At 46.9% G+C, this 95,750-nt stretch carries 85 protein-coding genes and 1 other RNA gene; 39 read left to right on the forward strand and 47 right to left on the reverse strand.

Features of this window, described 5'->3' with window-relative positions:
• Positions 1–624: 624 nt before the first annotated feature.
• The 8 genes from rnc to rpmF all read right to left on the reverse strand — a co-directional run bounded on the left by rnc (position 625) and on the right by rpmF (position 7,056).
• The gene (gene rnc / locus PHF32_00915; protein ID MDD4559292.1) at positions 625–1,404 is read right to left on the reverse strand and encodes a ribonuclease III; all 780 of its coding nucleotides are present in this window, start codon (positions 1,402–1,404) and stop codon (positions 625–627) included.
• A gap of 61 nt (positions 1,405–1,465) precedes the next feature.
• Complete coding sequence (gene fabF, locus PHF32_00920) at positions 1,466–2,710, reverse strand: beta-ketoacyl-ACP synthase II (GenBank protein MDD4559293.1); 1,245 nt, start codon at positions 2,708–2,710, stop codon at positions 1,466–1,468.
• A gap of 164 nt (positions 2,711–2,874) precedes the next feature.
• Complete coding sequence (locus PHF32_00925; GenBank protein ID MDD4559294.1) at positions 2,875–3,108, reverse strand: acyl carrier protein; 234 nt, start codon at positions 3,106–3,108, stop codon at positions 2,875–2,877.
• Positions 3,109–3,156: 48 nt separating this feature from the next.
• Complete coding sequence (gene fabG / locus PHF32_00930; protein MDD4559295.1) at positions 3,157–3,903, reverse strand: 3-oxoacyl-[acyl-carrier-protein] reductase; 747 nt, start codon at positions 3,901–3,903, stop codon at positions 3,157–3,159.
• Positions 3,904–3,945: 42 nt separating this feature from the next.
• Entirely contained in the window at positions 3,946–4,878 is a 933-nt protein-coding gene (fabD, locus tag PHF32_00935; protein MDD4559296.1) for an ACP S-malonyltransferase, read from the reverse strand.
• Between the two features lie 8 nt (positions 4,879–4,886).
• Positions 4,887–5,879: a ketoacyl-ACP synthase III gene (locus PHF32_00940; protein ID MDD4559297.1), complete on the reverse strand. Its 993-nt coding sequence runs from the start codon at positions 5,877–5,879 to the stop codon at positions 4,887–4,889.
• Positions 5,879–6,874: a phosphate acyltransferase PlsX gene (gene plsX / locus PHF32_00945; GenBank protein ID MDD4559298.1), complete on the reverse strand. Its 996-nt coding sequence runs from the start codon at positions 6,872–6,874 to the stop codon at positions 5,879–5,881. The genes PHF32_00940 and plsX overlap by 1 nt, the downstream gene beginning before the upstream one ends.
• Positions 6,875–6,876: 2 nt before the next feature.
• The gene (gene rpmF, locus PHF32_00950; GenBank protein MDD4559299.1) at positions 6,877–7,056 is read right to left on the reverse strand and encodes a 50S ribosomal protein L32; all 180 of its coding nucleotides are present in this window, start codon (positions 7,054–7,056) and stop codon (positions 6,877–6,879) included.
• 701 nt (positions 7,057–7,757) lie between these two features.
• On the opposite strand from rpmF, the gene PHF32_00955 reads away from it, so the two are divergent.
• From PHF32_00955 to PHF32_00985, 7 genes are all read left to right on the forward strand, one after another.
• Positions 7,758–8,843: a hypothetical protein gene (locus PHF32_00955; GenBank protein ID MDD4559300.1), complete on the forward strand. Its 1,086-nt coding sequence runs from the start codon at positions 7,758–7,760 to the stop codon at positions 8,841–8,843.
• The gene (locus PHF32_00960; GenBank protein ID MDD4559301.1) at positions 8,836–9,702 is read left to right on the forward strand and encodes a hypothetical protein; all 867 of its coding nucleotides are present in this window, start codon (positions 8,836–8,838) and stop codon (positions 9,700–9,702) included. Before PHF32_00955 ends, PHF32_00960 begins: the two co-directional genes overlap by 8 nt.
• A 2-nt stretch (positions 9,703–9,704) precedes the next feature.
• Entirely contained in the window at positions 9,705–10,469 is a 765-nt protein-coding gene (locus PHF32_00965; GenBank protein ID MDD4559302.1) for an enoyl-ACP reductase, read from the forward strand.
• Position 10,470: 1 nt separating this feature from the next.
• Complete coding sequence (locus tag PHF32_00970; GenBank protein ID MDD4559303.1) at positions 10,471–11,730, forward strand: amidohydrolase family protein; 1,260 nt, start codon at positions 10,471–10,473, stop codon at positions 11,728–11,730.
• Positions 11,731–11,750: 20 nt separating this feature from the next.
• Positions 11,751–13,079 (forward strand): metallopeptidase TldD-related protein, encoded by a 1,329-nt coding sequence (locus PHF32_00975; protein MDD4559304.1) that lies wholly within the window; start codon positions 11,751–11,753, stop codon positions 13,077–13,079.
• A gap of 11 nt (positions 13,080–13,090) precedes the next feature.
• Complete coding sequence (locus tag PHF32_00980; protein MDD4559305.1) at positions 13,091–14,530, forward strand: TldD/PmbA family protein; 1,440 nt, start codon at positions 13,091–13,093, stop codon at positions 14,528–14,530.
• A 188-nt stretch (positions 14,531–14,718) separates the two neighbouring features.
• Complete coding sequence (locus tag PHF32_00985; GenBank protein MDD4559306.1) at positions 14,719–15,660, forward strand: SPFH/Band 7/PHB domain protein; 942 nt, start codon at positions 14,719–14,721, stop codon at positions 15,658–15,660.
• Positions 15,661–15,737: 77 nt separating this feature from the next.
• Here PHF32_00985 and PHF32_00990 read toward each other — a convergent pair whose 3' ends face one another.
• The 7 genes from PHF32_00990 to PHF32_01020 all read right to left on the reverse strand — a co-directional run bounded on the left by PHF32_00990 (position 15,738) and on the right by PHF32_01020 (position 24,514).
• Complete coding sequence (locus PHF32_00990; GenBank protein ID MDD4559307.1) at positions 15,738–16,577, reverse strand: hypothetical protein; 840 nt, start codon at positions 16,575–16,577, stop codon at positions 15,738–15,740.
• Positions 16,578–16,587: 10 nt separating this feature from the next.
• Complete coding sequence (locus PHF32_00995; GenBank protein ID MDD4559308.1) at positions 16,588–17,934, reverse strand: SH3 domain-containing protein; 1,347 nt, start codon at positions 17,932–17,934, stop codon at positions 16,588–16,590.
• Between the two features lie 10 nt (positions 17,935–17,944).
• The gene (gene tgt / locus PHF32_01000; GenBank protein MDD4559309.1) at positions 17,945–19,060 is read right to left on the reverse strand and encodes a tRNA guanosine(34) transglycosylase Tgt; all 1,116 of its coding nucleotides are present in this window, start codon (positions 19,058–19,060) and stop codon (positions 17,945–17,947) included.
• A 1-nt stretch (position 19,061) separates the two neighbouring features.
• The gene (gene rseP, locus PHF32_01005) at positions 19,062–20,369 is read right to left on the reverse strand and encodes an RIP metalloprotease RseP (GenBank protein MDD4559310.1); all 1,308 of its coding nucleotides are present in this window, start codon (positions 20,367–20,369) and stop codon (positions 19,062–19,064) included.
• Positions 20,369–21,103, reverse strand: a complete 735-nt coding sequence (locus tag PHF32_01010; protein MDD4559311.1) for an OAM dimerization domain-containing protein — start codon at positions 21,101–21,103, stop codon at positions 20,369–20,371. The genes rseP and PHF32_01010 overlap by 1 nt, the downstream gene beginning before the upstream one ends.
• Positions 21,100–22,656 carry a lysine 5,6-aminomutase subunit alpha gene (locus PHF32_01015; GenBank protein ID MDD4559312.1) on the reverse strand — a complete coding sequence of 519 codons (1,557 nt, stop codon included), beginning with the start codon at positions 22,654–22,656 and terminating at the stop codon, positions 21,100–21,102. The genes PHF32_01010 and PHF32_01015 overlap by 4 nt, the downstream gene beginning before the upstream one ends.
• A gap of 187 nt (positions 22,657–22,843) precedes the next feature.
• On the reverse strand, positions 22,844–24,514 hold the full coding sequence (locus PHF32_01020) for a formate--tetrahydrofolate ligase (protein MDD4559313.1): 1,671 nt from the start codon (positions 24,512–24,514) through the stop codon (positions 22,844–22,846).
• Positions 24,515–24,973: 459 nt separating this feature from the next.
• Here PHF32_01020 and PHF32_01025 point away from each other — a divergent pair, with 459 nt between their 5' ends.
• From PHF32_01025 to PHF32_01040, 4 genes are all read left to right on the forward strand, one after another.
• Entirely contained in the window at positions 24,974–26,221 is a 1,248-nt protein-coding gene (locus PHF32_01025) for an ABC transporter permease (protein MDD4559314.1), read from the forward strand.
• 17 nt (positions 26,222–26,238) lie between these two features.
• The gene (locus tag PHF32_01030; GenBank protein MDD4559315.1) at positions 26,239–26,706 is read left to right on the forward strand and encodes a ferritin family protein; all 468 of its coding nucleotides are present in this window, start codon (positions 26,239–26,241) and stop codon (positions 26,704–26,706) included.
• Between the two features lie 3 nt (positions 26,707–26,709).
• The gene (locus PHF32_01035) at positions 26,710–28,017 is read left to right on the forward strand and encodes a replication-associated recombination protein A (protein MDD4559316.1); all 1,308 of its coding nucleotides are present in this window, start codon (positions 26,710–26,712) and stop codon (positions 28,015–28,017) included.
• Positions 28,018–28,104: 87 nt separating this feature from the next.
• The gene (locus tag PHF32_01040) at positions 28,105–28,428 is read left to right on the forward strand and encodes a heavy metal-binding domain-containing protein (protein MDD4559317.1); all 324 of its coding nucleotides are present in this window, start codon (positions 28,105–28,107) and stop codon (positions 28,426–28,428) included.
• Between the two features lie 25 nt (positions 28,429–28,453).
• On the opposite strand, the gene rnpB is transcribed toward PHF32_01040, so the two are convergent.
• The 5 genes from rnpB to PHF32_01065 form a co-directional block, all read right to left on the reverse strand.
• Positions 28,454–28,812: RNase P RNA component class A (gene rnpB / locus PHF32_01045), an RNA gene on the reverse strand.
• A gap of 35 nt (positions 28,813–28,847) precedes the next feature.
• Complete coding sequence (locus tag PHF32_01050; protein ID MDD4559318.1) at positions 28,848–29,654, reverse strand: phosphohydrolase; 807 nt, start codon at positions 29,652–29,654, stop codon at positions 28,848–28,850.
• Positions 29,655–29,671: 17 nt separating this feature from the next.
• On the reverse strand, positions 29,672–30,124 hold the full coding sequence (locus PHF32_01055; protein ID MDD4559319.1) for a threonine/serine exporter family protein: 453 nt from the start codon (positions 30,122–30,124) through the stop codon (positions 29,672–29,674).
• A 1-nt stretch (position 30,125) separates the two neighbouring features.
• Entirely contained in the window at positions 30,126–30,917 is a 792-nt protein-coding gene (locus PHF32_01060; protein ID MDD4559320.1) for a threonine/serine exporter family protein, read from the reverse strand.
• Positions 30,917–32,476 (reverse strand): AAA family ATPase, encoded by a 1,560-nt coding sequence (locus tag PHF32_01065; GenBank protein ID MDD4559321.1) that lies wholly within the window; start codon positions 32,474–32,476, stop codon positions 30,917–30,919. The genes PHF32_01060 and PHF32_01065 overlap by 1 nt, the downstream gene beginning before the upstream one ends.
• A 476-nt stretch (positions 32,477–32,952) precedes the next feature.
• Between PHF32_01065 and PHF32_01070 the strand changes: the two genes are divergently transcribed.
• From PHF32_01070 to PHF32_01080, 3 genes are read left to right on the forward strand one after another with little or no spacing between them, the layout of a single operon-like run.
• A complete protein-coding gene (locus tag PHF32_01070) occupies positions 32,953–33,597 on the forward strand; it encodes a DUF47 family protein (protein MDD4559322.1) in 645 nt (214 codons plus the stop codon).
• A 6-nt stretch (positions 33,598–33,603) separates the two neighbouring features.
• Complete coding sequence (locus PHF32_01075) at positions 33,604–35,100, forward strand: inorganic phosphate transporter (protein MDD4559323.1); 1,497 nt, start codon at positions 33,604–33,606, stop codon at positions 35,098–35,100.
• Complete coding sequence (locus PHF32_01080; protein ID MDD4559324.1) at positions 35,097–35,999, forward strand: AEC family transporter; 903 nt, start codon at positions 35,097–35,099, stop codon at positions 35,997–35,999. The genes PHF32_01075 and PHF32_01080 overlap by 4 nt, the downstream gene beginning before the upstream one ends.
• 12 nt (positions 36,000–36,011) lie before the next feature.
• Here the strand turns inward: PHF32_01080 and tsaB are convergent, their stop codons facing one another.
• From tsaB to recJ, 12 genes are all read right to left on the reverse strand, one after another.
• On the reverse strand, positions 36,012–36,689 hold the full coding sequence (gene tsaB / locus PHF32_01085) for a tRNA (adenosine(37)-N6)-threonylcarbamoyltransferase complex dimerization subunit type 1 TsaB (GenBank protein ID MDD4559325.1): 678 nt from the start codon (positions 36,687–36,689) through the stop codon (positions 36,012–36,014).
• Positions 36,686–37,138, reverse strand: coding sequence for a ferritin family protein (locus PHF32_01090; GenBank protein ID MDD4559326.1), 453 nt, complete (start codon positions 37,136–37,138; stop codon positions 36,686–36,688). Before PHF32_01090 ends, tsaB begins: the two co-directional genes overlap by 4 nt.
• 79 nt (positions 37,139–37,217) lie before the next feature.
• The gene (locus tag PHF32_01095; protein ID MDD4559327.1) at positions 37,218–37,358 is read right to left on the reverse strand and encodes a rubredoxin; all 141 of its coding nucleotides are present in this window, start codon (positions 37,356–37,358) and stop codon (positions 37,218–37,220) included.
• Between the two features lie 16 nt (positions 37,359–37,374).
• Complete coding sequence (locus tag PHF32_01100) at positions 37,375–37,971, reverse strand: rubrerythrin family protein (GenBank protein MDD4559328.1); 597 nt, start codon at positions 37,969–37,971, stop codon at positions 37,375–37,377.
• A gap of 24 nt (positions 37,972–37,995) precedes the next feature.
• The gene (locus tag PHF32_01105) at positions 37,996–38,373 is read right to left on the reverse strand and encodes a desulfoferrodoxin (protein ID MDD4559329.1); all 378 of its coding nucleotides are present in this window, start codon (positions 38,371–38,373) and stop codon (positions 37,996–37,998) included.
• Positions 38,374–38,537: 164 nt separating this feature from the next.
• Complete coding sequence (locus PHF32_01110) at positions 38,538–39,323, reverse strand: N-formylglutamate amidohydrolase (GenBank protein ID MDD4559330.1); 786 nt, start codon at positions 39,321–39,323, stop codon at positions 38,538–38,540.
• A complete protein-coding gene (locus PHF32_01115; GenBank protein MDD4559331.1) occupies positions 39,320–39,991 on the reverse strand; it encodes a hypothetical protein in 672 nt (223 codons plus the stop codon). Before PHF32_01115 ends, PHF32_01110 begins: the two co-directional genes overlap by 4 nt.
• On the reverse strand, positions 39,988–40,842 hold the full coding sequence (locus PHF32_01120) for a glycine--tRNA ligase subunit alpha (GenBank protein MDD4559332.1): 855 nt from the start codon (positions 40,840–40,842) through the stop codon (positions 39,988–39,990). Before PHF32_01120 ends, PHF32_01115 begins: the two co-directional genes overlap by 4 nt.
• Positions 40,843–40,845: 3 nt before the next feature.
• Positions 40,846–41,223: a MerR family transcriptional regulator gene (locus PHF32_01125; GenBank protein MDD4559333.1), complete on the reverse strand. Its 378-nt coding sequence runs from the start codon at positions 41,221–41,223 to the stop codon at positions 40,846–40,848.
• Positions 41,220–42,713 carry an apolipoprotein N-acyltransferase gene (gene lnt / locus PHF32_01130; GenBank protein ID MDD4559334.1) on the reverse strand — a complete coding sequence of 498 codons (1,494 nt, stop codon included), beginning with the start codon at positions 42,711–42,713 and terminating at the stop codon, positions 41,220–41,222. The genes PHF32_01125 and lnt overlap by 4 nt, the downstream gene beginning before the upstream one ends.
• Positions 42,697–43,509 carry a hypothetical protein gene (locus PHF32_01135; GenBank protein MDD4559335.1) on the reverse strand — a complete coding sequence of 271 codons (813 nt, stop codon included), beginning with the start codon at positions 43,507–43,509 and terminating at the stop codon, positions 42,697–42,699. The genes lnt and PHF32_01135 overlap by 17 nt, the downstream gene beginning before the upstream one ends.
• Before the next feature lie 3 nt (positions 43,510–43,512).
• Positions 43,513–45,234 (reverse strand): single-stranded-DNA-specific exonuclease RecJ, encoded by a 1,722-nt coding sequence (gene recJ / locus PHF32_01140; GenBank protein MDD4559336.1) that lies wholly within the window; start codon positions 45,232–45,234, stop codon positions 43,513–43,515.
• Between the two features lie 416 nt (positions 45,235–45,650).
• On the opposite strand from recJ, the gene PHF32_01145 reads away from it, so the two are divergent.
• Positions 45,651–46,001 (forward strand): DUF5658 family protein, encoded by a 351-nt coding sequence (locus PHF32_01145; GenBank protein MDD4559337.1) that lies wholly within the window; start codon positions 45,651–45,653, stop codon positions 45,999–46,001.
• Positions 45,998–46,867, forward strand: a complete 870-nt coding sequence (locus tag PHF32_01150; protein MDD4559338.1) for a patatin-like phospholipase family protein — start codon at positions 45,998–46,000, stop codon at positions 46,865–46,867. The genes PHF32_01145 and PHF32_01150 overlap by 4 nt, the downstream gene beginning before the upstream one ends.
• Before the next feature lie 16 nt (positions 46,868–46,883).
• Here PHF32_01150 and PHF32_01155 read toward each other — a convergent pair whose 3' ends face one another.
• The 12 genes from PHF32_01155 to PHF32_01210 all read right to left on the reverse strand — a co-directional run bounded on the left by PHF32_01155 (position 46,884) and on the right by PHF32_01210 (position 60,063).
• Positions 46,884–47,975: a peptidylprolyl isomerase gene (locus tag PHF32_01155; GenBank protein ID MDD4559339.1), complete on the reverse strand. Its 1,092-nt coding sequence runs from the start codon at positions 47,973–47,975 to the stop codon at positions 46,884–46,886.
• Between the two features lie 375 nt (positions 47,976–48,350).
• Entirely contained in the window at positions 48,351–49,673 is a 1,323-nt protein-coding gene (trmFO, locus tag PHF32_01160; protein ID MDD4559340.1) for a methylenetetrahydrofolate--tRNA-(uracil(54)-C(5))-methyltransferase (FADH(2)-oxidizing) TrmFO, read from the reverse strand.
• Positions 49,670–50,089 (reverse strand): GNAT family N-acetyltransferase, encoded by a 420-nt coding sequence (locus PHF32_01165; GenBank protein ID MDD4559341.1) that lies wholly within the window; start codon positions 50,087–50,089, stop codon positions 49,670–49,672. The genes trmFO and PHF32_01165 overlap by 4 nt, the downstream gene beginning before the upstream one ends.
• Positions 50,090–50,094: 5 nt before the next feature.
• A complete protein-coding gene (locus PHF32_01170) occupies positions 50,095–51,009 on the reverse strand; it encodes a DUF4340 domain-containing protein (GenBank protein ID MDD4559342.1) in 915 nt (304 codons plus the stop codon).
• Positions 50,996–52,564, reverse strand: coding sequence for a GldG family protein (locus PHF32_01175; protein MDD4559343.1), 1,569 nt, complete (start codon positions 52,562–52,564; stop codon positions 50,996–50,998). The genes PHF32_01170 and PHF32_01175 overlap by 14 nt, the downstream gene beginning before the upstream one ends.
• Positions 52,565–53,287, reverse strand: coding sequence for an ABC transporter permease subunit (locus PHF32_01180; GenBank protein ID MDD4559344.1), 723 nt, complete (start codon positions 53,285–53,287; stop codon positions 52,565–52,567).
• Positions 53,284–54,300 carry an ATP-binding cassette domain-containing protein gene (locus PHF32_01185; GenBank protein ID MDD4559345.1) on the reverse strand — a complete coding sequence of 339 codons (1,017 nt, stop codon included), beginning with the start codon at positions 54,298–54,300 and terminating at the stop codon, positions 53,284–53,286. The genes PHF32_01180 and PHF32_01185 overlap by 4 nt, the downstream gene beginning before the upstream one ends.
• A gap of 21 nt (positions 54,301–54,321) precedes the next feature.
• The gene (locus tag PHF32_01190; GenBank protein MDD4559346.1) at positions 54,322–55,470 is read right to left on the reverse strand and encodes an efflux RND transporter periplasmic adaptor subunit; all 1,149 of its coding nucleotides are present in this window, start codon (positions 55,468–55,470) and stop codon (positions 54,322–54,324) included.
• A gap of 126 nt (positions 55,471–55,596) precedes the next feature.
• The gene (locus PHF32_01195) at positions 55,597–56,022 is read right to left on the reverse strand and encodes a hypothetical protein (protein MDD4559347.1); all 426 of its coding nucleotides are present in this window, start codon (positions 56,020–56,022) and stop codon (positions 55,597–55,599) included.
• Positions 56,019–57,341, reverse strand: coding sequence for a 23S rRNA (uracil(1939)-C(5))-methyltransferase RlmD (gene rlmD / locus PHF32_01200; protein MDD4559348.1), 1,323 nt, complete (start codon positions 57,339–57,341; stop codon positions 56,019–56,021). Before rlmD ends, PHF32_01195 begins: the two co-directional genes overlap by 4 nt.
• Positions 57,338–58,210 (reverse strand): protease HtpX, encoded by an 873-nt coding sequence (htpX, locus tag PHF32_01205; protein MDD4559349.1) that lies wholly within the window; start codon positions 58,208–58,210, stop codon positions 57,338–57,340. Before htpX ends, rlmD begins: the two co-directional genes overlap by 4 nt.
• A gap of 179 nt (positions 58,211–58,389) precedes the next feature.
• The gene (locus PHF32_01210) at positions 58,390–60,063 is read right to left on the reverse strand and encodes a hypothetical protein (GenBank protein ID MDD4559350.1); all 1,674 of its coding nucleotides are present in this window, start codon (positions 60,061–60,063) and stop codon (positions 58,390–58,392) included.
• A gap of 914 nt (positions 60,064–60,977) precedes the next feature.
• Here PHF32_01210 and PHF32_01215 point away from each other — a divergent pair.
• Positions 60,978–64,148, forward strand: coding sequence for a DEAD/DEAH box helicase (locus PHF32_01215; GenBank protein MDD4559351.1), 3,171 nt, complete (start codon positions 60,978–60,980; stop codon positions 64,146–64,148).
• Between the two features lie 3 nt (positions 64,149–64,151).
• On the opposite strand, the gene PHF32_01220 is transcribed toward PHF32_01215, so the two are convergent.
• Positions 64,152–64,661 carry a hypothetical protein gene (locus PHF32_01220; GenBank protein ID MDD4559352.1) on the reverse strand — a complete coding sequence of 170 codons (510 nt, stop codon included), beginning with the start codon at positions 64,659–64,661 and terminating at the stop codon, positions 64,152–64,154.
• Between the two features lie 307 nt (positions 64,662–64,968).
• Between PHF32_01220 and PHF32_01225 the strand changes: the two genes are divergently transcribed.
• Genes PHF32_01225 through PHF32_01245 form a run of 5 tightly spaced genes read left to right on the forward strand, consistent with a single transcriptional unit; the run spans position 64,969 to position 70,445 of the window.
• Positions 64,969–66,027 (forward strand): L-erythro-3,5-diaminohexanoate dehydrogenase, encoded by a 1,059-nt coding sequence (locus PHF32_01225; GenBank protein MDD4559353.1) that lies wholly within the window; start codon positions 64,969–64,971, stop codon positions 66,025–66,027.
• 14 nt (positions 66,028–66,041) lie between these two features.
• Positions 66,042–67,286 (forward strand): lysine 2,3-aminomutase, encoded by a 1,245-nt coding sequence (gene ablA, locus PHF32_01230; GenBank protein ID MDD4559354.1) that lies wholly within the window; start codon positions 66,042–66,044, stop codon positions 67,284–67,286.
• Between the two features lie 13 nt (positions 67,287–67,299).
• A complete protein-coding gene (locus PHF32_01235; protein MDD4559355.1) occupies positions 67,300–68,295 on the forward strand; it encodes a GTPase domain-containing protein in 996 nt (331 codons plus the stop codon).
• On the forward strand, positions 68,296–69,219 hold the full coding sequence (locus tag PHF32_01240) for a cation diffusion facilitator family transporter (GenBank protein MDD4559356.1): 924 nt from the start codon (positions 68,296–68,298) through the stop codon (positions 69,217–69,219).
• Entirely contained in the window at positions 69,216–70,445 is a 1,230-nt protein-coding gene (locus PHF32_01245) for a M23 family metallopeptidase (protein ID MDD4559357.1), read from the forward strand. The genes PHF32_01240 and PHF32_01245 overlap by 4 nt, the downstream gene beginning before the upstream one ends.
• A gap of 75 nt (positions 70,446–70,520) precedes the next feature.
• Here the strand turns inward: PHF32_01245 and PHF32_01250 are convergent, their stop codons facing one another.
• Together PHF32_01250 and PHF32_01255 are read right to left on the reverse strand one after the other, a co-directional pair.
• Entirely contained in the window at positions 70,521–71,054 is a 534-nt protein-coding gene (locus tag PHF32_01250) for a hypothetical protein (GenBank protein ID MDD4559358.1), read from the reverse strand.
• Positions 71,055–71,161: 107 nt separating this feature from the next.
• Complete coding sequence (locus PHF32_01255) at positions 71,162–74,017, reverse strand: M1 family aminopeptidase (protein ID MDD4559359.1); 2,856 nt, start codon at positions 74,015–74,017, stop codon at positions 71,162–71,164.
• Positions 74,018–74,635: 618 nt separating this feature from the next.
• Between PHF32_01255 and PHF32_01260 the strand changes: the two genes are divergently transcribed.
• The 17 genes from PHF32_01260 (at position 74,636) to PHF32_01340 (ending at position 95,638) form a co-directional block, all read left to right on the forward strand.
• Positions 74,636–75,790 carry a PAS domain-containing sensor histidine kinase gene (locus PHF32_01260; protein ID MDD4559360.1) on the forward strand — a complete coding sequence of 385 codons (1,155 nt, stop codon included), beginning with the start codon at positions 74,636–74,638 and terminating at the stop codon, positions 75,788–75,790.
• A gap of 57 nt (positions 75,791–75,847) precedes the next feature.
• A complete protein-coding gene (locus tag PHF32_01265; GenBank protein MDD4559361.1) occupies positions 75,848–76,321 on the forward strand; it encodes a PTS sugar transporter subunit IIA in 474 nt (157 codons plus the stop codon).
• Positions 76,275–77,234 (forward strand): PorV/PorQ family protein, encoded by a 960-nt coding sequence (locus tag PHF32_01270; protein ID MDD4559362.1) that lies wholly within the window; start codon positions 76,275–76,277, stop codon positions 77,232–77,234. The genes PHF32_01265 and PHF32_01270 overlap by 47 nt, the downstream gene beginning before the upstream one ends.
• A gap of 14 nt (positions 77,235–77,248) precedes the next feature.
• Positions 77,249–79,351 carry a glycine--tRNA ligase subunit beta gene (glyS, locus tag PHF32_01275; protein MDD4559363.1) on the forward strand — a complete coding sequence of 701 codons (2,103 nt, stop codon included), beginning with the start codon at positions 77,249–77,251 and terminating at the stop codon, positions 79,349–79,351.
• Positions 79,352–80,344 carry a phosphate acetyltransferase gene (gene pta, locus PHF32_01280; GenBank protein ID MDD4559364.1) on the forward strand — a complete coding sequence of 331 codons (993 nt, stop codon included), beginning with the start codon at positions 79,352–79,354 and terminating at the stop codon, positions 80,342–80,344.
• A gap of 15 nt (positions 80,345–80,359) precedes the next feature.
• Complete coding sequence (locus tag PHF32_01285; protein MDD4559365.1) at positions 80,360–81,562, forward strand: pyridoxal phosphate-dependent aminotransferase; 1,203 nt, start codon at positions 80,360–80,362, stop codon at positions 81,560–81,562.
• A complete protein-coding gene (locus tag PHF32_01290; GenBank protein MDD4559366.1) occupies positions 81,559–81,789 on the forward strand; it encodes a hypothetical protein in 231 nt (76 codons plus the stop codon). Before PHF32_01285 ends, PHF32_01290 begins: the two co-directional genes overlap by 4 nt.
• The gene (locus tag PHF32_01295; GenBank protein ID MDD4559367.1) at positions 81,786–82,679 is read left to right on the forward strand and encodes a PfkB family carbohydrate kinase; all 894 of its coding nucleotides are present in this window, start codon (positions 81,786–81,788) and stop codon (positions 82,677–82,679) included. The genes PHF32_01290 and PHF32_01295 overlap by 4 nt, the downstream gene beginning before the upstream one ends.
• A complete protein-coding gene (gene purM / locus PHF32_01300; protein MDD4559368.1) occupies positions 82,661–83,704 on the forward strand; it encodes a phosphoribosylformylglycinamidine cyclo-ligase in 1,044 nt (347 codons plus the stop codon). The genes PHF32_01295 and purM overlap by 19 nt, the downstream gene beginning before the upstream one ends.
• Positions 83,705–83,895: 191 nt before the next feature.
• The gene (locus tag PHF32_01305; protein ID MDD4559369.1) at positions 83,896–86,937 is read left to right on the forward strand and encodes a carboxypeptidase regulatory-like domain-containing protein; all 3,042 of its coding nucleotides are present in this window, start codon (positions 83,896–83,898) and stop codon (positions 86,935–86,937) included.
• A gap of 23 nt (positions 86,938–86,960) precedes the next feature.
• Complete coding sequence (locus tag PHF32_01310) at positions 86,961–87,710, forward strand: MotA/TolQ/ExbB proton channel family protein (protein MDD4559370.1); 750 nt, start codon at positions 86,961–86,963, stop codon at positions 87,708–87,710.
• Between the two features lie 20 nt (positions 87,711–87,730).
• Positions 87,731–88,156: a biopolymer transporter ExbD gene (locus PHF32_01315; GenBank protein ID MDD4559371.1), complete on the forward strand. Its 426-nt coding sequence runs from the start codon at positions 87,731–87,733 to the stop codon at positions 88,154–88,156.
• 9 nt (positions 88,157–88,165) lie between these two features.
• On the forward strand, positions 88,166–88,600 hold the full coding sequence (locus PHF32_01320) for a biopolymer transporter ExbD (GenBank protein MDD4559372.1): 435 nt from the start codon (positions 88,166–88,168) through the stop codon (positions 88,598–88,600).
• Between the two features lie 9 nt (positions 88,601–88,609).
• On the forward strand, positions 88,610–89,242 hold the full coding sequence (locus PHF32_01325; GenBank protein ID MDD4559373.1) for an energy transducer TonB: 633 nt from the start codon (positions 88,610–88,612) through the stop codon (positions 89,240–89,242).
• Between the two features lie 14 nt (positions 89,243–89,256).
• Positions 89,257–92,397: a hypothetical protein gene (locus PHF32_01330; GenBank protein MDD4559374.1), complete on the forward strand. Its 3,141-nt coding sequence runs from the start codon at positions 89,257–89,259 to the stop codon at positions 92,395–92,397.
• A gap of 9 nt (positions 92,398–92,406) precedes the next feature.
• Positions 92,407–93,438 carry a PorV/PorQ family protein gene (locus PHF32_01335; GenBank protein MDD4559375.1) on the forward strand — a complete coding sequence of 344 codons (1,032 nt, stop codon included), beginning with the start codon at positions 92,407–92,409 and terminating at the stop codon, positions 93,436–93,438.
• A gap of 28 nt (positions 93,439–93,466) precedes the next feature.
• Positions 93,467–95,638: a T9SS type A sorting domain-containing protein gene (locus tag PHF32_01340; protein ID MDD4559376.1), complete on the forward strand. Its 2,172-nt coding sequence runs from the start codon at positions 93,467–93,469 to the stop codon at positions 95,636–95,638.
• The last annotated feature ends 112 nt before the right edge of the window (positions 95,639–95,750 follow it).

A 95,750-nucleotide genomic window follows, 5' to 3' on the forward strand; every position in this document is an offset into this window, starting at 1 on the left:
GCCTAATATGGCAGGACCCAAAACTATACCCACCAGAAGTTCTGCAGTCACACTGGATTGCTTCAGTTTCTCGAAGAGGTAGCCTGCGATCTTGCAGAGCCCCAAAAGCAATGCAAACTGGATGAGGAACAGCATCAAATGGTGTTCTGTAATAGGTCCCATCAATTCTCCTATTAGGATACACTAGTCAAGCATTGGCGGTCATTTGACCTTTTACATCTATACATAACCTATATGTTATTAAGGTCAAATGGACTTCAAAGTATGTTCTAATTATGCATTTCCTGAAGTCCAAGCCCCCTTTTAAACTCATTCTTCTATAGATAGATATCCAGGGTGACTTGAACTCCAGAAACTATTATGCCTGAACTATATATTACAGAATAGAGCAAAAGAGGCTTGCGGTCAAGATTTTTCTTGAAATTTGGCGTAAAATAGATTTACAAAGCTGCCTTCATGCCGTGAAATTACTGTGGTGCCGAAGCAGATATTGTCCCGTTATGCCCGTGTGGTCACTCGATGATAATGGCTTAATAACTGCTTCAGATCTAGTTCATCTCAAGGGGAACAAAAGGGATAATGCCAGCAGGAGCATTTTCCAGTGTTGGGCAGGGTAAATGTGCGTTAAATGCCTAATTTCTGACAGGCGATTCTGGCGGCTTCCTGATGGGCGGCTTTCTTGGTGTTGCCTTTACCGATGCAACTCAGTTTGTTTCCGATGCGCACTTCGATGGTAAAGACCTTTTGGTGTTCGGGGCCGTCTTCGCAGATGGTGACGTATTTTGGCGGATCCTGATTGTGTCCTTGCAGATACTCCTGCAAAATCGACTTGTAGTTTACCAGTTCGTCGCGGGTAACAGTCTCTTCATAGTTTATCAGAAGGTGACTTTTGATGAAGCGCGATGCTGCCGCAATACCGCTATCCAGATAGATCGCACAGATCAGAGCCTCCACGCTGTCGGAGAGGATGGATGGCTTTTCAGCTCCCCCCGAGGCTGCTTCTTCCGGGCTTAAAAGCAGATATTTGCCCAGTTCCAGGCTGTTTGCTTTCAAGGTTAGATAGGTCTCGGATACTATCTTGGATTTAAGTTTGGAGAGCTTGCCTTCCTGCTCGTTAGGATGGCGGCTGAAGAGTTCTTTGGACACTACAAAGCCCAGAATGCTATCACCCAAAAACTCCATGCGTTCGAATGGAGATGGCATCTTGTGGTCGTTGAAATGCCTCCGCAGGTAAGATTTGTGGGTGAGAGCAGCCTTGAGCAGTGTCATATCGTTGAAATTGTAGTCCATACGCTTTTGCAGAGATTGCAAGCTTTTTTCCCACTTGGGATAGCTTTCCGGCATATGTTTGCCGTTGAAGTATTCAAGGATTTGCGAGACAATATTCTTCAAGTTTTTACTCATCTTTCCAAAATGAAATGGTCCCGCCGATGGCAATGCCAGCGGGGGACCACAAATGATTCATTTAGCCTTTGTAGCGAGTGATTACCACTGAGCTGTTGTGCCCGCCAAAACCGAGGGAATTTGATAAAGCGGCATTTACCTCTTGTTTTGCTGCGCAAGCTACAGTGTAGTCCAGATCGCAATCGGGATCGGGATTTAACAAGTTCATGGTGGGGTGAATGATGCCGGTTTCGATGCTTTTCACGCATACGATGGCTTCGATGCCTGCAGCAGCACCCAGCATGTGTCCGACCATGGATTTGGTGGAGTTTATCTTCAGCTTGTAAGCCTTGGCTCCAAACACTGTTTTAATGGATTGAGTTTCACCTTTGTCGTTCAAAGGTGTAGATGTGCCGTGGGCGTTGATGTAGTCAATATCATCGATGCATAATCCAGCATCTTTGATCGCCATAATAATAGCTCGCGCACTACCCTCGCCGTCTTCGGAAGGAGCAGTAATGTGGTAAGCATCGGCAGAGGCTCCGTAACCTGCAAGCTCTGCGTAAATCTTCGCTCCACGGGCTTTGGCATGCTCAAGCTCTTCCAATACCAGCATAGCCGCACCTTCGCTCATTACAAAGCCATCGCGTTCTTTATCAAACGGTCTGGAGGCAGTTTGAGGATCGTCGTTACGGGTGGAAAGAGCGCGCATAGACGAAAATCCACCTACTGCAAGGGGGGTTACCGCAGCTTCAGTACCTCCGGAAATCACGATGTCGGCATCGCCATATTGGATGGAGCGCAACGCTGTTCCCAATGCATGATTGGCACTGCTGCAAGCGCTCATAACATTGAAGTTTATCCCCTTAAAATTGTGTTCGATACTGATATGGGCAGCTGCGATATTGCCGATCATCTTGGGGATAAAGAATGGACTAATCCTGCGGGGGCCTGCAGTGTAACATTTGATGCATTCTTCTTCAAAAGTAAGGATGCCTCCGATCCCCGCTCCAGTAATCACTCCGGTGCGATCAGGATCGAAATTGCCCGGTTCCAAACCGGCGTCTATGACCGCTTCCCGAGCGGCAATCATAGCAAACTGAGTATATAAATCCAGTTTCTTTACTTCTTTATGTTCAAAATGGTCTTCGGGATTGTAGTTCTTTACCTCTGCGGCGATTTTAACAGGGAGATTTTCGGTATCAAAACGAGAGATCAAACCAACTCCAACTACTCCGCCCACAAGGCTGTGCCAAGTTTGGACAACATTGTGGCCAACCGGAGTAATAGCACCGATACCGGTTATCACGACTCTTCTTCTTTGCATATATACCTCTTATCTGGTCTTCTTGCAGCCGGTATACCGACTTTGAAAGCAGGGCATTTGCCTAAATCCACATGGCTGTGATGATGCAGACAAAAGCGCTTGAATAAAACGGAACCAATCCTGATATCAATGCTATCAGGATTGATTCCAGGCGTTTGGTACGATTATCCCAATTTTTCCTTCAGATAATCGATGGCTTGGCCAACGGTACGAAGTTTATCCTGATCTTCATCAGGAATAGTAAGACCAAATTCATCTTCGAAAGCCATGACCAATTCCACTGTATCCAGGGAGTCGGCACGCAAATCTTCGATGAAGTTTGCTGCAGGAACGATCTGAGCTTCTTCTACGCCCAGTTTGTCCATTACGATCTGTTTTACTTTTGCTTCAATATCCATTGTTCCTCCTATGTAATTGAAGAGAGATTTCTCTATGTAGGTAATTATTTAGTGCATGGTAAGGCCGCCGTCAACCGCGATGGTTTGCCCTGTGATGTAGCTGCTGTCTTCGGAAGCAAGAAACATACATATCTTGGCGATATCATCCGGCGACCCCATCCTTCCCAAGGGAATTGCGGTGGCATAGCTGGCACGTATCTCATCGCTGAGGCTTGCGGTCATTTCTGTCTCGATAAAGCCCGGTGCTACGGCATTCACTCTAATGTTGCGCCTGGCGAATTCCTTGGCGCAGCTTTTGGTAAAGGCAATCAAACCACCTTTGGATGCTGCGTAGTTTGCCTGTCCGCTATTACCCATCAAACCGATCACGCTGGCCATATTGATGATGCTGCCTTGACGGGCTTTCATCATGTGTTTAAATACTTTCTGAGTGCAGATGAAGCTTCCTTTCAGGTTGATGTCCATCACCAACTGCCATTCTTCTTCCGTCATGCGGATCATCAGGTTGTCTCTGGTTACTCCGGCGTTGTTTATCAGAACGTCGATCTTGCCGTGTTCTTGAACGATTTGCGCAAAGAGCTCTTCTATGCCAGCGGAGTCTGTAACGTTGCCCGTGTAACCGAAGGCCTTTCCGCCTATGGTATTGAGGTCGTCTACCGCCTTCTGTACGGCATCATTATTGATATCCAACACTATCACTGTGGCATTTGCTTTGGCGAAGTGTCTGGCAAGGGTAAATCCTATGCCTCTAGCACTTCCGGTAATGAGTATCACTGTATTGGTAAAATCGTACATTGTATTTCCTTATATATATTGTAGGGATTTCATGAGCGGCGTTCAGGCTAATAGTCGCTCTAACTCAGCAAAATCCACTTTTCGATCAACTGAATACACAGCCACTTCTTTGTCAATGTTCTTTATCATTCCGCTCAGGACTTTCTGTGGGCCAAATTCTATAAAGCGCTCTACGCCATGATCTATCATATAGCGCACGCTATCTACCCAACGAACGGCTGAGATGATCTGTTTACCCAGTTTCTCACGTTCGATATCGCCATCAGCGGATGGCAGAGCGTCGTAATTTGATATTACGGGAATCTTTCCCGTGGAAAATGTGATTTGCGCCATTTCGGTTATCAGCCAATCGGCTGCTTTGGCGATCAGAGGAGTGTGAAAAGGACCACCGACAACCAGAGGCAATACTCTTTTGGCTCCCTTTGCCTTCGCTAGTTCTCCTGCTTTAGCCACTCCGGTATCGGTTCCGGAAATCACGGTTTGGATGGGAGTATTGAAGTTCACAGCCTGTACCAATCCCGCTGCAGAGGCTTCTACGCAGATCTCACTGACAGTCTGGGAATCCAGTCCGATCACTGCAGCCATAGCAAAGGGGATGTCGCCCACGGCTTTCATCATAAACTCTCCCCGCTTATTAACCAGATGCATGGCGTCTTCAAGGCTCAGAATTCCTGATGCTACCAATGCCGTGAATTCGCCGAGGGAGTGACCGGCCACAAAGTCCGGTTTCAGATCAAATCTCTTCCGGAATTCAGTTAAGGCGCACACGCTGTGGAAGAGGATTGCGGGCTGAGTAATCTGGGTTTGCTTGAGCAAATCTTCGGGGCCTTCGCGCATGGCTTTCAATAGCTCGCTATGGTGCTTGGCATCAAACACTTGCAAGAGCGATATCAGGGCAGGGTCTTCAGCCAGATAATCCGCAGCCATGCCTACATACTGTGCTCCCTGTCCGGGAAATACAAAAGCTGTCTTCATCTTCACCTCTAATATCTTGCCAGTATGCTACCCCAGGTGAGACCTGCTCCAAAAGAAGTGAGCAGCAGGATTTCTCCCCGGCGGATCTTTTTGGTGCGGATAGCTTCGTCGATCGCCAAGGGAATTGTGGCAGAGGAAGTATTGCCATATTTTTGAATGTTGACTATTACCTTGCTCATCGGAATCTTCATTTTGTCTGCCAAAGCTTCGATAATGCGCAGGTTTGCTTGATGCGGGATCACCCAGTCGATATCGGAGGGGCCAATGTGATTGCGGCGTAATAGCTCATCAGAAGACGCAAACATGGATTTTATGGCATTCTTGAATATCCGATTACCTTCCATATGTACCGTGTGTTGATTGGCGTCCACGGTTTCATGGCTGGCAGGCAGGCGTGAACCTCCGGCTACTTGAATCAGGAATTCTCCCTGGGAACCGTCGGCATCTATTTTGCTATCGATAATGCGGGAGATATCCGTGGCTTCTGCTTTGGAAATGACCGCAGCGCCGGAGGCGTCTCCAAAGAGAACGCAGGTATTACGATCGTTCCAGTTAGTTATTTTGGTAAGGATTTCCACACCCACCACTAGAATGTGTGAAGCAGCGCCATTTTCCACATATTGGCGGGCAATATCGCAGGCATAGATAAATCCTGTACAACCTGCCGATACGTCGAAAGCTGGTATCCCCTTTAATCCGAGGCGTTTCTGCAAGATACAGGCTGTCGAGGGGAAGGGGTGGTCTCCAGAGATAGTTGCCACGATGATGGCATCTATCTCCTTGTATTTCACTTTTGAAGCTTCGATGGCATTCACTGCCGCCTGATAGGCAAGATCACTGGCAGCTTCTTCCGCACTGGCGATATGACGTTCCACCATACCAGTTCTGGTGCGGATCCATTCGTCTGAAGTATCCACCATTTTTTCCAGATCCTGGTTTGTAAGAATCTTGGCCGGGGCGTAACTCCCGAAGGCTGAGAACTTTGCATGATAGTTTCCCATTACAACCTCTCAAAATAGTTTTTTGTGTGCTCCACAAATCCGGATTCGGCTATGTGTGCGGCAAAACGGATCGCGTTCTTCATCGCTTTTGCATTGCTGCGTCCATGCGATACCACGGGAATTCCGTTCAGTCCCACCAGCAAAGCACCCCCATACTCGGTGTGGTCCAGTTTCTTTTTGATATAGCTATAAACAGGATAGGAGAGCATCGCCCCCAATTTGGCAACCCAATCCTTGTTAATCTGTTCTTTGAGGATCTGGAAGATGGAAAATCCCACACCCTCAACGGTCTTGAGCATTACATTACCCACAAAGCCATCACAGACAATCACATCCGTAACTCCGGAGATTACGTCTTTGCCCTCTATATTGCCCACGAAATTGATGTCTTTGCTTTCCGCCATCAGCTTGTGAGCTTCCTTGGACATCAAGTTTCCTTTTGCGCTTTCTTCGCCTATGTTCAGTAGGCTTACCCGGGGTCTTTTTTCCTTGAAGAAATACTCATAGTATTTCGACCCCATGATGGCAAACTGCATCAGGTGTTCAGCGTCGCAATCTACATTGGCGCCAACGTCCAGGATGATCTCATGACTGTCCTGAGTTGGGAATACAACGGCTATTGCTGGACGCAATACGTTTTTCATCCTTCCCAAAGTAATCAGGGAAGCGCTCATCATGGCTCCGGTGTTTCCTGCGGATACTGCCACATCTGCCATACCGGCTTTGTGGATGGCAATGGTGCGAACCATGGAAGAATCTCGTTTGTTTCGCACAGATGCAGCGGCGCTATCTCCCATCTCGATCCGCTGGGCAGCATGCTCAATACGGATGCGAGCCGGGTCATAATAGTATTTGCTTAATTCAGTGCTCAGTATCTGCTCGTCTCCAACCAGAATTACCTGAGAGCAAAGATCCTCTTTTATGGCAAGAACGGCACCCTCGATCTCGGGATGAGGTGCCGCATCACTGCCAAAGGCATCCAGCGCTACGCGCAAATTTATCCCTTGTCTTCTAAAATCTGCTTGCGGTTATAAGTTCCGCAATTATCACAAATATGGTGTGAGCGAGTGGCTTCACCACATTTCTGGCAGGTGCTGAAACTCGGTGCAATTAGAGCATCGTGAGTTCTGCGCTTGTCTCTGCGGATCTTCGATGTTTTTCTTTTTGGTACTGCCATTATAAACTCCTTTGGCTACAAAAAAATGAATCAGATTCAAGATTCATGCGTAAGTGTACAAAAGACAAATCCGGACATTATGTTCATCCTAATACTTACGTCAATCAGAGCATGAACTTGTAAGCCCTGGTTTTTGTCAATCAAAATAGTTGTTTGAGAGGACTAAATATCTGGTTTGCACACAGATCGGCGGAATACAAATCCGTATTGTAGCATTCCGCTGCTACTCTTTGTATCTCGTGTATCTAAAACCTCAAAACATATCTGCAGCAATAATTGGAGGCTAGGCTCAGGTGTCGCCCACAAGGGGCTCAATACGTGTTGTTGCGTTCTATGCGAGAGGCTCCGCTTCGCAGCGCACCCTCGCTATGAACTGTTCCGCCCTCCGGGCTTTACCGGCAATCTACTCAAGATAGAAGTCGACATACTACAGATCAATCTACGTATATCAGTTCGATCTGTATTATCTGCGTGCTACTAAAGCAGTGTCGAAGCAGATATAAAGCCGTTATAAAGCAGTGCCCACCCGATGATAACCCGATGATATCTGCTTCATTTGTGGATGTAGCACTGGGGAGGGAGAATCACTCGTTATTTATCTTGTGCGATGAACAGTCTCATAGCCAAATTTGGAGACGGGGCAAAGTCTTCCTTGACAAAATTGAGGCCGTATAAAAGACTATACTCATCTGGAAAAAACTATGAATTATAAGTTGAAACACACCCATCAGATAGTCCTTGCCTTCATCATCATCCCAGTGATGGTGCTGATCCTTACTATTGTATCCATCGCAATAAGGCAGAATTTATTTGAAAAGCGCTTTCATTTCATCACCGACTTGGAAAATGCCATCGGAATCTCGGCTCAGACTCCCGTTTTATACAAAGGTTTCGAGATCGGCAGGATCGATGAATTCTCTCTCAGTGAGGATGGCAGTATCTCGGTGGATTTCTATGTGCTGAAGCGCTATCGCCACCTGATGGTGGAATCCAGTGTGATATATCGTACCACCATTCCCATCACAAACAAGACCACTCTGGAATACGTGAGAGCTCCCGGGGCTCAAGAATTACTGGAGGAAAACAGCCGCATTCCTTCTACGGATTTTCCCGAAGGCAGAGCCCTGCTGAAGATTTACTCGCCCAAAAGTAGTGATCCCATCGCCATGATCGTGGAAAACATCGGCTTGCTCACCAGTGAGATAAACAAAGATGACAATGCGGATAAAGGCGCTTTGATGCGGATCCTGGTGCATGCCGCCAATGTCTCGGAAAAAGCCGAGGAAACCTTGGATTTGCTAAATATCAATCTACAAGAGATGAGCACGCTAACGGCGAATCTGAACCGGGATAACAACGCCGATTCGGGAGTAGTGTTACGCATTGTGAATAATGTAGCAGACATCAGTGAAAGCCTATCCGGACAGACGGATGAACTGGAGACCTTGATTGCGAGCGTGAACCTGGCGGCGGCAAACTATGCTAATCCGGACAGTCTGGCCATAAAAATGTTGGATCCCACGGGGGAAGTGTTAATAGCTCCCCTAAGTGCCTCACTGCAGGCCCTCAGTGGTACTCTGCAGGAGACCGAAAAGATAATGGGCAGCCTGTCGCGCTCTAATCCTGAGCTGCTATTGATGATAAACAACCTGAATCAGACGCTGGACAGAGCCAATAAAACTCTTGAGGCTTTGAACAACAATCCTCTCCTGCGCAAAGGTATAAGTCCATCGGTAATAAGAGATTATGCTCCACAAGGACGCATCGGCGAGGTGCCCGGTGAATAAAGCAATTCTGGGCGGTGTATGTGCTCTTTTATTGCTCTTTGGTGCGTGTTCGCGTCCGGTAAAGGTGAAGGAAGCTCCAGCCAAAGCCAGTGCGGACGCCACTCTGAAACTGGCACAAAACCTGGAACAAAAACAGCGCAATACAGACAGCGTTGCCACTTACGCTTCCGCCTTGCGTCAATACCGTAGTATTGGGGATTTGCGCGGCGAAGAATTTGCCTTGGCGGGTTTGGCCAGATTAGCATATTTGGCCGGTGATGAGGAGTCTTTTACCTCCTATCGCCAGGATTTAGTGAATTTGGTGGCAGATGCAGATCCGGAGGGGGCATTTGTGCCTCTGCTGTTGGATATCCACTTATTGTTGGACGCTGGGGATTATGCCCGCATCAAGGAGCTTGCGGTGGATTCCTACGATTATCCCATCAGTGTGCGGGTGCAAGTGCTTACGCAAGCTTTACAGGCGGATTCCTGGTTGAAACCGGGTTTTTCCAGCGTTGCTTTCAGTGACCTGGAACGGCTCTCAAAGCGTTATCGACGCAGTATGAAAAAGGATTTCTCTGCAGATTCCTCGGTCTTGTCTGCAGCCTTGTATGCGATGTCCTACCACAGTTTTCTTCTAAAAGACTACGGAGCGGCACAAAAGTACGTGGCAGAAGCGGAAATCCTGGATTATCGCAGTGAAAACTTCCCCGCTCTGGCCTATGATCTATGGTTGAAGGCCAAGATTCTGGAAGCAGACGGCAGTAAAGCTCTGGCCCTCAGCGAGTACACCAGAGCCCTGCATATCTTCTCTCAATATGCCAATAATGAGATGCAAAGCAAGACGGAAGCTGCCATACAGCGCTTGAAAGGAGAATAACGATGGATTTGAAAGGTAAAAAAGCCCTCATCCTGGGCATCGCCAATAAACACAGCATCGCATATGGCATCGCCAAATCTTTGGAAGAACAGGGAGTGGAGCTGGCGATCAGTTATGCCGGACCAGCTCTGGCAAAAAGAGTGTTACCCATCGCGGAAGAGCTAGGTATAGACATGGTGTATGAGTGTGATCTTAGTAAAGACAACGACATCAAGAACATGATCAGTCTCATTGCCGAAGCATGGGAGCACGTGGATTACATAGTCCACAGTGTGGCTTTTGCCCCGTCCAGCGATCTTAACATCCCCTTCCATCATACCAGCCGGCATGGTTTTTTAACTGCGATGGATATCTCTGTGTATTCACTACTGGCAGTAGCTCGTGAAGCGGAGATGCTGTTACATTCAGGATCATCCATTATCACCCTTACATATTACGGCGCTCAAAAAGTGGTTCCAAATTATGGCGTGATGGGCATCGCCAAAGCTGCCTTGGAAGCCACTGTGCGCTATCTTGCCTATAGTCTGGGAGAAAAAGGCATCCGCGTGAATGCCATTTCGGCAGGACCGATCAGAACCCTTTCTTCGTCTGCCATCGGCGGCATAGCGCAAATGCAACGGCGCATCGAGAAATCTGCTCCCCTCTCCCGCAATATCGAACAGGAGGATGTTGCCAAAACCGCCCTGTATCTGCTGTCAGATCTGGCTTCGGGAGTTACCGGGGACATCATCTACGTGGATTCAGGAATATCGATTATGGCATATTAACATGAAACTATTTATCAATGCCTCCCTTCCCACCAGCTCAAGCGCCTTAAAAAAGGTGAACGTTCTGTTCCAGGACAAAATACTGAAGATTTCCGCGGATGAAATCGCTTGCGAAGAAGATCACGAGATTATCGATCTCAAGGGCAAAGTGCTGCTGCCCGGTGCCATCGAAGCCCACAGCCATCTGGTGACTGGCAAAAAGACGTTGAAGAAAGATCTTTTAAAAGCAGGTCAATCCGCTATTAAAGGCGGTTGGACCACTCTGGCGGAGATGAGCTACCACAGTAAAGACCCTATCTTTGAAAGCTATGATCTGAAGGTCATGATAAAGGGAATTGAAGGGATTGCGCATCCGGACATGGCTTTTTGGGCTCACGTGGATGTGGACGACTACCCCTATTACGCGGAATCTGCACAAGAACTGTGGAACAAAGGCGTGGTGGGCATCCTGCTGATGAATCCCTCGCCCAATGCCGCCGTAACATCGATGAACTTCACAGAGATCATGGATATGTTTATGGACATCTACGAAAGCGATACGGAATTTGCGTTTCAGGGCTATGATGTGGATAGCCACGATGACTACAGCTTTACTGCTCAGATGGATGGCATCAAGAAGATCCTGCGCAGGATGCAGGAGAATCCCATCCACATTCCCAGAGTAAGTTCTTACCTTACTATAGAGTTCATCAATACCATCTCCAAACGAAGCGACATCTCATTTGGCATGAATATTATGGATCTAATGAATCTCTTGGAACCGGAAGCTTTCCCCGTTCCCTGGGCTACGGATTTTGCTGATTATTATGCCGAGTTGTATGAACTACTAAAGACTAACAAGATATATCTACTCTCAAACAGTTGTAGCGAGGTAGAGGCCGACAATGAACTATTTAACGGCAATCCTCCGCACTTGATGGAATACAGCTATCTTTGGGTGCTTTCCGAACTGTGGAAGAAGCGCAAGATACCTCTTGCGACTTGTCTGAAGATGCTAAGTGAAAACCCTGCCAAACGCCTGGGCATATATCCAAAAAAAGGATGCCTGGATGCAGGATCAGATGCTGATTTTGTGATCTACGATCCGGGGCAGACTACCAAGCTGAAGAGCCCCAACGGAACTAATATTGAACTCAACGGAGCGATCGAACAAGTATGGCTGCGAGGCAAATTGCAAGAACCAGACGGCAAGCCCGAAGGTGAGTTTGTCCCTCGGGTTCAAAGCCCCAAACGCCGCCATAACAAACGAAGCTGGATATAAACAACAAAGGACATAAGTATATGCACAAAAACTTGCTTTATCTGAAAGCAGAACTGGACAAGCATCCGGAATTGAAGTACGAAATTGTCCAAAACAACTGGCAAACAGACTTCCTGCGATTTTATCAGAGCCAAACCAATTACAACATTAGTAAAGACAATTGCAGCCTATCCTGCGAATTGTACAAGGGCCAAAAAATCTACAAATTCGAGCTGGACTCCCCTGATCCGGACAAAATCGACACTGCCTTGGGCGATGCAATGTCAATCATCGATTCTCTGCCTGAAGATCCCGATTTCCATGATCTGGAAACCGACCTCAGTCTGGCTCCACCACGAAATGTAACAAACAACATCGAAGCGATAGACTTGGGGCGCAAGACCGATATCCTCAGTTCCATTGCCCCAAAAGCCGCTGAACACGATTTTGAACTGTATGGTACCTTCATCTGCAACTACAGTCAATACCGCATCATCAATAGTAATGGCCTGGACAAACGCAGCCTTAACTCTCCCATTTACCTGGAAGTAAAGGCGGTTCACAATAAAAATCAGGTTACGGTATTGGAGACTTTTGGAGGCGAGGACTTTGCCTATTTCGATCAGGATGCCTTCAGCGCACGTTTACTGTCCAAGATTATTCATGCCAAGAATCCGGTGGTGGATGTGGAACCAGGCGAGTATGAAGTGATTTTGGCACCGCGGTGTTTGGCGGAGTTTTGCCAATACCTCAGTTTCGGCATGAGCGCATGGGCGCTGGACCAGCATAGCAGCTACTTCGACAATAAAGTGGATCAGAAAGTATTCCCAGAAAGAATCACTATTACAGACGATCCTGGGGATCCTGAGATGATTGGCGTAGATTACGGCTCTTCGGGGTATATCTATAGAAAGCTGGATCTGATCGATAAAGGGGTATTCAAAGCCTTTTTGTGCGATAACTACTTTCACCATAAACTGGGCTTGCCCAAAAACGGTAATACAGGCAGTTGTTTAAAGATTATCCCGGGAGAACACAGCCTGGAAGAAATGATCTCATCTGTGAAAAAGGGTTTGTACATCTCCAGCTTGCACTACATGAACTTCATCAATCCTCGCGTAACATCCCTTACAGGACTCACCCGGGACGGCACATTTCTGATCGTGGATGGGAAGATAAATGCTGTGGTGAACAACCTGCGTTTCACAGAGCGTATTACCCGCATCATTGAGAATGTGGTCGCTTTGGAAAGCAAAGCTTACACCATTCCTTTCTCCGAAAACTACGCCAGTTTCTCCGTCAGCACAGTCAAGGCTCCCCATGCCAAAGTAATGGGATTCAATATTACATCATCCACCAAGACTATTTAGGATATCAAGAAATGGAAAACAAGATAAAAAGTATCGTAGCCAAACTGCAGAGTTCGGATGTCGCCTTTGCCGATGTCCGTATCACTTTCACAGACTTCGAAAGCATCGCATTTGCTAATGGGAACCTGCGTAATTATAACATTTCCAAAGACTCCCCCGCCTTGGGCATAAGAGTGCTGATGAATGGATGCTATGGCTTTGCTGGCTCCAATGATCTCAGTGATGCTTCGATTGATCGCCTGATCACCCGCGCCAAAGGTAACGCTGTTCAAGGCGCAAAGTTCCAGAAAGAGAAAGTGTCCTTCCCCGCTTTGAAACCAAGCGTTGCCGAATATTTCCATCATCCGGAGATCAATCCCTTTGAGATGCCGAAGGAAGAAAAGCTGGAATACCTGCAGAACCTGGCTCTGGCCATCAAACCACAAGCCAAGATAGTGCATTCCAACGTAATGGCAGAATTCGAACATCAGGAGAAGTATTATGCAAATACTGAAGGCAGCTATAGCCATACATCAGTGTACAATACACTACCCACGATGAGCGTAATAGCCGCCGATGCCGGGCAGATGCAATCCCGTACTTGGCCGGGACACATGAGCGCCGGCAGAGCAGGATTTGAGCTCTTCCACAAGCAGAAATTCGAGGAAAACACCGAACGCATCATGAAGGAAGCCCAAGACCTGCTTACTGCTCCTGTGATCACGGAAGAAAGAGCTGATATTGTTATCGGAGGTGGTCACCTGGCATTACAATTACACGAATCCGTAGGGCATGCCACCGAAGCTGATCGCATCTTTGGTCAGGAGATATCGTATGCCGGGAAAACCTTTGTGAAACCCAATATGCTGGGTATTTTCAAGTATGGCTCGGATATCTTGAATATCTACAGCGACAGTACCGATCCTCGCGGTCTGGGTTACCATCCCATCGATGATGAGGGTGTCCCCGGCAGAAGAGTGGACATCATCAAAAAAGGTATCCTGCTTGATCAGCAAACCTCACGCCATATAGCCTACAAGCTGGGTTTGGAACCATCCTCAAATATGAAGGCCGCTTTTGCAGACGATTTTCCGCTGGTGCGCATGACAAACTTCTGCATTGTTCCCGGGAAAGGCAGTTTGGCAGATCTGATCAAAAGCACAGAACATGGATATTATCTGGATTTCACCAAAACCTGGAGCATAGACGACAATCGCAACAACTTCCAATTTACCACCGAAATCGGTTACAAGATACAGGATGGCGAGATCAAAGGAATAGTGAAAGAACCTACTTATTTCGGCATTACTCCCCAGTTTTGGAACGCCTGTGATGCCATCTGCGGTGAAGAAGAATGGGCATACCACTCCACTTTCCATTGTGGGAAAGGAGAGCCTGGACAGATTATGCGCTTGTCCCACGGAGTAGCTCCGGCTAGGTTCAAGAATATAAATGTAAGTGTAAAAATGTAGATTACCCATAGTCACTATTCTACTTAAACCTACATAAACAATATACTTGGGCAGCGCTTGGCAGATTCCTGGCGTTGCCTTTGTCTATTTTTGGAAACAACTAATGCGATCGCTGAACATTATTTCCCTTGCCAGATAATCCATCTTGCTCATATTGGTAGAAAATAAAACAAAGGTGGGAGGTGGAAATGTTTTCGCTTTATCTCGTATTGGCATTTGCTCTGTTAGTTGTCGTCTTTATTGCCCGGGGCATCATCGTGGTGCGCCAGGCCGAAGTGGTCATCATTGAACGTCTGGGTAAATACTATCGCACTCTACCAAGCGGTTTGCACATTGTAATACCGATCTTCGACAAAATGAGGTCAATTCATTGGCGCTACAACAAAACTGACTACCGGGGGAATGTCTATGTGGCTCAAAGAATAGAGAATCGAATCGACCTTCGCGAGACAGTGTATGACTTCCCGCGCCAAAATGTGATTACAGCCGACAACGTGTCCATAAGCATCAATGCTCTGCTCTATTTCCAGATCACGGATCCCTACAAAGCAGTGTATGAGATCGGCAACTTGCCCGAAGCGATCGAAAAGCTGACTCAGACCTCTCTGCGTAATGTAATTGGCGAATTGAGCCTGGATCTTACCTTTACCTCCAGGGATTCGATTAACCACAAACTGCGCATCATCTTGGACGAAGCAACCGATAAATGGGGCGTGAAAGTGAACCGCGTGGAACTGCAAGAGATACAACCACCCGAAGAAATCCGTAATGCCATGGAGAAACAGATGCGTGCAGAACGTGATAAGCGCGCTAAAATCCTTACTGCAGATGGAGAAAAAGAGTATCAGATCAGAGTGGCGGAAGGTGAACGGCAAGCCAAGATCGCTCGCGCAGATGGTGAAGCTCAATCCAAACTTCTGGTAGCAGATGCCGAGCGCAAATCCATCCTCTTGGTGGCGGAAGCTCTGAAAGAATCCGGAGCCGATCCCGCCCAATATCAGATCGCTCTTAAATACATTGAAGCATTTCAGAAGATGGTCCAGCAAGGAGACAAAACAGTGGTCTTGCCTTACGAATCCTCAGCTTTGCTGGGTTCGGTGAAGACCATGGAAAAGCTGTTCAATAAATAAACTAAACAAATCACTTATGGGCGGTTTGCAGACCGCCCTTTCGATTATATCCCTGCATCTTTCATATCCGCGCGGTATTACTTGTAATAGTAGAGAAGCTGGGGCTTGTCTTCCAAGGCTTCACTGAGAGTGTAATAGCCCTTTCCTCGTGCATCAAAACATATCGCTTCTCCTTGAGCTTCCAGTTGATAGGGCATGTCCTTACCCCTTTTGCCCAGTGCTTTCACGAGGTTGTTGCCGCGTCTGAACCGGCGGATGCTACCGTAGTTTTTCACCAGGATGTACTTACCGTTTGGGGAGATGTCGGCAGCGGTCACCCAATTCATCTGCATTTGTCCCAGCTTTTTCGCCATCAGGATCGATCCGCTGTTTTGCGGGTAGGGCAGATGGTAGATTCCCACTTGTTCTTCGCGTTTGGAGATTATGTAGATGTCTCCGCTTTTGGGATCCACAAAGAAGGCTTCGGCATCGCGGGGACCGTCTTCATACTGAAAATCAATTTGTTCATAATCATCGATCAGGATCAGGCTGTCTTGGATCTCCGGCTCGGGAAAGCGATAGAAGCTCAAGTGTTTGTAACGGGCGTTGTTATCCCCGATTTCACCTACATATATGTAGGCTTTCTTTGAGATCGGATCTATGGCGGTGGCGATCTCTTCCCAATCTCTGTTGTGAGCCCCTTCCAAGCGTAATTCGGCCCGCAATCTGCCCCTTGTATCCAGAGCAAATACTGAGGCTTTACCACCGGAATCGTTGTGGCAAAAGATCAGCTCTTTATTCAAGAGTGAGCGGGCAATACCGGATGCTTCAGGCACACTTCCGGTACCCAGCGTATGGCTTTGGGGGCTTTTGGCAAATAGCAGTGCGAAATACAGCACAGAAGCCATCAGCACGAAGATAATAATGCGTTTTAACATGGTGTGTCCTTTATTTCCCATCTTTAATGGCTCCGAAACCGCTAAGGCGGAGCAGAAGTGATTTGCGCTTACTGCCTTCTCCCAAAGACAGATCGCTTACTACTGTTTTGGCAGTCGTGATTATTTCGTCCTCTTCATTTGTGCCCGGTCTTCTGATGCCCCACAGTGAGTGTAGTGCATAGTTGCGGCCATCAAACGAACCCAGATAGAGCATGATATGTCCCTGCATGCGCAGTAGTGTCTGCGCCGGCAAAGCCAGTTCCGCAATGATCTCTTCTCTCTCGGCGCTGGATTCACCGTTGGAGAATTGATGCAGATTGTGGCAGGCGTTGTATTGTGCCGTACCATTGCGCGGCAGGTATATTCCGAAGCACAGGAATAGCTGTTTGATGAATCCGGAACAGTCATATTCTGCATTCAGATCTCCCCAGCCATAAGGGGCATTCAGAGTGGAAAAGGCAAATTCATACACATTTCGGGCAGTGAAATCTGCAAAACCGCGATGAACAGCGGACTTGGCGATGTATGCGCTTCTGGAATCCGGTAGTTTCACTTCGAATACTGCATCTTTCTCAGCAATAACTGGCAGTCTGCTCCCCATTCGGATGAGTCCGAAATACTTGGTTCTGGCTTCATCCAGATAGAGGTCACTCTTGTCCTGGATGTTTACCACGAAGTCCCTGGCTTGTTGATATGCCAGCCATTCATTGCGCTCCACAAACGCGAGATCGGCTTTCAAAAACCACCCGGAAGTGGCTCTGCTGGCGCCAAATACCCAGTTCCCATCTGCTGATTCATGATAGATCACCAGTGGCTCTGCGATGTCGAAACCGCTGTTTTGCAGATAGTCAAATTCCAGATCCAGGGCTTCTTCGGTCAGAATATCCGCAAAGGGCAGCAAACGCTGATTTGTGTAGCGCATAGGGAAGGCAAAGCGGCAGTTATTTACATTCCTGATCGCTTTTAAATTGGTGGCTTCCCGCATTGTCTGCCAGAATTGTGTGTCGGTAGCGCTGCCATCCTGCCGGAAATTACCGTGTCCTTTGGCCATGTTGTAGCAATCGTTGATATGGCGTTTCAAAAGCGATCCACCGATGATAGCAGAGCTTTGAGTGATCTGCCCCACATCGCCCTTTCGCAGTATACGACGGTTGAAAGCGGCGATCATATCTGGATTCATCAATAGACTATCCGGTGCCGGATGACGGGAAATCCAGAAACCCGGACGGCGCAGATCGGGAGATACCAAGGGGGGATTTTCTGATAGTGCCAGATATCGCGGAGCTTCCACTGCAGAAAGAATAGAGCTCCAAATAATCAAACAAATAAAGCTCGCATACAGCCCAAAACTGCGCATAAATGCTCCTTTAATCCACGATATTGTCCAAAACCGGCAGCATCGCATCCAGAAACTCCTGAAAGCGATTTTCCAGGATTGCTCCGCGCGCCATATTCATCAGTTCCTGATAGAAATGCAAGCTGTGTATTGTAGCCAGCCGCATACCCAGGATCTCGTTCATGGAGATCAGATGGCGGATGTAAGCTCGACTGAAGTGTGTGCAGGCATAGCAGGTGCACTGTGGATCGATGGGACCAAAATCCTCTTTATAACGCGCCGCCTTGATGATCATCTTGCCATATCTGGTGAAAATCGATCCCTTGCGGGCATTGCGAGTGGGCATCACACAATCGAACATATCTACTCCGCGGGCTATGTTGTTCAGCAAGTCGCTGGGAGTTCCCACTCCCATCAGATAGCGGGGTTTATTTTGGGGAAGGATGTCGTTTAAAAACTCGGTGATTCTGAACATATCCAGCTTTTTCTCGCCTACGGCTAGACCTCCGATGGAATATCCGGGAAAGTCCATTTCCATCAGGGTACGAGCGGATTTCTCCCTCAAGTCTTCGTAGATGCCTCCTTGCACTATGCCGAAGAGAGCCTGGTTCTTCTGGTTTGTGAATGCTTTCAGTCCGCGTTCTGCCCAGTGTAGGGTAGTTTTCAGAGATTTCTCCACATACTCCCGGGTGGCGGGATAAGGCGGGCATTCGTCAAAACTCATAATGATGTCAGCACCCAGTGCTTCCTGAATCTCCATCACATATTCCGGTGTAAAGTAATGCAGCGAACCATCGATGTGCGAGCGGAACTTCACTCCGTCTTTGGTGATCTTGCGCAGTGCAGCCAGACTCATCACCTGGAAGCCGCCGCTATCGGTCAGCATAGGGAGGGGCCAATTGATGAATTTATGCAGACCGCCTGCTTTGCGGATGAGTTCGTGACCGGGGCGCATATACAGGTGATAGGTATTGCCCAATATTATCTGTGCATCCGCATCCATCAGCTCTTTGGGACTCATGGCCTTCACTGTGCCCAAAGTGCCGACGGGCATAAAAACGGGAGTGAGTATCTCACCATGATTGGTGTTTATCTTTCCGGCGCGGGCTTTACCGCTGGTGGCTTGTAATTTAAAGCTGAACGGCATTCTACCTCGTGTATATGAAGCGCAGGAAGAGCTTCGAAATATCGGAGTAGAACGCATAGATCATCAGAGTGATCAGGATGGCAAAACCGATGCGTTGCAGAAAGGATTGTACTTTTAAAGGCAGAGGCTTGCCCACTATGCCCTCTATAAAGGCAAAAAGGATGTGTCCGCCATCCAGAATGGGGATGGGCAACAGGTTCATCACCATCAGGATTAAACTGATGGAACCAAAGAAAAGGATCAGGCTGCCTGCGCCGCGTCTGCCCATCTCCGAGCTCATCGATGCCATCATCACAGGACCGCCCACACTGGATTTCAATTGCGAGGGTTGTTTTACCAGATTGAATAGTGCCTGATAATTCATCAATACGAAATTCACGCTGGATGCAGCACCCAGCCTGATGGCTTCCACCGGGTTGTGACGCAGACTTTCGCTGATGGGCATGTATTGGCTGATGCCGATCATCCGTTCTTGACCCACTGCGACGTTTTCTTCCGGTTTGATTCTGCGCTCAAACTCCTCTTCTCCTCTGGCAATCCGCAAGATCACCTCGTTATTGGGGGAGTTCACAATCAGCTTTCGCATTTCATACCAATCTGTTACGGCTACGCTATCCACCATCAGGATCTTGTCCATAGGTTTCAGCCCGGCGCGCCAGGCGGGAAGCCCGGAAAATACCTCGCCGACTACCGTAGTTACCCTGGGGATCAAGCTGCGCATCAGAGAATCCTTATCGGCGTTGGCTACAGTTAGTTGCAGTTCCTTATTATCTCTGTGATAGGTGATGGTGGGCTTTTCGGCAGAGGCAAATTCCAGCAGGAAGCGGTTGAATCCCCCCACCGGCTTGTCGTTCACAGCCACTAGTGAATCGCCGGGAACAAAATGCTGTGCCCACACTCCATCTGCAGAAGAAATCACTGGAGAAAGGTCTTCCAGCTTTTGGGGAAAGCTGAATGCCAGCATAAAGAGTAACATACCCAATATCAGATTGGCAAAGGGACCGGCAAATACTATCAATGCCCGCTGCCACCATATCTTACCGTCAAAGCGTTCATGCTCGGGCACGTTTGCGTCAGTTTCTTCCTCCTGATCGCTGCTGTCGCCTCTCATCTTCACATAGCCCCCCAGAGGAATCCAGCCAATGCGGTAATCGGTGCCGTTCCTCCGGAACTGCGTGATGGGTGCTCCAAAACCTATGGAGAACTTCTCAATGCCCACTCCGAATGCCCTGGCCACCAAAAAGTGTCCCATTTCGTGAATGGTGATCATCAGTCCCAGGGCGACCAGCATCAACAAGAGCGACAGCATCAGGCCTGCTTATTACTGAGTGTGATGGCGATGTAGGAAGCGACGTCCGTGGCATAGCTCCCAGTGCCAAAACCGGCATCATAGCCCAGTTCAATTGCCAATTCGTGAGATATCCGCGGACCTCCGCAAATGAAAAGAATCTTGTCGCGCAGCCCTTCAGCTTCCGCCAATTCGATCAGGCGGGTCAGGTTTTTGATGTGGATGTTTTTCTGAGTAACGACCTGTGAAACCAGGATGGCATCCGCATTTAGCTCACGTGCTTTTGCCAGGAGCAATTCTGATGGTACCTGAGCGCCCATATTTACAGCGTTGAAGCACTGATAACGCTCCAAACCGAAGCGATGGTTGTAGCCCTTCATGTTCATTATTGCGTCGATGCCCACGGTATGGGCGTCGCTTTCGATGCATGCTCCTACCACGGTGATGGTTCTGCCCAGATGCTCTGCCACGTATTGATCGGTGGCATCCATATCCATCACAGGAGTTTCCACCACTTTCACTTTGATCTTGGATGTGTCCACTCCCACGGATGTTGCGGCATAGGCGATGAAATGAGTAAAACCTTCACCGAGATCCCGCATACTGGTTATTTCAGCTTCATCAAAGCCCATGGATAAGATCAATATACGTGCTGCTTCCTTGCCGCTTACGTCGTTTTTCACCGGCAAGGCAAAGGATAGCTGGATCTTGCCGTCGTTAAGTGTGTCGCCATAGGGTTTCACGATGTGTGTCATAGTCCCAGCTCCTTCTTCATTTTGTCCATAAAGGGATTATAGTATTCCTCGTGGCGTTCAAACACTCCATCCAGGCCTTTACCGCCGTTTTCGGGGCGTTTGATTTCGGCAAAATCTCCTGCTGCCATGGCATTGAAGAGGCCTTCATCCGCCACTTTTTCCAGGAATTCCGTTGCCTGTCTTAGTACCAGATTGGCACGCTCTATTATAAAACTATCCGGACTCAATTGGATGTGTTGCCCCAAGTCTTTTACTGCTTTAAAGAGATATTGAGCGTTTTCGATGGCCAGAGAGCGATCCACCAGATGGGGAGTGTGGATGGCTTCGGTCATCATGCCCAAAAGCTGCACGCCCTGACCCGTAAGCTGTCCAATGAAATTGAACATGGCATCCATCAGATGGGTCTTGAAGATGTTGCCGCTGGCAAACTTTGTGGGCGGCATATATTTCACAGGAGCTTTGGGGAATAGTTCGCGAGTTAGCATGGCATGCGCGAGCTCGTAGCTAAAGCTGTTCTCAAATTCCGGATCGATTTCGTGGGCATGGCCCAAACCCATCTTTTCCGGCTTAACTCCGCTTAGCAAGGCAAAGCTTTCATTCAAAAGCTGAGAGGCAGTAACGGTATAGGCTTTCTCCACAGCGTCGGAAGTAGTGAGATAGTTGTCTTCTCCAGTTTGAATCTCGATGCCGGCAAAAGCATTGATCATGCGGGCAAAATACTGATCCAGCAAAGTGCGTTTGGGATTGATATCACGGAAGAGGATGCCGTACATGGCGTCGTTCAGCATTAGATCCAGCCTTTCGATGGCGCCCATGGCAGCAATTTCCGGCATACACAATCCGGAAGCGTAGTTGGTCAAGCTTATATAGCGCCCCAGTTCTTCAGATACTTCATCCAAGGCCTTACGCATGATGCGGAAGTTCTCCTGAGTGGCATAAGTACCGCCGAAACCAACTGTAGTGGCGCCATAAGGCACATAGTCCAGGAGCGACTGCGCAGTCGAGCGGATCACGGCGATGATGTCCGCACCTTCACGAGCAGCGGCTTTGGCTTGAGTTACATCCTCGTAGATATTACCGGTGGCCACGATCACGTAGATGGCAGGAACGCGGCGGGGGCCATATTTGGCAAAGAAGCCTTCTCTGGCTTGCCTTTGCGAAGCGATATGATGCAGCATCTTTGAGGATAGATCCTCCAAAATGGGATACAAGTCTTTCGCTGGAGCCATGGGCAATCCGACAAGGTCGAGCTCCCCGGATGCCACGAATTCTGCTGCCCGCTGAGCGCTGATTGCTTTATGATGCATGGCATTGGCTATCCAAATGGCCGCCCCCTTATTTAACGCTCCGGCGTTTTGTAAGGCGTCCACTACCACATTGGGCAGAGGCTTGTCGTCTTCAGTAGCGCCGTCAATACCCAAAAGACGCAGCACTGTGCGCTCTATGGTTACAGAGCTATGAGTGTCAAAGAGTCGGCTGAAGCTTCCCGTTATCCTTGCCGCAGCAGTGCGGGCACGGGAAACCAAACCGGAATCTAACTTGAGTTCTAGCATTTACACTCCAAATAGTGATATTTTCCTGTTTACGAGCTTTTTAAGACCCTGTTTTTGGTCAAGAAAAAAGCAAATCGGGATTTGTGCTTTCAATATCTATATAGTGGACAACACTGGGACATTTTTTGTAGTACACAAAAAGGCGGGATCCCGAAAATCCCGCCTCAACAAAGTATGTTGATGGTATCTAAAACAAACCGATGATATTGCCGTCGTGTTCTACGTTGATGGTGTTTGCGCTGGGATCTTTGGGCAGTCCCGGCATGCGCATGATCTCACCGGTGATGGGTATCAAGAATCCTGCTCCGCTTGCCACTATGATCTCGCGCACAGTAACCAGAAAGTCTTTGGGACGTCCGATCAGATCAGGATTGTCCGACAAGGATTTCTGGGTCTTGGCGATGCAGATGGGCAATTTATCAAAACCGTGTTTATTTATCCTTTTCAGGTCATTCTTTGCTTCAGTGCTATAATCAACTTTTTCGGCTCCGTAGATCTCTTTGGCGATTGTGAAGATTTTATCCTCCACAGGGCTGTCCCATTCGTATAGGCCATGATACTTGCACACGTCTTTATCTACAATATCCACAACCTTTTCCGCCAGTTCGATGCCGCCTTCGCTGCCTTTGGTAAAATAGTCTACCACGCTGGCATCAGAACCCGATTTTAGCACAAAATCCTTAACGATCTGCAATTCTTCATCGGTGTCGGTGGAGAAACGGTTGATGGCGACAATCGACTTCATACCGAATTTGGTGATGTTTTCCATATGTTTCGCCAAGTTTACCAACCCATCCGAGACCGCCTTGGGATTGGGTTCATTCAGCTCTTTTACTTTCATTCCGCCATGTATCTTCAACGCACGCACGGTGGCAACCAATACCACTGCGTTTGTGCAGAATCCACCGTACTTGCACACCAGGTCAAAGAACTTTTCCGCACCCAGATCAAATCCAAAACCGGCTTCAGTTACCACATAATCGCTCAAGCGCATGGCTGTCTTGGTGGCCAGAATACTGTTTGCGCCCTGAGCTATATTGGCAAAAGGACCGCCATGCACAAAGGCGGGAGTGTTTTCCGTGGTTTGCACCAGATTTGGCTTCAAAGCATCTTTCAAAAGCGCGGCTATCGCACCCTCAAAGCCCAATTGATGCACCTTTACCGGTTCTCCGGAGAATGAATATCCCACGGTGATATTGCCGATGCGTTCCCTTAACTCATCCAGGTTGTTCGATAGGCACAGTATCGCCATGATCTCGCTGGCAGGAGTGATGTCAAAACCATCCTCCCGCGGAAAACCTTGTTTGCTGCCACCCAAACCGATTACTATTTTACGCAGCATGCGGTCATTCACGTCCACTACACGCTTCCAGGTGATGCGACGCGGATCCAGTTGCAATTCGTTTTTGAAGTAGATGTGGTTGTCCACCAAAGCTGCCAGAGTGTTGTTTGCGGCAGTGATGGCATGAAAATCACCGGTAAAATGAAGGTTGATGTCCTCCATCGGCAACACCTGAGACCATCCTCCACCCGCTGCACCGCCCTTCATGCCGAATACTGGACCCAGGGAAGGTTCGCGAATAGCTACAATTGATTTTTTCCCGATGCGATTGAGAGCTTGCGAAAGACCTATGGAAACTGTGGTTTTCCCCTCTCCGGCAGGTGTGGGAGTGATGGCGGAAACCAGTATGAGTTTTCCCATGGGATTGTTCTCGGCTGCAAATAAGGCGGAATAGCGTAGCTTTGCTTTATAATCACCATAGTGATCGAGATCTTGGGGGCTGAGCCCAATTTTGGCCGCAATCTCGTCGATGGGCTTCAGTTTGGTAAGGTGTCCTATTTCTAGATCAGATAACATGGGAGCCTCCCAGTGGATTATTTATTACTATATACAATCTAAGTGCTTCAGTAGATAATGCAAACTACAGGGACTGCCTGTTGCTGAAGCCGTGTCGAAGCAAATATCAAGCTGTTATCAAGCAGTGGTCACTCGATGATAACCCGATGATATCTGCTTCAATACAGCTTAATGTATGGAGGATGAATAGCCCCGCAAGAGGCGGTACTAGTGTGGAAACGGCATCTTGCCATTTTGTTTCCCCCCTGTAGTGTGGAAACGGCATCCTGGCGTTTAATGACACCACAGGATGGCCTGTTCACCAGGATGGCAGCTTAGCTTGCGATAATTGAGCTTGGCAGGGATGCTCGCACTACAGATGGGCAAAAATCTGTCGAGGACGATGCGCCTGAGATATATCCAGACGAGCCATACAAAAAGTATCTTGACGGTTTATCCAGTCTATAAAAATCTGCAGATATGAAGAAACCTATTCGTAATGCCAGCATCACCTTTTTAGCACGCAAATATCTGGGTGGAAGAAGCCGCCTGGGTGTGAGTCGCAGCCACATTCTTACTTTATGTGGTATCGCTCTGGGAGTGATGGCGCTGATAACCGTGAGTTCGGTGATGAATGGTTTTCGAGCAGACATTCGGGAGCGCATCATCGGCACCCTATCCGAAATGCGGCTTTCGGCACCTGATGGGAAGTCGATTGCGGGATATGAGCAACTTGAAGAACGCATTTCTGTAGCAGGTTATCATGCTGCGGGCGTGGTTCGCTGCGAATTGCTATTGAAGAACGGAGATCAGATGGCTCCGGCCCTGGTTTTTGGTATCGACGCTCAGAAGCAGCGGAAACTTAGCCCGGTTCTTCAGCATCAGGCATCCGGAACTGCGTTACACGGTATTGTGGCAGGAAGTCTTGATTCAGCGGAATTCATGGAGCGGGGAATAGCCATCGGTTCTGGATTGGCAGGTGAATTGGGCCTATATCTGGGTGATGAACTACAGATTATCTCTCCCATCTTCAATATCCCTACTCCCTTTGGACTATTGCCGAAGGTAGAAGTGGTGGAGGTGATGGCTATCTTCAGCGCTGGAATGCCGGAATATGATCAGAGCTATTGTTTTGTCCCACGGGCGATTGCGCAAGGATTTAATGCTTATGCAGACGAAGTGGATTACATAGAAATCCGCAGCGATGATCCCACCCGCAGCCGTATGCATCTGAAGAAGTTGCAGCCGCTGTTTCCGGATTATAAGCTTGAGGATTGGAGCAGTTTTGACGCTTCTTTATATGGTGCTATCCGCTTTGAGAAGTATCTGATGTTTATCATCTTACTTTTTATGTTTATTATAGCCAGTTTCAACTTAACCGGTTCTCTGCTGAAGACAATCAGTTTCAAAAAGAGCGAGCTGGGTCTGCTGAAAGCTTTGGGTTACAAGGACAAAGAACTAAGGCAGCTCTTTTTGCGGCAGGCGTTTATGCTCTGCACACTTGGCATTATTATCGGGCTGATCCTCAGCAGCGTGCTCTTGATCATCCAGGATCGGACTGCTCTGGTGAAATTGGATCAAGCGATTGTTTTGCCTGTCCAAATCCAGATAAGCGATTATCTTTTGGTGATAGCGGTGTCTTATCTGCTTACCTGGTTAAGTATCTTGCTGCCTTTATCCCGCTTAAGTAAAATCAACGCGGTGGAACTAATCCGTCGCAACGCATAAAACTGAATGAGGTTATAATGCACAGAAAAGAAGCTTATCGCATTGCTGTGGAAGCGGAAATCCGCTCTCAAAACTTGTATAAGGCTTTGGCAAAGAGTTTCAAGCACAAAGAAACTAAGGATTTCTTTGCGCAATTACTTTTGTATGAAGAGATTCATGAACAAAAGGTTCGGGAGCTGTACGCCAGAGAATATCCTGGAAAACCTCTGCAACTGATGCAAGACCTGAACATGGAACTTCAGGGTGTGAAGCTGGAAGATCCTAAGCAGGTGCTGGAGTTTGCAATGTCACGCGAAGAACTGGCGCAAAACATCTATTTGAAACTGGCCGAACAAAGTGAGGACGAGAGTACCAAAGCGCTGCTGAAGCAGTTTGCTGCCGAAGAATTGCACCACAAAGAACTGCTATTTGCCGAATTGGAAAAGCTGCATGGCATCCTGCAATGGTTCGATCCGTCTGAATTGAACGGTTTGATGGAATACTAGGATTTGAGCAAAGACCAATTTGACTTTCTGGATGAAGGAGAAAAGAAGGATCGCAAGGTCCCTTTGGCAGAGAAGCTGAGACCACGAAGTCTGGACGCTCTGCGGGGTCAGGAAAAGCTGGTAAGCGGGGATTCTCTCTTGTCCAGGATGATCTCTGGCAATGAGTACTCGAGCTTCATCATGTGGGGGCCACCGGGTAGCGGAAAGACCACCATAGCTAGGATCATCGAGCTGTCTGCACCACATCGCTTTATCCATTTCAGCGCAGTGCTTTCAGGGATCAATGACGTGAAACAAGTGATGCGCGATGCGGATTATGCCCATCGCAGCCGCGGAGAGCAAAGCATCCTTTTTATAGATGAAATCCATCGCTTCAACAAATCTCAACAGGATGCATTTCTGCCTTTTGTGGAAAGCGGATCGGTGATTCTGATCGGGGCTACTACGGAAAATCCATCTTTTGAGGTGATACCCGCCCTGCTTTCGCGTTGCCATGTTTTTGTTCTGGAAGCGCTGGGGGAAGATGACATCAAAGAGATCTTGCGCAAGGGCTTTCAGGAATTGAAGTTGGAGGAGGACGATAATGTGCTAGGCTGGATGGCGGGCAATAGCGGGGGAGATGCGCGCCGGGCTCTGAATGACCTGGAGTTGATCCAGAATTGGTTAAGAGAGAATCCGCATCCCCAGATCAAAGTTCTAGCCAAAACTTTGGCAAAAAAGACCATGTTTTACGACAAAAATCGTGAGGAACACTACAACCTGATCTCCGCTTTGCACAAATCCATGCGGGGTAGTGATCCACAGGCCGCATTGTATTGGCTGGCACGAATGTTGGAAGCCGGAGAAGATCCCCGCTACATAGTACGCCGCATAATCCGTTTTGCCAGCGAGGATGTAGGCTTGGCCGATCCTCAGGCTTTGGCTCAAGCTTTAGCAGCAAAAGACGCCCTGCTCTTTATCGGAATGCCTGAGGCAAGTGTAGCGCTATCTCAGGCAGTAGTATATCTGGCGACCGCACCCAAGAGTAATGCCCTGGATGTAGCCTATCAAAAAGCAGCAACGGATGCGCGCAAGACCAGTCACTATGGGGTGCCATTACATATTCGTAACGCTCCCACCAAGCTGATGAAGGAACTTGATTACGGCAAAGACTACCAGTATGATCACGATTTTGAGAACAAGTACAGCTATCAGAAGTACTTCCCGGACAAGATGGATGAAGAACTGTATTATGAACCGGGGGAATTTGGCTTTGAGCGCGAGATTGCCAAGCGTATCGCCTGGTGGAAGAAACTGAGAGATGAAAGTTAAGTTCTTTACCCATAGTGCTATGTTCAAGAAAACTGAAGCAATGGAAGGACATAGATTTCCCGTAGACTATATGCAAAGGAGCTAGTAATGATAGTAAGCACAACACCTAGTTTGGAAGGATTCAGGATTATCCGTTATCATGATGTAGTAACCGGAGAGACCATCATGGGAGCGAATATTGTTCGAGATCTGATGGCATCCATTACGGATATCATCGGCGGACGTAGCGGGGCCTACGAAAGTAAGCTGCGTGAAGGCAGAAATGCGGCCTTGGGGGAGATGAAGCACTTGGCGTCTCAAATGGGCGCCAACGCTGTAGTGGGAGTCGATATAGATTATGAGGTAGTGGGACAGAGTATGCTAATGGTATCTGCATCCGGAACTGCCGTAACGATTGAGGCGATCCAATAAGGCCTTCTGTAAAGTAAGTGATAACAAGCGCGGGAGCTCAATAAGCCGGATTCTGTAATCCCCGGGGGGACCGATGTCTATCCCTCTGGGCCAAAACTCTCGCTTTGGCTCTAGCTGCCTACCCGGAAGCGGTGTGGGCACACCATAGCTTCCCTATTTGGCATTGCACCGGATAAGGCATTCCTGGCTGCCACTGTCACCAATGGCACCGGTGGTCTCTTACACCACCATTTCACCCTTACACAGCGCCAAATTGGCACTGTGCGGTTTGTTTCTGTGGAGCTGCTCTGCATTGCTGCAGCTTCCCGTTAGGAAGTATCCTGCCCATGGTGTCCGGACTTTCCTCTGTGCTTTTGGGGCACAGCAGACATCTTTCACTCCCGCGGCTATAATATCACAATATGTAAATGCTTTATAGTTCATAGATAGCGTAGCTTTTCCCGGTCGGTAACACCGGCAAACAGCTCTATATATGGTTTTATCGGGCTGATGTTGATCTTTGGGAAAAATACCTCTTCCACTTGGAAGAAGCCTACCGACGCAGACATCTCCACCTCGATCCGGATCGGTTTTTCCTCTCCTTTGTGTATCTTCACTTTTTGGATGGCAGAGGCGGAAGTGCGATGAATATCACCGGGGCGCGCTTTTTGAGAGAGCATAGCGGGGATTCGGGCGCGACCCTTCTCCATGTCGCTGCCGTCACCGATCAGCACCAATCCGGCTTCCAAAGAGTGTATTTTATGTGTGGCCATGTGTCCGAAGATTCCTTCAATGGTGATCGAGCGTATGGCCGCCTTTATATTGTACTCATCAGCGTTGTGAATACTGCTGAGAACCCTATCGATGAATGGGGTTGCGATCTGGATGCTGAGGAATTCATGGCTGTCCCGGGCTATGCTCATGCCAAGGTCGTGTAATAAAGATGCCAGGATCACTCCTACCAATGAATCATCAGCCGTTCCTACATGTTCTTTTTCCAGATTCATTTGAATGCCGGCGTCATTGAGCAACTGAAACATCCTGATGGCATTCAGAGTGGCTTTACGCATATGAACCGGGCCATGATCGTTGTAACCCAGTCGCTTAATCGATACTATGTTGGCATATTCTTGCAGAGCTTGGATCTCGTGATCTTCAAAGATTATCTCGGCAACCTTCAAGGCTTTACCGGAGAGTAATCCCAAGATGCGTTTCTCAAGTTGCTGCTGTTTAACAGATTTATTCATTGTTTACATTCTCCATGTTATTTACGCTGTATCTTCTTGATCCAGAGCTGGGTAGCAGACGCAACTATCGCAATGGCGATCGCAATGGTTCCGGAGATCATCAGGGTGTCAAAGATCAAACCTGAGGCTTGGGCAGATTTCCCGCTTATGTAGGCACTCATCGCATAATAAAGGCTGCGCCCTGGAACTAGGGGGATGATTACGCAGATAACGAACACCGAGACGGGAGTATTCAACAATCTGGCTACCACTTCCGAATAGATACATACTAAGATAATTGCCAGAAACACAGAAAGCAACATCGACTTTGAGTAGTAGTGTATAATCAAATAGCTTGCCCAGCAGACAGCACCCCCCAGAGCAGTAAAGAAAACCCGCATTCCACGCAGGTTGCTACGTAGGGAAAAGCCCAATATTGCCAGAAATGCCCAGCAGAACTGCATCAAAGTAAGACTGTCGAAAGGGCGCATATCAAGACCACAATTCCCATAGTTTTATCATGGCACCGCTGCCAGCAACAATGCCGATGGTGATGATGATGGCTTCCGCTCCCCGCGCTGTTCCGGCCACCAGATCTCCGCTCATGGTATCCCTGATGGCGTTTACTATCTGCAAACCAGGCACCAGAATCATGATGCCGCCGATGATGATGTAATCCAGGCGGATAAAGGGAATGAAGATATCCATAGTTTTACTGATCAATACTATCAAAGCTGCTGCCAGGGCATTGAGCAGAAAGTTGTTTACCGGCAATCTGGAGATGTATTTCAAGCTGGCACTTACCAAAAAGCCCATGATAAAAGCTGCTGCAAATTCGCTCCAGGAACCTCCGAAGAGCAAACAAAAGAAACCGCTGGTTGAAGCGCCGCTGAGATTGGTAAGCCACATGGGGTATGTTTTTTCGGCTTGGATTCTTTGCAACTCACGAGCAAAGTATTCGCTTTTGGATAGTCCCATTAGCTCTTGATCACAGAGTCCGCTATGAAGACAATTGACCACCCGGCTGATTTCTGTGATCTTACCCAAATCCATGCGGCGATGGTCTATACGCTTTATACTTGTGCTCAGTTCCTCATCTTTGTCGCTGATGGAAAGAAAGATGCCGGTGGGAGTTACAAAAGACTCACAATCCGGAAAACCCAAACCAATGCACACTTTGTGGATCATCAGCTCCACCCGGTTTGTGGCACCACCGCTTTCCAGGATGATGCGACCCGTTTCCAGGGCCAGTTTCATACATTGCTGCAGGCTTGTCTTTCCCATTATTCTTGCTCTTTCACCAAATCCAGGATTTCTCTCGGCATACCCAGAATGGAGGCTATCCTGATGGCGTCCATCGGAGGTTTTCGGTTTGCTTTCAAATGCACCAGGCTGTAGTCCATAGCTTGAGAAAGCTTACGCAGGCGCTCGTTCAGATCCTCGCACATACTTTGTTCGGCATCGGCATCAATGCCCTTGATCTGATATTGTCGGATTCCTCTTAACAGGGCAGGAGCAGTGAAGTGGGTGGCAGCAATGGTGGTATGTCTGCTGTTCGATAGATACGTAATAACTGCAGCAGCAAGAGCTTCACCTTCCCGGGGATTGGTTCCTTTGGCAAATTCATCCAGAAGGAACAATCCGCGTCCTTCCTTGTTCAGAGCGCTGCAGAATGCCACCAGTTCATAGCCGAAAGAAGAGAGGTCTTCAGCTTCTGAGGCATGGTTGTAATATACGAAATCATAGATGGGCAGTGTAGCTTGTTCTGCAGGCAGGGGGATGGCAAAACGCAGTAAAATGGCGCATTGAGCCAGACATTTCAGGATGCTGGTTTTCCCACCCATATTTGGTCCGGTGATCAGGTTTGCATTGGTGGAAAAATCCAGGTTCAACTTTTGATAACTGCGTTTACGGCTAAGGACTGCCAGTTCCAAAGGCAGATTACGGGCTTGCTTTAGGGAGATGTGATCCGATATTTTGGGAATGCAACAGCGGTATCGGCGAGCAAAAGCAGCCAGAGAGAAATCCCATCCCAGTTCTTTTACGCTAGCAAGAGCACGCTTTAATAAATCATATTGCTGCGATACTTCTTCTCCCAAGCGTTTCAATATGCTGTATTCCTCACTTTCGATCTCTTTTGCCAATGCTGCGAGTTCTTTCTTGATGCCGTTTGTTTCCGGATTGTCCGCCAAAATAAAGATCAAGTTGCTGATGCTTTCGCGACTTAGCGTGAAGTAGATGCTGTTTTGGATTTTTAGGATCAGATTCTGCTGATTGCGGGAGAGCACAAACTCGTCTTTTAAGTTGTCTATACCCAGTTTACTTTGGGCTTCATTCAAGAATTCTTTGCGGCTGTGTTTCAGCCTTCTGTTCAGCTCATTCCTGCGCTTGACCATATTCTGCAGGGCTTTACTATACAACGGGGATAACCGGAAAGAGGGGATTCTGCCGCCTTCAGGATCCAAAAGCACAAAAAGTCCTTCCAAATCCGGCAGATCATAAGCAGCAATTTTGTGGGACTCAGCATACTTTTTGAGGGCGTCGTAATGATAGATGAAGCTCTTTAGCTCGTAAAGCTCGTGGATGGCAGGATTACCTTTTTTGAATATGGAAAGATTAAAATCCATAAAATGAGCCAGCAGATTGTTCCATTTCGCTTCAGAATCGTGACTAAGCTCCGCTATGAAGCATTCCCGTCTCCGGTATGCCTCAATGATCTCGAGAGGTTCATGGTATACGGAGCTCAGTTTTTGACGTTTTACCGCTTCAAAGAAATCACCGGGAACTGAGATCAATTCATAAATCTTATCCAGCCCCAAGAGCCGGTTCTGCTGTTTATTCATCTTTCTTTTCAATCCTTTGTTGCATTTTTGGATATTGCCGCTTGGTGTCAAGGTAAAAAGGAATTTGTGGACAGGAACAAGCATCGAGACGACTCTTAAACCAAAGCTATGCCGAAGCTGATATAAAGGTGTTGTGATCCTGTGTTCACTCGATGATAACTCGATAATATCAGGTTCAAGTATAGATAGCGCAGAGGAGGAAAGAAGAAGAAAACTGGCTGAACTGTGCCGGTGCTCGCTGTAGCGCTGAAATTGCATGAGTATAACATCGCTTACACATTAATAAAGGCGGAACGGCGTCCGCCTGTAATGTACTCATATACCTTTTCTTTCAGAAAAAGAACCAACCAGACCATCGACTCAACTACGGCTTATGATCCTTTTGGATAATAATCGTGAGGCAACTGAATTGCTTGACAAAAAACAGCTTAGGTATATATTGCAATATAGATGAAATTGTTATAGAAGGTGAGATCATGGCCCTGCTACTAAAAACCACCCGATTCGTAGAATCTCAGATAGATACTTTTCTGGACATCGTTAGTGATTCCGCGACTACTTTTCAACTGGCTGTGGAGGACTATCTGGAGGGACGCACACAGCAGTTTGAAGAGCGCTTGACGCAGATTTGCGATTATGAGCATCGCGCAGATGACTTGAGAGTAAGTATCGAACGATTCCTGTATGAACGTACCCTGATTCCAGAGAACAGGGGGGATGTGTTGGCAATCTTGGAAAACACCGATGAAGTGATAGACAACATCAAGGATTCCCTGTTGCAGTTTTCCATTGAGCTTCCTCATATTCCCTCTGAATTGAACGATTTGTGGATGCAGACCACCAGAGCTTCAGTGGCAGCGGTGGAGCAACTGGTGTATGCAGTGAGGTCGTTTTTCCGGGATCTTTCAGCAGTGAACAATTACATTCACAAAGTCTATTTCTTCGAGCGTGAGGCGGATCACATCGGAGAGCGTTTGCGCCGGCAGATATTTGGCATGGAAATCGAACTATCCCGCAAGAGTCAATTGCGTTTCTTTGCCATTCACATCGAAAAGATCTCTGACGCTGCCCAGAATGTGTGTGACCGGCTATCCATCTACACTATTAAACGGCAGTTGTAAGCCAGCATGTTCTTTTTCTACCTGCTAAGCGGACTTTTCTTGGGTTGGTCGCTGGGAGCTAACGATACCGGCAACATCTTCGGTGCTGCAGTGGAAACCCGCATGCTGAAATTCAAGAAAGCTGCTCTTATTGCTGCAATCTTCATTACTTTGGGAGCAGTGTTTGAGGGCAGTGGACCATCGAATACTCTGGGCAGATTGGGCTCTATGGATGCCCTGGGCGGGGCGTTTACAGTGGCCTTGGCAGCAGCTTTGACCATTACGCTGATCGTGCGCATCGGCATTCCGGTATCTACATCTCAAACCATTGTGGGAGCGATCATCGGCTGGAATCTGTTTACGGGCAGGCTCACAGATTATTCGTCGCTCATTACCATCGCTTCATCCTGGGTGATGGCCTTTGTGCTTTCAGCGAGTATCGCCGCTATCCTGTTCCATCTGGTAAAGCCCATTATAAACAGATCGCGCACGCATTTGCTGGTACAGGATCTCATGATCCGTTATGCCCTGATCGTAGTAGGTGCATTTGGCGCTTATTCTTTGGGGGCGAACAACATCGCGAACGTAGTGGGAGTATTTGTTCCGGTGTCTCCCTTCAAGGATCTGGTGCTGAGCAGCAAGATAACAATCTCGGGACTGCAGCAACTATATCTTTTGGGCGCATTGTCTATAGTGGTGGGAATCTACACCTACTCTCACAAAGTGATGCGAACAGTGGGCAAGGATCTCTTTCATCTGTCTCCGATCACAGCCTTGGTTGCTCTTAGTGCGGAAGCTATTGTGTTGTTCATTTTTGCATCCCGCGGACTCTACAATATTCTCTTGAACAGCGGCTTACCCACCATTCCTCTGGTTCCGGTATCGTCCACGCAAGTGATTGTGGGCGCTGTTGTGGGTATCGGTTTAGCCAAGGGCGGAAAAAACATCCGTTACAACATCCTGGGGCGAATTTCTTTGGCCTGGATTGCGGCTCCGGTTTTGGCGGCGCTCATCAGCTTTATTCTGCTCTTCATCATTCAAAATGTCTTTGAACAAAAAGTGTATCAGGATACGCGCTATATATTTGATCGAAAATCTATTACCAAGATTTCTGAAGAAGGCTTCGATATTTCTTGCTTATCAACTGTGAACGGCAGGACATTTACTACTGAACGAGAGATCTACCAGGAGTTGAGTGCACAGCGCAGCCTGGGAAGAGACGAGATTATTCGCATCATCCGGTTGGCAGAGATCCATCGGTTAAAAGTGGATTATGACAAACTGATGGCAACTGGTATGGATAAAAGCTTCAGTACTGCACAACTGGCCCGCCTGGAGGCCATCAATGAACGCACATACAATCACAAGTGGCAACTGGATGCAGATCTGGCACAAGAGCAGGAATTTGAGTATTACGAAGAAGCTGCGTCTGAGAGAGAAAAAAACCACAACCAGATATTGGAAGGTAAACTGAATATATTGTACAGGGCTTTTGCCATAGAAGATAAAAGCAAGAAGAGATGAATCCATTTGTAGAAAAGATAGTTCCGCTGATAGTAGCATTCTTTGTGGGAGTGAGCGTCAAGAAACTGCGAATGTTGAGCAAAGATGATGCCCCCATCCTGCTTAAATTTGTATTGAACATCAGTCTGCCAGCCCTTACTATCCTGGCAATATACAATGTTCAGGTAAGTGCAGAGATGTTATTCATCCCTGTCTTTGCCATGATAGTGGTGATGGTGATGTACATGGTATCCACTCTGGCAAACAAGGCAATGCAGCTTCCCAGACCGATGTTCGGAAGCTTTTTGGTGGGCACGATGATAATGAATACCGCCTATGCTCTACCCCTCTTTCATGCAGCTTTTGGCGATGAGGGTCTGGCCAGGGCGTCGCTGTTTGACATCGGCAACACCTTCATGATATTCACGTTTACCTATTTTAACGCCATCAAATATGGTGACAATGCCCATACCGACAAAATTGCCTGGGGTAAATTCCTGAAGCTTCCGCCACTCTATGCCATGCTGATTGCTTTGCTGATAAAAGTCCTGGGATTCAAACTAAATCCGGTGTCAGTGAATGTTTTGAACCTGATTGGGCAGCCAACTACAACTTTGGTAATGATTGCCTTGGGTTTGTACTTTGCACCTCGCAGAAAGAACATTGGCAAAGCATTTTTGGCGATCTTCATCCGCATGGGTTTGGGATTGGGAATCGGTTGGCTTCTGGCTTTAATCTTTGGATTGCAAGAGCTTACCGCTACTACAGTGATCGTGTGTTCGGCACTTCCGATTGGTTTTAACACTTTGATTTTTGCGAATCTGGAGAACATGGATCGGGAGTTTGCTGCAACGATGGTGAGCTTTTCAATAATAATAGCGCTGTTTTATGTGCCATTATTGATATATTGGTTCGGTTGATACAGGAAGGATCTAACTTTTTGCCTTATGCTTGATCTGGGCAGTGCTATCACGGATGTATAGTGGTTCCAGATCAGCTAAGTCTTTGCCTTGATATATCTTTGGGTGGGTGTACTGCTCCAGTTCAAAGAGTAGTTCCGCTTTGGGATGATGGAGATAGACCGGGGCAATGAAGGCTTCGATGTTTGCAGATTGAAGGACTGAGGCCACCGCTCCAGTTCCGCTGCCGGTGAGGATATAATCCTGGATCTTATAATTGACAATATCCCCCGGTGAGATCACACAGGGGGGAATGGTGGGCTGCAACCGTTCATCGAATCCCGCCAAGTATACTTCTTTCATTTTGGCATCGATCAGGCTCAGTATATTCTTTCCGCTGATAACGCAAGGCAGAGCGGTTAATTCCAAAGAGCTGAAAGCGAGTACCCGGAGATTGTGGGCAAAAGCAATACCTTTTGCTGTGGAAAGGCCTATACGCAGTCCGGTAAATGATCCCGGACCAAGACAGACATATATCTCCTCGATGTCTTGAGGCTGGTAACCGCACAATTTCATCGCAGCATCCAATACGGGCATCAGGGTCTCGCTGTGAGTGATGCGGATATCAAAGAAAGCGCTATATAAAATGCGTTCCTTATCGCTGAGGGCGATGGATCCGGAGCTCTGAGAGCAGTCTAATGCTAGTTTCAATTTCCCTTGCTGATAAACTCGTCGTATAGTATTTCAAAATGCAGCTTGTGTTTGGCTTCATCGGAGGCCAATCTGCGAAAGAGAGTGGATATTTCCTCATCGGTGAACTTCAGGCTCATCTCGGAGTATAGCTTGAAAGAGCTTTCTTCGCGCTTCATAGCTTGGATGAGGATGCTTTGGTAGCTCAGTTCCTTTTCATCCGGTTCTTTTACTAAGTATTCGCTGATCTTCAGGTTTCTGGTTTTTTGGATATCTTCGGCTTTCACGCCCTTTTTACGAATGCTCTCAATAACCACTATATGCCCCATCTCCATCTGTTCCAGTTCCTTGAGCATCTCCTTTTGATCGGCAAATTTGCTTTGTTGTTGCAGTTTTCTATAGAATGATACTGCTGCTTGCTCGCGTTCAACGGCAAAATCCAAGATTTCATTGAATTCAGGGATTGTCATAACTCCTCGACATAGGACCAGGAAGGATTAATAAGCAAATGCCGGGAAGGTTGTTAGCTTCCCGGCGTTAAAGGATCTGTTAATCAAGTGGTTCGAACATGTCTTTACTGACACCGCATTCTGGGCAAACAAAATCTTCAGGAAGTTGTTCAAACGGTATGTTGTCGTTCTCAGCGGGATCGTAAATCCAGCCACAGGCGATGCATTGATACTTTTGCATTGATATCCTCCAGGATTTAGTATGTCTCTATATGTAGTTCAAAATATGCTTGCGGGTGATTACACACGGGACACACCTTGGGAGCTGTATCCCCTTCATGAATATAACCGCAATTTAGACATTTCCAAAATACTTTATCGTCCTTCTTGAACACTTTCAGGTTTTTCACGTTATTATAGAGTATTCGGAAGCGCTTCTCGTGTTCTTTCTCAACTTTAGATACCATCCTCCAAGATAGGGCGATATCTTTGTAGCCTTCTTCCTCGGCGATGTCTGCAAACATGGGATAGAGCTCGGTCCATTCTTCGTTTTCACCCTTGGCGGCATAATCCAGATTCTTGATCGTGCCTTCTTCGGTCTCGCTCCAGCCCACGGGATATGAGGCGGTGATGTTGATCATCTCGCCTTCAATGCCGTTTTTTAACAAGTGGCGGAAGAATACTTTGGCATGTTCTTTTTCGTTTAAAGCTGTTTCCACAAAGATATTGGAAATTTGTTCAAAGCCTTCTTTCTTTGCAGTCTTGGCAGAGTACTCATAGCGCATTCTGGCTTGACACTCTCCAGCAAATGATTTCATTAGGTTTTCTGCAGTTCTGCTATCTTTAAAGGACATTTATCTACCTCCAGGTGTTTCTTTTTATGCTTTCCACAAGCCATGCAGATTGCAATACTCTCGTACTGATTCCACTTCGGCTTTCTTAACCGGAAACTCCGCTACGGGAGCTTCTCCGGGTTTGAACTCGTGACGATATACTTTCTTCTTTGTAAGTACTTCCACAAAAACAATATAGTGCTTCTCTTCCATCGGATGAGGTACAGAACCTACCTCGACCCTGATGGAGTTACCCAAGTCGCTTACGACAGGAACGTGCTTTTCTTTGGCTGCGTCCACAGCATTCTCTTTTAATAGCTTCATCGGCTCGCCACAACATACCAATTCACCTTGACCACCATATACAGCTTCTACTGTATTTCCACATATTGGGCAATGCCATACTTGACGTAATGTAATCATCTTTACCTCCATGGTTTTAAGTCCATGTACCAAGTATCTTATGCTTAGTTTCTTTTGTCAATAAGAAACTTGACGAGAGAGTAACCTATTGACGTTAAAAATGGGCAGTATAGCCTTTTGCAGGCGCTGTTCCATTCTCAAACAGGCAGGTAATAGTATTACTGTTAGGTGATTTTGGAATATTGATCCCGGATCCACCCTTGGGCTACTGATACAAAGATTTCTTGTAAGTCATGCATGGCGACGGGATCTAGCTTCCCTGTCCATTCGTCCATAAATATCTTTTTAAACTCCACGGCGATGCAGAGTACTCGATCGGGATAACGTTCATGGAGAAAGCGGGGCAATTGTCCACCGGGGAATTTCACATCACAGCGGACATCCAGTTGAGAATCCAAGAAGTCTTTCCCCTTCAACCTCTCTCGTAAATCTTCCACCAAGGGGTAGAGCTTTTGGGGCATATTGCTGCGCCCCAGGATGATATCAGGATTATCAATCTGGGGATCTGGTTCTGCATCTGCTCCACCACGGCGGTGGTTGAAGCTGTGAATATCCAGCACAAATAGAAAGGGGTGGATGTTCAACAATCTGTTCACCTGATAGATGAGAGTGTTGTACCAATCAGTATAAGAACCGAGCAAGTCTTTGTACAAAGGATCAGGCATCGTTCCAATTCTGGTTTCCAAGCCCCAGGCATCTTCTGGCTTCAGATATACGCATTTCTCCAGTCCCCGGTTCAGATCCACGGCAAAACGGCTGGTTTCCACTATCAAGTGGTTTTCAAATAAGGCAGCGAAAAGCCCGGTATGAGGGTCCTCTTCACGAAAGCGGTCTGAAGCGCTTATGCTTGTATAAGGTTTCATGGCCTCAGGAATCCGATGTCCATTGTGAATTGCAAGTGCCAGAACTGGCTTTTTGCTGTCTCCAAGATTGTATTTACACTGAATCATACGTCTATGGGATATGTCTCCATCAATTCCATAAGTTTTTGCAGGATTGCCAGATATCGTTCTATATCGGCAAGTTCTATAATGCTGTTTTCCAGCCAAATACCCAGGGCGTTCAAATCGATCTTGGTGATCAAAGCAGCTTGATCAAAGAGATCTTTGCGGCTCTGAGGATATGTCTGATTTGCCAGGAAGAAGAAGCCTTTAAATGCGGGAATCAACGCTCGAATGGAAATGTGCAGAGTCTCTCGCAGATTGCGGCTGTTCATCCGGCCTTCCAAAACAATCTGGCGAGTAAGGAGCCATTTACTCTTGAACTCGCGCTCCATTTGCAGACGAACATCGGAAGGCACTATTTTCAGATTTGAAAGCAAGTCCTCTTTCTGCATCAGATTCATGTGTTGGCTGCTAACTATGTTGATGAACTCAAGCGGATAGGAATCCAGAGAATACTGGATAAAACGGCGATTGATTATCAGGGGCAAATTCAATCTATGCTTGTGGATATATTTGGCCAAAGGAGTCAGCTTCAGCAGCCAGCCGTCAGGATCCTCGTCCAGGATTACTACAGAGTTGTAACTGCCCCAGAGGTCTTTGTACACGTTTACTTGGATCAAGCGATCCTGGATATTGCTGAGTGCATTCAGCAAACCGCCATAAGGATGGTTCATTTTTCCTCCTTACAATACTTTGCCATGTAGGTGGTGGCACATATCTTTGCCAGATTGCGGATTCTGCCGATGTAGGCAGCACGCTCAGTAACGCTGATCACGCCTCTGGCATCCAGCAGGTTGAAGGTGTGAGAGCTCTTCAGAAGCATATCGTAGGCGGGATATACCAACCCCCCCTGGATTAGTCTCTGGCACTCGGTTTCGTATTTTGTAAACAAATCAAAAAGGAGAGCGGTGTCCGCATACTCAAAGTTGTAGGCAGAGTATTCCAGTTCTTTGTGATAATATAAGTCCGCATATTTGCTTTTGGCACTGTAATCCAACTCTCGATAATCTGAGACATCTTGAATATACATCGCCAAGCGCTCCAAACCATATGTCAGCTCCACCGGAACTGGGAATACATCCACACTGCCGACTTGTTGAAAATATGTGAATTGTGATATCTCCATGCCATCCAACCATACTTCCCAACCCAAGCCCCAGGCGCCCAGGGTAGGAGACTCCCAATCGTCTTCCACAAAGCGAATATCATGTTTCTCCAATTCGATACCAATAGCTTGAAGACTCTTCAGATACTGATTCTGGATGTCGTCCGGGCAGGGCTTGATGATCACCTGAAACTGGTAATAATGCTGAAAGCGATTAGGATTGTCCCCATAACGTCCGTCTTTGGGTCTGCGGCAGGCTTGGGGATAGGCGATGGCGGTGTCTTTATTTCCTAAAGCGCCAAAGAAAGTGGCCGGATGAAAGGTTCCGGCACCCATTTCGATGTCGTATGGCTGAATCAAGTTGCAGCCCTTTCCCGCCCAAAATTCTTGAAGGCATTGGATTATACGTTGAAATTCCATTTGTTATTTTCCTGCTAATTTTCTACATTCTTTCTTCAGTTGAATGAGACCGTTCTTTAAGTCCATCAGTTCTTTTGCAATTGCCGGCAAGGCCGCATCCACTTTTAGTCTCTGCTTGGCCACCGCTTCTTCGCGTAGCTCTTGCCGCAGTTCTTTATCCAATCTCAGCTTCTGCTTGGCTCCCTCAATAGTATAGTGTTGGTTGTATAGCATGTCCTTGATCTTCTTCAGGGTTTCAATTTGCTGCAGATTGTAACGGCGTTTGTGTCCGCTCTTTTTGGGGCGGATGGCGGGAATCTCTACTTCCCAATAGCGTAAAACATGAGGTTTGACATCCAACAGATTGCTTACTTCGCCAATACTGTAATAATGCTTGGTCATAGGCCTCTCCTTGGAATAATGAAGCTATAGATGGTAAGGACTGCCGTAAGGCACACAAATATCCAGGGGTAAGGATAGATTCTATGATATAAGGGCGTATCGGCACATGTGTAGAGCTCCGCGTTAATGTTGGTACGTTCAAACAATGAGGCCGAGCTGATAATCTCTCCCTTTGGATTTACGATCATGGAAATACCGGTATTGGCACTACGATAAATCTGTATGCGAGATTCGATTGCCCTAAATTTACTCATCATGCCATGCAACCATGGGCCGTATGAGGTTCCGAACCAAGCATCGTTCGTGATGTTCACATGAAAATCTGCTTTACGGGAGTTGAAATTTGCCCGCTGCATAAAATGCGGGAAGGCCAATTCGTAACATATGGAGGGAGTGAACTCCATACCGTCATATTCATAACGAGGGATGGTGGTGCCAAACTCCCAATTTGCCTGACCAAACTGCAGCTTCCACAAAAAGGGGAAATGATCCAACCACAGCATTCTTTCACCCACCGGAACCAGGATGTTTTTGTAGAACAGTTTGGGTTCATGTCGATAAGGGTGAAAAAGAGCGGCAGCATTGTAATAGTAATGGGATTGAGGATGTTCCGGAGGAGCTTGTTCCACATGGGGAAAGCCGGTGAAAATGCTCATTTGATTTGCGTCTATAATGCTGGTCAGATCTGTGTGGGCTTGCTCTGAATACATCAGATAGTCCGGGATGGCTGCTTCGGGATAGATATGCAGTTGAGTTCCGTTTTTAGAAGCTTGCGCACTTAGTTCCCGATATACTTCAATAATTTCCCGGTATTTCTCGATATCCCATTTCTCATCTTGCTCTATGGATGGCTGCATCACGCTGATTCTTTGGCTTTGCTTCTCTAGAGGCAAGGTGAGCAGGCGGTATTGGCCGTACGCATACCAGGCTATACAGCACACGACTATGGGAAAGATTGCTCTGCGTTTGCCCAGAGTAAGCTGATAAACTAAATAATTGATGCTAAGCACTAACAGAGCTAGCAGGCTCAATCCACCCAAATCCAAAGCTTGCAAAAGAGTAGTGTAATCCGCTAGGGAGTAGCCTATGTTCCACCATGGGAAGCGCATTTCGCCAAAGTTTTGCAGATACTCAAAGCTGATGATGGCGGTTACAAAGATCGGGTAGGCAAGTGCCTGGGATTTGCGCCACACCTGTTCGATAACCAAAAAAGTGATTAGATAATACACTGAAAAGATCAGCCATATTCCCACCAATCCGAGCAGAGTAACCAAACCAATCCAGTTGAAAACCACCAAAATCTGCACCAAACAGAACAACATAGCGGAGATCAGGTTTTGTTTTAATGTATGCTTGCCTTGCTTAAAGTAATACAACAGTGGCACAAACGCCACGAACACAAGCCAGCCCAAGTACAATGGAACCCGGGACAGGCTTAACAGAATCCCTGCAATCAGGGGCAAGTAGAAGGTTTTAAAGAACCTCAGCATAATCCAGTTTCAACAAACGCACTTGTTTGCCTACCACAATCGCAATAGTATCACCACAGATAGTCATCAGCCCCACTTCGCCAGTCATTGGCAGCCATGCCGAACTCATCTTGCTGATAAGTGCCTCGTCATTCAAGCCAATAGCATTGTTGTAGAGGTCATACACCAATTGTCCGCTATCTTTGGAGATCATCTGCCCCAAACTGGAGAACAGCGTGTTTTCCCCTTTGGTATCGTCGTAAGCCACCACATAATCTTTATTTGCGTACAGCATATGTACGGTGCTCAATTCGAACTTGCCGAAGCGGTACAGTTCAGCTCCTTCCAGCAAGTCATAGGCGATGATCTCTGATCCGGCCGCATCGTAAACAAAGACATTCTGGCTGTTTCCCAGAGCCAGTTTCGTGGGTTGTTGCACATAGCTCAGTTCCATATCCCCGATCAGTTTCCCATCGGGATTGAACTTTTTTATCACTCTAGCTACAGAATCCAGTGCGAAGATGCTGCCATCCTGTGACATGGTAAAATCTGCCAAACTGCGAAAGTTTGTAGCTTGGTTTCCCAATCCACCAATGGCGTTTTGACGCTTGCCGTTGCGCCAAAAGACAATTTCCTGACTCCCGGTTTGCATGGCATAAACTGTCTTCGTACCGGGGTGATAATAAGCCTTTTGCACAGTTTCTTCGAAACTAATGGTATCAAACAGAGTGAATGTGCTTATTTCCCTGGGGAGGCCTTTTTTGGAGGCCGAGCAGCCCAATAAGACAAGTAGCAGAAGAAAGCTTATCTTTCTCATTTCTCACGCTCCTAATATTTGCAGGTCTTTCAGTTTCCCCTGGATCGACGATTTGTTGCCAAATCTATTGTATTCCAGTGTGTAGGCGATGTTTATGATGCTATTCTTTTTCAGTAGAGTAAGGTAATCGCCTAGATTGTATCCGATCAAATCCAAAGCGACTCCATCCTTGACCACTTTCAGCTTCAAGTGGTTTCGGCCGACGTTATACGGATAATTTGCCACGCTTACATTGCGCGTCATAAAGGTGGGACGCAGGTTCTCTGGCCCAAAGGGGGCAAATCGCTCCAGGCTGTCCAGAAGGTATTCATTGATGTCGTAAAGCTCTATCTCATGATCGATTACCAAGGGAGGCTGGATCTGATCCAATTGCAGATTGTCCGCTACATAGCGGGAAAGCTCATTCTCAAAACGATCCAGGTATTCCTGATATATGGTAAGTCCCACTGCGTATTTATGACCACCGAAACTGTGCAGATTGTGTTCGATATGCTGCAAGGCAGAAAAGAGATCAAAATCTGCTACAGAGCGACCAGAGCCGCTGCCAAAACCATCTTTGAAGGAGATCATGATTACAGGCCGGTAATACTTTTCCACCAGCTTGGAGGCCACGATACCGATCACACCCTGATGCCAATCGTCTGAAGACACAATCATGCAAGGAGTATTGCCCATATTCTTATATTTCTTCTCTATGATCTCGCAGGCTTCATGGAAGGTTTTCTGATCTTCCTGTTGACGCAGGGAATTATCACGTTCGATCATCTCAGCCAGTTCCATGGAGTGTACTTCATCGGTGGAGATCAGCAGCTCCACCGCCAAAGCGGCGCTTCCCATTCGTCCCGCGGCATTTATCCGAGGAGCGATGCCAAACACGATATCTGTGGTATCCAGAGTTTTCTGATTTAAACCGCAGAGTTGAATAAGGGCGTTCAATCCCAGGTTCTTCATCTCGATGAGGTGTTGTAGCCCGATGGAGGCAAAGATGCGGTTCTCTCCGATCAAGGGAACGATATCCGCAATCGTACCTACAGCAACCAAGTCCATATACTTCAACACATTCTCTGTGCCATCGATGCCCAGTTTCTTGTAGATCGCCATCAAGAGTTTGTATGCAACACCCACTCCGGCAAGATGAGGGAAGGGGTATTTACAACCGGGGATCTTTGGATTGATGGTTGCCAATGCTGGAGGTAGTTCAGCTTTAGGATTGTGATGGTCAGTGATGATGATCTCCATTCCCAAGTCCGAAATAGCCTTGATCTCTTCCATGGCGTTTACACCGCAATCCACACTGATGATCAACTTGCTGCCGTTTTCCCGTAGTTGATCCAGACTGCCCAAAGACAGTCCATAACCGTCTATCATACGGTGGGGGATGTAAAAATCGATGTTTGCCCCGATGCGTTTTAAACCCAGGTACAGAAGTGCGGTGGCAGTAGTGCCATCCACATCGTAATCTCCGTATATGGTGATTAGCTCCTTCTTGTCCACTGCTGCCAAAATACGTTCTACGGCAATCTCCATCTCTTCAAACAGATAAGGATCGGTTATTTGGGAGAGATCGGGATTGAAGAAATCATAGATGTCCTTCGCTCGATGCAAGCCACGACGATATAGAAGTTCTGCGATCAGATCGCCAACTTTCAACTCTGTAGCTATGCTCCGTACGGCCTCAACATCCTCAGCATTCAGACCAGGTGGGATGAGCCACTTTTTGTCCATGCTTTATCCTTTATTCATTTTATTTATTCTCAATATCTTGGAGGAGTGATCCGGTGATCGATTATGATCTCTTTTATACTATCTTCAATGTTCGATGCAGATTCCACACCTCATTAAATGTCATTAAATTGAGGCAGTCAAATCTTGTAAAGGACTAATTTGAGCCGTATGGGACGTCCATGCGAAAATGCTATTCAGGACAATAGACACAGTATTATAATCCCTATGATCTATTGAATTTACAATTTCTGTATGCTTTATCTGGATAATCCGTAGAAGAATCCGGCAGCGTGGGGCAGGTGAGCATACCTACCCAATCAATATCGACATATGCAACATGATTTCTCTTGCCAGATTCTGGGTAACAGCAAAGTATGATCTAATACACTATGGAATTAATCTACTAAGGAATATGCGTGATAGATATACTTTATTCCACAAAGCTATTTTGGCCGCTACTCGCTGCATTTGTACTGCTGAACGGCTTTGATGCTCATTCCACATATCTCGTGATGTGGCCTCACTATTACTATCGAGAGCGAAATCCGGTGGCACGCTGGGCGTTTCGCAAGATGGGCTTACCCCGTGGGATCATCATTTTTAAGCTTGTTTTACTAGCGATACTTATTCCTGCCATGATCTATTACTCCTGCCACGATGTATTTACCATAAACATTGTGCTTCTGGTTAGCAATATGGTCTTTTTGGCAGTTGTGATTCATAATTACAGAGTGCATCGCAGGATCCATAAAAGGAGAGATATATGAAAAAGGCCATTCTGATACTGGGTGGAGGCTCTGCTTACGGCTTGGCCCATATTGGTGTAATTAAGGCGATTAAGGAACAGTACGAGATCAGTTCTGTGATCGGCACTTCCATGGGTGCGATCATCGGAGGCTGTCTCGCCTGCGGTCTGGAAGCAGAAGAAATGCTCGGTCTGGCAGAAGATGTATCCACCAGAGAGCTTTTCAATCCCCTCAATCTGGATTTCTCTCGCAGCGGGATTTTCGACGGTAAGACCATCCTGAAGAAATTTGCAGAATGGACCGATGGCCGCAGAATAGAGGATACGGATATTCCCTACATTGCTGTAGCGTATGACCTCAATCGGCAAGCGACTATCCTGATCGATAGCGGCTCTTTGGCAGACGCCATGCGTGCTTCCAGTTCTCTGCCCTTCATCTTTGCTCCTCACGCGATGAGCGACTATCAGTTTGTGGACGGTGGAGTCTCTCATCCCTTACCTCTTGCCTTTGTTGACGGATTACCGGGGGAAATTACGATTGCAGTAAACGTGTTGCCGCATGTGGCAAACAAAGCAGAGCATTACATCCCGAGTAAAGCCAGGACTCCAAGAAAGCTATTGCATTATAATGTGTTTATGCAATCCCTGATGCAAAACCAAGGTTTCATGGCTATTCAATCCATCATAAACCATAAACCGGACATCATCATCGATGCACATCAGCCGCAACTGGGCTTCACAGACCTGAAAAAGGCTAGAGAATTCTTTGATTTTGGCTATGAACAGGCCGTAAATGCTTTCAAAGATCATTCTGAACCTGGCTTTGCGCTCAGGTTGCGGGACAGCTACGAGCAGTTACTATCCCGTCTTGTGCACAAAAACCGCTGAGGCCTTTCGGATATTATTACTTTAGTTTGCTGATCTTGCGGAACAGATTGCCGGAATCCGCTTTCATCTTTAGCAGATATACTCCCGCGGGAAGTTGCTGTCCATTATCGTCACAGCCGTTCCAGTCAAGCTCCCATGTGCCTTGCTTTGAAGCACTTTTTTGCAACGAGCGCACTTTCTGTCCGCGCAGGTTAAAAACATCCAGACTCAGGTTTTGTTCGATCTTGCTGTTACATAATATTCTTATATTGCTGCCAAAAGGATTTGGGTTCGCGCTCAGGCTGATCTGTTCTGCAACCGGTGCCTGAAGGTCTTCATTGGCACTGGAAACCTGAATATTCCATACTGCATCAAAGGCTATGCTGTCCGAAGAGGCTATGTTGCAGCGTAAGGTATGATTCCCGCTCTCAAATGTGCGTTCGATCATAAAGGTATCGTCCGGTAGGAGTTCGTCGTTCAAAAACCAAGTGTAGCTGACAGTTGCTTCGTGTGTATAAGCTTGAGTGATGAACATTTGAGTTGTGTTTGTATCCAGTAATACCGGTTCATCCAAAACCGGAAAGAAATCCAGTAGATGCAGATCCAACATACGTAGTATAAAAATGTTTACCGGAGTAATGGGACGATTCGAAGAATTAGTGGGTACCGATCCAATAGCCATAACGTTTTCCAGACCTTCGATTATTCTCCCAAACACAGCGTATCCGCCGTCCAGATGCGGCTGAGGTGCCAAAGTTATGTAATATTGGCTACCTGCACTATTTGGTTCAGTGGTACGAGCCATCGCCAACACTCCGGCGCTATCGTGCAAAAGATCCGGGTGAAACTCATCCTGAATGTTGTAACCAGGACCACCGGTTCCGGTTCCATTGGGGCAACCGTCCTGGATCATGAAGCCTTCTATCACCCGATGGAAGATGAGATTATTGTAGAAACCATCATTGGCCAGATCGCGAAAGTTCAAAGCGGTGATGGGAACCAGCTCATCGTACAATTCCGCTGTGAAACTCCCCATCGAAGTGTGCCAGCGGGCAAAAATACGTGCTTGTGCCAATATCGGCATCAGTAAAATGGCTAAAACGCAAACCAATCTAATAGTCTTGTTCATAATATGTCTCCATGTTGTCTGGTTTATTGGCATCTTTTTACAGAAAACAACAAAGAACAAATTCAGTCAATCCTTTTTTTGGGGGCTGCTATTCTAGTGATTCAGAGAGGGATTTACTACAAGTACTGTGGCCAAAAGTTTTGGGAGTTTATCTCAGGAGATAGTAATCTATACTTGGACATTATCGAACCACTAGCCCAAGATGCCAAGTCAAGGTCTATCTCCTACCAAACGAAGCATGCAAACACATTGAATAAGCTAACGAAAGACTTTATCAACACCTTTTGTGACGAAGAAGGTAGGATAGACTGGGAGACACTTGTTCGGACAAATTCGTCATACGAGAAATAGATCATCCTACGGATCGATATTGCTTCAACTTCTTACATTACTATTGAGCATCTTCCGAAGAGTATCGAGAGATCGTTGACTCATCATTTCCCGCTTCAGCTTTTTATCCCGAATACCGTTTGTAAGGGCGGGAAGGATTCCAAAGTTCGCATTTACAGGCGAGAAATTACCCTTTTCTGGAATGGTGATTAGTCGTCTCCAGAGCTGACCCATGATGCTCTCTTCCGGCAGCATGGCGAGCTGATCAGCAATGATTCTGGTAGTCCATAAACCTGAGGCAATGCACTCCACATAGCCTTCCACTCCGCTTAGTTGCCCTGCAATCCATACATCTGGTCGCGCTTTCAAGCTGAGATCGGGATTCAGTATCTTAGGCGAATTCAGATAGGAATTGCGGTGAATGGAGCCATAGCGCAGGAAGGACGCATGTTGCAAACCCGGGATCAACCTGAAAATGCGCTTCTGTTCCGGGTAGCGCAGCATGGTTTGACATCCCACCAGATTGTAGGCTGTGAAGTCCTTGTTCTCTGCTCTTAGCTGCAATACAGCGTAGGCTTTATCTCCTGTGGCGGGATCTTCCAGACCCATGGGACGCATCACACCATGACGCAGTGTGTCCTTCCCTCTTCGGGCAAGCTCTTCGATTGGCATGCAGTTCTCATAGAAGCTGAATTTTTCGCCATTGAAGAATTCGTTTTCAAATTCATGAGCTTCGTGTTTTTCAGCAGCCAAAAGAGCGTTTACAAAATCCAGGTATTGTTCTTTGTTAAAAGCGCAATTCAGATAGTCGGCTTCCCCTTTGTCATAGCGAGCTTTGGCATATACTGTGTCCATATCGATGGAATCAGCATCAATGATTGGGGCAATGGCATCGAAGAAGAAGAGCTGATCTTCTCCAAGAAGGCTTTGCAGATGGCGCATCATAGCGTTTGATGTAAGCGGTCCTGTTGCCACAATTACCTTGCCGGAGGGAAGCTCGGTTGCTTCCTCACGGATAATATGGATATTGGGTTCGCTTTCAATGCGCCTTGTAACGTTTTGAGCAAAGAGTTCGCGATCTACAGCAAGGGCGTGTCCGGCGGGGACCTTGGATTGCTTTGCAATCTCAAGCAGGATGGATCCCATCAGGTGTAATTCCTCTTTCAGGAGACCGGCTCCGGTGTCCAATCGCACGGATTTCAGGCTGTTGCTGCATACCAATTCGGCAAACAAATCTCCGGTATGGGCTTCCGTTCTCTGCTTGGGACGCATTTCAATCAGGCGTACATCAAAGCCACTGGCCGCCAGTTGTAATGCGGCTTCCGAGCCTGCCAAACCAGCTCCGATGATGCTAATGGATTGACTCACAGTTCCCGTTTGATCATTGTGATGTAGCCGTCCAGATCCTTGAAGCCCATTTCCGAATACAGATGCCGTGCTGCTGGATTGTCCCGGTGAACTTCAAGTTTGGCTTGATATCCCGTTGCTTTTGCAATATCGAGAGCTTCACGCAATAGCTTCTTCCCAATGCCTTGGTTCTGCCTGGAGGGGCTTACTGCCATGTGATGAATGTAGAGTCTGCGAAAATCGTGGTTTATCCACATAGCGCCCACAATTTCACTAGCTTCTTCTGCACAGATGATGGTTCCAGTGTTTTGCAGAGAATGCTCTATGGCCTCGTAGCTATCGGCACGGGCGGGATTGGTGATACCCGTATCCTGCCAAAGACGGATTATCTTGCTATAGATATCTTCGGATAAGCTCTTGTAGTGCTTGATTATCATATAACTTAATGCCTCATAAAGATATCGGGATCCCTGGTGAAGCGATAGACGCTGTCGTATACTAACTCATAGAGTATCTTCGGCTCATCATCGATCATCATGAAATATTGCTTCTTGGGGCTTTCAGCGATGCTTAGCTTCTTGGTTTTGCCCTGCACATCGGTAATCCAGACTGTACAATAGGGGATTTCGAATAGCTGTATCAGTTCTGGCTCATCATCGCTTTCAAACACATAAGATTGGAAGTTTTGTAAGATACTTAATATCTTGTTGAGGGCAAAATTGTAGGGAACTACCTCAAACTCGTTTTCAGCGTCCTTGTAAGTCCATTTTCTCTCATCACGGCGGAGTGTAAATTCGTTCTTCCTATGTTTACTGCGGATCTCACGGATCTCATGCTCCCAATAATGGACAGCTTGAGGATCGCGCCAGTTCGTGACATTGGGCGCAAAGCGTCTCACGATGTTGCTTGGAGTCTGATACACCAAAGTATCTCCCGCGACCCGGAAGTAATCCCAGGAATTGCCGTTGTTGCCAAAGATCAGGTGTTCCCTTTTTTCCCCAGCGTACAGGCGCACATGAGTGCCTGTGTCATCATCCAGTTCATAACGTTCCAGAGCTGTTTTTGCAGAGCTTAAAGATGTGGTCGAGAAAGTGCCTTGAACCACCTCACGGAAGAAATTGTTCACCATTAAAGTGTCTGCAGGCCACAGAAAGGGCTTGGCCACCTTCCAGATGCCGTCATCGAGGATCAATTCCACCCTTTCTTCGGAATTCCATATCTCTATCCTGTTGATCTCTTCTGCAGCCAAGTTCACCAAGTCATCCTGACGTTGGACGGGCTTTTTGCTCCTTAGTATAAAATATGCGGTGATAAGTATCACGAGTAATATCAGGAGGATATATCTAGACTTTTTCATTTAAATGCCTCAATCTAAGCTTACGCCTGAGAGCCATCCACAATCCAGCCAGAATCAGGATCAGGGGAGCGAGTGCGATGGAGATAACTTTGCAAATCAGCTTGATAGTATAAACTGTCTTGTTCTGGTCTCCCCATACAATGCCGCGATCCTTTATAAAACTGTATATGTTTATCACAGATTTATTCAGGTGACGGTTGCGAATCCTGATCATGGATTCTCTTCCGCAGAAGTAATCCAAAGAGTTGTAGATCACATTTGCTCGATCCCGAAAAATCGGGTTGTCCGGGTTTATCACCAACTCCTTGTCCGCAAAAAGGATCAGTTTCCCTTGTTTAGACTCGCTAGTGAAATCAGGGTCATGCCTTGCCAGATCGGAATCCCTGAACCAGCTGTCCATCTTCCCGGTAGCAAGTGCAGCAGTAACAATGGGGCCAGCAGAAAAGTCTTCCAATTCCGGATTGTAAAAGAGTTCTTGGCTCAACTGAAATTCAGGGGATATCATCCAACCGGAATTCTCTGAGCTGCGCAGGATGACTTCATATTTTAAATCTGCTTTTTCCAGAGCAGTGATGCCGCTTGCGAGATACAGGACAATGTCCTCCATGTCCTTTGAGATGGGATGATCGCTGCCGTTCATGACGGGGTACATAGGGTAACTGGCCATTCTGCCTATCCCCATCTGCCGCTTGTCGCAATTCATGTCCAACACTACGTCGTCGGTAAGCTGGAAACCATAGTGTTCCAACATCTTGATTACGTTGTTTTGTATGTTATTCAAGTAACTGCCATCGGTATCCACGTTGTCTTGCAGGAAAATTACGCTTCCACCCTTCATAAGGTATTGATCCAGATTGTATAGCCAAAGGTCGGGCAGATTGCGGCTGCTGCCGGTAAAGAGCAGAGCGTCAACATTTTGAACTGGTCTGGATAAATCGGCGTCAACGACAGTGAAATTACTGCGCAGTCCTCGTTCGAATATACTAGTATCGAAGTGGTAGTATGTGGTATCCCGGAAAACTGCTACGATGGGCAGGTCTTTGGATACCAAGCTCTGAATGCGCATGGTCATCTCATATTCCAGTCTGGGTTCGATCCTGGGACTGAGGTTCAAGGATTCCACACGACCCTGATACTCGAATATCAGGCCGAAGATTACCTCTTTGGCGGTTACCTGATCGTTCTCGTATATGCGGAATTTCATTGGTCCCAGTCCACTGCCATAAGCCATACCCAGCAATTCCTCGTGGCTGGCAGTTTGAATGTGTTCAAAGCGGAATTTATTGCCGCCTGCGCTTTGATATTCTGCCAGCAAGTCCTTTGTGTAGCGCTCCAGAGAGATCAAATCTGCAGGTAACTCATTGGATGAGAGGATCTTTACCAGCAATACATCGTCCAAGTTGCGTACCAGGTCTTTGCTGATCTTACTGAGGCTGAAAGCCCTTTCTCGGGATAGATCCAGACGGAATGTGACGAGAGAACTGATTAAAAGTAGAGCTATGACGATGCCGATGCGGATGCCGTGGGAACTGATAATGCTATATTTAGTTCGCATCTACCGCTCCTGCATCATGTTTCTGGATTGGAGGTTGAACTCTGCTAAGGTGGCAAAAATGACGATTACGGCGATAAAGAAGAGTAGATCACGCAGATCCAACACACCCCTCATAAATCCGGAGAGGTGATACTCAAAAGAGAAATACTGCAGGTATCTAACCAGAGAGAGAGGTACAAGCGCCAAAAGATAGCGGATCACATAGAAGAATCCGCTTATCAAAAAAGCGATTACAAAGGCCAAAACCTGGTTTGAGGGCAAGCTGCTGGCAAAAACACCGATACTGATGAAAGCCGTTCCTGCCAGGAGTAAGCCGAAAAAGCCCAGGATGATGGCATTGTAGTCGATGTTTTGCCCCAATACCCCAATAATCGCAAAGGGGATTATGTTGAAGATGAGCATGGTGAAGACTTGCATAAATGCAGAGAGGATCTTGCCCCAAATCACATGGCTGAGTCGAATAGGTAAGGTGCTCAAAAGCTCTATTGTCCCGCTGCTGCGCTCTCTGGCGATACTGCCCATGGTGATGGCGGGGATAAAAAACACAAAGAGGATATGCTGAAAGCTGTACAACCCCCTCATTTCTGCCAAACCCACTTTGAAGACAGTAGTGGCAAAGAAACTACCGCTGATCACCAGAAACAGCACAGACACTATGTAGGACGTTATCGAACGCATTGCTAATTGATACTCTTTGCGGGCTATGGTCCAAATCGCGCTCATTGGTCTTCTCCTTCAGGAGTCTCCGTTTTAGGTTCGGTAAGGCTGGGATCCTGTACTAGCTCAGAATCGGACTTGTGAGGTAAAGCCCCCGTTTTGGTGAGGTTGAAGAATATCTCTTCCAAACTGATTTGCTTGGTATATAGGTTTTCGATCAACCAGCCATTATCGCTCACATAGCGGGAAAGATCGTGCTTGACGGAGCTGTCTGACGGGCACTTCAAAATAAGCTTGCAGATTTGGTCGTGGCTTTCCAAAGAGATCACTTCCAGTTCCGGATGAAAGTCCAAAAAGTCCTGCAGGTCGATGTTCTCTCCTTGAATCTCCAGATGCAGTTCCAGATAGTCGTCGAAGTAGCGGCTCACGTTGTCGATATCATCGTCAACTATGATCTTGCCGTTGTTTATGATCAAGACTCTGTCGCACAGTGCTTGTACTTCTTGCATGATGTGTGATGATAGAATTACAGTCTTTTCCACGCCCAGTTTACGGATCAAATCTCGTATTTCGATGATTTGGTTTGGATCCAATCCACTGGTGGGCTCGTCCAGGATAAGGATTTCAGGATCGTGTAATATGGCAAGGGCCAGTCCCACTCTTTGCCGGAAGCCCTTGGAAAGGGTGCCGATCTTCTGGTAGAGGACCCGGTTGATTCCGCAATTCGAGATCACGTATTCACTGCGTTCCTGAAACCTGGAGGGTGACATCTTGCGCAGATCCGCAATGTATTGTAGCAATTCCATTACCAGCATGTCTTCATAAAGAGGGTTCTGCTCCGGCAGATAACCGATCTTGGCGCTGGTCTCGATGGGATCGTCATAGATGGATTTTCCGTCTATGGATATACTTCCGCTATCCGGTTTCAGGTAGCTTACCATCATGCGGAGAGTAGTGGTCTTTCCCGCGCCATTGGGGCCCAGAAAGCCTGTGATGCTGCCGTTGTGGACGCTGAAGTTGATGTCATCCACGGCGCGTAAGGTGCCGAAAGATCGGCTTAGCTTCTTTATCTCGATCATGTAATACTGTGTCTCCGGTGCTTAGAAACTGGGAATCATGGAGGCACTTACAGGCTCTGACAGCAGAATTACGTCGTTCTCCTTCAAGCCTGAAATTACCTCTACCATCTGAAAGTCATTGGCTCCTAAAGTGACAACTGCGTTTTTTGGCTGAGTACTCTTTGCCTTGTCCGGGTTGCTTTCTCCGGGTGTTTCTTTCAGATACACGATGTCCTGATTCTTATCATCTGCAAAAACTGCTCCAATTGGGATGATAAGTACATTCTCGCGTGATTCGCCTTCAATGCTGATCTCAGCAGTCATTCCCGGCATCACTTTATCACCGCGGGCATTGATACTTATCTCCACGGGGAAAACCTTGGCGCTGTTGATCGTTACGGCTTTGGGTGAGATCTTGATGATCTTGCCCTCAAATTCTTCATAGGGCAGGGCATCGAGCTTGATCCGTCCATTTTGTCCTACCTTGAACTTCACGATGTCAACTTCGTTGATATTTGAACTTACAATCATGTGATTCAGATCTGCAATTTGCATGATGACAGTGCCTTCACTATAGGCATTCAAGCTGGAGCTAACCATCTCGCCTTCATTAACCTTGCGCTCTATCACAGTGCCAGAAGTAGTGGCATACATATGGATAACGGTTCCGGGAACGTCCAAATCCCGAATCATGTCGTACTGACGGCTGGCCTGAGCATACTGTATTTCCGCTTCCTGCAGGGCATCTGCCGCATTATCGTACTCTTCCTGAGAGATATATTCCATCTCTTTCAAGCGGGTTTTGTCGGCAAAATCCTTGCGGGCTTGTTCCAGACTCAGTTCGGCACGCTGCAAAGCGGCTTTGGTGTTGAAAAGAGTATTTGCCTGATTGTAATCCGGTTCGATATCTGCAATAATGTCTCCCATTTTCACAGTATCGTTTTCATCCACGTAGAATTTGACCACTTTGCCTGAGACTCTGGATTTTTGAGATACAATGGTCTTGGGCTGGATTTCACCGGTGATTTCCGTACGGGATTCTATGTTACCGAACTTGACAGTGTATGTGTTGGCATCGGTTGCGGCTTCCGGCCCGGACTTGATAGATTTCTTCCGGCAAGTAGTGAAGCCGATGATGGCTGCGATTATCAGTATTATGACCAGGATTACCAAGATCCGCTTTCTGCGCATAATTCCTCTCTTCGTTTGAACTTAGCTATAATAGTAACACGACATTTCAAGGTGCTAAAAGTGTCAATCTAAAAGCCTCTGAAACCAGTGATATTTGTTTTGTAGGGTACATTGTCGGAAGGGAATCTACCATCTTTGATTGCCATAGATCAACCACGTGCCGTTGGTGTAGAAAAAGTAGGAAAAGTATCCGCTGTCTTCCGGTTCATTGTAGGTAACCTGTTCGATACTGGATTGATAGTGATCCCGTGTATAGGCAACCGCGTAATCTCCTTTGATTTCAATGTATAGTACTTCTATTTCCAAGAGCTGAAAGCGGTCTCGGCGCCGGTTGATCTCTTCATTCAGATGCCAGGATATCTGCCCATCATGGCGATACTCTTGGTGTACGTGATCCATGATGCCAAAGGAATTGCCAAGGTTAAAATCCATCGAAATGTCATATAAAATGTCGCGAATCTCTTTCTGGCCAAAGCTTTCTTCGTTGTCAAGATCGCAACTCTGCAAAAGAAAGCTGAGCAGGACAAGCAGTAGCCAGAGGGATTTGTTCATATTCTTTCAAGAACGGCAAGGCTCTCGATGTGCCAGGTGTTTGGAAACATATCGAAGCCGCCAAGATTCAACAACTTATACTTTCCGTCTTGCAACAATATCCGGAGGTCTCTCGCCAGACTCATCGGCGAGCAACTGAGATATATGATGCGGGGGATACCGGCTCTTTTGATCGACCATAGCGTGCTTTCCGGAACACCGCTGCGGGGAGGATCCAGAATGATGCAATCGGCTTCGAAGCTTCGGATAGATTCATCAAACTTCTGTTCGAATTTACCGCAGATGTACTGAACTTTGTCAAAACCGTTGTTCTCGGCGTTCCTTTTGGCATCACGGATAGCTTCCGGGCTTTCTTCGATACCCAATACTTGCGCAATCTCACTTGCCAAACCCAAGCCAATGGCACCCATGCCGCAATATGCATCAATTACTTTGTAATGCGGCTTCATCCAGGCTCTCATGGCACACAGTATCTTTTCCATGCTGCCGCTGTTGATCTGCCAAAAGCTGCGGTAATTGATCTCAAAGCGGATATCCGCAAGAGTGTCGCAGAGATAGCTTTTGCCATACAAAAGCTTTTCTTCTTGGCCCAGGATCACATTGCCGCGGTCGCGATTGATGTTTTGCACAATGCCGGTAACCATGGGGAAGGCGTCGGTGATGCCTCTCACGATGGTTTTCGAGAATGGTAAGCGTGCCGAACGGCATACCAGAATAAGCAAAATTTCACTTTGGTCTTTGTTGCAGCGTAAGCCGATGTGGCGCAAACAACCGCTGTGATCCTGCTCGTTATAGGGTTCTACCTTTGCCTTTTCGCACAGCTGATACAGTGTCTTGGCAATATCGTCGAAAACGGGGGGATGGTTCAAACAGCTTTCATGCTTTACTATGCTGTGGCTGTATCGCGCATAAATGCCATAGGATTCTGCGCCTACGGGCATAAATACTTTGTTTCGGTAATTACGTTGAAGCTCCGAAGCCTCCATCCCGCTGTACACTTCCAGGTGATCTTTGAAGAGGTCTCGCAACAGCATATCCTTGTATTGCAACTGAGTGGGATAATCCAACATCAGCCAATCGCAGCCCCCGCAGGGTTCCGATGCATCAAAAGCACTACAGCCGGAAGGGATAACTCCAGCACCTCGTTCATGATACTGTGTCACTTTAGCAAAGGCATGATCTTTCTTGTCCAGAAAGATCTGCACATCCACATTATCGCCAATGGCAGTATTGGCCACAAAGATCGCTTTACCACCATGAAATCCCAGTCCCATGCCACCCATGGCTATCTTCTCTATGTTTAGTTTTTCGATAATCACAATAGGTTACTCAAACGTGTGATTCTATCGCTTATGCTGGGGTGAGTAGCAAATAGTGATGCGGCTTTCCTGCTGTTGATCTTGGCCATGGCAAAGCTATCCTGCCGTTTATCCTGACTGTAGTAACGGTCGATCTTTTCCAACGCTGCGATCATTGCTCCCGGATTTGTCAGTCCTGCGGCTCCTTTGTCTGCACGGTATTCTCTGTAACGGGAGTAGTATGATGCGGGGATCATCGCCAAAAACATCAGTACGTTTTGCAGTAAGATTACCATGAGGTAATAACCGAAGTAGCCCAATCCTCCGCGTCTGCGATCGCCTCTTAGGGCGCTGTCCAGGATGGTGGCTACAAGGCGTGCGCCAAACATCACGAAAGTGTTGATCAGGCCCATCACGAGGGTCATGGAAACCATGTCACCTTCAGAGACATGAGTCATTTCGTGTGCTGCCACAGCAGCAATCTCATCCTCCGAGAGTGTGTTTACCAAGCCGCTGGAAAAAGCGATCAGAGAGCTATTGCGGGATGCTCCCGTGGCAAAGGCATTGACATCGTTTGAAGGATATATACCCACTTCGGGATTCTTTACTCCAGCTGCCTGTGCCAGAGCTTGCACTGTGTCATACACATACTTTGCCTGGCTGTTCTGCACGGAGGCATCGATCAATTGTATCCTATAGGCTTTCTTGGCCATGAACTTGCTAAGGGCAAGGGAGATAAAGGATCCCACAAAACCAAAAATGGCACAAAATATCAGCAGGCTGATTACCTGATTTTGGGGCATTGGCACAAAGGCCAGTATGATGCTCAACATGGACACTACCAAGAGATTCAACAATAGGTAGAATCCCAAGCGTTTAAGTCCTTTCATTTTTCCTCCTAATCATTCTTGAAGGCATAATCTAAAACCAGCAGCTTGATGGCAAGTAAAAAAAGTAAAAAGCAGAGATATACCTGATGCAATGCACTTTCCTTGCATCATGTGGAGTGTCTGGCCGAAACTGGACGCCACCGAAACTCAACACTGGAAGAGCAGGGAATCCGGTTACTCTATTTCTCAAGGCTCAGATTTGTAAATTTATTGATGTTGATATGATTGGATCCCGTATCTATAAATTGAACGCTCACTCTATCACCGTTGCCGGAGAGGGGCAGATAGGAGCTTAAATTGCTTGTGGCAATGAAGATGGTCCCGGGAAGGCTATCCAGAGAGAAGTGGTAATAGCTTCTGCCATCTTTCACGTCGGAGGCGATTCTGACGATATAGCCTTCGGACACGTTCATTTTCTCTTTTATCAAGGCAGAATCGGAGCTTCCGTAGGTGGCAAGATTCATCTGATAACTCTCTCTGGCACTCTTCACGGTTTCTCCCACACCAACCAGCGAGAAATCGCTTACCGACACAAAGCAATACATCTTAACCAAACCGGCAGCATCCTTCAGAGTCATGAAGTAAGTGGGTACGTTTTCCATGTTCACCAAAATGGGGAAGGTAGCATAATACTTGAATTGCTGTACTTTACCCTCGGCAGAACGCATTGCCGCCTGCTCGGTGGCTCCCGAGATCAGATAGAGTGATGTATCTTTGTTGCGGGTATTGATAAGCGCAAAGCCCACTGTCCCTTCATCCGCTCCCACGCTGGACATGCCCGTATAGAAATAGCTGCGATTATCGGCGGAGTATGTGATGTTGTAACCGGCAGTGGTAGTTAGCATATCTCTTTTGCCAAACAGAGTGTTCCAAAATCCGCGCACATATTTTCCCCACCAATTTAGCTGCGGCATCACAAAATATGAGGGCTGTACCCGGTCAACCCAATCCGGGATCAATTCATCACTATAGCCATTCTCTGTCTTTATCAGCGGATAGTAATTGAGGTCTCCGGTGCAAGCGTGCACGGTCACCAATCCCAAGGCCTCATTGCCGCGTACTCCAATCTTTTTGGAGTATAGTGTGATGGTCCAATACGGCTCTCCGCTGTCATCAATCTCGAAAGTATCTCCCGCCATTGCCACACCGGTGATGCCGGAAAGATACATGTGTCGTTTCAAATCCTGGTTGAAATAGGCGTTGCTTTGATACTTTATGTTCAGAGCTTTTCCGTTCACTTCGCGGATAAAGCGGATATCCTGGGAATTCGTGGCAGATACCATGATGTATCCCGGAGTACCATTGTCTGTGTTTGCAAGCCACTTGAAGAATCCGCTGTGCAATAGAGGAACCACCCAAAATAGCTTTCCATCAACCATTTGAATGGTGGGAATACCCAATACTACCCGGCTACCCAAGGCAAAGTCTTCCCCCAGCTTTTTTTCTGCGAGAGAAGCCGCAAAATACTCATCGATAATCGGTACACGGCTCATGTCGATGGGCGAGACCATCTCGGAAAAATTGCTCTCCTGCACATCACCGATCAGATTCCGATAGTGGGAACTAACAAACAAGGGACTGAAAACCAGCGGTAAGACAACAAGCAGAACCAGCATCAAAGCATAGAGCACCATAAGTGCTTTTCGCAGTTTGGCCATCCCCCATAGCGGCAACAATACAAAGGCAAGCGTGGGAATCCAGCCCAAGAACTTGAGATTCAGAACCGGAAGATGAAAATAAAGCACATAAAGTACGAGTACCAGACTGCAACTAGTTGCCAGCCATGGTTTCAGGCGAAAAGCTTTTATATTTATATCCAGCTTTGCTCCCCTGGGTGTATTCTGCTGATTCATAGTAACCTCAATAGCGTTTTTGCGATAAAACCGAATAGTCGAATATCTGTCAAGTATTGTTTGCCTGCCAGTAGTGTTCCCTTTGCTCCGGGTATCGGGGAAGAAAAAGCACACATGATATACGCGATCCATGACAGAGATAGAACAAGCTGGAATTGTGGATTGCCAATAAAGGATAAACCCTGACTGGAATGGTGAGTTGTAATATTGAAGTAATCAAATATTATTGAGGCTAGATGGTGTGTCAATCTTTTGCGCATCGAGGCGGTATGTTTCATATTTATCGATTATGCTATACAAAACAATGGAGCATGGGATGATCCCACGCTTCCCAATCCCTTTTGCTTATCGACGAGCATAAAGGGCAACATGTCCCCCGGTAAACCGGAATATGCTGGAGTCACTATCCACCCTCTTCGCGTAAAGCAGTGCCGAAGCAGATATAATCGGGTTATCATCGAGTGGTCACTGCTTGATAACGGCTTTATATCTGCTTCGGCACTGCTTGAAGCAGGGAGGAGGAATAGCACTCAGATGAAGCATATCAAATGGATTTACACTGATTTTATGTTTGTAACATGTGAAAGTACAATTATTGCCTCCGTAGTGTGGAAACGGCATCTTGCCGTTTTGTTACCCCCACACACACAGTGCCCTTCATGGGCGATATCTGAGCCCGGAGAGTGACAGAATATTGCGAGGGTGCGTTGCGATAGCGGAGCCCCTCGTAAAACTGCGAAACTGTAGTAAATGCACAGCGAATCAAGTCATATTATACCAGTGTATTATTTGGGATAAAACAGCTAATGATAACACATTGAATACTCACCTAAATGCAAAAAAAAGGAACAAATCTATTGACAAAAAAGCCGCATGGAAGTCCTTAATACCAGATTAACATAAAAGGATGCAAAATGGCTCGGCTTTTCAGCAAAGATTACCACGACAAGTCCAATAGCTGGTATTTCAATCATGCTGTTATTCTGCTTGAAGATGGAGATTTGTGGCATTGGCACACTTTGGATGAATCCGATAATGTGATATTGCGCTTTTACCCCAGCCGGGACAAACGCGAGTATTTCAGCGCCTGGGTGGAAGTGCACTACGATCCTCGCGAGAAACGCATCCTATCTTATCAATGTGCAGAATGCGGTCACGACGAAAGCTGCCGTCACTACCTGTCTTTACTGCGCTATTCCTACAACTTCATCTCCGATGACATCCTGAAAGAAGAACTGGTGCAAACCTGCGATTCGGACTGTCTGAGAGGAAATCTCCGCTGGATAGACAGTGCTCACCGCTTCAAGCTTCTATTTGAAAACATATACAATCCCAGCTCCGCAAAGATTCGCATTTATCATCAGGGTCTGGAGGATGTGGATGTGCCGTCATTACTGAAGATGCTGAAAGATTATGAATACTTCAGCGAGGAGCTGGTAGAAAACTATCGGGTCTTCGACTACTTTCAGCTGGCTTTCTTTGAATACATGGCAAAATCCGGCATCCATTACAGTGTTAAGAATCAAAATTGGTCGATACCTAAAGCTCAATTTGCAGAACTGCTGATGCATCTGGAGCAGATGTCCGGAAGGCTCTTTGTGAAAGAGACCAATGAGGAGCTTACCTTTGCAGCTCAGCCCTATCCGCTGGCTCTACGGATAGACAAAGCCGGGAAAACGAACTACAATCTCTTTCCAGTGCTGGTTGATGAAGTATCAGCTTGGTTTTCGGGTTATCCCACCTGGCTTTTCTTCCGTAACAGGATTCATAAAGTATGGCTTCCTTTCAAAGAACCCATAATCGATGCCATCTTCAAGCGGGAAATGCAGATCACGGCTAAGGATCTGGTGTACTACCGCAGTATAGTGCACAACGAACTATCCCGTCAGGATATCTATCTGGATTTCAGCGAATCCATAGAACTGCCGAGAATCATGTACAGCAAGCCCAAAGGCAGGCTCTATGTAAAGGCTTTGGGTGAAGACATCCTGATCGATGGCTTTTTGGTGTATGAGGATAGTTACGAATTGCCGCTGAGTGCGTTGAAGTACCGTAAATCCCTGGTGAATAGCGTGTATCGAGGGGGCGATGCGAACGACAAAATCTGGTTCTATCTCTCACCTGATCTGCAGGACAAAGCGCAAGCCTTGCTGGATATGCTGCCAGTTCCGGAGATTAACCAACTGGAACAGAAGTCTCAACTGGTCTTTAAAAATGAGGATTTTCCCGCTCTGCAAAAAGCAGTGTTCCGCATTGATGAACAGGATTGGGAACTGATCATAGACGAAAGCCTGAGCAACAGGTTCATTACCAAGATCCATCTTGAGGCAGATATCCGCGTGCAAAGAACAGAGGATATCGATTGGTTTAGCTACGAGATCAGCTATCGTCATAAGGATTTGCGTTTCAGTCATGAAGAACTTGCCCGCTACTTCAAGTCCAAAGATGAATTTCTGCACACAGTGGACGGCAGGATATTCTTCATCAGCAATCCCCAGATATTTTCCGAAGTGGATCACCTGCTGGTGCGCAGTCAGAAAGATACAGATTCGGTGTATCGTGCCCGCATCCTGAATCTGCCCTATTATCAGAGGCTGAGGGAAGAAAATCCTGCTTTCAAAATAATTGGTGATGACTATCTGGAAAACCTGTTTGAAGACCTTCACGAACGCAAACTAAAGCGTAGTCCGGAATTACCTTCCTTTTTACAGACCATTCTGCGTGGATATCAGAAGTCGGGAGTAGCTTGGCTGTCCATGTTGAAACACTATCGTCTAAACGGTATACTGGCAGACGAGATGGGATTGGGCAAGACCATTCAGGCTCTTGCTATGATTGCTATGGCACCTGAAGACAGCGTCAACATGGTGATTTGTCCCAAAACTCTGCTCTACAACTGGGCTGGAGAGATCGAGAAATTTCATACAAACATACCTTACGCAATTGTAGAGGGCAACACCACAAACCGCATCGAGCTTTTGCAAAATCCCAATATCCGGCTGTACATAATGAGTTACTCCATGGTTTCCAGCGACGCATCTCAATTGAAAAACATGCATTTCGATTGGCTGATTCTGGATGAAGCTCAGAACATCAAAAACGTATCCGCACTGCGAACCAAGGCCATCAAGAAGCTGAATTCAAACCACCGTATGGCACTTTCCGGCACTCCCATAGAGAATAACCTCACCGAATTGTGGAGCATCATGGACTTTTTGATGCCCGGTTATATGGGTAGCCTGAAAAGCTTCAAAGATAAATACATGAAACCGGAGGATGATCGGGAAGCCAGGCAATCTCTGCACAGGCTATGCTCGCCCTTCCTGCTGCGCCGTGTGAAAAAGGAAGTGTTGCTGGAGCTGCCGGATAAACAGGAACAAATCTCCTGGTGCAAAATGAGCGCAATTCAAGAGAAATTGTATCTGCAGATTCTGGATACCGTTCAGAAGAAACTGATGCCCGGTACTACCGAAGAAATGAGCTATGTACACATATTGGCGGCACTTACGAAACTGCGTCAGGTATGTAATCATCCGCATCTGGCCAATAGCGATGTCCTTCCCGTTCCTGAGCTTTCAGCGAAACTGGAGATGCTGGTGGAATTGGTGCAAGACGCTATCTCCGCAGGACACAAGATCCTTGTCTTTTCCCAGTTTGTGCAGATGCTGCAGATCATCAGAAAGGTGTTTGACGATTTGGGAGTGAAGTATAGCTATCTGGATGGCAAAACCCGGGATCGGGCGGAGCAAGTGGCAGCTTTTGAACATGATGAAGACATCCGTCTGTTTCTTATCAGCCTGAAGACGGGAGGTACCGGCTTGAATCTGACTGCTGCAGACACTGTGATCTTGTATGACCCCTGGTGGAATCCCATGGTGGAAAATCAAGCTATCGACCGCACTCACCGCATCGGACAAACCAGGAAAGTACAGGTATTCAGGCTGATTACCAAAGCCAGCGTGGAAGAGAAAATACTGTCCTTACAAAAGAACAAAATAGAGCTCTTCAATGAAGTAATCGAAGGTGGTACGGGAGTATTGAAATCGATGAGTCTTGAAGAGCTTAAAGGCCTGTTTTCTTACTAAATATCACGGATTGGGAAAGATTCTGTTCCAGTCGGGTTCGATCTTATCATCTGCGCCAAAGCCGTGATAGCTATTGTTATCGCCATCAAACCATAGCTTTCTGCCTTCACCGACGGGGTTTTTGGTGGTAGCTACTGCCATGATAATCTTGTAGGGAGCTACAAACACCAATTCGTTTTCATTCACATTCTTCAGCTTTTCCACCATCTGGGTAGTGTAGATATCCGAAGATTTCCAGGCAATGGCAAAATCCCAGTTTTCAATAACTTTATTCTTTAAACCGATCTCCACCAGGGCACTGTCCAGGTCAAATCCTCCGGCGCTGCCATGTGACTGCCAAAAACTGTCCACATAAGAATGCAATGCCTCCACGGCTTCTCGAACTTCTCCCGCTCGCTTTTGCGTCTGATACGCTTTCCAGCGCGGAACCACCAAAATGAGTGCTACAATAACGACGATCAATGCCGCCACTATGTAGTATTTAACGCGTGATCTGCTCTTTTGTTCTGTCATAATTCTCTCCATTGAAGGGTCTCTTTGTAGGATATAATAAGCATGTTTCACCTATATGCCAGATTAATGACTGCCATTATTCAATAATTGCGCTGATCTAGCACATGAAGTTTAGGTGTAAAAAACAAGCCGCGAATATATCACGGCTTGAACAAACACACGACTATCAAGTTATCACAGCATCCCTTATTTGTGGTAGGGAGAAGTGCTTGGCGGATTTATTATTGACACAATCCGCAATTCCAAAATCATGGAAAGACTAAGGTAAGTATATAAGAAAAAATAGATTAAATCCTGTGGAGGAATTATGAAAACTGGCGGATGCCGCTATGGAACCCATCGTGTAATCGAACCCAAGGGTGTGTTGCCTCAGCCTGCCCGCGTTCTCAATAACGACATGAATGAGATTTGGGACAACGAATTGAAAATTGACGTTATCAGACTGAATGTGGACAGTGCTTCGTTTCACCAGATCAAGAACAAGCTCCAGGCTCAAGGACACACCGATCTGGAAAAAGCTTTTGCGGATCATGCAATTGACCTTACAAACCGCACAGGAAAGCATAAGAACGAAGATACAGGCAGCGGTGGCATGCTGATCGGCAGAGTGGCGGAAATTGGTCCCAAATTCGAGATGAAAGATAATATCAAAGTAGGGGACAAGATCGCCAGTCTGGTGTCTCTCTCACTTACTCCGCTCAAGATCAATAAAGTAAAAAAAGTACTCCTGGATAAAGACCAGGTGGAGATCGAAGGTCAAGCCGTCCTTTTCAGTAGCGGTATCTATGCAAAGCTTCCGGATGATATGGACGAAAACCTCGCCCTCTCCGTATTGGACGTTGCCGGAGCACCTGCTCAGGTAGAGCGCCTCGTGAAGGCAGGCGACAATGTGGTGATCATCGGCGCAAACGGCAAGAGCGGAATACTCTGCAATGCCGTGGCGAGAGAACGCGTCGGAGTCTCCGGGAAGGTAATCGGAGTGGTACGCAATCAGAACTACATCCCCACATGCAAGGAAACCGGTTGCCATGAAGTAATCATCGCCAATGCCACAGACGCAATCACCATTCAGAAAGAAGTATCCCGCTTCACCGACGGCAAGATGGCAGATGTGGTGATAAACGTTGTAAACATAGAAGATACAGAGCTTCCCACCATTATGGCCGCCAGGGATAGAGGCCTGGTGTATTTCTTCTCCATGGCTACTTCTTTCACCAAAGCCGCATTGGGAGCCGAGGGTATTGGTGCGGATGTGGATATGATACTGGGTAATGGCTACGCTCGCAATCACGCTATGGTCGCGTTGGATTTGCTACGCAGAAACCCGGTACTTTTGAAGCTGTTCAAAGAACGCTATACAGATTGATCCAGGAGCATACAATGAGCATAATAGACATCCGTTCAATCGCAACTGCCGAGCAGTGGAACGATTGGCATTGGCAGCTACAGAATCGCATCACTGATGTTTCTGAGCTGCGCAAATACATCACCTTGCTTCCGGAGGAAGAAGCGCTGTTTGCCAAGCAGGAGTTTTCCTTTCGCATGGCGATTACCCCCTATTACCTGTCTCTGATAGATCACAGCAATCCCAATGATCCCGTGCGCATGCAGGCTATTCCCCGGGTTTACGAAAGCGAGATGAGCAGCTCAGACATGGCGGATCCCCTGCACGAGGATGCGGATGCCCCCGTTCCGGGGATGACACACCGTTATCCGGATCGCGTACTGCTGTTGCTCACTGATCAGTGTGCGATGTATTGCCGCCACTGTACCCGTCGCAGAAAGGCTGGAGAGCACGATGCTCCCATGCCCGCAGAGAATGTGGATAAAGCCATCGAATACATCCGTGAACACAGGGAAATCCGCGATGTAATCCTTTCCGGAGGCGATCCCCTCACCCTGGGCGATGAGCGTCTGGACTCCATTTTGGAGAAACTAAGTAAGATAGAGCATCTGGATATCGTGAGATTGGGCACCAGAACTCCGGTTGTCCTGCCTCAACGGATCACGGATTCACTTCTTGCAGTGCTAAAGAAGTATCCCTTTGTGTGGCTGAACACCCATTTCAACCATCCTCAAGAGATTAGTGACATTGCAGCGAAAGGGCTTGCCCGCCTGGCTGAAGCTGGCTTGCCTTTGGGCAATCAATCCGTATTGCTGAAAGGCATCAACGACCATGTTGATGTGATGAAAGCCTTGGTTCACAAGCTTGTACGCAACCGCGTAAGACCTTATTACATATATCAATGTGACCTTTCTGAAGGCATCAGCCATTTCCGTACTCCGATTTCCCGAGGGATCGAGATCATGGAATCACTGCGTGGTCACACCAGCGGATTGTGCGTGCCTACCTTTGTGGTGGACGCTCCCGGTGGTGGCGGAAAGATACCTGTAATGCCAAATTACATCATATCCCAGATGCCTGGCAGGGTGATCCTGAGAAACTATGAAGGCTTTATTACCAGTTACACAGAACCCGGTTTTGAAGTACTGGATACCGATAAATACCGGGATCTATGCCCGCGTGAACGCGAAAGCAGCGAAGGTGTGATGAGCTTGCTGAAAGGTAAGCATGTGTCGATAGGTCCTGCCGAGACGAAGCGGAATCAACGCCGTAAACACTAATTCAAAGGCTGATATGAAGAAACTGATTTCCACCGGGGTTATAAAGAACATAGCCTTGGTGGGAATCAGCAAAAATGCCGGTAAAACCTCGCTATTGAACTCCCTTCTAAAAGAATTTCCCCTGCCAGACAGAGCTGTAATGAGTACCGGAATAGATGGTGAAAGTGAGGACAGAGTATTCAAGACTCCCAAACCGCAAGTCCATCTCTTCAAAGGGGATATCTTTTGTTGTGATGCAAACACTGTTACTCAACACGGAAGCTCAGTTAGCTTGCTTCATTCCTCTCAATACGCCGGGCGCAAGCTATATTTGGCCAGGGCTGAAGAGAGCCTGGCTACTCAGATCACAGGCCCATCGGCTCTCAGTCATCAACGTGTTATGATCGATACGATGCACCAGCTTGGGGCACACAAGGTCTTTATAGATGGTTCCCTGGATCGCAAATCCATCGCTCTGGACGACAGCATAGATGCCTTGATTCTGGCTATCGGAGCCAGCTTTGGATCTACAGAGCAGATTGTGACTGAGATACGCCGTCTATGTATCTTGCGGGATATCCCCACCGCGGAGCTTAGTGTATCCTGTTATAACAGATTGAAGGAGAGCGATGCCCTCATGATTCTGCGTAAAGCGCAATGGCAGAGTACAGGCATCAAAAGTCTGATAGGCAACGAGAAGAAGGTGCTGGAGCTTTTGGAGCAGGAGCCCCGGGCTTTATATGTGCCCACATCGTTTACAGATTCCCTTTATGAGAAGCTAGGCAGAACCTTGTCCAAGCCTGGTTTTGAGATGATTTTGCGCCATCCTGAATGCCTGAAACTCAATATTGCCAATCTGAGGGGATTGATGAAGCACACACAGACCAAGTGTCTGATATCTTTCAAGTTGGCAGCATTTGCACTGAATTCCACAGCTATCGGCAGTGATCCCATCTCAGCGGATCTCTTTCGGGAGGATATCCGCACGGCCTTCCCCCGGGAGCAGTTTTATGACATCATGGAGATATAGATGACACATGATCGAGACTTATTAACATCACTTACAGTGAATTTGGGAATGTGCAGCAACATAGTACTGGCTATTCTCAAGACTGGAATCGGTATATTGGGGCACAGTCCCGCAGTTTTGGCAGACGGCATCAATTCCACTTCTGACTTTGTCTATTACATTGCGGTGAAGATCTTTATGAAACAGGCCCGGAAACCGGCAGATAAAGAGCACCCCTTTGGACACCGTCAGTTGGAATCCATCTCAGCCATAGTGGTGGGAGCCTTCATTCTCACTACAGGGATCACCATTTTTTGGGAGAGCATCAATAAGGTCTATGACCTCATCAGTGGTGTGGAAGCTGGTAGATCAGCCTCAATATGGGCTTTGACGATAGCGATCGCTACTTTTATAGTCAAGCTGGGCCTCTATTTCTACACCCGGGGAACTGCCAAAAAGACCAACAATCCTACTCTGAAGGCATTGGCCAATGATCATTTGAACGATATCATGGCTTCCGTTGCGGTTATTGTCGGCGTAGTGTTGGGCAGAATGGGTTACTACTGGATGGATCCTGCAGCTGGAGCGGTTGTAGCAATCTACATCATCAAGACCGGAGTGGAGATAATTATGGATTCATCCACAGAGTTGATGGATCACATTCCGGATGATGGATTTGGTAGGGAGTTGCGTGATGTGACCCTATTGGTTGAGGGAGTAAAAGGTATTGACGACATGGGCTTACACCGTTTTGGACCGTATTATACCATTAGCATGACCATCAGCGTTTCCGGTGATATCTCCATCGATGAAGGGCACAGAATCTCCAATGAAGTGGAAAAAGCACTTTTGAAACACTTTAACAACGGTCTGCGCCAAGTACACATCCATTATCATCCCTATGAGGTGAACAATCCCAATCCCCAAGGAGTATCCAGCATATGAGTCTTGGAAAGCATATTCTCTTGACCCTTATCCTGTTGTTATTGGTTATATTCAGTCTCTCGTCCCTGCTCAGGTTACCCGTATCCGGCAGTAATGGCGATTTAGTTGATCCGGCAGCAGTTGTGGATCCTTGGATCACACAGACCATTCCTGAAGGCGGCTCGATATTTTCTGTATTGGGAAATCTGGATCTCCCCGGTACTGAGATCGGTATGGTGTCCTACCGATTTGGTGATTTCATAGATGTTACTACTATCCAGCCCGGAGACACTCTCCGCGTGATCCTCAATGAAGAGGGCAACAGGATTACCAAAATGATGTTTGTGCAAGAACCCACTATTCGGCATCACTTTGAAGCGAGCGGAGACTCCTTGCTTTACACCATGGAATCTTTACCCGTGCAAAAGCGCTTACGCATGATCGAAGGTGTGTTGGATACTACACTGGATGCGTCATTGCTGTCAATGGGCCTGTCCCCGATAGATAAACAGAACATCAATAACGGCTTGGAAGGTGATATCGATTTTCAGCGCGATGCCCGCAAGGGAGATACTTTCCAGGTGTTTGTGGAAGAGCGGTTGTTTGAAGGCAAACCTCTGCCCCGGGCAAAAATCCTCTATGTGAAATACGACGGGAAACGTAGCGGAGCGCATGAACTCTTCCGTTATGAACAGGAGGATGAGAAATCCGTTCTCAACGGTCTGTACAACAAGGATGGTAAAAGCAACAATGCCAGTGGGGTAGGCTATCCGCTTGGCAGCATTCATATAGGTTCTACATATGGAAAGCGCCTGGATCCCTTTACCGGCAGATGGGCAAACCACCAGGGTGTAGATTATCGTGCCCGCAGCGGTACCCCAGTATATGCTGTGGCAAATGGCACGGTTACCTCTGCCCGTTATAACGGTGGTTATGGCAATGAAGTGCGCATAAAGCACTCCAGTGGCATGATCACGCTATATGCTCACCTTTCCTCCTACAGCGTACGAAGTGGACAGACAGTAAGACGCGGCCAGATTATCGGCAGAGTGGGCTCCACCGGCAAATCAACCGGTGCGCACCTGCATTTCGGCTTGATAAACGGTGGACGGTATATCAATCCCAGTCAACTGCGGATGGTGGGAGCAGAGCGTTTGAATAAAGCTCAGATGGCCGAGTTTGAAATTCAGAAAGAAAGTATCAGAGAGATGATACGGCAGTATCTGCATCCCAGTCTGCCCGCATAAAGAATGGTGTAGCATCTGTCTTTGGATAAGAATTTAGGCCCGATATTCACCGGGCCTTTAATTTGTAAATGAAACTTAGTTATTACTTTTCTTCTTCTGCAGGCTTTCGGGGATGATGTCTTCTTTGATCTCATCTCCGGGTTTCTCCCGCATGGCAAACAGTTCCGGGAAAAGTGAGTTGTAATATAGAGCGGTGAGACTGCCATCCGCAGCATACATCACGTGTAAAGTGCGGCTATCTGTAAGAAACCAGATTAATTGCTGGGTATCTTCATCGAAGTGATTGGTTTTACCATGCATTTGCGCAATGCGGCTGATGGCCAAATGATCGTTGTCTTCTCCGTTTTCAGAGTTGTATTTCACGAACCAACCCGCCACTCGTTGGGTGTTTGGCTCCACAAACACCAGTATGGCCGATACATACAAGTTGAAATCGCTATAATATTTCACTGCGTCTTCTTCGCTTTCCTCTGGGAAAAACCCCAAGCGTCCCAAGGCTGCATCCGCCTCTTCCAGAGTCATATCATAAGCTACACCAAATAGCCCGGTTTGAGCATTCAAGCCTGCCATAATCAGCAGTCCGATTATTATGAATAGTATTTTCTTCAAAGCATCCACCTTAAATACAAAATATCTAATTTCTGCCACTAAATCCCGGGGCAGAATAAAGTCAACTATAAAAGCAAGGCGGTACAGTGCAGATTACTGTCCCAGCATCACTTCATTAGCGTTATACGCCGGCTTATGCTTTTTCCTTCAGCTTTTATACGTAGCAGATACACTCCGCTAGATAGGCCTGTTCCGTCGAAACTGATCTGATTCCGGCCTTTGGGATACATTCCTTGCGCCAGTGTTTCCACTTTTTGCCCCCGCAAATTGTAGAGGCATAGCTCTATATCCATCGCCCGCGACAGATCAAAAGCTATCTCGGCACTAGGATTGAAGGGATTGGGGTATGTCGTCAGATTCATAGTTACCAGACTGGCAATCTGATCTTCGGTAGCGCTGCCAACGAATTCCATTGCCAATTGCTGCAGAAGTGTGCGAACTCCTTCTTCTTGCATGAAATACAGGGGAAAACCAAAGAAGACGAGATTACCTGTTTCAAAAGCAATGCTCTTATCTATTCCCACGCTACCTGGAGCGAAATTACCGCTGTACATTTCCGTAAAGTCGCCTTCAAATGAATAGATCATGGGTAGCATCCCATTCCATATTCCCACCAATTTGGCGGGATCAACATACAGATGGGGATATTCATTGCTTTCAGCGCTGATCAAACAGGCAGGATTATCGTAATACAGCTCAATGGAAGGCACAAAACGCTGCCAGAAGACTTCGCTGAGCGCTGAAGGAGTTTTCCATCCGCTAAGGATCAGTTTTCCTCCGCCCAGCATATAACTGCTCAGAAGATCTTCCGCGACCCCAATCTGGTGCATTGGCATCTCGTCATCGTGCCACAATACTACCTTGTAAGAGCCCATTGTCTGCAGATCGGGCAGGTTTTGTTGCGCAAAATCCCAAGTATCGAACTCGAAGGGGTCCAACATGGCGGCATAAAAGTCATCCACCATAGCATCGGTGGGACTATTGGGATTTCCATTGCCGTCTCTGGTTTCATCTATTATCAGGATATCGTTCACAAAACTGAATTCCACTGGATTTGCAGGGAGAACCGGAGACATCATGCTGGAGAAACCCTCTGCATCGATGGCTTTCAAGGCATATTCATAATGCTGTTGGTTCTCCACATCATCATCAACATAGCTCAAGTTCAGAATCGGGTCTGTGTTTACCTTGATCCAGTTTGTAGTATCCTCTAGGCGACGATATACATCATAGGATACTGCTCCGGGAAAATCATCCCAAACCAGATGAACGGCACCGGATGTTGCCAGACATGTATGCAGATCGGGAAGTTGGTTTACAATGCTGCGCATCAGAGTCCAGTTATTGTGGTTGGCACTTATCTCCAGCGGTTCTTCGATGCCTTGGAATAGATTAACATGGCCTTGTGGTGTAGCTAGAACTAAAAGCGAGTCTGAGCTGGAGGGGCCTGAAACAAGGAAAGGAATATCCAGATTGAACTGTGTAGAGGTGGGGGAACTGCTGGTAGCAACGATCTTAAGTTCTTGCGTGGCGGGTTTCAGAAATACACCGTATTCCACTTGTGGAATACCGCTGCCAAATATCCATTGCTCAAAGAACTGATCAAGATCTTGTCCGCTGATGGTCTCAGCCATGGCCTTGAATTCTGCGGTAACTGCATTGCCATGTTTGAAACTTTCATAGTATGTTTGCAATAGCTCAAAAAAGTCCGCATCTCCCAGTTTCAGGCGCAGCATGTGTAACACACAAGCCGCTTTTTCGTAGGATGGGGGGGCAAAGTAGTTGCCGAAATCGGGATTATAAATGGTAGCGGGGCCGTTGCTATTCTCCCAATTCACATAGTAATTGTGAAAGTTGGTCAAAACATAATCGCATGAGGCTTGCCAGCCATAGCGCTTATCTGTCCACAGTTGTTCGGAATAGGTGGCAAAACCTTCAGAAAGCCAGACATCGTTAAAATCCAGGAAGCTTACGGCATTACCGAACCACTGATGCGCCAATTCATGGGCGATGATTAATTCATAAGTCCCCTGCCCATCGACGATAAAGTTACCCAAAGTGGTCATGGTCTGATGTTCCATTGCAGAGAAAGTGCTTATACTCACTGTTGCATTGCCATACTTCTCAAAGGGATAATCTCCAAAAAGGATAGAAAAGTAGTCTATCATATCCGGCAGATTGGCGAAGTCAGATAAGGCATTGTTGTATTGGGCAGGATTCACGAAGTTCAGGATGGGTAGTTCGCCGTGCATGGCGCTTTGCTGGACTTCATCAAAATCTCCGCAAGTGATACAGGCCAAATATGTGGTCATGGGATTTTCTCCCCGCCAGGTAGTGGTAGAGGTGCCGTTGCCATTATCTACAATACTTTCCCGCAGCCCGTTTGCCGCCACCTTCCAGTCCGAGCGCATGGTAATGATAAGGTCAACCACTGCTTTATCCCAGGGATGATCGTAACAAGGCCACCAATAACGCGCAGCATCGGGATCGGACACCGTAAATACCGAATTGGGGCGGAAGATCATACCCACATTGTATGGAGCTCCAGAGAGTTGAGGAGTGCCGGAATAGTAAACTTTGGTAGTAAAGTTCTCACCGTCTTGAACGGAAAGCGGGATATGGACTATTCCCTGTTCGTGAGTATAGGGCACCACCACACCGTTCAGTTCCACAGAGTTTACTGATAAACCGACAAGATTGTAGCTTATGGCACTCAATGCAGATTCCGCTAAAACTTCCGCATGCACACTGCCGGAGATGAAATTCGGACTCTGGGATATGCTCAGGTTAATGGTGTATTTTTGTACATCAAAGCCTGTTTCGCTGTCAGCTTTGGCAGTATAAAAGCGCTCCTGCGGGAAAAAGGGTTTTGTGTGCCGATATCTTTCGGTAGGGAAATGGGGATTGGCAATCAGCATTCCGCATATTGCCAACAGGATGATAATAATGTATATCTGTTTCACAGTGAACTCCAAAAGTAAGTATTTTCTACCTTGAATTTATGCATGATTTATTCCATTTATAGGAGATTAATCCTTTTGAGTAGTGTTATCATTAGCGCGGTAGAGCGCATATTCACACCTTGTGGATTATCTCATGTTGAACGGGATATAAAGTCGCTATCATCGAGTGGGCACTGGATGATAACCTGATAATATCCGCTTCGCCATAGCTGAACCTTGAGGTAGAGCATAGTCTTGAGGATTGTTGATGGTACACAGATCACGCAGATTGTTTTATTCATGGAATGTGTGGTCCTCTTCAAACCTTCGCTGTTGAACACTGTATCGTAGCATTCCGATGCTATGTCTTTTTTTCTGAGCTACGTATAGCTCTGCTTCGCTACGCACCCTCGCAATGATCTATTTCTCCCTCCGGGTTACTCTATTGTTCTCTGGATTTTGTTAACAGGAAATTTTGCCACATGCTAAATGCATATCGTACAGTATCGGAGGAAGAAGGGATCGATAGCAGAAAAAAACAGGATGGATAGGGAAAAGGGGAAATGCCAGCGAAATTGAAACTTGACAATATGTGAAAGCCAGATAATATGAAGCTTAATGTAAAAGAATGGAAAAATGATGAACAAAACCGGCAGGAAGTTTCAGCAAGCAACTTCGATACAAGAGGCTAATCCAGAGTATCTGCCAAACCTGATGCATAATCTACCAGGTATGGCATATCGTTGTATAAACGATTCCAAATGGTCGATGCTCTTTATCTCGGAAGGTTGTGCGGATATAACCGGGTATCCCGCCAGGGATCTTTTGTGTAATGCTACTGTGAGTTATGCGAGTTTGATTCATCCGGATGATTTGGAAAAAGTGAGTGATGCAGTGGCGGAAGCAGTGAAAAAACATACGCAGTTTCAGGTGGAATACCGCATTTACAATAGCAACCATGAAATTCGCTGGGTATGGGAAAAGGGTAATGCAGTTTACGACAAGCACCACAATCCAGTATATCTGGAAGGCTTCATTTTGGATATCACGGTCCGCCGTAAAGCAGAGGAAGACCTGAAACAGGCTGCTGAGGATCTTGCTGAACTGAACGCTACGAAAGATCGCTTTTTTTCGCTATTGGCGCATGACTTGCAGAATCCAGTTTACGCCATCATCTCGCTCTCGGAATTTGTAGCTGAAAACTTCAGTATCTTTGGCCAGGCTGAGGTTAAGGAAGCTCTTTTGCAGGTACACAATGCCGCCCGGGGAATTTACACTTTATTGGAAAACCTTTTAGATTGGGCCAGATTGCAAACCGGCAAGATAGTGTGTCAAAAAGAGTATGTGTCCATGATTAAAACCGTGAACTACGCTTTGGATCACTATCGAAAAGCCGCCACCCAAAAAGGGATAGAACTGGAATTTGTATATGATGAAGATGTGATGTTAGAGACGGATTTGAAGTTACTCTCATCGATCTTGCGCAATCTGATCTCCAACAGCATCAAGTATTCGTACCCGAAAAGCACAGTATGCGTGCGTATGCAAAAGCAGCCAAATGGCCTGGAGCTATGTGTGGCAGATCACGGGATTGGTATTTCACGGCGTCATTTACCCAAGCTCTTCAAATTGGATAACGATCTAAGGCAGTATGGCACAGCTAATGAATCAGGCAGTGGTTTAGGATTGATATTGGTGGACAATTTTGCCCGTCTGTTGGGGGCAAGTGTTAGCGTGGAAAGCAAGCTAAACAAAGGCAGCAAGTTTTATCTCCGGTTCTCGGAGAGAATTTGATTGACTCCAAGACAGGGTTCAAAAAGTATGACTTTTACAATATAACCATGGTAGGATATGAACGCTTTATTCAAACCAGAATTAGTGCGCATCGTTGATGCGTTTCAAAGTAAGAGTGACTGTCTGAATTATATGGCATGCTTATTGTCAGCCAGCGGTTGTCTCAGCTTTCCGGATCGCTATTTAGCGGCAGTTAAGGGCCGCGAAGAAATCATGAGCACAGGTATCGGCAAGGGAGTAGCCATCCCACATGCCAGGGATCTCACAGTAGAATGCCTTCGCATCGCTGTATGTATGATTTCCCAGGCGCTGGATTTCAATTCTGTGGATAGCGAACCTGTCAATTTGGTGTTTATGATAGCGGTTCCGCAGAACTCTAATCAGGAGTATATGAAAATCTTGCGCAATTTGTCTGAGTATTTGCGCACAGAAGAGAATCGAGCCACACTACTGGGAGCAAACTCAGATTGGGAGTTGTACAATTATGTTCACAAGATTGAAGATAGCATTATCGCTTCTCTTGCTGATTAGTCTGGTGCCCTTAGCGGCACAGAGTGATGACGCTGGCAGCACGGGCTTTGATACCCTGAAACTAATCTATGGTGCGCGTACTGCCTCGATGGGCGGTGCGGGTCTGGGCTTGCCATCCAATCAGGAAGCGCAGAATCTGAATCCCGCTGCAATTCTGCGGGCTCCAAATCATGGGATAAGCAGCACTTTTCTGGATCACTTGGTGGGTAGTGCCGGCGGAGCGATTCATTATGTATATCCCAAAAACATATATGAAGCTTATGGTGCAAGCCTGATGTACTGGAATAGCGGCCAGATGGACCGCACAGAGATCAGCAGTTCGGGCGATCTGATCGAGACTGGAGAAAGCTTTGGGGCCAGCAGCATAGTCGCTGGGGTTTCGGCGGCACGCTTCATTAGTCCTGCCCTGGATATCGGCGGAAGCCTGAAGATGATCTACGACAGCATCGACGGCCATTCTGCCTCCGCAGTGACGGTGGACATGGGGATTCTGCATCATACGGCAAATCCCAATATCAAAGTAGGTTTGGCGGTGCGTAATCTGGGATTTCAGAGCTCATATTACAGCAACACCAAGTTCAAAGAACATCTACCGCTCAGTTATGGTGCTGGTATTTCCATAAAGCTGATGCCGAAGCTGGACACAGCATTGGATCTGGGTAAGGTAAGCGGGGACAAATTTGGGGTGAAAGTGGGCATTGATTTTGCGCTCAATTCAGCTTTATCACTAAGGGGAGGCTTCAAGAGCAACGCCGCGGATTACAATATGGGTGGTCTGGCAGGCATAACTGGCGGAGGAAGCTTGGGATTGGGCTGGAAGATACGCAATTTTAACCTGGATTACGCCGTGGAATCGTACGGGGATCTGGGTATCACCAATCAACTGAGTTTGAGATACAATTTTTCTAACTGATACAGGTATGTATTTTGCACAGCTTTTTATTTGAACTGGGAATTGAAGAACTGCCGGATAGTGTAATAGTGCCTGCCATCAACAGTATCAAGCTATCTTTCGAAAAAATGCTTTCAGAGCAAAATCTGGATCATGGGGAAATCCGCATAGGCTCCACACCGCGTCGACTTGCCATATCTGCCGCCGGCCTTCCGGAAAAGCAAGCGGATGTGGAGATCTGTAAAACGGGTCCATCTGTGACTATCGCATACGATGACAAAGGAAACCTCAGCAAAGCCGGTATGGGTTTTGTACGCAAATGCGGTGCGGCAGAACAGGATGTCTTTGTGCAAAAGACGGAGAAAGGCGAGTTTATCGCGGTTAGCTTTGTGCAAAAAGGCATGCAGTGCAGGGAAATCCTGCGGGATTGGATTCCAGAAGCCATCAGCCAGATTCCCTTGCCTAAAAAGATGATCTGGAAAAGCAAGAGCTTGGCTTTTTCCCGTCCCATCCGCTGGATCGTAGCTTTGTGGGATACTCAGATCATAGATTTGGATTTTCATGGCATCAGCTCCGGCAGAACCAGCTTTGGAAACCGCTATCTGGGACTGGATATAAGCATCGAAATCCAAAGTGCTGCAGACTATGAAGGCGCTATGACCTCTGGTTGTGTGATCGTGGATCGGGAGAAACGTCGCTCCATGATAACCGATCAATTCTCCACCCTGTTTACAGATGGCAGTCTCATGGTAAAACCGGATGAGCGGTTGCTGGAAACGGTATGTAATCTGGTGGAGTATCCCTGGGCAGTGATAGCGGAATTTGATGCCTCCTTTTTAAAACTTCCGGAGAGAATCATCACTTCTACAATCAGCCAAAATCAAAAATACTTCTCTGTGTATGGCGCTGATGGAGCTTTGAGCAACAAATTTGTCTTCATCTCAAACGGAGATCCCAAACAAAGTGAAATCATCAAAGCCGGGAATGAGAAAGTGGTGGCAGCAAGGCTGGAAGACGCTCTGTGGTTTTTTGAGGAAGATTGCAAGCGTGGTCTGGATGCATTTGTACCCCATCTGACAGAGGTGGTATTTCAATCACAACTGAGCACAATGGCAGACAAAACCAATCGAATCCTGGCAATAAGCGAGTATCTTTGCTGCGAATTGAGTTATGATGATGCACAAAAGATTAAGGTAATGAGAACCGCTCAACTGTGTAAGGCAGATCTTTTGAGCTTGATGCTGGGGGAAAAGGAATTTGCCAAGCTTCAGGGTTATATGGGCATGCACTATGCTCTGGTTGCTGGCGAGGATCCGGAAGTGGCTCAAGGCATCTACGAGCACTATATGCCCCGGGGCAGCAACGACAGCCTGCCGCAGAGCGTTTGCGGTGCTATATGTGCGGTGGCGGATAAATTGGATACGGTATGTGGGATTATCGGAGTGGGGCTGATGCCCACGGGAAGCGCTGATCCTTTTGCCTTGCGCAGAGCAGCCGGAGGCTTGGTTCAGATAGTTGCCGACCGGGCTTGGGATATAGATCTGGAACACTTGATTGACTTTGCTTTCGATATCTTGTCCACAAACAAGGTGCAGCTTAAACCAGGCAGCAAGGACAATTGTAAGAGCTTTTTTGCCCAGCGTGTAAACTGGTTATTGAAAGAACTGGGCATCGCCTATGATACCGTGGCCAGCGTTTGTGTGGCAGGATTTGCGCGTTTACCTCATCTGATAGCCAAGGCTCGTGCTTTGGAGGAATTGAGGCAGGACAGCAGTTTTGTTAAATTGGTTATTGGCTTCAAACGTGTATCGAACATCATAGAAAGAGAAACAGGACTGGCAACCGCAGATCCTGCACTCTTTGAAAGTGAAGCCGAACGCGATCTATACGATGGATTGAGCAGCCTAAGTAAAAATATCGGAGAGGCCCTTTTGCATCTGGATTATCCGGGTGCACTATTGGAACTGGTGGACTTTGGCGAAAAAATCGACGCTTTCTTCGATAATGTGTTGGTAAATTGCGAAGATCCTATCCTCAGGCAAAACCGGCACAAGCTCCTGGCTGCCATCCGTGCGGAGTTTATAAAAGTAGCTGATCTCTCTTTGATAGTAGTAGATTCCGATAAAAATGGAGAATAAATGCACATCTTGGAAACTTTGAAAAGAAGAGCAACCGCCATCGGCGGAAGCATTGTACTACCCGAATCCCACGACCAAAGAACTCTGGCCGCCGCTGCAAGTCTGGCCGGACAGAAGATTGCCAGAGTAATCCTCTTGGGCGAACCAGCCGAAGTGACAAACAATGCCGCTCAATTGGGAGCGGACATCTCCTCTTGCACAATCATAAATCCAGTGAAAAGTACTGAATTGGAGGATTTTGCCGAGACCTTCCATCAGCGGCGCAAAGAAAAGGGCGTCAGCAAGGAACAAGCCTTGGAAACCATGAAGAATCCGCTGTATTTTGGTGCGATGATGGTAAAAAAGGGACTGGCGGGAGGAATGGTGGCTGGTGCGGCCAACACCACTGCGGACGTATTGCGTGCCGCTTTGCAGGTGGTGGGCGTGATGCCGGGGCTGAAAACAGTATCTTCTACCTTTATAATGGTATCACCGCGCGCGGGTGATCCCACGTATTTATTTGCGGATTGCGCCGTAGTACCAAATCCCGATTCTGAACAATTGGCAGATATTGCCAACTCCACTGCAATCACTCGACGTTCAATCTTGGGTGATGAGCCTTTTGTGGCGCTGCTCTCTTTCTCCACAAAGGGTAGTGCCGATCATGAGCTAGCGGAGAAAGTACGCGTAGCAAAGTCAATCTTGGATGCCCGAAAAGTGGATTTTGCTTATGATGGAGAACTCCAATTGGATGCGGCAATAGTTCCAAAGATAGCGAAGTCCAAAGCTCCAGACAGCAGTGTAGCGGGGCATGCAAACACTTTGGTATTTCCGGATCTGCAAGCCGGGAATATCGGTTACAAATTGGTTCAGCGATTGGGAGGCTACGAAGCAATAGGCCCCATCATACAAGGTCTGGCTGCTCCCATATGTGATCTTTCTCGCGGCTGTTCCGCCGAGGATATAGTGAATACAGCCATTCTTGTGTTATTGATGGCGAAAAATTTAAAATAGATATAGGGGGAACAGATGGCCATCAAGCTATCCAACCGCACCAAATTGATCAAACCCTCGCCTACTTTGAGTTTATCAGCCAAGGCTACGCAGATGAGGCAGGCGGGAATCGATGTTGTGAACTTCGGAGTGGGAGAGCCGGATTTTAATACTCCCGATTACATCAAGGCATCAGCTCACAAAGCTATTGATGCAAACTTCACGCGCTATACTGCAAATGCTGGAATCATGGAGCTGCGGGAAGCTATTTGCGCCAAGCTAAAACGCGATAATGGTTTGGACTATACTCCCAAGGATATTTTAGTGTCTCCGGGAGCTAAAGCATCTATATTGAACGTATTGATTGCAACATGCGATACTCATGACCAGGTGTTGATTCCGATGCCTTATTGGGTATCTTATCCGTATCAAACTATGATGGCCGATGCAGTTCCGGTTTACATCCCCACCGAAGCCTCCGAGGGATTCAAGATGCGCCCGGAAGCTTTGCAAAAAGCCATTGAGGACAGCCCCTGTGCCAAGGTATTGATATTAAATTCACCGGGCAATCCCACTGGAGCGGTTTATAACCGCAAGGAACTGGAAACAATCGCCGATATCTGCATCAAAAACAACATCCTGATTATCTCGGACGAGATCTACGAAAGATTGGTGTACGACGATGTGGAACACATATCAATTGCTTCAATCAGCCCAGAAGCCAAAGATCATACAGTGATCGTGAACGGCGTATCCAAGGCATACGCGATGACAGGATGGAGATTGGGTTATGCCGCAGGTCCTACACATATTATCGGCGCTGCTGGCAGAGTGCAGGAGCATAGTACATCCTGCGTGAATTCCATCACCCAAAAGGCATGCGTCACAGCCTTAAATGAGGAAGACAATTCCATTGAAAATATGCGCAAGGAATTTAGCAAACGCAGAGATTACCTCTATGATATGTTGATGAAGATCCCGCACATCTTGTGCAAAAAACCACAAGGTGCTTTTTACATAATGCCGGATATCAGTTGGTATCTGGAAAACAACCATTTGGGCATGAATACCGCTGCTCAATTCTGTAATGCGCTGTTGGAAAAGCACCATGTAGCGATGGTGGACGGCGGATCTTTTGGAGTATCGGGGACCGTGCGTTTTTCTTATGCGAACAGTATGGAAAACCTAAGCAAGGGCGTAAACCGCTTTAGCGATTTTCTCAAGGAGATTAGTTCATGAACGATCTGAACGATAAGATCGAAGAACGTTGGCGCAGCCGCCGTAAAAAGGGCTACAACTGGCCTCGTCTGATAGTCATGCTGTTGGTATTGGTAGCATTGATCTATGCGATGACTGTGTTGAAGCGAATGGGCGGAAATCAGCAAATGATCATGAGTGCTGAACGTGATTCTGTCGAAACCGGATTGGATATGCCAGAGCCAAGTGGTATGGAGCAGAATCCTTGAGCCTGGTAATAGTGGGATCCGTCGGACTGGATACCATCAGCACGCCCTCCGGAACTGTGGTGGACGCAATCGGAGGCTCGGCGGTGTACGGCTCCATTTCCGCATCATATTTCACTAATGTGAAACTGATTGGCGTGGTGGGAAGCGATTATCCTGCATCGGCAATCCAAGTGCTACAGCGTCATGGTGTGGATTTGGATGGTTTGGAGCGGGCTAAAGGAAAAACCTTCCGCTGGACCGGAGAGTATCATGATCTGAATAAGGCGGAAACACTACTTACAGAGCTTAATGTTTTTGCGGATTTTGTGCCCCGTCTGCCCGAGAGTTGCATCAGTTGCCACTCTCTGCTCCTCGCAAACATACATCCGAATCTGCAATTGCAGGTTTTGGAAAAGACACAATCCTACAATCACGTGGCCTGTGACACCATGAATTTTTGGATCGAAGGCTGCCCGGACGAGCTGGCTGAAGTAGTATCCCGCGTACAGATTGTATTTATGAACGAAGACGAACTAAGAGCTTTCAGCAAGGAAAACAATGTTTTCAGCGCTGCAAAAGTAATACTGGACATGGGGCCAAAGCTGGTACTGGTAAAAAGAGGAGAATACGGCAGCGTTGCCATCACGAAGGACTATATCTGTTTTGCCCCTGCATACCCAATCCCAGAAGTAAAAGATCCCACTGGGGCAGGCGACACATTTGCCGGAGCTTTTATGGCCTGTCTTCAGGATCATCTGGATCTCACGGAGACAGCTATTAAAGAAGCACTCAGATACGCAACAGTGATGGCTGCGTTAAATGTCAGCGAATTCAGCGTTGACGGGATTCTGGACATCTCAAGAGAAACAATCGACAAATACAAGGAAAACTTATGCCGGATGACCGTATAGAACCCATTGATTACAAACAAGCCGGAGTCGATATTGAAGCTGGCGAAAGAGCTGTGAAGAAGATCAAGGACAAGGTTCGCACTACCTTCAACGCCAATGTGTTGAGCGAACTGGGAAGCTTTGGTGGCCTGTATAGAATCGATGAATCCTGGAATAAACCGATCCTGGTGTCCAGCACCGATGGAGTGGGAACCAAGCTTCTGGTGGCGATTCAAGCCGGGATTTTTGACACAGTTGGGCAAGACTTGGTAAACCACTGTGTGAATGATATCCTGGTTCAGGGTGCCACTCCACTGTTCTTTCTGGATTACATTGGAGTGGGCAAGCTCTCGGTGGACAACATCTCTCTACTGATAGATGGTTTCGTAAAAGCCTGCAAGGATAACTCATGCGCTCTTATCGGTGGTGAGATGGCAGAAATGCCGGGCCTGTATCAGCCGGGTGATTTTGATCTGGCTGGAACCATTGTCGGTGTGGTGGAACAGGATAACCTCTTACCCCGATCCACTATGAAGGCCGGAGATATACTGGTGGCTTTACCTTCTACCGGTTTACACACAAATGGCTATTCACTGGCCCGCAAAGTGCTTTTTGAGCGTATGGGCTTGAAAGTGGATTCCTATATGGACGAACTGAACTGCAGTCTCGCCGAAGCACTGTTGAAAGTGCATCGCAGCTATCTGCAGCAAGTATCGCCATTCCTGCACAATCCCGGCTTAAAAGCATTGGCACACATTACTGGAGGAGGAATCGCCGGTAATCTGAAACGTGTACTTTGCAATAATCTGGAAGCGCAGATTGATCTGCGCGAGGAGAATATCCCAAGCCTGTACCACATCATCCGCAGAGGTGGCAACATCTCCTGGGACGTGATGCGCCAAACCTTCAATCTGGGGGTAGGGATGATCTGCGTTATGAGTCCAGATTTAGCCTCTGAGGTCCTCGCCCAAGGTGAAGCTTTTGCTCTGGGAGAACTAAGGACGTCTGATAAAAGTCCCCAAGTAATATTCAAGGAAAGAGTATAAATGTGTTTTTATCAAGATTATCAACTAACTGAAGAAATGTGGAATGAAGCTTGATAAAAAAACTGCTTGACTGATTTTTAGTAGTCAGATAAACGAGCTTTAAGAGGAGTAGCCTTTTTGCTATTTAAGGTTAGCCCTAAACTAAATTATTACAGATTAGTAAATAAGCCAGGATGAAGGGAGGTCCATCGATGCGAAAAACTGCATTGATCCTGCTAATTGTGTTGCTAGTCGGCATAGCATGCCTAGAAGCACAAACTACCGGCCGTCTCGCTGTGCGTGTTCGCGACGGACAGGGGAAGCCGCTGGAATTTGTGAACGTCGTGGTGATGTCAGGCTCTCAGCGCATTACCGGAGGCCAGACCAATGCAAAAGGTCAGGCTATCATTATCAATATCCCACCGGGATCCTACTCGGTTCGATTCTCTTTGGTCAGCTATGCTACCACTACATATCAGAATGTAAGAATCCAAGTAGGTCAAACTGCAAACTTATCCCCCGTAATGAACCGTGAAGGTATCGTAGGTCCTTCAGTTACAGTAGTTGCGGAACAAGATAGAGTAGAACGCGACCGCACCGGATCATCGCGTCAGATAGAAATGGATCGTCTGTCGGATTCGGCTGTGAGCGATGTTACCGGTATTATCTCCTTACAAGCTGGTGTTACCAACATCGGTGGTGAACTGCATATCCGTGGTGGAAGGGCAAACGAAGTGAATTTCACCGTTGATGGTATGAGCGTTTCTGATCCTGTGGATGGAGGAAGTGCTCTCTCGGTGGACACAGACGCCATCAAAGACATGAAGGTTATGACGGGCGGATTCCCTGCTGAATTTGGTAATGCGCAATCCGGTGTTGTAAACATTGTTACCAAAGATGGTGATTATTTCTACTCAGGAAAAGTTGAGTACAATACAGATCATCTTGTAGGTGAAGGCCGCAATTCAGACGTCTTGAAATTCGCCATCGGCGGACCGATAGTGCCTTTTGCTTCCCAAGATCTCAAAGAACGCCTTACGTTTTACTTTAACGGTGGCGGAGAATGGCTTGATGGTCGTTATAAGGACCTCTATGTTACCGATCCGAACAAGGAATATGTGAATGAAGATGGCGTAAGCATATTGGAAGCAGATTACCCCCGCTATGATCCTTATGAAGGTCGGGACGATTTCCTTGGCATCGATCTGGGGAATCGTAACTACAATAGCTACAATGTAAACTTGAAAACAAAATACGATATCAACCCTGCTCAGAAGATCACTTTGGCGGTTCGTGGAGACAGATCTTTCTCTACACCCTTCAATCCCGCCTTGAGCGATAGCAGATACTACTGGTGGCGTTATGCTTTACAGCACTATCGTTACGAAGATGTAGTGCAGCAACAATATATCGCTACCTACGACCACATGTTTTCACCTACGATGAACCTCAAGGCAAAGGCCAGTTATTATAAAAAAGATTATGAAGACGGTCCGCGCGGTATCGATCGGGATAATTTCCTTTATATGACGGTTGACCCGGATAATCCTGGTACAAACTATGTGGATGATGTGGTAACATACGAAAGATATGGCTATACAAGTATAGATGCCGATGGTGACGGTGTACACGATTTTGGTTTCCTGCCAGCAACTGAATGGAAGTATCGTATCGCAACATTGGAAGAACCAAGGCCCATTCCTGGTTTCCGGGCACCGGGAACTATCTATACGGATTTCATCGACGATACCACCGCTACGATGAACTTACGTGCGGACTTTGAATGGCAAGTGAATCAGACTCATCTGGCTAAAACCGGTTTTGAACTGATTAATCACGATATCACAAAGGACCAAACCCAAAACTTTCTGAGCATATACAACGACCGCAGAGTGAAGTATCTCAATCGCATATATACTCTTACCGAAGAGGATGCCACAAACTTCATCGAGAACGGGATTGTACCAGATGCTTTATATACCATCCACCCGAAGGTCGAGAATCCAGAATCCTTAAGCGATCTTGAGCCTATCTATAAACCTCTGGATTATTATAATGCCGCTAAATCCGCTGCCGGGAAACGTGATGGTTACTCCGCCAATCCTTGGCAGATGGCATATTATCTGCAGGATAAAATGGAATGGGAAGGAATGATTGTGAACGCTGGACTGCGTCTGGATTTCTGGTATCTGGGAACCAGTTATAAAGTGTTGCAGGATGATGGTCTGTTTGCGGATCGTGAGTTCAAAAAAGGTGATCGTTTTCAGATGATGGTTTCTCCTCGTTTGGGCGTATCTCACCCTATCACCGAGCGTGATGTATTGCGCTTTGCCTACAATTATCAGAACCAGTTGCCACAAATGCAGTACATTTTTACCTCCAAAACTCCTCAAGACGCTAACCTTTCAGATGTTACCATCACGGTGGGAAATCCCACGCTTGAGCCCCAGATTACCGTTACTTATGAAGTGGGCCTTTCGCATCAGTTGAGTGACGACTATGTCTTGGATATGACTGCTTATTTCAAGAATCTATACAACTATGTAAGCACCAAACGCGTGCGTAAAGAAGACGAAGCAAGCGTATCCTGGTATGAGTATATCTCGGAAGACTATGGCTCAGCCCGTGGTATAGATATTCAGTTGGAAAAGTTGCTCTCGAACTTCAATACCTGGAGTATTGCTTACTCTCTGGCATGGGCTCAGGGAAACAACTCTGACACGGTGATCCAGGATGAAAACACTTCTCTTCGCGAATTTCCGCTGGATTGGGATGTGCGCCATAATGCGTCCATAAACTACACCTTCAGAATTGGCAGAGGTGAGGAATTCTTTGTACCCTTTACGGACTACATCCTGCCGTTGGACGATTTTTCGGCCAACCTGAATTGGAGCATTGTATCCGGTGCACCCTATACTCCCCAAAGTATGGAAGGAAGCTCACTGCTGGATACAAACAGCAAGCGCATGGATTCCACAAACCAGGCTAATGCCAGAATTACAAAGGGTTTTCAGCTTCCTGGCGGAAACAGCATAAGACTCTTTGTAGATGTGGAAAACATCTTCAAAACCAGAAACGTAAATAGAGTGTATCCCCGTACCGGCTCACCATATGAAGACGGTGAAAATCTCGAGGACGACATCCTGGAATATGTATTCCCTGAAGTAGAATACGCATACGGCTTGTCGATTAAGAACCCGGCTTTTATAAACAACTACCGTGGGGTAACCTTCGGAGTTTCGTTTAACTTCTAAATTATTCCAAGGAGGAATCATAAATGAGAAAATTCTCGTACATAGTGCTGCTGATCACTCTGGTAAGTGTGTTGATCCCTGGCATGGCTTTTGCCCAGGAAGCAGTTGAGGAAACAGCCGCGGCTGCGAGCAGCAGTGGTATGGAGAGCTTTGCTGAATTGGTATTTGGCAGTGGCATGGTAAAATGGTTTAAAGATGGCGGATGGGCGATGTGGCCTATTCTCATCGTAGCTCTATATGGTATTGCCTATGTTGTTTGGAAATTCATCGCTTTGATCTATGGCAAGGTAAACCTTAATTCTTTCTTGAACAAAATTCTTCCTCTTGTGAAAGATAAGAAGTACAAAGAAGCAGCCGAGATTGCCAAAGGCACCCGCGGTCCCGTGGCAGCAATCATTTATGCCGGTCTCTTGAAAGCAGACGGTGGTATTGATGCAGTAGAGAAAGCCATCGAGAATGCCGCTATGATTGAGATGAGCTACTTGGAAAAAGGATTTCTGGAGCTTTCAACCGCCATTACTCTGGCCCCCATGTTGGGTTTCTTGGGTACAGTGTCTGGTATGATCAGTGCCTTCGATGCTATCGCAGCCGCACGTGCGGTGGACGCTACAATCGTGGCCAGTGGTATCAAGATTGCTCTTATCACTACCCAAGCTGGTCTGATCGTCGCTATTCCCGTGCAGTTTTTCAACAACATCTTTGTAACAATGGTAGATGGAATGGTTATCGATATGCAAAAAGCAACTGAGAAAGTTGTGGAAGCAATGCTGTAAAGGCCCAAAGGGAGATAAAAATGAAAATAGGACGAAAAAGGAAGAGCAAAGCCGAGATCCCGACATCGTCGATGTCCGACATTGCATTCCTCTTGATCATCTTTTTCATGGCAACTACCAAGTTTGACGTGAAAGAAGGGATTAAGATAGTCCTTCCTCAAGCGGCGGAAGAGGGAACTGAGCAAGCTCAGACCCTTACTCTTACAGAAAAAGAGATGACCCGTTTGCAGATTACTGAAGATGGAAGAATTGCTGTAAACAACGAAGCTCCCCGCGTGTATGAGAGCGGTGAGCTGGATGCCCTGATTCAGCAAAAAGCAAGGATAAACCAACAGATGATCTTCAAGGTTATCACCGATCGTGAGGCCACGTACGAAAACATGATTCGCGTGGTTGACCGCCTGAAAGCGGCAAAGATCGAGAAGATCTCGCTATCAACAAACTAGGAGAGAGACATGGCGAAATTGAAAAGACAAAGAAATCGCGACGTCGCCATTCCCAATGGCTCGATGTCTGATATCGCGTTTTTGCTGTTGCTCTTCTTCATGGTCAGCACGGTGTTCGTTCAGGAGAAGAAATTCTGGGTGGAACGCGATCGCTGGCCAATTGCTGAAAGCATCGAACGCATTCCGCGTAATCATACTTCTACCATCTACGTGATGAGGGATGAGACTATTCTTATCGACGATATTCCCACTCGTATAGAGAGTTCAGAAGACGTGTTCGTGTCTTCCACTCTGATTAGAAAAAAAGCCGATGATCCCGAATTGGTGGTTTGTTTTAGAACCGATCGGGATACTAAATATGGAGTAATGTCCGATGTTATGCGCCAGCTCCAGCAGGCTCAAACTCTGGTAGTGGCCTTTGAAGCCCAACAACGGCAGAATTAGGAGGCAAAGATGAAACAACAATATACCGATTGGAAAGACGTAGCAAACAGCCAGTTCAGTAAAGCGTTTGCTCTTTCCGTAACATTGTTGCTCTTTGCGATGATGGTTACTCCAAAGATTGAAGTGCGCAAACAGGTCTTCAAGACTCAGCAAATGGAGCTTGTGGATATACCAATGGAAGAACGAGAGAAGATTGAGCCTCCGGAAACTGAGGTTCATATCGATATCCCACTGGTGATCAGCGACGTGCTGGGAACAGAAGAAATTGATATGGAAGCCTATGAGTCTGCCATCGCACAGATCGGCAATTTTACCACAACTACAGCTACCAGCCTTACTCAGGTTGACGAACGTCCTGCCAACTTTGTGCCATATGATGATCCTCCGGTTGTGATCGGAAGCATCAACCCGGTTTATCCGGAGTTTGCCAAACGTAACGGGGTTCAAGGTACTGTAGTATTGGAAGTGGAAGTGCTAAAAGACGGCTCTATCCGCAATATACACGTGAAACGTTCAGTACCGGGCGGCTTGGACGAAGCTGCCATTGAAGCTGTACGTAGAGTAAGATTTCAACCCGGAAAGAGTAGTGGCCAGCCGGTCGATGTGCTGCTCATTATTCCGGTTGAATTTAAGCTTAATTAACCCGGGAGTGATTAATGAAGTTTAACAAACTTGTGTTCTGTTTGATGATAATGACCCTGTTTTCGGTCACTTTTGTCTTTGCGAACAAGGCTGTACCATCCACTGGAACCAAGAAATTGGATCTGGACTATTACCACAACGTAGGTAATATCTGGCTTAGGGTGAGTAACTATGGTTTCTTTGGATCCGGAGACGACGCTGTGCCTCAGTATCCTTCCTTGGAGTATCCCGGCGGTAGTGGTGTTGATTACCTCTACCAAGCCTCGCTTTGGTTCGGAGCCAAGAAACAAAGACGTGATTCCTCCGGAAGGAAATTGTATTGGTTGCAGTATCCTCCGAGTTCAAAGGATGATTATACTTATGAAGGCAGTGAACTGTGGAACAACACCTTGACCCCCTTGTTGGATACACTAGTCACGGTGGGATTCGATGGTGATGATGACCTTTATGAGTTTTTACCGGCATACAATCCACTTATTGTTTCCCATCCAAACTATGAATTGTATAATCGATATGATGCTATCGCTACCGCATCTGTACGTAGTCAGAAACGCGGTATTGATGACGACGGAGACGGATTGATAGATGAAGATTTCCCCGGTTATACTTTCCCCTTCCGGGCAAGCAGTGAATTGCCAGAAGCATTTAGTGCGTTTGGAGGATCTTACCTTAGTGATATGTCCTCAAACGACTTTATTGTTTTGGATAAACCGGAGAATTATGAGATTTGGTTCCCGCTGGGATTCATGGATCTTGAGGATCCCTCTCAACAGCACGGGGAAAAGACCTTCACCTATTCCAAACCTTATGATGATGACTTCGACGGACGTATTGATGAGGATGGCGCTCCCATATCGGAACAAGATTTCATTGGCTACTATTACGATTACTGCCCCTTGGGCATTACAAATGTCGATCGGGATTATGGTAGTCGGAAGGGAAGTAATACACACTATCCGTTAAATGTAAGAGTGCGCCAAATGAGTTATCAATGGAGCTACGATTATATTAAAAACTTGGTGTATATCGAGTTCAATATCACTAACATGAACCAGGCAGACTCATTATATGACTGCGCCATGGGTATCTACTTCGATGCAGACGTTGGTCCCAATACTTATGGCTCTGATAAAGCTTCTGACGATAAATCCGGATATGTGAAGGGTAAGGGTTACGAATTTGCCTATACCTATGATGCAGATTTTGATCGCGGTCTTAGCCCTGGTCTGGTGGGCGCTCGCGTATGCACCCCTGATCCGGATAAGCTACAATTCCACTGCTGGTATTGGAGAGTGGGCAACGGTCCTGATGATTCAGATCCACGTAATGTGGGTCCTACCATCAAAACTTCGAATCAGAAGTATTGGCTGCTTACCGGAAAGAATCCGGACACCAGTAAATACACTCCGCTTCGAGCCGAAGATGAGGATGTGATGGAATGGGAGCAACCCAGCCCGAACGATACCCGTTTCCTGTTTGCATTCTATGGTGCCAGACCGGGAACCCCGGAATATAACGAACAAGATGAGTATGGCAATTATTATAAACGTTGGGATCTTGCTCCTGGTAAAACCATGAAGATCGTGGTTGCAGTATTTCCGGGTGATAATAAGGAAGAACTGAAATCCACTGCATCTTGGGCGAAAATCATTTATGGAAACGCTCAGGATCTGATCACTGTTACTCAACCTGATACTATCTCTCACTATAATCCCCCTGAACCTCCCACAATTCCCAACATGCTGGCGGAAATAGTGCACACCGATTCCGGAAATGCACTGGATGTTTATTGGGATAATCGTTCAGAATTCTCCTATGATTTCATGAACGTACCCACAGCCGAAATTGGTTGGCAAAACCCAGATTACGAGGATGCTATTACCGATATTGATAGCTATCCTACAGCAGAAATGGCTGCTGGAATCTGGCCGGATTACTGGCCAGAGGAACATAGATTTTCCGATGGGTATGAGTTCAAAAACAACGCATTAGTGAATCCCTTTACTGGATTCCGCTTAAGACACGACTTCCAGGGTTATAGCTTATGGGGTCGTTCTGGAAGCGGAAGTAGAGAAGACTGGGAACAAATTCGCCGCTGGGATAAAGTTGATACTGATTTGGATGAAGATGACTATGATGTAAACCGCTACGCCGCCAATGACAGTCTGCGTAAGGATTATGGTGGCTACACCGGCATAGATACAGGTCTGCCCAATCCCTCAGATTCACCTGTTATGAGTGATCGCGGATGGCAAGCCAGTTTGGAAGAATACAACAAATTCACCAAATATGACCAATACTATGCTTTCGAGCCTAATGGTCCCATATTCTATGGCTGGCCCTTATACGATCCCGACAAGGACTGGACAACTGAGATTCAGAGCGCTGCAGATGAGATTGCCCAAAATAACTCAATGCTTTCCGATCAGGAAATCAAGGTGCTACAGGCAAGATTGTTTATGCATCCGTATCTGAATGAAATCAATCGTCCTGGACTATTCGATGCTCTTTTCGATTCAAAGGTAATCCCATTGAAAGGCTTTGCCTTCCCGAGTGGAGAAGCCGATCCTACGCCTGATCAATTGAACAGCCTCAAGGAAGAGCGTCTTGCACGCAGATTCTATAGGGCTTCCATCAATAACCCTCCTCGTGGTATCGAATATTATGTAGCACTTACTGCATACGACCGTGGTATTCCAGAACAGAATTTAAGTTTTCTGGAAACCGGACGTGACGCAGATGCAAACATGAAGGTTGTTTTCCCAGGCACGCTGGCTCGAGACAATATGAATGACATTATGGTGATACCCAACCCCTACATTGGTCGCAGCAAGTTCGACGGACGCCGTGAAAACGACGAAAAGGGAGATAAGAGCCGCCGTTTGTGGTTCGTAAACCTTCCCAACCGTTGCACAATTCGCATCTATACTCTGGCGGGAGACTTGGTGGAAACCCTTCATCATGATGGTCCTCCGATTACCGATGTGGTTACGATATCCAGAGCTACTACCCAAGGTATTGCCGCAAGTGGTATGCATGATTGGGATTTGCTGTCCAAACATAACCAGATCATCGCCCCTGGCGTGTATCTGTTCAGTGTCGAGAATAAAGACACCAACAAAATAAAAGTCGGCAAGTTTGTCATTATCAAATAGGGAGGAACTGTGAAAAAGAATAATATCCTGATCCTCGCTCTCGCCGTTATGCTATTGCCAGTATGTATTCAAGCAAAACCTTTTGGTAAAGTTGGCACGGTTGGCATGCAGTTTCTAAAGCTAGGTGTCGATGCTCGAGCCATTGGCATGGGTGAAGCTTACACAGCGGTAAGTGACGATATCTCTTCCGTGTTTTGGAATCCTGCCGGATTGGCTCCAGCGTTCCAAAACCAGGTGTTTGTGTCTCATACCAACTGGGTAGCCGACATCATGCACGAATTTGCAGCAGCTACATATACCAACGGAGTATCTACTTTTGCGGTGTATGGATCGGTATTGCATATGGACAAACTTGAAGTTACGGAAGAAGAAACCTTCGGTCCTACTGGAGAGTATTTTACCAATAGCAGCATTGCTATGGGGTTAACCTACGGACAGCAGTTTACCGATAAATTCTCTGCTGGCGTGGGAGTGAAGTACTTACGCGAAAATCTCTACGAATACGATGTAAACAGCTATGCTCTGGATATGGGTTCCATGTACAATACGGGATGGAAAAACATAAAGATTGGCATGGCATTAAAGAACTTCGGACCAGATATCCGTTACACTGTAGATGATGATGGTGATGGTTCTACGGACGAAGATCCATTTGATTTGATCGATAATGATGGTGATGGAGATATAGACGAAGACGGACCCGAACTGGAGAGTAAGATCCCGATGCACTTTTCATTGGGCGTATCTGGGGATCTGATGCGAAATGACACCGGATATTGGATTGCTTCGGTGCAATTGGATAACGTAATTGACCGTTTGGAAACTTGGAACTTGGGAACCGAGTATAAACTGGGTAATCTATTCCTGAGAGCTGGTTACCAGATTAACTACGATGCTGCGGGCTTTAGTGCAGGTGCCGGTTGGCAAGTTCCCACAAGTATTGGAATCTTCAATATCGACTATGCCTATACAGATATGGGCCCCCTGGCAGAATCCATGATAAAGAGCGCTCATCGCGTTTCACTCAAGATGAGATACTAGAATAATGAGAATAATTACTGGAGGAACAATGAAAAAAGTCCTGTTACTAACCTTATGCTTCTCTTTTATTATCGGAGCAGTCTTTGCAAATCCCGCGAAACCCGATAATACGAAGAAGCCTGTTTACACCCCAATAGTTCAGAAGATTACCGCTCCCAGTCGTGATGAGGTACCCACGTATACTATGGCTACCCCTCCTATCGAGATAATTGATAACTACTACGACTACCAGATCGGTGCTTACAATCATCTTCCCATTCAGGTAATCCCGGATGAAGCCGGTGGTGGATATTTCCTTACTTACCACGGGAAAGTGACATTAGAGTCTACACGTCGTGTATTCTGGGCACACATAGCTGCAGATGGTACAGTTCAGACAAATGAGATTTCAAATACTACAAACCATGAAGGATACCCAACCTTGGGCGTTGATCCTATTAGCGGAATTCCGATGTACGCCTGGCATGCTAATCATGACACAGACACAGAGCTTGAGGTCCAGTTTGTATGGGATTCATTTATTGGAAACGCACCGGGCTCCTGGAATACCATTATTCCCGTAATGAACAACCCGCTGGAAGTCGGAGTGACTGACGACAATGAATTCATCTGGCCGACCATCAAAATCGGTCCATCTCCCAATGCCAATATGAGAAGAGTATATGTGCTGGCAAGAAACTCTATTTCCCATGCATTAAATGGAGATCCCAGTGAAAACTGCATCATTGGTTATGCCGATTTTACTACTGAAGGTATGATGATGGGCAACAACCTGACCTGGACTTATATTACCATCCCGGAATTGGACGCATGGAATACCGATGAGCTCAACTTCCGTCGTCCAAACTATACTCTTGCAGTAGATAATTTGGGAAATATCTATTATTATGGACATCACATTGCTCGTGCAACAGATGGCTCTATAATCATGGAACCGGATATGGATGTCTTCATTTGCCCGAATTATGGACAAGGAACTTGGACCAGAGTGAGTGCTATGGGTAGAATGAATGCGTGGAATCCTCCCGTTCCGCCAAATAATGAAGGTTATTTTATCAATTCCGAAACGAATCTTCCTTATGCTGATGGCGAATTGTTCTTCAGCTTCAATTCCAGCCACCAGAATGCAGTGATCGACAATCTGGGACGCATTCACTCTCCTGGCCTTTTTGCGTTAAGCACCATAGAACTTACTTACTACCCCTACATGCAGAACCTAAAGAATATCGTGTATGATACCAACACTCAGGAATTCCTTATTCAGGATATATTCCCCAAACTTCCAGTTGGTGATACTTTCAATGAACACTATATACCTTGGGATATTGAAGCTCCTTTCGGTGAAGTAGATGAGATTGTGTACCAGGAATCCGATGATACGTATCACCCGACTATTGAAGTCAACATGCCATTACCGCATATGGATGCAGACTTACACTCCGATGCTGCCGGTAATATGGATTTCCATTACAATAATCAGAAGCTTACCGAGGTAAACGAACAAGGTATGATGGTTATGGTGTGGCAAGATTCTCAAAGAGCTAGAAATGGATTCAACTGGCCCGAAGATTATCCTGAGGATGTCCCCTATACCACAGGTCCAGAAATCATGATCGTTACTTCCAAAGATAACGGAACTACCTGGAGTGATCCTATGCGCCTGAATGCTGTGGATACTCCGGAATTGGCTGGAATGATCCCTATGTGGGTATACCCCGCCGACAAAGTGAAGTATATGGGACAGACAGAAACTGGCGATCCCATTGGCAGAGTTGGATTTATGTTCCTGGATGACAACACATGGGGAGCTTATCCCATCGAACCTGACATCTTCCCAGCCAATGATGGCGGAACAGTGATGTTTATGGAACTAGATATCGTATTCCCCGGTAGCGACAGCAATGATCCTGTCGTACCTGTGGTAAGCAATATCCTGAATCAAAACTATCCGAACCCCTTCAATCCGGAAACAACCATCAGTTTCGATATGCCCAAGAATGGCAACGCCAGACTGGATGTGTTCAACGTGAAGGGTCAGCTTGTTAATACTCTGTATAACGGAACAGCCACCCGCGGAAAGAACACTGTGGTATGGAACGGTACAGATTCACGTGGCAACAACGTTACCAGTGGTCTGTATTTCTATCGCCTCAGCACAGACAATCACAGCGAAACTCGCAAAATGATGCTGATGAAATAGTATCAAATGACTATAGGATGTCTTAAAGCCTTGTATTATATGGGTTTTCTTAGGCATCTGCCAAAATGAGAACGTGGGCACGGTCAAGAGATCGTGCCCTTACTCATTTTGT

The sequence above is a fragment of the Candidatus Cloacimonadota bacterium genome (assembly GCA_028706475.1).
Taxonomy (GTDB): Bacteria; Cloacimonadota; Cloacimonadia; order Cloacimonadales; family Cloacimonadaceae; genus UBA5456.

Coding starts and splice junctions, on each gene's coding strand:
- ablA (MDD4559354.1), top strand. CDS start 66,042: ATGAGCATAATAGACATCCGTTCAATCGCAACTGCCGAGCAGTGGAAC.
- PHF32_01285 (MDD4559365.1), top strand. CDS start 80,360: ATGGCCATCAAGCTATCCAACCGCACCAAATTGATCAAACCCTCGCCT.
- rnc (MDD4559292.1), bottom strand. CDS start 1,404: ATGAGTAAAAACTTGAAGAATATTGTCTCGCAAATCCTTGAATACTTC.
- PHF32_01235 (MDD4559355.1), top strand. CDS start 67,300: ATGAAGAAACTGATTTCCACCGGGGTTATAAAGAACATAGCCTTGGTG.
- htpX (MDD4559349.1), bottom strand. CDS start 58,210: ATGAAAGGACTTAAACGCTTGGGATTCTACCTATTGTTGAATCTCTTG.
- PHF32_01340 (MDD4559376.1), top strand. CDS start 93,467: ATGAAAAAAGTCCTGTTACTAACCTTATGCTTCTCTTTTATTATCGGA.
- PHF32_01240 (MDD4559356.1), top strand. CDS start 68,296: ATGACACATGATCGAGACTTATTAACATCACTTACAGTGAATTTGGGA.
- purM (MDD4559368.1), top strand. CDS start 82,661: ATGCCGGATGACCGTATAGAACCCATTGATTACAAACAAGCCGGAGTC.
- PHF32_01105 (MDD4559329.1), bottom strand. CDS start 38,373: ATGATTACATTACGTCAAGTATGGCATTGCCCAATATGTGGAAATACA.
- PHF32_01070 (MDD4559322.1), top strand. CDS start 32,953: ATGGCCCTGCTACTAAAAACCACCCGATTCGTAGAATCTCAGATAGAT.
- PHF32_01100 (MDD4559328.1), bottom strand. CDS start 37,971: ATGTCCTTTAAAGATAGCAGAACTGCAGAAAACCTAATGAAATCATTT.
- PHF32_01315 (MDD4559371.1), top strand. CDS start 87,731: ATGAAAATAGGACGAAAAAGGAAGAGCAAAGCCGAGATCCCGACATCG.
- PHF32_01110 (MDD4559330.1), bottom strand. CDS start 39,323: ATGATTCAGTGTAAATACAATCTTGGAGACAGCAAAAAGCCAGTTCTG.
- PHF32_01175 (MDD4559343.1), bottom strand. CDS start 52,564: ATGCGAACTAAATATAGCATTATCAGTTCCCACGGCATCCGCATCGGC.
- PHF32_01325 (MDD4559373.1), top strand. CDS start 88,610: ATGAAACAACAATATACCGATTGGAAAGACGTAGCAAACAGCCAGTTC.
- PHF32_00985 (MDD4559306.1), top strand. CDS start 14,719: ATGTTTTCGCTTTATCTCGTATTGGCATTTGCTCTGTTAGTTGTCGTC.
- PHF32_01170 (MDD4559342.1), bottom strand. CDS start 51,009: ATGAAAAAGTCTAGATATATCCTCCTGATATTACTCGTGATACTTATC.
- PHF32_01270 (MDD4559362.1), top strand. CDS start 76,275: ATGTTCACAAGATTGAAGATAGCATTATCGCTTCTCTTGCTGATTAGT.
- PHF32_01290 (MDD4559366.1), top strand. CDS start 81,559: ATGAACGATCTGAACGATAAGATCGAAGAACGTTGGCGCAGCCGCCGT.
- PHF32_01215 (MDD4559351.1), top strand. CDS start 60,978: ATGGCTCGGCTTTTCAGCAAAGATTACCACGACAAGTCCAATAGCTGG.
- tgt (MDD4559309.1), bottom strand. CDS start 19,060: ATGCCGTTCAGCTTTAAATTACAAGCCACCAGCGGTAAAGCCCGCGCC.
- PHF32_01060 (MDD4559320.1), bottom strand. CDS start 30,917: ATGGGAAAGACAAGCCTGCAGCAATGTATGAAACTGGCCCTGGAAACG.
- recJ (MDD4559336.1), bottom strand. CDS start 45,234: ATGGACAAAAAGTGGCTCATCCCACCTGGTCTGAATGCTGAGGATGTT.
- rpmF (MDD4559299.1), bottom strand. CDS start 7,056: ATGGCAGTACCAAAAAGAAAAACATCGAAGATCCGCAGAGACAAGCGC.
- PHF32_01245 (MDD4559357.1), top strand. CDS start 69,216: ATGAGTCTTGGAAAGCATATTCTCTTGACCCTTATCCTGTTGTTATTG.
- PHF32_00955 (MDD4559300.1), top strand. CDS start 7,758: ATGAATTATAAGTTGAAACACACCCATCAGATAGTCCTTGCCTTCATC.
- PHF32_01080 (MDD4559324.1), top strand. CDS start 35,097: ATGAATCCATTTGTAGAAAAGATAGTTCCGCTGATAGTAGCATTCTTT.
- PHF32_01305 (MDD4559369.1), top strand. CDS start 83,896: ATGCGAAAAACTGCATTGATCCTGCTAATTGTGTTGCTAGTCGGCATA.
- PHF32_00970 (MDD4559303.1), top strand. CDS start 10,471: ATGAAACTATTTATCAATGCCTCCCTTCCCACCAGCTCAAGCGCCTTA.
- PHF32_01040 (MDD4559317.1), top strand. CDS start 28,105: ATGATAGTAAGCACAACACCTAGTTTGGAAGGATTCAGGATTATCCGT.
- PHF32_01320 (MDD4559372.1), top strand. CDS start 88,166: ATGGCGAAATTGAAAAGACAAAGAAATCGCGACGTCGCCATTCCCAAT.
- fabD (MDD4559296.1), bottom strand. CDS start 4,878: ATGAAGACAGCTTTTGTATTTCCCGGACAGGGAGCACAGTATGTAGGC.
- PHF32_01195 (MDD4559347.1), bottom strand. CDS start 56,022: ATGAACAAATCCCTCTGGCTACTGCTTGTCCTGCTCAGCTTTCTTTTG.
- PHF32_01185 (MDD4559345.1), bottom strand. CDS start 54,300: ATGATCGAGATAAAGAAGCTAAGCCGATCTTTCGGCACCTTACGCGCC.
- PHF32_01095 (MDD4559327.1), bottom strand. CDS start 37,358: ATGCAAAAGTATCAATGCATCGCCTGTGGCTGGATTTACGATCCCGCT.
- PHF32_01180 (MDD4559344.1), bottom strand. CDS start 53,287: ATGAGCGCGATTTGGACCATAGCCCGCAAAGAGTATCAATTAGCAATG.
- PHF32_01260 (MDD4559360.1), top strand. CDS start 74,636: ATGAACAAAACCGGCAGGAAGTTTCAGCAAGCAACTTCGATACAAGAG.
- PHF32_01055 (MDD4559319.1), bottom strand. CDS start 30,124: ATGCGCCCTTTCGACAGTCTTACTTTGATGCAGTTCTGCTGGGCATTT.
- PHF32_00940 (MDD4559297.1), bottom strand. CDS start 5,879: ATGGGAAACTATCATGCAAAGTTCTCAGCCTTCGGGAGTTACGCCCCG.
- PHF32_00975 (MDD4559304.1), top strand. CDS start 11,751: ATGCACAAAAACTTGCTTTATCTGAAAGCAGAACTGGACAAGCATCCG.
- PHF32_01025 (MDD4559314.1), top strand. CDS start 24,974: ATGAAGAAACCTATTCGTAATGCCAGCATCACCTTTTTAGCACGCAAA.
- PHF32_01135 (MDD4559335.1), bottom strand. CDS start 43,509: ATGAGAAAGATAAGCTTTCTTCTGCTACTTGTCTTATTGGGCTGCTCG.
- PHF32_01265 (MDD4559361.1), top strand. CDS start 75,848: ATGAACGCTTTATTCAAACCAGAATTAGTGCGCATCGTTGATGCGTTT.
- PHF32_01020 (MDD4559313.1), bottom strand. CDS start 24,514: ATGTTATCTGATCTAGAAATAGGACACCTTACCAAACTGAAGCCCATC.
- PHF32_01090 (MDD4559326.1), bottom strand. CDS start 37,138: ATGACAATCCCTGAATTCAATGAAATCTTGGATTTTGCCGTTGAACGC.
- PHF32_01155 (MDD4559339.1), bottom strand. CDS start 47,975: ATGAACAAGACTATTAGATTGGTTTGCGTTTTAGCCATTTTACTGATG.
- PHF32_01190 (MDD4559346.1), bottom strand. CDS start 55,470: ATGCGCAGAAAGCGGATCTTGGTAATCCTGGTCATAATACTGATAATC.
- PHF32_01010 (MDD4559311.1), bottom strand. CDS start 21,103: ATGACACACATCGTGAAACCCTATGGCGACACACTTAACGACGGCAAG.
- PHF32_00925 (MDD4559294.1), bottom strand. CDS start 3,108: ATGGATATTGAAGCAAAAGTAAAACAGATCGTAATGGACAAACTGGGC.
- PHF32_01115 (MDD4559331.1), bottom strand. CDS start 39,991: ATGAACCATCCTTATGGCGGTTTGCTGAATGCACTCAGCAATATCCAG.
- fabF (MDD4559293.1), bottom strand. CDS start 2,710: ATGCAAAGAAGAAGAGTCGTGATAACCGGTATCGGTGCTATTACTCCG.
- PHF32_01075 (MDD4559323.1), top strand. CDS start 33,604: ATGTTCTTTTTCTACCTGCTAAGCGGACTTTTCTTGGGTTGGTCGCTG.
- PHF32_01225 (MDD4559353.1), top strand. CDS start 64,969: ATGAAAACTGGCGGATGCCGCTATGGAACCCATCGTGTAATCGAACCC.
- PHF32_01050 (MDD4559318.1), bottom strand. CDS start 29,654: ATGAATAAATCTGTTAAACAGCAGCAACTTGAGAAACGCATCTTGGGA.
- PHF32_00980 (MDD4559305.1), top strand. CDS start 13,091: ATGGAAAACAAGATAAAAAGTATCGTAGCCAAACTGCAGAGTTCGGAT.
- PHF32_00995 (MDD4559308.1), bottom strand. CDS start 17,934: ATGCGCAGTTTTGGGCTGTATGCGAGCTTTATTTGTTTGATTATTTGG.
- PHF32_01150 (MDD4559338.1), top strand. CDS start 45,998: ATGAAAAAGGCCATTCTGATACTGGGTGGAGGCTCTGCTTACGGCTTG.
- PHF32_01220 (MDD4559352.1), bottom strand. CDS start 64,661: ATGACAGAACAAAAGAGCAGATCACGCGTTAAATACTACATAGTGGCG.
- PHF32_01330 (MDD4559374.1), top strand. CDS start 89,257: ATGAAGTTTAACAAACTTGTGTTCTGTTTGATGATAATGACCCTGTTT.
- PHF32_01065 (MDD4559321.1), bottom strand. CDS start 32,476: ATGAATAAACAGCAGAACCGGCTCTTGGGGCTGGATAAGATTTATGAA.
- PHF32_01165 (MDD4559341.1), bottom strand. CDS start 50,089: ATGATAATCAAGCACTACAAGAGCTTATCCGAAGATATCTATAGCAAG.
- PHF32_01030 (MDD4559315.1), top strand. CDS start 26,239: ATGCACAGAAAAGAAGCTTATCGCATTGCTGTGGAAGCGGAAATCCGC.
- PHF32_01210 (MDD4559350.1), bottom strand. CDS start 60,063: ATGAATCAGCAGAATACACCCAGGGGAGCAAAGCTGGATATAAATATA.
- lnt (MDD4559334.1), bottom strand. CDS start 42,713: ATGCTGAGGTTCTTTAAAACCTTCTACTTGCCCCTGATTGCAGGGATT.
- PHF32_01015 (MDD4559312.1), bottom strand. CDS start 22,656: ATGCTAGAACTCAAGTTAGATTCCGGTTTGGTTTCCCGTGCCCGCACT.
- PHF32_00965 (MDD4559302.1), top strand. CDS start 9,705: ATGGATTTGAAAGGTAAAAAAGCCCTCATCCTGGGCATCGCCAATAAA.
- PHF32_01310 (MDD4559370.1), top strand. CDS start 86,961: ATGAGAAAATTCTCGTACATAGTGCTGCTGATCACTCTGGTAAGTGTG.
- rseP (MDD4559310.1), bottom strand. CDS start 20,369: ATGCTGTCGCTCTTGTTGATGCTGGTCGCCCTGGGACTGATGATCACC.
- PHF32_00990 (MDD4559307.1), bottom strand. CDS start 16,577: ATGTTAAAACGCATTATTATCTTCGTGCTGATGGCTTCTGTGCTGTAT.
- pta (MDD4559364.1), top strand. CDS start 79,352: ATGCACATCTTGGAAACTTTGAAAAGAAGAGCAACCGCCATCGGCGGA.
- PHF32_01125 (MDD4559333.1), bottom strand. CDS start 41,223: ATGACCAAGCATTATTACAGTATTGGCGAAGTAAGCAATCTGTTGGAT.
- fabG (MDD4559295.1), bottom strand. CDS start 3,903: ATGTACGATTTTACCAATACAGTGATACTCATTACCGGAAGTGCTAGA.
- PHF32_01120 (MDD4559332.1), bottom strand. CDS start 40,842: ATGGAATTTCAACGTATAATCCAATGCCTTCAAGAATTTTGGGCGGGA.